This window comes from Streptacidiphilus alkalitolerans (assembly GCF_042511045.1).
In the GTDB taxonomy this organism is placed as follows: Bacteria; Actinomycetota; Actinomycetes; order Streptomycetales; family Streptomycetaceae; genus Streptacidiphilus; species Streptacidiphilus alkalitolerans.
Genome location: NZ_JBHEZX010000005.1, coordinates 340354 through 449824 on the forward strand (window position 1 = coordinate 340354; position 109471 = coordinate 449824).

The window sequence follows — 109471 nt, forward strand, 5'->3', positions numbered from 1 at the left end:
GTGGAACACCGTCCCGTCGTACAGCCGGGCCTGCGACTTGGCGCCGGTACGGGGATCGGTCCACTCCCGGGTGCCCTCGGCGAGCTCCACGAAGTTGGCCACCGTCTTCGGGGCGTGGTTCGGGAGCAGCCTGACCTCGATGTCCCCGTGGTTGGTCTTGAGAGTGGCGAACAGTTCCTCGGCCACGATGCGCCTTCCTGCAGTCCTGCGTACTTCCGCGTACAGCTCTGACACAGGGAATCCTCCCACGCCCTGCACAAAGCGGTGCGAAGGAGCAGGATGCAAGGAAGCCCCGGCGCCGTTCCGGCGCGCCTTGGTACGTTCCGGCGCGCATGATCTTTAACTGGGTGGACAGGTGAGAATACGGACGCCATCGAGGAGGAGGTACTGGTGACCCGCATCGACGCAGCGCGCGAGGCTGCCGGGAAGACCCGGGAGCAGCTCGCGCCATATGCCGTGAGCGCACGGGACGCGGCAGCGCACTACACCGACGAGGCATGGCAGCGGCTGGCCCCGCACGTCGAGGCCGCCGTGGAGCAGGCGCGGCTCGCCGCGCACACGGCCCAGAGCGCCGCGCAGAGCACCGTGGACAACAGGGTGACCCCGCGGGTGGCCCCGCTCTGGGACCAGGCCAGGTCGAACGTACCCCCCTCCGTGGAGGACGCCGTCAGCAAGGCCGCCGTGCGCACCCGCAGGGCGGCCAAGCAGGCGAGGAAGGCGGCGGTCCCCGTCGTCACCCACGCCTTCGACGAGGCCGCCCAGGCCACCGCGCAGGCCGCGCACGCGGCCCGGGAGCGCGGGGCGGCGGCCCTGCCGGTGCTGCGCGGCCAGGTCTCGCTGGCCGAGATCGAGGCGCTGGCGGCCCGGCACACCCGCCGCCGGCGCTCGCGCTGGACCCGCCGGGTGCTGGTGGTCGGCACCCTCGCCGCGGCCACCGTCGGCGGGGTGGCCGCCTGGCGCTGGTGGCAGCAGCAGAGCAACCCGGACTGGCTGGTGGAGGAGACCCCGGTCTCCACCCTCCCGCCGCGCTCCACCCCGGCGACCGGCTCCCACCCCAGGACCGACGCGGACGAGGCCATGCCGCTCGACCCGGAGGTACTGGCCAAGGAGGCCGGCACCCCGAAGGACCGCAAAAACGGCAAGGACTGAGCCGGCCCCGGTCACCGCAGGGGGCACCCCCCGGTTCCCCGGGTGGAGCCCACTGCTGTCGGACCGCTCTTCGGCTGCTCCGTGAGCTGCCGCCCGGCCCCCCGGTCAGGCGACCAGCCGGGGGCCTGACCCGAGCCGGTCGGCGAACTCGCGGTAGACCTCCGCGTAGCGCTGGAGCAGCTCGGCCAGCTGACCCCGGCAGTGCTCGGGCAGGACCGCCTCGATGGTGTCGCGGTCGCGGGCGAAGACCGCGCAGACGCCCAGCATCCGCAGCAGCATGCGGCCGGCCTCGTTCTGACGCAGCGAGGGGTCCCGGTGCACGCTCTCCAGCAGTCTGCCCAGATCCGGGCCGGCCGGTCCGGGGCGAGCCGGACGCCACGCTCCGCCGCCGGGGGCCGGGCCGAACCCGGCCTGCGCCGCCGGCTTCGTCGGCGCCGGGGCCCCGTCGGGCGGCGCGGCGCCCGCCGCAGCGGCACGGAGGGCGCCGCCGCGGGGAGGCAGTGCCGCGCTCTCGCCGCGGCTGAGCCGGTCCCGCACGTCGGCCACCGTGGCGGCCGAGATTCCCGCCGCCCGGGCGATCTGCCGCAGCGACGCCTGCGGGTCCTGCTCCAGCAGCAGCCGGGCCCGCTCCCGTCCGGCCGTCGCGTCCAGCGGCCTGGCCCGGCCGTCGCGGCCGACCCGGAAGGCGGCGTCGCACCCGCTGGCGCGGCGCAGCCCGGCGACCTTCGTCGCGGAGAGCCCGGCGAACCGCGCGACCTCCCGGTCCGACCAGTGCGGGTGCGAGGCGAAGACGCGTCGCGCCGCCTCCGCCCGGTCCTCCAGCGTCAACGGCCTGCCGTGGCCGACGTTCAGCGCCACGGCGAGCAGCCGGGCCTCCTCGTCGGAGCAGTCCAGGTAGCGGACCGCCACCGTGGTCCGGCCGCGCCGTACGGCGGCCCGCAGCCGGTGGACGCCGTCGACGACCTGCATGCTGGCGCGGTGGACCACGATGGGCGGAAGATCCGCCTCGGTCTCCGCCAGGGTCCGGGTGTAGTCCTGGTCCTCGCCGTCCAGCCGGGGGCCGGCCACGACGACCAGCCGGGAGACCGGCGCCTCCTCCTCGACCCCGGCCTCCAGCACCCGGTCGCGGAGCCGGATCAGCTCCTGGACCCCGATGGGTGCATCCGCTGCCCGCGGTCCCGCGTCCGCTCCTCCGAGCTGCTGCCGGGGTCGGGCGGGGTCGGCGGGCGACGGGCCGGTCACTGCCAACCGCAGTCGGCCGGGCTCGACGCGGCCACCAGGACGTGGGCCTGACCGCCCGCGTGGCCGCCGGGGAGGGCGGCCGCGGCGGCGGATCCGGCGGCGCCGAGCAGCACGGCCGCCGCGGCCAGTGCCGCGGTCAGCGTGACGGTGATCGCGGTGACGGCGTTGACGGCCGCCCTGTGCACGGTGACGACTCGCATGGTGATTCCCCCTTGTGTTTCAGCGGATGTCGCGCTGCCGATTCTGGTCGCTCGCCACGACGCTGCGAAGGGAGTCCAGCCCGGTCAAACTGGCCTTGGCCGAATTGGCCACGCGCCCGGAACGGACACCGCGGGACACCATGGACGGACCGGTCAGGGCCCGGGCCCGAGCCCGGTCGACTCCTGGGGCCGGTGCACCCGGATCGCGGCGACGGTCCACCCCGCGAGCTCCACCGCCCCGGTCAGCCGCGCCCAGCAGTGCGTGGCCAACAGGGCGGCCGCGGCGGCCGATTCCGCCCTGACGTAGAGGGCGAGCACCGGCCGGGGGCCCGCGCCGAGGTGGACGCCGGCGTGCTCCACGCCGCTCTCCCCGAGCGCCTCGTCGGCGGCCAGGGCCGGCAGCGCGGTGTGCTCGGGGTGCTGGACTTCGATGTGTACCAGGAACAAGGGACCGTAGAACCTCTCTGGAGACAGCGGAGTGATCTCTCCGTTGTGGCCTTTTCCCGCCGTTCAGCACCGTGAGAGTGGGTGGTTACACTGACGCCCGTCCGCCGGGTTGTCCACTATCGCGCGGACGCACGGTCAACGGAATGCTCAACAGGGGGGGCAGCCAATGGGAGGACAGCTGGGCCTGGATCCGCTGGTCGAGGCAGTGTACCGGGCGATGCTGGACAAGCCGGACGACGGTGTGGCCGAGCTGGCCGCCCGGCTGGACCTGCCCGAGACCGAGGTCAGGGCGGCCCTCAACAGCCTGACCGAGCTGACGCTGGTGCGCGGCGTGCACGAGGACGGCCAGGCCCGGGCGGTCAGCCCCCTGCTCGGCATGCAGATCCTGCTGGCCCGCCAGGAGGCGGAGATGGCCGCGCACCAGGAGCGGCTGGCGGCCACCCGGGCGGCGGCGGCCCAACTGATAGTGGACTACTCGGAGTTGCAGAGCCTGGCGCCGGGCCTCGGGCTCCAGTACCTCGAGGGCATCGACGCGATCCGCGACCATCTGGAGATCTTCCACGAGCAGGTGCGCGAGGAGTTCCTGACCTTCGCGCCCGGCGGCCCGCAGACCCCCGCCAACATGGAGGCCTCCCGCCCGCTCAACCTGCGGCTGCTGGGCCGGGGCGTGCGGATGCGCACCGTCTACCTGGACAGCATCCGCCGCGACGCCGCCTCGATGGCGCACGCGGCCTGGCTGGAGGAGAGCGGGGCGAGCGTGCGCACGGTGCCCGCGCTGCCCAACCGGATGATCGTCTTCGACCGCCGGGTGGCCCTGGTGGCGGCCAGCGCCGAGCAGACCGGGTCCGGGGCGTACGTGGTCAGCGGGCCCGGCCTGCTGGTGATGCTGACGTCCCTCTTCGACCGGGTCTGGGAGGACGCGGCGCCGCTCGGGGCAGCCCCGAATCCGCCGGTGGAGGGGCTGTCGCGGGCGCAGCAGGAGGCCGTACGGCTGATGGGCCAGGGCCGCACCGACGAGTCCATCGCGTCCAGCATGGGTGTGTCGGTCCGCACCGCCCGCAGGCTGACCAACACCGTGCTGGCGCAGTTGGAGGCGCGCAGCAGGTTCCAGGCGGGGGTGCACGCCGTGCAGCGCGGCTACCTGCCGCTGGAGCCGCAGTGAGCGGCCGGGGCTGACCCGCCGTCACGACGCGGCCGCAGGCCGTGGACGGTGGCCCAGCCGGCCACCGCCAGGCCGACCGTCGTCTCCGCGACCCACAGCACGAACGGCCCGCGGCGGTAGCCCTCGTAGAGCGGCCACAGCCAGGGCTCGACGAGGAAGGCCGCGCCCAGCGCCCAGCCGGCCACCAGGGCCGGGGCCCCCGCCCGGGCCGCAGGAGCCGCCGCGGCGGCCGGGCCGCTCCCGGCACCGCGCCCGCCGGGACCGCGCAGGGCGTGGCCCAACGCGCCGTAGACCACACCTGCCGGGACCGCGATCAGCCCCCAGGGCTGCGGGCCGAGGACGATGTAGTGGATCAGGCTGCCGACGTCCGAGGTGGTGCCGAACTGCCGTGCGTAGAAGCCCGCCACACAGGCCAGTTCGGCCAGCACCCCGGCGCCGACGGCGGCGGCCCGGCCGCGCTGCGTCCACCCGGCCCAGCAGGCCAGGGCCAGCCAGGGCGCGAACAGGTTGGCGACCCAGAAGACGTGCGGATCGCTCGGCGCCGGTATCCAGGAGGTGGCCGCCCCGTAGCCGCCGGCGACCGCCGCGCACAGGACGGCGGCCGCGGGCCGGAACCCCGGGGTCGGCGCGGGGCGGGGGACGGTCATGGGCGATCACTCCCGTAGGGCGTAGGCGAGGTCGACGCGGGAGGCCGCGAGCGCCGGGGCGATGCCCCCGCACGCGGACGCGGCCAGCGCCGCCAGCAGCCCTGCCGCCGCCGCGCTCACCGGGAACCCCGGGGCTTCCACGGCAGAGGCGGGGCTGAGCAGGTGCGGCACCACCCCGAATACCACCAGCAAGGCGGCGCCGATCGCAACCAGCGCGGCGAGCAGCCCGACCAGCAGGGAGGAGGAGAGCACCAGGGAGAAGATCCGCAGCCGGGTCGCCCCGGTCGCCCGACGGATCGTCAGTTCCCTTCTGCGGTCCCGGACCGTAGCCAGTCCGATGTTGAGCAGCCCCATCACCGAGGCGAGCAGGGTGACCACGGCCGCGGCCAAGAAGGCCGCCTGAGTGGTGCGCAGCGAGTCGGCCAGCTGCTGCACGGTGTCGGTCCTGCGGATGTCCAGCGCGCTGGCGGGAATGCCGAGATCGGAGCCGACCTGGGCCACCGCGTCGTGCAGCACCGCCTCGTCGGCGACCGGGTCGTGGGCCAGCAGGTCCAGGGACGGGTCGGCCGGGACCGCGCCGGGCTGGAAGGCATCGGCGGAGAGCAGCGAGAGGTAGACCATCGGGGTCTGCCTGCCGTCCGCGACCACGCCGAGCACCCGCTGCGGGAACGCCTGGAAGCGGTGGTCGAGGCCGACCAGCAGCGTGGCGCCCGGCTGCCCGTACTGGGCGGCGGCGGCCTGGTTGAGGACCACACCGCCGGGGTGGACCCGGGAGTCGGCGGGCAGCCAGCCGCCCTCCAGCACCGGCATCCGGCGCACCAGGTCCAGCCGTCCCGCGACCAGGGTGACGTCCTGCCCGTGCGCGGTCCCGTCGGGGGTGGTCAGCGATCCGCTCAGGTCGGTCGAGAGCGCGAAGGAGCCGCCCGCGTCGCTGATCCGCCGGTCCAGGTCGGCCACGACGGCGGGCAGTCCGCGGGCCGCCACGGCCGGGTCCTGGATCCGCGTCTCCACGGTGACCGCACGGCCGTTCTGCTGCTCGGCCCCGGCGACGAAGACGTCGCGGACCACCGAGCCGGCCGTGAACACGCCGACCACGGCGATCACGCCGATCAGCAGGCTGATCGCGCTCAGCACGGTCCGGCCGCGATGGGCGCGCAGGTCCTGCCACGCCTCCTTGACCAGTTGCGTGTCGATCAGCCGCATGGCGCCTCCTGCCGTTCCTCCACGAGGGCGCCGCGGTCCAGCCGCAGCACCCGGTCCATCCGTTCGGCGACCGCGAGGTCGTGCGTGACCACCAGCAGCGCCGCGCCGCGGCTGCGGGCCGACTCCAGCAGCACGGTGAGCACCTGCTCGGCGGTGCCGACGTCGAGCGCGCCGGTGGGCTCGTCCGCCAGGACCACCGAGGGCGAGCCGGCCAGGGCCCGGGCGATGGCGGTGCGCTGCTGCTCGCCGCCGGAGAGCTGGCGGGGCCGGCTGTCGGCCCGGTCCGCCAGGCCCACCTCGGCCAGGGCGGCCGCGGTGCGACGGCGGATCTCGGCCCGGCCGAGCCGCCGGCCCTGGGTCAGCGGCATGGCCACGTTCTCGGCCGCGGTGAGGTGCGGCAGCAGCGAGTAGTTCTGGAACACGAAGCCGATCTCGCGCCCGCGCACCTCGGACAGCTGACGGTCGCTCAACCGCGCCGTGTCCCTGCCTCCCAGCCGCAGGGCGCCCGAGTCGGCCGGGGACAGCAGGCCGAGCAGCGCCAGCAGGGTGCTCTTGCCGCTGCCGGACCGGCCCACGACGGCCGCCGACTCCCCGGCGGCGAGGCTCAGCGAGACGCCCCGCACCAGCGGCAGCCGCTCACCCGAGGCCAGCACGATCGACTTGTGCAGCCTCTCGGCGTGCAGCGCCGCGGCGTTCACGGCAGTCGCGCGCTCAGCGCGGGAGCGGCGGCCAGGACGGTGTCGCCCTCCGCCAGACCGCTGGTGACCTCCACGACGGAGCCGTCGCTCAGGCCCAGGCCCACGGTGCGGATCCGGGTGCCGCCGTCCTTGCCGACGACGGTGACCTCGCCCTGCTGCACGGATCCCGCGACCGCCTCCTGCGGGAGGGTCAGCACCCCGCGGCGCTCACCGCTGGCCACGGCCACGGTGCCGCTCAGCCCGGCGTAGGCGCGGACGTCCAGCGGCACCGCGCAGACGATCTGCGGGCCGTCGCCGGAACCGCCGCCCGACTGCTGCGCGGAGCCGCCCGACCCGGCCGCCGGCGGCGACTGGAGTACCGGGCAGTCGAACGGCCCGGGGCCGTCGGTGACGTCGGCGCGGGCGGTCAGGCGGCCGTTCAGGATCCGGTAGCCGGCCCCGTCCGGCAGTCCGGCGACCTCGCCGAAGCCGGGGTAGGCCAGCTCGGCGACCGGGACGCCCAGGCCGACCCGGGTGCCGTCCGGCACCAGCCAGCGCACCACGGTGGCAGCCACCGGCGCGGTCACCGCGGTACCGCCGACGCGGAAGAGCTGCCGTCCGGCCGCGACGGAGGCGCCGGCGCCGGCCGCCGTCTCGTCGACCCGGCCGGCCACCGGGGCGGGGAGGGTGAAGTGCGGTTCGGGGACCAGGCTGGAGGAAAGCGTCACGATCTCGGTGACGTCGCCGCGGGCCACCGTGACGGTCCGGTTCCGGTCCGCCGCCGCGCCGGGGCGCCCGGCGCCCGCCGCCGCGGGCTGCGGCCACGACAGCAGCAGTCCGGTGGCGGTGGCGACGACGCCGACGGCCAGGGCCGCGCAGAGCACGGTGCGACGGCGCGGGCGGGTCGGCGTGTTCACGCCGGGCTCGCCGGGCAGTTGACCGCGACGTCCTTGACCAGGACCGTCTTGTCGCCGAGGCCGGCGTCGGAGATCTCCTTGTCGAGCGCGGTCTGGTCGGCGGGCAGCAGGGCGACCTTGTAGTACTCGGTGTTCGAGACGGACTTCATCACGGCGAGCGCGTGGTCACTGGCCGACGTGGAAATTCCGGGGCTCAGGTAGTAACGCTCCCACGAGCACATCCAGTAGAAATCGGCGTGGGTCGTGCCATAACCGCGCCCGAACATCATGGCGCGTCCGTCCGGTCCTTTTGACTCCGGCGTGGGATCGGCCGGCCAGACCCATTTCGGCGCCAGTGTGAGGTGCTGCTGCTCGGCCTTGAATTCGGTGGATACCTGTGTCGCGGTAATGCCGTCGGGGCCGGTCGCCTGGTGGCTTCCGCCCGACGAGCAGGATGTGCACAGCGCCGCAGCGGCGGCCAGGACGGCCGCCGCGATGACGTGCCGTCGCCTGGTGGTGGAACTCAGCATCGCGGCCTTCTGCCCTTCGGGATGTCGGTCGGATCGGTTGGCCCGGCCCGGCCCGGCGTCACTGGGACGACTCGGGCCGGACCGGCAGCGGAGAGGCTCAGTACTGCTCGGAGCCGTCGAAGCTGTAGTTGCTCTGGTGGCCGCTGGAGGTCAGCGCGTAGACGTTCTCGAACTTGGTCGGAGCGTCGCCGTTGGCCAGGTCGAACCAGGTGGTGTTGGACGCCGGGGCGAAGATCGTGCCGTGGCCGAAGCCCGAGTTGTAGTCACGGACGTACCACTTGATGCCCTTGGTGGGGGTGTTGTTGAACGAGATCCGGCTGGAGTTGGCGCCGGAGGTGTGGGTCCGGACGTTGTTGGAGGTGAACCAGTCGCCGTTCTCGTAGCAGGTGCCCGAGACGGGGGTGGCGTTGCCGTAGTTGTAGGCGGCGAAGGCGGACGGGCCGGCGATGCCGACCAGCGCCGCAGTGAGCAGACCGGTCGCAATGATCTTTCCGCGGATACCCATGACAGTGGATCCTTTTCTTGTTCGATCAGGACGGATGCAGGGCGATTTGTTCCCTCGTCAGAGTTCTGACGCCCCCGGAAACAAGGCGCCCGAATTCCCTCGTCAGGGTCGACCGCCTTTTACTTCCGAATTTCTTTCGACGCCTTCAAGCTGGCGTCGAAGAGGAAAGTAGCAGCGGCCTGAGAATTACTTCAACGGTGCTCGGACCGAACCCGCACCGACACCCGCGGAAGCCGCTCGACCGCCCGCTCGACCGCCCGCCGCATGCGCTTGCGCACCCTGCTGCGCGGCGTGGCGGATCCGCCTGCGGCGATCAGGGCGACGGTGCGGGTGCGGACGCCGGTGCGGCGGGCGAGGTCGGCGTACAACGCGCGGCCCAGGCGCCCAGGCGGCGAGGGTGGGGGTGACACCGCGGTGGGTGAGCAGGGGGACCAGGCCGAAGACGACGCCGTACAGTGCGAAGCCGGAGGCGGTGAAGGCCGGTAGGTTCGGCGCGGTGGCCACGACCGCCGGGGCGAGGGCTGCCAGGCAGGAGCCCGCGGTCATCAAGATGCGCGGGCCGTGCCGGTCCAGGATGCGCCCAACAGGTATCAGGTATACCGACGGCCGCAGAAACCAGCAAGCCGGTCGTGAACGCGGCGGTGGCCGCCAAGCCGGACCAGCCGGTCTGCGCGGTGATGTGCGAGGTGAGCACCGGGAAGGCGTAGCAGAGGGCGCCCCAGCCGGTGATCCGGGTTGTGAAGGGTCGTCACATGGACGGTCAGCAACTGCTGCTGGAGGGCGATGGTGCACCGATGCCGATGCCGGTGCCAGGACCGATGCTGAGCGGAGCGGGTGCGGGGGTCGCGCAGCATCCGCCTTCGCTCTGGGCAGCGTCGGCGTCGGGGTCGTCGAAGAGTCCGGCTCCGCCGCAGACGCCGGTGTCGGGCAGGGTGAGTTCGACGCGGGCGGCGGCTTCGTGGTCGCCGGCCAGGGCTGCGGCGACCGAGCGGACCTGCTCGTAGCCGGTCATGGCGAGGAAGGTCGGCGCGCGGCCGTAGCTCTTCGTGCCGACCAGGAACACGCCCTGCTCGTGGTGGCCCAACTCGGCGGCGCCGTGCGGGTAGACCGTCCCGCAGGAGTGCTGGTTGGGGTCGATCAGCGGGGCGAGCTTGACCGGGGCCTGGAGGCGCTCGTCCAGTGTGAGCCGCAGTTCGCTCTGCCAGGAGTGATCGGGGCGGAACCCGGTCAGACCGATGACGTGGTCCAAGCCCTCGATGCGGCGGCCGTCGTCGGCCACCAGCACGACCTGCCCGCCGCCGGCCTCGACGCGTTCGGTGCGGAAGCCCTGGACCACCTCGATATGACCGGCCGTCACCGCCTCCTTCGCCCGCAGGCCGAGGGCCCCGCGGGCGGGGAGCTCGTCGGACTCGCCGCCGCCGAAGGCGTTGCCCACCTGACCGCGCCGCAGCACCCACACCGCGCGGGTGCCGGGCTCGTCCTCGGCCAGGTCGGCCAGGGACAGCAGAGCGGTCAGCGCCGAGTGGCCCGAGCCCACGACCGCGGTCCGCCTGCCCGCGTGCCGGGTTCGGACGGCCGGGTCGGCAGTGTCGGGGGCGAGGTAGCTGATCCGGTCGCGGTGAGCATGCTCGCCCGCGGCCGGGAGGCCGTCGCTACCCAGAGGGTTGGGCGAGGTGAAGGTGCCGGTGGCGTCGATGATCGCCCGCACCTGGAGCCGCGCTTCGATACCGTCGGCATCCCTGGTGTGCAGGGTGAAGGGCTGATCCTCGCGGCCGGAGTCGACAATCCGGTCCCGGCCCCGGCGGGCGGCACCAGTGACGGTAGTGCTGTAGCGCACGCGCTCGCCGAGGACGTCGGCCAGCGGCTGCAGGTACCACTCGACCCACTCCGCGCCGGTCGGGTAGCGCGTGGGCTCGGGACGGGTCCAGCCGGCGGGCTCCAGCAGTCGGGCGGCGGCCGGGTCGACCAGCTCCGACCAGGCGGAGAACAGCCGGACGTGTCCCCAGGCCCGGACCGCGGAGGCCGCCGACGGCCCGGCCTCCAGGACGAGGGGTTCCAGGCCGCGTTCCAGCAGGTGGGCGGCGGCGGCAAGGCCGATCGGGCCCGCCCCGACCACGGCGATCGGCAGGGCTGCGGTGCTCGGGCTGCTGTTCTCACTCATGGCTGGCTTCTCCGTGTGGTTCGGATCGTCTACGAGGTGCCGGGGACCGGGCAATGCGGAGGCGGCGGGTCAGCAGCAGCCGGCCCCTGCGGCGACGGCTTCGGTCTTCGCGGCGGGGTCGCAGCAGGCCGAGGCGGTCTCGGCGGCCTGCGCGGTACCGCAGCACGGGCTCGCCGCGGCAGCGGTGGTGGGGGCGGGGGCGGTCTCGGCCGGAGTGGTGCCGCAACAGGCGGTGGCGGGGGTGCTGGTGGTCTCGCTCACGGCAGTCTCCTCATGGTTGTTCCTTGCTTCGACGTTTGTCGATACAGGGAAGCTTGTCGCCTGCTTAGACAGATGTCAAGATAGACACATGTCGAATCTGAGCGTCGTGGAACTGCCGATCCTGCAGGGCGAGGTCGTGGCCTGCTGCCCGCCGGTGACCTCGGCCGAGCTGTCCGAGACGGACGCCACGCGGATGGCCGCGATGTTCAAGGCGCTCGGCGACCCGGTACGACTGCGGCTGTTCTCCAAGGTCGCCTCCCATCCGGGAGGAGAGGCATGCGTGTGCGACATCCAGGACGTCGGGGTCTCCCAGCCCACGGTCAGCCACCACCTGAAGAAGCTCCGCGAGGCCGGGCTGCTGTCCTCCGAGCGGCGCGGGACCTGGGTCTACTACCGGGTCGAGCCCTCGGTGCTGGCCGCGATGAGCATGCTGCTGGGCAGCGCCGCCTCCTGATCCGTCGCCCCCGCAGGACGGCATCGGCCGCCGCCACGGGGCATGGCAAGACGCAGTCCCGTGGTCGGTTGACGGCCAGGCAGGTCACACGGTTGGCCGAGGAACCAGGACCCCGGCCAGGACCCCGCCGGGTGCCGACCGTGCTGTCAGTGTTCTCCGGAGTAGATCTCGCGGACCTCGCGGACCGCGTAGAAGACGATCACATAGCCGCCCATCGGGTCGGCCCACCACCAGCCCAGTACGGAGTTCAGCGTCAACCCGAGCAGGACGACGGCCGCCAGCACGCCGTCGACGAAGGTGACTTTCCCCTCGGTCCTCAGCACCGGGTTGTCCAGGGCCGCGCCGGTGCGGGCCTTGCCCGCCGCGAGAGCGAGCATGGCGGCGGCCGTAACCCCGGTCCACACGATGCCCAGCAGCGAGGGCTGCGGGTGGTAGCCGGCGATCAGGACCACGGTGGACTGCACCATGAGGTAGACGGCCAGCAGCGCGAAAGCCCCGCCGATCAAGCGAAGCGCCCGGCGCTGGCGCTCCGCACCGGTCCCCGAAAGTTCCCAGACGACCACGGTCGAGGCACCGATCTCGATCAGCGAGTCCAGGCCGAACCCGGCCAGAGCCACCGAACGGGCCGAGATTGCCGCCACCGCCAGCACCACGATGCCCACCACATTCCAGGCGAGCGTGGTGTACTCCAGGGCGAATCCCCGACGCAGCAGGGTCGTGCGGGCGATCTCGTGCGAACTGTTCACCCGGGAAGTCTCCCAGTCCGGCAGTCCGCCCTGCCCGGCCGATGTCCCGGGCTGGCCACCGCGCAGCGAAGGCTGTACCGCGCAGACCCCGACCGCGCGACGCCGTGCGGCTCCCGCACGCGACCGGCTCGCTCACCCCTGGCTTCGGTGAGTGCGCCAGGTCCCGAACAGCAGCGCGACCAGCGCCAGGCCGACGACCGCGCCGACCAGTTGCATCCCGACGAAGCCGGGCACGGAGGAGGGCTTGATCCCGGCGAAGGTGTTCGTGAAGGCACGGCCGATGGTGACGGCGGGGTTGGCGAAGGAGGTGCTGGAGGTGAACCAGTACGCGGCGCCGATGTAGGAGGCCACCGCGACCGGCGCGAGGTTGAGCCTGTCGGTGCGGGCCAGGCCGAAGATCAGCAGGATCAGTCCGGCGGTGGCGACGACCTCGCCGATCAGCAGGTGCCCGGCCGAGCGGTCGTGGGTGGACCACTGCACCAGCTGCTTGCCGAACATGGCGTCCGCCAGGACCGCCCCGCCGATCGCGCCGGCGATCTGGGCCGGGATGTAGACGACGGCGTCACGGATGCCCAACGCACCGGAGGACCGCCCGATCCACCAGTCCGCGAGGGTGACCACGGGATTGAAGTGCGCCCCGGATACCGGGCCGAGCAGGGCGATCAGCACGCCCAGCCCGAAGACCGTGGCGGTCGAGTTGGCCAGCAGCTGCAGCGCCACGTCGTGGGTCAATTCGGTGGCCTGGATGCCGGATCCGACCACGACCGCCACCAGCGCGGCGGTACCGACCAGCTCGGCCGCGGCCCGCCGCCCCAGCGGCGGTCGGTGTGCGACGGCGGGTCCTGGCGGCAGGGCGGCGTCGTCGTGGGGGAGGGCGCCGGCCCCAGTGGCAACCGGGTCGGCGTCGGTGGTGGTCACGGGCAGGGCCTCTTGGTGTCGGCGTCATGGGTGGCGCGGGCCTGGTCGGCGAGGGCCGCGAGATCCTCGGCCAGCGCCGCCACGGCGGCGGGCTTGAGCTTGTAGTACAGGAAGCGTCCGCACGACTCGGTCTCCACCAGCCCGGTTTGCCGCAGCAACCGCAGGTGGTTGGACAGGTTGGTCTGCTTGGCGCCGGTCTCCTCGACCAGGTGGCACACGCACAGCGACTCGACAGCCAGAAGCCGGAGGATCTGCATCCGCAGTGGATCGGCCAGAGCCTTCATTACTTCAGTATCGACTGATGTCACCATGGGCTGATACGTTACCGGTTACGGGGCCGCCACGCGAGCCCCGAAGCGGCCACCGGTCCTGGCCGGTGGCCCCTTCCCGCGCTGGAGACACCATGTCCGCGACGCCCCCGCCGACACCGCCGCCGTACCGCGGGCGGGACACCTCGGGTGCTGTTCGTCCGCACCGGCAACGCCGGGCCCTCCCAGCTACATCGCCCGCCGGGGTCCTGGACGACTTCGAACCGGCCCGTCCCCGACCCCACGGCAAGCCGCTGGACACCATCCGGCAGATCCGCGGCGCCGAACTCACCCCCGCGACCTCCTGAACTCCCCCTCGCCACCCGATCAGAAAGCACCCTGTTTCCGATGACTGCCGCACCCGCCGCCTCGGTCCTGTTCGTCTGCGTCCACAACGCCGGCCGCTCCCAGATGGCCGCCGGATTCCTCACCCACCTGGCCGGGGACCGCGTCGAGGTCCGCTCGGCCGGCTCCGTCCCGGGCGACCAGGTCAACCCCTCCGCCGTCGCCGCGATGGCCGAGGTCGGCGTCGACATCTCCCAGCAGACGCCCAAGGTGCTGACCACCGAGGCCGTCCAGGCATCGGACTACGTCATCACCATGGGTTGCGGCGACGCCTGCCCGGTCTTCCCCGGCAAGAAGTACCTCACCTGGGAACTCGAGGACCCGGCCGGACAGGGCGTGGAGGCCGTACGCCCGATCCGCGACGAGATCAGGCAGCTGATCGAGAGCCTGGTCGCCGAGATCGACGCCAAGCAGCAGAAGAGCTGACCGCCACGCCCGAACCGGCAAGAACTGTCCAGCGAAGTCCTGACGCACTCTCACCAGATGAACTCGCCCCGCGGAGGTCCTGCCCCAAGCCAATAATCCCGCAGTCACCGAACAGGCTCATCGGTACGACCCCGGGTACATCGTGCTCATTGCGCGCCTCCCAAACGGCCAACGGACACCGCCACCGTCCGGGCCGGCACGCCCCCCCGGACTTCACAGCGGCAGCTCGCACCACCACCGCTCGGGCCCCGGAGGAGGCACGAGGCTCCCAGGAGAGAAGCTCCCCGCTGCCCTTGGCAGCCTCGTGCGTACCCAGGGGCGCCAGGGCGACACACGGACCCGCGTTTCCGCAGGTAAAGCAGGAGCAGACCGCACCCAAGCTTGAGCCCCCGAGCTCCAAGTGGGCACGAAAAATGCCCTCCGACTCTGCATAGCCGCAGGTCAAAGGACATTTATACGCGTGGAGCCTAGGGGAGTCGAACCCCTGACATCCGCCATGCAAAGACGGCGCTCTACCAACTGAGCTAAGGCCCCTCGACGGTTCTGTGCAGAACCACCGCGCACCAGGGTACCGGTTCCCGGACCGAACCCCGACCCGGATTCTTCCGGGCCCGGCCGTTCACGGGCGCAACCCCGGCCGATCGGCCGGGGTTGCTGCGCCGTACGGATGCGGCAGGGGGGTCAGCGGGCGCCGACCGGAACCGCGTCGGTGGCCTCGGTCCACAGATCCTGCTCGGCGCGGTCCGCCTGGACCTGGCGGTACACGAAGTACCCACCAAGAGCAGCCAGGACTACCAGGAGAAGCTTCTTCACCGCGCGACCTCGTCCTTCTGTGCCGGTACTGTGCGGCGGCAGCCGGAAGGGGCTGCCGTCCTCCCGGCCGATGATACACACCCGGCACGGACCGCAACCCGGGCTGCGCCGAACGGCCCACCCGGCCCCACCGCGGCCCGCAGCCGCCCCGCAGACCCCCGCTGACGCCGGATCAGCCCTGCGGGGCCCGCGGCAGCCGGACCACCGCCAGGCCCGCGTCCAGGTCCACCCCGGTCCGCGGCGGAGCCCCCTCGCCCTCGTCGTCCCGGAGCATCAGCGAGCTCTTCCGCTCGTCCAGCTGCTGCTGCTTCCCGGCCGCGAAGACGGCGTGCAGCTGCTCGAAGCCGGTCGCCGAGATCTGCCCCTCCCGCCCGGTGCCGCGCCAGGGGATCCACTTCGCCCGGCCGGCCCGCAGCGCCAACTGGTCCACCAGCGCCACCAGCGCCAGCAGGCAGACCAGACCGGGGATCGTCATCGCGAACAGAAGCGTCATCGTTCCTCCACCCCGGAGCAGAGAAGCCCGGCCCCTGTCGGGGGCCGGGCTTCTCAACTCAAGCTCAACAAAGTGCGCCTACCAGGACTTGAACCTGGGGCCTCTTCCTTATCAGGGAAGCTTGTGAGTTTTGACATCATCGCTGATCAGCCGCCTAACTCTACCACCTGCAGGATCTCCAATCTACATCCGCAGCGTACTGCGTAGTCCATCGCAGGCCGCTGGAGTTCCGGACTCTTTCCGGACTACGCCACCGCCCCGAGCTGCCGGTGCTTGTGGTAATCCCGCATCGCAGCCTGTACCTGGCCGGCCAGGTCCTGCGACGCGTGCTCGTAGATCCACGTCACCGACGATGCCCGCTCGTGCCCGAGGACCGCCTGGATGACGACCTCCGGGCAGCCCATGTTCGCCAGCTCGCTCGCCACGGTGGCCCGCTGGTCGCGGAACTCGGGCCAGTAGTCGTGTCGCTTCGTGCCGTCCTCGAGCGTCTTGACCGTCACCCTGGCCACACCGGCCTCGGTGATTGCCCTGATCCACGTCTTGCGGAACGCGCTGCGGCGCAGTGGCCCGCGCTCCAGCGCGTGGGTCTTCCGGTTCTTCCGGTTGCGCCCATGGAACACCAGCTCCTCCGGATGCATGCCGTCCGAAACGTCGCTCTTGGTCGTGGCCGGCTTCTCCCGCTCCATGTGCAGCCGGAGCGCACCGTGGGCCCGCCAGCTCAAAGGGACGGTCCTCATCGAGGCGTCCTCCTTGGGGTATGCCTTGCGCTTCAGGGTCGCCCCGACCTCTGTGACCACTTCCCGCACCTGGACGAGCGCATTGTCCAGGTCCACCCAGCATGCCCGGAGGCCGACCAGCTCGCCCCAGCGGAGCCCGGTCTCCTGGGCCACGATCTGCAGGGTGCGTTGGTAGGCCGGGAGGGCTCGGCGCACTCGCCGCAGCTGCTCGAGAGACGGCGGCTTGCGGTCCTCGGGGTGCACCTTGTGGATCTTCGGCAGCTCGATTCCATCCGCTGCGTTATAGGGGACACGCCTGCTGCGCAGAGCGAAGCCGAGCATCCGGTCGAGGATCTGGAAGACCTTCACCGCACTCGAGGCGGCGAGGTGCCCATCGAGGCTGTTGACCCACTCCTGGATCTCCTCGTGGCCGATGCTGATGATCGGCCAGTCGCCGAACCGCGGCTTGATGTGGGTACGCCAGAGCGACAGGTCCCTCGCCTTCGTGGTGTCCTCTCCCTTCCGCAGCCCGTAGTAGATGTTCCACAACTCGGTAAGGGTGATCTTGCCGCGCACGGGGTCGGTCCAGTTGCCGGCGCGGACTCGGGTGGCGGCGGCCTGGCCGTCAGCCACAGCCTCGTCGTAGGTCGGCCGGTTCAGCGACCGGTCGCGCCCGCTGGGGTCGGTGTACCGGTACTGCCACGAGCCGATGCAGTCCGCTTCCTTGATGCTGGGCTTCCGGTCGGGGTGGTACTTGGTCGTGCACACCGGGCATCCGCACACTCTGGACGGGATCTGCCTCGGGTTGTTCGTGGGCCTGCGCCCCATAGCCTGCCTCCATGGTTGACGGTCCTAGCTGGCTCGCGCCGCTAGTGGCGCGAGCAGTTCCTCCGGCACGGGGATGGCCTCGCCGCAGAAGCAGCGCAGGTGCATCGGTGCCGGTGGCGCTGAGAGGTCCCGGAGGATGGCCGTGATCTCCGTGAAGGCGTCCTCAAGTGGTGTTCCACGGCGGACGGTGATGAGCACGTCCGAGCTGTTCCAGAACACCAGTTCGAGTGAGGAGTCGACAACGGCGATACGTAGGCACATAGGTCCCCCAGGATTGGGTGAGTGGTGCCGGCGCTGGAGGACACCGGCCTCCCGACGCTACCTCGGATGGTGCCTGTGTGAGCACTGAGCGTAAAAATTCGTGCTGAAAATGTGCAAGAGCCTGATCAGAGGTGTGCGCTGGGGGCGCACTACGCTCCCCCGCGCGCCGCCCTCGGTGTGCGGCCTAGCGCCACGGCCATGTCCACGAGCGCCCGTTGGGACTCGGTGGGTAGGTCGTCGTAGATGCGGAGCAGCTTCTCCCGGCGTTCGGTGTCGAGGTCGCCGGGGACACTGCGGCCGACTGCTTCGAATATCTCCTTGACGGAGGTGATGCCCACCGGCAGTGCGGCGACGAGGGCGCGCAGGTAGTCGGTGTTGACGCCGCCGCCGGTGCCGCGGGTGCGCCGCACCCACCCGTTGAGAGTGGTGTAGGGCACGCCCGCCTTCGCGGCGAGTTCCTTCTGGGTCATCCCCGTGTCAGTCAGCACGCGCTGGAGCAGCGCGGCGAGGTCCTCGCCACGCGGAACCTCGGTGTCAATGTCCACAGGGTTGTCCACAGGGCCAGTATGCCCGACAAATCTACATCCGCAGGTGGAGTGTAGATGTGTGGCCTGTACCTGATAGGCGCACGTGGGGGCGCATGTACAGCACCGTCTACAGGTGACGCGTCCAGCACAGCCCTGCACTGCATGTCAGCCGCCTATTGACTCCGATACACATACGCATGTAGATTGCGTATGTGCCGGTGAGGCCCCCACCCGGGGGTGAGATTCAGTCACAGTGCACATGTCATACGGAGGATTTCCCATGCAGCGACGGGACGGCGGAGCGCCGATCCGCGAGGCCATGGCCGCCGCCGGGCTCAAGATCGACGCCCTGGCAGCAGCCACGAAAGCGGTAGATCCCGCAGGCCGGGGCGTCGGACGGGCCACCATCGGGTTCGTCGTCGCCACCGGCGCCAGTGCCCGGGAGCGCATGAGCGACCGCGCAGCGACGCTCCTCGCCGACGCACTCGGTGCGCCGGTCGAGCGCCTCTTTGCGCCGGACGACATCAGCATGCCCGCAGAATACGCATCTACATCGCGTACCGGTACTACCGGGGCTGTAGAAACCGGCACCGCCAGGAAGACCCGGCGGGCGCCCCGGTCGTCGGCCGAGCCGCTTCTCACGCTGGCCGAAGAGGCCGAGCTGATCGGCCGCAGCAAGAGCTGGTTCTACGAGATGCGCCGCCTCTACCCGCGTGCGCACGCCACCCCGTTCCCCATCCACTACGCGGGCAAGAGCCCTCGGTTTATCCACAGCGAGGTTGTGGCGTGGATGGACGCCGCGTTCCCGATGGGCCTCGCGGCCTGAACGACGGCGGGCCGCCCTCCCGGGACGCACCCCGAGCAGACGGCCCTGCCAGCCAGTCCCCACCACACACCCGCTAGAGATCAGAGAGGGGACGACATGTCCCAGAGTACCGAACAGAGAGTGCCGGCCTCGCCGGTGGACGCCGAGGTGGACGCCTTCCTCGCGCCGGTCGCCGGGCACCTCAGCGCGATGACCGCCTGCCGCGCCATCGCCCGCTTCCTCATCGAGCAGCCGCAGTTCGCCACCGACCGGCACATCAACTGGATCCCCCAGTACAACGGTTACGTCACTGTGGAGGTGGCTCCGCGCCGCGAGGACGGCCCCGCGGTGATGGCCACGATTGCACGGCAGATCGGCACGGAGCTGATCCCGACGCCGTTCGCGTCGGAGGCCCACGGCCCCTGTATCTCGCTGACGATGTACGGCACCCACCACTCCGCTGAGTGGTTCGTCGTGACGGCCGTCACCGCCGCGGCATGGGCTGAGCACGTGGTTGCGCAGTCGACGGCGGTCGCCGCGTGACGACAGCGACCATGCTCCCCTCGGCCGTTGGCGACCTGGTGACGCCGACCGCGCGCCTGGTCCTTCCGGCCGGGACCGACCGGAGCGAGTGGCTGGCCGCGCGCCGCTTCGGCATCGGGGCCTCGGACGTCGCCGCGATCCTCGACCTGGCCGACTTCGGCACACCCCGGGCCGTGTTCCTCGACAAGCTCGGCCAGCTGCAGGACAGCGCCGGGGACGCAGCCCACTGGGGCAACGTCATGGAGGGGCCGATCGCGAAGGAGTGGGAGCGGCGCAACCGTTCCGTGGTCGAGGACATCGGGCTCGTAGCGCACGCTGAGGATCCGGTGATGCTGACGACGCTGGACCGGCGCGTGGTCGAGTGCCCGCTGCCGGAGACCCGGCACCAGGTCTGCGCACTGGAGATCAAGTGCAGGTCGGCGTTCAAGGGCGGCCGGTGGCACGACGGCGCACCAGACGATGTCCTCGCGCAGCTGCTGTGGCAGCTCGCCGTGACCGGTCTGGACCACGTCCACTACGCGGTTCTGGTCGGTGGGAACGACTACCGGCAGGGTGTCGTCAGGGCGGCTGCACACCAGGCCACGATGCAGGACATCGTGAGCGGGTGCCGCGCCTGGTGGGACCGGCACGTCGTGCCCGGTGTCCTGCCGCCGGCCTCGGACAACGCGGCCCGCGAGCTGGAGATGTACAAGCGGCTGCACCCCAACGGTGTCGGCATCGTGCGCCTGGACGACGACCCCGACGTCCTCACCCTGCTGCGCAACTACGAGACCGCACGCCTGGCCGAGAAGGCCGCCGAGCAGCAGAAGGACGCGGCGCAGGTCGAGCTGCGCCGCCTGCTCGGAGACGCCCAGTTTGCCTACCTCGACAACCAGTTGGCGTATGCCGCGAACCCGACTGACGGCCGGATCCGCACCAACTACGAGCGGCTGGCCGAACGGTGGCCCGACGCCTACGCGGACTGCGTCAGCTACGGCGACCCCGGCACCCGGTTCGACGTCGACAAGGCGTACCGCCTCAAGCCCACGAAGGAGTCCTGACATGGGGCTGAAGGAAGCCGCCGCAGTTGCCGCGGGCAGCACCACCGTGGTGGACCCGCTCGGCCCGTTCGCGTCCGAGGTACCGGGCGCCATCGACATGGGGGAGTACGAGCCCGGCGACGACGAACCGGAGATGGTGCCCGTCCACATCGCCTGGTCGCGGGTGCGCCGGGACGTGCGGTCCATCGGGAAGAACGAGCTGTACAACCAGTCCGGAACACGCTTCAACTACCGCGGCGTCGACACGATGATCAACGCCTTCGCGCCGATCACGCTGAAGCACGGCATCAACATTTTCCCTGTCGATGCCACCGCCTCGTACCGCGACATCCTCACGTCCAAGGGCAACAAGATGCGTGAGTGCACGGTCCGGATGGTGTGGGAAATCGTGGGCCCGATGGGCGACCGCCAGGTGACGTGCACCCAGGGGGAGGCCCTCGACACCTCGGACAAGGGGACAGCCAAGGCCCAATCGGTGGCGCTGCGCGTGCTCCTGGAACGCGCCGGGCTGGTCCCGACCAGCGACGCTGACCCCGACTCCGAGCACGTCCAGCGCGGCGAGGCCGGCATCCGTACGCCGGAGAGCTACCGCGAAGAGCTGCTGTTGCCGGAGACAACCTTCGCCCGGACCGAGCGCATCGGCGCCGAGCTGTTCGCCGCCGGGCTCCTGAAGGCCCTGGTCTCGGACCGGGACGGCAAGACCCTCGTGACGCTGGACGTCCTCGGCACCCGGCTCCTCGAGGAGCGCAGGCCGCCGGAGCAGGGGCAGGCCGAAGCAGTCGCGGCCCTGTATGCCGCCGGGGCTGAGCGGGGGATGGACCGGCCCGCGGTGGACGCATGGTTCTACGCCGAGACCCGGACGGGCCCCGGGCAGGCCGGCACCGCGCTCCTGCGGACGGCTGCCGCGAAGGTCCTCGAGCGGGAGCCAGTGCCGTGACGGGCCCCGTTGCCGCGTGGGGTGCGGGCCTCACGGTCGCGGTCCTCGGCTACATCGCGCTGGCCAGCTGGGTCGGCCGGTGCCTGAAGCGCCGCGCAGCCGAGCAGACCCGGACGCCTCCGCCCGACGACCCGTGACCGGGCGGCTCCTCAACTGGCGCGACCCCGCCCGGCATTGGAACTGGGCCGGGCCGCTGCCCTGCCGCTACTGCGGGGGACTGACGCAGCTGCTCGACAGCAAGCGGTCCCCCGCCCACAAGGTCTGCGCCGAGCAGGCCCTCGAGACCCAGGCAGCCGAACAGGCTGCCGCGAACGATTGGAAATCAACGCTGTGACGATCGTGGACACCACATCCGGCGAGATCCTCAGGGACCGCCCGGAGCCGCGAGAGCTGGCCTCGCTGCTGGTCGAGCACCTCAACGGCCGCACCCACGCCGAGCTGTCCCGCGAGCTGCACCAGCTGCTCGAGGCCGTGACCGCGCACGGCAAGAAGGGCTCGCTGGTCATCGCGATCAACATCGACCCGACCAGCGCCGGTGAGCACACCCCCGTCGCGATCAGCTTCGAGTCGACGGTGAAGGCCCCGAAGGCCAAGGCGGCCAGCGCTCTGTTCTTCATCGACAGCGACGGCAACCCGACCCAGGACAACCCCTCGCAGCCGTCGCTGTTCGCCCGCCCCGTCCCCTCCCAGAGCACCGAACTGAGGAACGTCTGATGCACAGCTACAACCCGGCCCCCGTCGAACTGGCTGCCACCGGCGGCGACGTGCAGGTCATCGTCGACACCGCCCGCGACTCGGTGCAGCCCGTCAAGCTCGAGATCGGCGAGGTCTACGCCGTCCGCAACAGCCGCGGCGAGCCGACCACCCTCGACCTCACCGGCGACGCCTACCGCGACCTGCCGAAGCGTAAGGCTGGCACGACCCGCGTGTGGGACGCCGAGTCCTTCGTCGCCTACTACGCCAAGCACAACGATCAGGGCAGCGACCTGTACGCCGACGTCCAGCAGCTCAAGGTCACCGCTGTCCTGGACGCTCACCAGCAGGACGCCGCACGGTGGGGTCAGCACCGGCTCGTGCTCGAGCTGCGCCAGACCACTGACTGGGCGACCTGGCTCAAGTACGACGGCAAGCTCATCGCGCAGGAGACCTTCGCCCAGCACATCGAGGACAACCTCGGCGTGATCGTGATGGACGAGGACGACATCAAGGCGCCCTCCGCCGCGCAGATGCTCGAGGTCGCCCAGAGTCTCGAGGCCAGTACCAAGGTCGAGTTCCTGTCCGGGGTCCGACTGGCGGACGGCCAGAGGCAGCTGACCTACACCGAGACCACCCAGGGCAAGGCCGGCCAGAAGGGGAAGCTCGACATCCCCGCGCACTTCTGGATCGGTGTGCAGCCCTTCGAGGGGGCCCAGCGGTACCGCGTCAAGGCCCGGTTCCAGTACCGGATCGGCGACGGCGAGCTGCGGTTGGCGTACCGCCTCGAGAAGCCGGAAGAGGCCGTCAAGGCGGCGTTCGGCGATGTCGTGGCGGCCCTGGCCGAGAGCATCACCGAGCCCATCATGAACGGCTCTCCGGCGTAGCTGCTCGACCTGCGGCGGCCCGGGACACCTCCCCGGCCCCGGGCCGCCGCGCCCCTCTTACTCACCACGAACACCCCGAGATGAGCCCTGCATGGCACGCCGCCACGGTCTGATCCTCTCCAGCATCTGGGATGACGCCGACTTCACCGACCTTCTGGGTGAGGGCGAACAGCGGCTGTACGCCTTCCTGTTGTCGCAGCCGAACCTCAACCATGCCGGGCTGCTGCCGCTCACGTTGAAGAGGTGGGCCAGGAAGGCGAAGGGCTTGACGGTCGACCTCCTGCAGCAGCGACTGGACGTCCTCGAGCAGCGGCGGTTCATCGTGATGGACGCCGACACGGAGGAGCTGCTGATCCGTAGCTTCATCCGCAACGACGGCGTGTACCGGATGCCGCGCGTGATGGGTGCCGCCGTGTCGGGAGCGCAGGAGATCAGCTCACACAAGCTGCGCCGGGCCCTGCTCGCCGAGATGCCGCGGATCCCGCTCGAGGAACTGAGCGACGCGGCCGGCCCGAAAGGGCCCTCGGTCCGGGCGCAGGTTCAGGAGCACATCGAGGTCCTGTGCCGGACCATCGCGGTACCCCTGCCGAACCCTTCTGCAGCCCCTTCGGCATGGCCTGAGCAAGCCTCGCCCAACCCTTCGGCAACCCCTGGCGATACCCCTCGGCAACCCTTCCCCAAGGGTTCGGCAGGGGTTGCCGATACCCCTGACACTGCCCCTGCCGATACCCCTGGGGAACCCCCTGCCCAACCCTCTACGCACGTGCGCGCAGAGGCGCATGCGCGCGTGGCCCCTGCCCTTTCCCCTGCCCTTTCCCCTCCCCCCTCCTCCTCCCCGCCGCCGCCGGATCCCGCCGTCGTCCAGCCGAGCACCCCGGCCGAAGGCGGAGGAGGAGGCGAGGACCCCACCGAGCAAGCCATCGAGTTCCTCGAACAGCTCCCGCAGCCCTGGACGCTCGGCCGCGTCACTGCCAAGGCGTACGCACCGAACCTGATCGCCCGCGCTGCCGAACGGCATTGGGAGCTGGACGCCGCCCTCGCCGCCGAACTGACGAAGGACCCGGGCGGCATCCGCAGCTACCGCGAGGTGCTCCGCAGCCGCATCGAAGACCTCGCCTACCGGCAGCGTCCTGCCCTGCCGCTCGCCAACCAGAAGCCCTGCGCGACGTGCGGCACCACCGAGCGCCGCCTCGCCGACAACGGCATCTGCCCGCCCTGCATCAAGGGCGACTCCGGAGCACAGCCGCGGACCCTCATGCCCGCCGGCTTCCGGCAAGCCATCCGGCCAGACGCCGCCCCCTCGACCGAACAGGAGTGACCCATGGAGCAGACGCACCTGCCCGCCGGGTACTACGCCGTCCCCGACCCCACCACCACCGATGCCCCGACGATGACGTACTGGCACGTCACCTACGACGACAAGGGCGACCGCACCGTCGCCCCGTGGCCGCCGAAGGCCCGGTACGGGCCGCAGCCGTACAAGCGCGACATGCCCGCCGACCCGGCCCAGCGGAAGACCTGGTTCGACGGCGTCGTCGCCAGCCGCCGCACCTTCTGGGAGCAGGTCGACACCGCGATCCAGCAGGACCCCGCCGGCTGCGCCGCCCGCTACGCCGAGTTCACGACCAGGTGCTTCGACTGCGGGCGCTCCCTGCGCTCCGACCGCTGGCGCCTGGTCGGTATCGGCCCCGACTGCTTCGCGAAGTCGGGCCTGAACTACACCGCCTTGGCCAGCACCACGACGCCGCTCATCGCCACCGCCCACGCCCTCCACCACGCCCAACGCACCGGAGCCGCAGCATGACCACCCGACAGGAAGCCACCGCTGTTGCACTCCAGTGGGCCACCGAAGCCACCGCCCACCTGCAAGCCGCAATCCAGCACCGTGCACAGGCCGCCAACCTCGAGGGCATGGTCGGCGCCCGGCGAGACCAGGAGCAGTTCCGGTACAAGACCGACACCGAGATCGGCGCCTACATCGAGGCACGGCAGACAGCCCTCATGTGGACCGAGATCGCCAACCTGCTCCCCGCGTCCGAGCCCGCCAGCCTCGCCGAACTGGTCCACGCCGCAGGCCGCAAGACCGTCGAGTCCTGGATGGCCCAGAACGCCGAGAAGACCGGAGCCGACTCATGACCAGCCCTCAGCAGTCCGCCGCCCTCGCCGCCGAATGGGCGCAGCACGCCGACCTCAACCTGCGAGAGGCCCGGCACAGCCGTACCCAAGCCCAGAGCCGCGCCTCCGGCCTGGACTCGGAACAGGAGGCCCAGCAGACCGAGCGCTGGCAGCGGCGGGCCGAACAGTCCACGGCGAAGGCCAAGGAGGCCCGGCTGATGGCGCTCATGTGGGCCGCTGTCGCCTCCGCCCGGGCTCCCATCGAGGCTCTGCCGGCTGCCTGCGTCTCGGCGTCCTGGCACGACGAGCACGGGGTCCACCGCTGCAAGGGAGGCCACAGCCCCGACGCCAAGCACAGCGACGGGGTCCAGAGTTGGGACACAGTCGAGATCATCCCCCCGGCCGAGCCCACGAGCCCGAGCAGCCGCTGCCCGTACTGCGGATGCCTCGATCGGCACTGCGACAAATGCCTCACCGAGTGCGCGCTCCCGCCGTTCTACGAACCGGGCACCAGTAAGCCCATCGCGATTCGCCGCCGGTCAGCACCCGACGTCCTCCGCTTCCACGCGGACGTCCTCGCCCAGATCAGCCGAGGCGCAGTTACTGCCGAGGCGCACGCCAGCATCACCGCCGCACGAGTCGGGATGAACCTGCTCGCCGACCAACTCGAAGCCCAGGACTAGCAGCCGATCCAGGCCGCCCAAAGGGGCCGCCACGGGGCCAGCGCCCCCGCGAGCGGCCCCGCCCCTGCCGGACCCGGAGATCGGCCCGCACGGCCCCACACAGCCCGTACGCCACACCGACCCCAGGAGCACCCGCAATGCGGAGGACTCGCCAGTTCACCATCGCCGAGCTCGAGGCCCTCGGCATGCCCAACAACCTGCCCAAGGGCATGGTCATCATGGACCGGATCGTCAGCACCGGCCGCCTGCACGAGAAGCACCAGCTCGTGTTCCGCCTCGAGGGCGTCGTCTGGTCCGTGTACTACGCCGTCGCGGTCCACGGATCGGCGGTGCCGCCGTTCCGTGAGGACCCGGTGACGGCCACCGCGATGGAGCTGCGCACCGTGGCTGTCCGCCGGTGGCGGCCGATCGAGTTCGTGCCGGAGGCGACATCGTGACGGGCCGCCAGCTGGCCGCGCGCAACGTATCCATCGCTGTCGGCCAGAACATCGCTGCTTGGCGCCGCTGGCACGGCCTGAGCGGCAGCACCCTGTCTGCGTCCATGGCAGCACGCGGTCTACCGATGAGCCCCGCGAACCTCAGCAACATCGAGAACGGGCACCAGCGCGTCACGGTCGACCAGCTGGTGGCGTTTGCCCAGGTCCTCGGACTCACCCCCGAGCAGCTGCTCAAGGGCCCGGCATGCCGGTCGTGCTGGGACACCCCGCCGCCGAAGTTCACCTGCCAGGTCTGCAAGGCCGAGGGGTGACCGCGGTCCCCGTTCCGGCCGGCGCCCGGTCCAGCGTCCCGGGCACCCACCCCACCCCGTACCGCACGGCCGCCTTCGCGCCCGTGATCCCCCTCCACCTCGTCACCCCGGAGAACCTCATGACCGCCACCTACAGCAAGCGCACCGTCGACCACCACGAGTGGACCGTCCCCGGCCCGGCCGAGCCCAGCGCCGTCGCCGAGACGATGCAGCTGGTCGAGAACGCCCGCGCCGGGCAGGCCGGCGCCGGGCCGGTGTACCTCAACGGGCGCGACGGCGCCGTCATCGTCGGCTACGCCCAGGACGCGCCCGCCACCGGCTACGCCCAGCCCGCCGCCACCGAGCAGCCCGCGTGACCGGCCAGCGCGAACACCGCGCGCGTCCCATCGGCGCCGACCGCGAACGGATGCTCGCTGACCTCAAGCGCCGGTATGAAGCCGGCGCCTCGATCCGCCAGCTCATGCAGCTGACCCGCCGCTCGTACGGCTGCATCCACCAGCGCCTCACCGCCGCCGGAGTCCAGCTCCGCCCGCCCGGCAAGGACCAGCGCCTCACCGAAGGAGACCCCACCTGATGGACGACTCACAGCCCACGACCCCCGGAGTAGTCCACTCGGAGGGGGAGCAGCAGGGCCGGCTCCTGGTCGACGTGGTCGACACACCGCACCCGGGCGACTGGACCGGCCACCGCCCGGCCGAGTCCGCCGCCGACCCCGTGCTCGAGCAGCAGGTGGCCGGCCTGGTCGCAGCCGGGTTCACCATGGCCGACCTGGCCGCCGCCCTCCAGCGCGGCGCCACCCTGGCGACCTACCTCACGGACTCCGGCACCCCCGAGGTGGCTGAGCTGCTGCGCAACGCCGTCGCGCTCAAGCCCCGCTGCTGCACCTGCGGCGCCCGCCCGGCGGTGTACAGGAACTTTGCCGCGCAGCCGTTCTGCCGCCCCTGCGCTGACGACCAGCAGACGCCCGTCGACACCGCGTCAGCGCAGCTCGCAGCCTCCGAGGCCCAGGGCTGGGCACAGCGTCTGACGCCTACCGCGACGCCCGCTGACGCCATCAGCATCCTCCGCGCGCACGCCGACTGGCTCGACCCCAACGGCACCGACGTCCCCCCGGTGGACTCCCTCACCGCGGCGACGCTGCGCCTGGCCGCCCAGTTCCTCGAGGACGTCGCACCGCTGCCGCCGCTGCCTCGCCGCAGGCGCCTCCGGCCCGGCCTGGTGGGCGAGATGATCGAGACCGCCCAGACGCTCCAGCGGGAAGCCGCTGGCCCCGTGGACGTCCGGTTCGTCCCGGTCCCCACGCACGACGCCGAGCTGAGCACCCCGATCCCGGACGAAGGCCGCATCCCGGCGCTGCTGTATCCCGGCAGCGAGTACGCATCCACCGCCTTCACGGGCTACGTCAACCGGACCCTCCCCGACATCCGGGCCTTGGTGCAGGTCGGCCTCGATCAGGAGGAAGCCGCAGCCGAGCAGGCCGCTGCAGACAGGTGCGAGGTGGTCGAGGTCGACGGCCAGCCGGTCCGCGTCCACGGCCAGGGCGACCTAACCGACGTCGCGCAGGCCGCGATCGAGGGCCTCGTGCGGATCGGCCGGGAGCAGCTCGAGGCCGAGGAAGCGCAGGCGGGCACTGACGGCCCATGACGTACGTCAGCGGCCCGCCACCGGGGTGGTGACGGGCCGCTGACAGGACGGTGACGGGTCAGGCGTCGGGCGCCGCGGCCTTCCGTTCGGCGTCGATCCGGTCGGCGATCCGGCGGGCCCACTCCCGGCTGTACGGCACGTGCCGGGCGATGGCCATCAGCGGTACGCCAGCGGCCCGGGCGTCGGCGATCAGCTCTTCCATCACCCGGTCGGCACGGGCTCGGGCGTCGGCGGCTTTGTCCAGCCGGCGCAGCCACGCGGCCTGCTCGTCGGGTGGGGGCTTGGGCGTCATGGTCTGCATGGTCTCACGGCGTAGTGCCAACGGACTAGGCAGTCGCCTCCAAAGGAAAAGTGCCAACTATGTTGCGATCATGAGCCGCATGGGTCCACACTAAAAGTGCAAACAAAGTTGGCAGTCGGAAGCACCGGAGGAACTCATGAGCGAGACCACAACCACCATCGCCACCACGGTCGTTGACGCCCCGCAGAACCTCCGGACCCACACTGCAACCGTCCACGCCCCCGGCCGCTACAACAAGCGGCTCCGCACCAACGTCCCCGCCTGCTGCACTACCGGCACCGCCGTCGCCCGCCTCCACTACCTGGCCCCCACCACCGAGGCCGTCACCTGCAAGCGCTGCCTCAACCGCACCGCCAAGTAGCCGCCCGCCGCCGCCCGGCCCACCAACCGGGCGGCCCCCACCACCGACCAGCCAGGGGGAACCGTGCCCGACGTCCGCCACCGCGCAGCCCTCGCAGCCGTCACCTGCGAGGCCGCCCCGATCATCGCCAGCGCCCTCGCCGACATCAGCCGGCCTAACACCCTGCAGTTCACCTACACCGCGTGCGGCGTCATCGTCACCGCCACCACCCCCCAGCACCTCGCCGACGCCGGCCCCACCCTTCAGGCCGCCTTCGAGGCCGCGCTCTGGGGCGTCACCACCGGCTACGGCCCCGGCACCATCGGCCGCGACACCCGGATCAACCTCATCGCCCCCGACACCCTGCTCTCCCCCTGCGCCCCCGAAGCCCGCTGCCTGTACTGCGGCCGACCCACCCCGGCGCCCATCCGCGGCTGCTGCTCCGCACACCACGCCACCCTCGAACACGACAGGAACTAACCCATGGCCACCGGCCCCGAGCACTACCGCAAGGCCGAGCAGCTGCTCGCCACCCTCGACCGCGGCACTGAGGTCGACGACGCCCTGGTGCTCGCCACCATGGCCGCTGCCCACGCCACGCTCTCCACCACCGTCGAGCCGACCGTCGACCACAAGGCGGAGCCCACCACCGACGAAGCCGCCCACACCCTCTTCCACGCGGGCCTGGACGGCGGATGGCCGCCGTCAGGATTCCCCGCATCCCTGCTCAACCTCTTCGGTGTCGCCGACGCCGTCAACGCGGGTCGCCTGGCGCTCGGGTTCCCCGGCTACGCCGCAGCCCTCCAGATGGTCCGCGACGGCAACATCGCCAAGCTCCACCGCATCGCTTCGGACGAGGGCTGACCATGCAGACCGCCGTGATCTCCACCGCACCCGAGGACTACCTCACCTCCGAGGAACTGGCCCAGGCCCGCGGCTTGTACGAGCGGCTGTGCATCCGCATCCGCAGGACCATCAGCGGCAAGCTCGCCCAGGGCGGCGCCGGCGCCGCGAACCACCTGCGGGCGGTCCGGGACCGGGTCACCGCGTCCCGCCGGTCGGCCACCGCCGACGACGCCCAGGTCTTCGAGCTGGTCCGCGAGTGGAAGAACATCGCGGCCCTGGCCGACCGCGAGGCCTCCTGGCCGGCGCAGCCCAGCGCCCGGCTGATGGAGCTGGCGCAGCAGATGGCCACCGGCTACGAGGCGGCCCGCATCGCTGCCCGCGCCGCAACTCGCGAGGACGAGCTGCTGCACACCGACGACGCGGGCGACCGCCTGTACGCCGCACCGCCCCGCGGCCGGCGCGGCACCATGCTGTTCATCCGCCCCGGCGAGGGCGAGACGTACCTCCCCACCCCGGCGGTGGACGCGCTCCGCGCCGCGCTCAAGGGCGAAGGCCCGACCGGCGCCGCCCGGGCGCAGCTCCTCAACGAGGCGGCCGAGATCGCCAGCAGCAAGCAGCACACCGATCACACCACCGAGGACTGCACCGCCTGCTCGATGGCCGCCGTGATCGCGTACGAGCTGCGGTGCATGGCCGATGCTGCGCTGGCCAGCGATGCCTAACTGGGTCCTGCTGCTGGTCCTCTGCGTGGCCGCCCTGGCGCCGGTTCTGGCCTACGACCACTACCAGCGCCGCCGCCTCGTCCGTATTCAGGCCCAACTGGCCACCGCTGACCAGCTTGACACCGCTATTCGAGACCTGCCCGACCGCGACCTGGACCACCTGCTCAGCGGCATCCGCCGCGCCAACGAAGACCCCGACACCAACGCCTGGTAACCGCCCACCGGAAGGGCCACCAACATGAGCACCCCGACCATCACCGTGCAGGACCTCGCCGACGAACTCGCCATCCCGCCCAGCGAGGTTGCAGTCCGGGTGACCGAGCTATGTCAGCAGTACGGCTACGCCAACGTCGTCGCCATAGCCGAGTGGCCCAACGCGAAGTCCACCCTGACCGGCTCGGCTGCGGACCTGATCCGCGACGACCTCGCGACCACCTGACCGGCTGCCGCCCCGCGTCCCCCCGGGGCGGCAGCCACCGCCGGTGTAGCTCAGCGGCAGAGCAGCGGACATCCCCCTCCGCGCACCCCGGTTCGACCCCGGGCACCGGCACTCAGTACCGCCCGCCACCACCTTGGAGCCCGCTCGCATGGACACCCCGTCCGAGCTGTACCTCGCCAACCACTTGGCGACACTCCTCCCCGGCCTGCCCGGTGAGAGTCCGGACGGCCTGATGCCCGAGGGCCGGAGCTGGATCGACCAGCTGCTCGACACCGAGTGGACTCACATCGAGCAGTGGGGCGCCGGCGCCGACCGGTGGGACAGCTGGCCGGACGACGCTCTCGCGCACCACAACAGCCCCGACCTCTACGGCCTCGCAGTCCACACCCCCGGCCTGACCACCGTCCACGGCTACCGGTCCCGGACCGCCCGCGACGCCGACACCCACGCTGTTCACCGGCACTGGATCAGCACCCCGCCCACCGACTGAAAGGCAGCCATGCCCCGCCTGACCACCTACACCAAAGCCCAGCTCTACGGCCGCCTCGGCCGCCAGGGCCACCCGACCTGGCAGATCGACCGCGCCTTCACCCTCGGCGCCATCCCCGCACCCGACGCCGGCACCAGCTGGTCCGCCAGCGCCGTCGACACCCTGACCGCGAACTGGGACACCGTGGTCGTGCTGGCCACCGGCACCGAGGAGCCCGTCGCGAGCACGGTGTTCGGGCACCGGCTCACCGCCGCATCGGGATTCGAAGTCCGCGGCGATGTCGTCCGGGGTCTGCACCGCCGCGGCCTGCTCGCCAGCGTGGGCGTAGGCCACTACGACGCGCTGCTATTCGACCTCCGCGAGGTCCCCCGCCTGGCCGCTCTGCCCGACCTTGCACAGCTCGCTGCCGAGGACGCACTGCTCGGGCCCGACCAGGCCGCCCAGCGGATCGGCCTGCGCCGCACCGACTTCGACCACACAGTGCGCCTCGGCTGGATCACGCCGACCGAGGTCCGCGAGGTCAAGGCCGAGTGGAAGCAGATCCTCGACGTCTCCCTGTACCGCACCGCCGACGTGGACGCGCTGCTCACCCGTGCCGAAGTGGACTGGGCTGCCGTCCTGGCCACGCCGAAGGGCAGCCGCTCGCCGCTCGCCAAGATCCCCACGCCGCCTGCGGACTGACCGATGCTCCGCTGCTACTGCGGCATTCCGGGCTGCCTCGGTCACCTGCCCTGCGAGGTCTGCGGCGGCGACGTCTGCGACCGGTGTCAGTTCTGCGACTGCCCCGAACGCCTCTGCCGCTGCCCGCCCACCGACCTGGTGCAGGGCCCGCAACGCTCCACACAACAAGCGCTGTTCTGACTCCTGAGGAGCACACCCATGGATGAGATCAACTACGACGAGAAGGCCGGTCTCGAGCGCCCCGAGCAGGAGGCCGCCGACGGCTCGGCCGCGCTCGAGATCGTGTACGCCGTTGAGCACCCCCGCGCTGCCTTCCCGGGCGAGACGTGGCGCGCCTCCTACGGTGCCCGCCACGAAGCGCCGGCCGACCCCGCCGCGTTCGCTACCCAGCTGGCCGACGAAACCCGCACCTCGCACTCGTACTCCGGGCCGCTGACCGTCTCGCTGTGGGCGCCGCGCGAGGACGAGCACTACGGGCTGCCCGTGCCCGACGACGCCACCGTCTTCCACTTCCCCGCGATCTGACCTACCGGCCGGGGCCGCGCCGGTGAGCGCGGCCCCGGCCCTCCGCCCAAGGAGCAGCATGACCATCAGCCCACTTCACCCCGAGACCCTCGCCGCCCTGCGCGAGTTGATCGGCGACGTCCCGCCGGCCAGCGACCGGACCGTGGCCGACATCGCCACCACCGTCGCCCAGCGCCGCGACCACGACCACCACGCCGGAGGTAACGAGGACCTGTTCTGCAGCAACCTCGCCGGGTGGGCAGGCGAGCGAGCCGGACACCTCATCTCCCGCCTGATCGTCGAGGGCGAGCGCATCGAGGACCGCCGCGCCCGCTTGGTCGCGCTGGACACCGACGCCCAGAACATCCGCGGCCTACTCGCGCCCAACGGCGCGCCGCGGCTGGTCCCGATGGAACTCGGCGAGCAGCTGCTCCCCGCGGTGCAGTGGCTCACGGAGCAGCTGGGCACCAAGCTGGCCTACCGGGCCCAGTTCGACAGCATGACCCTCGGCGTCTACACCACGCTGACGGCCGCGCAGGAGCACTGCGAGGACGACGTTGCCGCGCACGTCGACCTCGAGGAGCGCATCCTCCGCTGGGTCCCGGTGGATGAGGAGGCTGGCACCGATCCGGTCAGGGCGGAATCCGAGCTGTACACCTTCCTGTCCGACGAGCCGGGCGAGGCCACCAGCTACGTGATCTCCCCGTTCGAGCTGCTCACCGCCTACGACCCGACTGCCGAGGGCTGACATGACCATCGAAGAGACCCCCGCCCAGGCCGCGTACGCCGCCTACGGGCGCAGCACCGGTGGCCTCAACTTCCTCGGCGAGCCCATGCCCCAGTGGGGCGACCTCCCGATCACCATCCAGCAGGCATGGGTCGCGGCAGCGGACGAGATCCGGCTCGAGTCCATGTGCGCCATTGGCTCCCTGGTCAACATGGTCCAGGTCCTGATGGAACGCCATATCCAGCTCGGCACCTTGCTCATGAAGGTCACCCCGGAAGCGGACCGCCCGGCTCTGCTCGAGCAGGTGCGGACGACCACTCACGACGCCTACGCAGCGCTGGGCATCCTCTCCAAGCGGGTGATCTTCGAGCCGCTCGAGGTCTACACCGTCCCCGAGTGGCAGGTCGAGCGGCTCGCTACCGTCACCGACCTGACATGGCGGGAGGTGTTCTACGCCGTACGCGACGCCGCGAAGCACGTCTACACCGTCCACTCCTCGGTCGACACCGACCAGTTCGAGCGGATCGCCCTGCTTCGCGCCGCTGCCGCCACGTACGACGATCTCGCCCAGGACCTCGACACGGAGCGCCAGGAGCCCGGTACCCACCGGCACCCTCAGCTCCTGGCCCAGATCCAGGTGGCGGACCGGCTCGCTGCCGAGGCCGGCCTGTCCTGCCGGATCGCACCGGTGCTCGCGCACCTGGTCGACGGCGAGGAGCAGCTGCTCCTCGACCGCATCGCCGAGGCGGAGGCGGATCCGGAGACGTACGCGGACAACCTTCCGCGCCTGCGGGCCGCGCTCACTGCTGTCCAGGCCGCCAAGGCCACGACCGAGTACCGGGTTGTCTTTGCGCGCATCGGCGCCCGCGGCGGCAAGAACGGCACCGAGGCGCCGCTCCCGCTTACCGTCCACGCCCACGACGGCGACCACCTCGCCGAGCTGATCGGCGGCTACGCCCGCAACTTCCTCGGCTCCCGCGAGATCGAGGTCAGCATCGACGCGGAGCTGACCAGCGGCGCCATCATCGTCGGCATGGGCCGCCCGGCAGGGGAGTTCACCATCGAGAGGACCGCCCAGTGAGCAAGATCCGCATGCAGTGCCTCAGCGAACAGGGCGCCGCGCTCGTGGTCGAGGAGGGCACCCGCCCGGACGACCAGGTGCACACCGTGCAGCAGGACGGCGACGTGGTGGTCATCGGGTACGGCGACATCCGGTGGCCGATGGACGTCGCCGAGTGGGCGTCCAACAACGGCCACGCGACCGACCACGAGGCAGCCCGGGTGATCGTCGCGGCGCAGACCGGAGGGGACAGTGGCTGAGGACGAGGTGGGGCGCAGCCTCGCTGTCCAACTGCCGGAGGACGAGGGCAATCCGTTCGCCTGGCGCGAGGACTCGGCCCCGCGTAAGGGCCTGCTGGGCTGGCTGCTGCGCAGGTGGGGCGGGTAGGGCGGGTGGCCGGGGCACACTCTTCGAACTAGCATTCGAATATGTCGCCCCAAAAACCCCCTACCTCCGGCGAGGCCATCGAGGTCCCACCCTGGCGCCCCGAGCACGGCCCCCGGCCCGAGGTCCTGGTCTACCCCCACGGCCGCGAGCCGCTGCTCTGGATCTACGCGCACGGCGCCTGGTGCTACGCGGTCGCTCGAGGGCGCTTCCGGACCCCCCAGTACACCGCCTACCAGGTCCACATCCATCCGCCCGGGACGCTGTACGTGTTCATCCGTACCTACCGCTGGGGGACCGACGCGGTACGCATCCTGCGAGGGCCGAAACCACCCGTTGACGGGGCGTCGCAGACACGCTGACGGGGCGTAGGGTAGGATCTGCGAACACGTCCCTCCCGCACCTGGCCGGGGCGTCCCACAATCGAAAACAGAACGGCCCCGTCGCTGAGACTGGCATCTCGCGACGGGGCCTAACCACAGGAGACCTACCTCCATGGCTGCCACAGATCCTAGCGATCACGTGGCTGGTGACCGTACCCAGCCGCACGTCAACACCCATCCGACGCCCGTCACCACGCCCGTCATCTGGTGGCTCGGCGGACTCGCCGCCACGATCATCCTCATCCTCACCGGCGTGTCCCTCTGGCTCAGCTACGCCCACCTGCACGACGTCGATGTCACCTACGGCCTGGCCGACGACACCGCGCGCAGCTGGGCTTGGCCAGCCACACTCGATCTCTTCTACCTCGCCGGTGAGTTGCTCGTGCTCCTGGCCGCGCTGCGTCGCCGCATCGACTGGTGGGCGATCTGCATCACCGTGTCCGGCGCTGGTGCCTCGATCACGCTGAACGTTGCCGGGGTCGGCAACAGCGCCCGGCCCCTGGACTACGTGGTGGCCGCGATCCCCCCAGTGGCGTCGCTGCTCGCCTTCGGCGCGTTGATGAACCAGGTCTTCCGGCTGCTCACCCGGGCCAGCACGCTGACGCCCGCCGCTGTCCCGCAGACGCAGGCCACCGATGGTGAGGCAGAGCTGCCGACAACCCCCGTTGTCGCCCCGGCAGCGCCCGTCACCGCCCCCGTGCACCAGTTGCCCGCGTTCCCCCCGCCGCCGGCCGCCGCGCCCGCCATCGCGGCCCCGGCCATCGCCTACTCGGACCCCCGCTGCGCCGTGATTCGCAAGCTCTACGCCACGGGCAAGCGGCCCGGTACCAAGGCCATGGGCGCCGCCATCGCCGCAGCCGGCCTGGTCGTGCCCAGCGACGGGACCATCCGCGGCACCCTCCGGAAGGAAGTCGAGCTGCACGAGCAGCACCTCGCCACCTTCCCCGCAGCGATCTGAGGAGCACCCGCAATGCTGCACGCCCTGATGTGGGCGTGGCTGCTGGTGCTCGCGCTGCTCGCGTCCGCCGCTGCCACGACCTCGTTCCGCATGACCGATGTCCACCGCCCCAGCTCCGCCGCCCGGGCGGCCCACCTCTGCCTGATCGTCTGGGTTGCCGCCGGATTCTTCACCGTCCTCGGCTCGCTCCTCTGGGACCTGCTGTGAGCGCCCCCACGGACTGGTGGGACCGCCTCTACACGGAGGCCGCTGCGCCTGCGCCCGCTCCTGCTGCTCCCCCGCACCAGCGCCTGCCCGACTGGCGCACCGGGGAGGGCATCGAGCTGGGCAAGCCCGAGGCCCCCGCTGAGCCCGATCCCGAGCCGGAGCCCGCCGAGGCCGAAGAGGAGCAGCTGCTCGCCGAGGACGAGGAGGAACCGGACGACCAGGAAGACGCCGAGGCCGAGGACTGGGATGAGCCCGAGGCCCGGAGCCGCCGCTCCCCGCGCGAGATGCTCAGCGCCCACTCCACCCAGCGGCGCCGCTTCGCCATCCTCGTCTACAACGGGACCGCAGCCGCCGCTGGATGGGGCATCGGCCTGGTCCCCGCCATCCATACCCTCATCGCCAGCTGCGCCCAGCAGACCCAGTCGACCACCGCCGGGGTGATCCTCGGCGTCGGCATCTGCATCGCCATCGGCGCCGCCGTCGACCAGCGGACCCGGCACGCCTGGGCGCCCCTGGCCTGGGTCTGCCGCATCCCCCTCGCCTCCGCCTTTCTCGCCCTGGGCCTCTACGCCCCCAACTCCTGACGGAGGGACACCGTGTCCACCACAGCACTCGCACCGGCCGGCATCCACTCCGGCCAGATCCTCGGCTCTCTCGGCGCCAGCGGCGCAGCCCTGGCTGTCACCGTGATCCTGGTCCTGGGGGTCCGCGCCCGGCACCGCATCAAGTTCAACCAGCACCAGGCGGCGTTCGTCGGACTGGTCGCCGGGACCCTCTACGCCACCGCGGTGGGAATCTGGTCCGCACCAGCCTCGCTCTCCGGCGGCCTGACTGACGCGGTCCGGTCGGGGATCGGCGGCAACGTCGGGGCCGGCGCGGTCGCCGTCTGCATCACCGCCATCATCTACGGCGCGAAGCTGAAGCCCGGGGTAGCCGCACTGCTCGGCATCTGCGCAGCCACCGTGTACGCCGCAGCCGGAGGCATCTGGGGCCTGGCCTCAGCCGCCCTGGCGTCCGCCCTGGTGCAGGTCCTGGGGGCGGTGTGATCGACACCGAGCAGGAGACGCCGACGCTCGAGGTCGAGCCGGTGGCGCAGCGGGTGCTCGCCATGCCGACGCTGCGCCCCTACCTGCCCGGCCGGGCCACGGGCAGGATGCTGGCCGCCGGGTCCCGGGTGATGTGGTGCATCGGCTGGCGGTGGCTCACCGGCTCCGGCTGGCGCACCGGCCTGCACCAGGCCGGTGGCGTCGGCCTCGGCGTATACGTCGCTGCCTACCTCGATCTGCACGTCACGCCGTTCCTCGCGCCCGCGGCGGTGGCACTTTGGGTCGGCGGCGCGATCTACTACGCGCCGGCCGCCCGCGTGGCCGGCCCGGCGGCCGGGGCCGAGCCGCTGCCGGAGGAGCCCGAAGGCGAGCCGTTCACGGTCGAGGAAGTGGCCGCGCTGGTGCGGCAGATCGCGGCTGAGCACGGGTGGCTCGGCGTCCACCTGGACGACCTCCTCACCGCCCTGCCGGGGGTCTCCCGGACAGACCTCCTGGACGTCCTCGCGGAGGGCGGCATCCCGGTCGCGGAGCAGCTCAAGATCAGGCTCCCCGGAGGCCGCTCCCGCAACCGCCGCGGGGTGCGGCTCTCGGCCCTCCCGCCAGGCCTCGGCGAGGCCCCCGCCGCGGCCCCGTCCGGGGGCCCGCAGAGCGCGCCCCTCCCCCCGCTCTCGACCCCGCCCACGGCCCCCTCCTGAGGCGGTAGGAATCCCAGCTCAGAGGCCGCCTACCCGGCCGCCTACCTACCGCCCTACCCGCCGAACGGAGCACCCCGATGCGGTACCGCTACCGCTGCGCTGTCTGCCGCACGACCTCACCCACCGTGCCCACCCGGCGCGCGGTCGAGGCAGAGCGCGCTGAGCACCGCGACCGGATGCACGGCGGCCACATCCCCGACGGCGAGCAGATCACCGGGCCACCTCCGCCCACCGGGGCGCAACTCGGCTGCCTCGCCGCGACGGTGCTCGTGCTGCTCCTGCTCACCCTGGCCCACATCGCCCTCTGACCCCGGAAGGGGATCGCCATGATCCGCAGACTGCTGCTCCGCTGCTCCACCCTCGCGTCCTACGTCTGCCCGCACTGCGGCTGGTGGGCCGACGAAGGCCACCAGTGCCACCCCGTCGACCGGTGAGTCGAATCCCGACAACTGCCAGACAGAGCAGCCCGAACCGGAGCATCCTGGACGGGCGGCGCTTCATCGCCCGCAGCTCCCGGCCCCTCGCGCATCCCCCGTCGCGAGGGGCCGCGGTACGTCCCACCTAAGGAGGACATCAGATTGGCCGCCCAGCAGCCCGACAACGAAACCGACGACGACGACCAGCAACTGCTAGTCGTCCTTGAGGCGTTCCGCGACACCCTTCAGGCGATCGGGATGACCCCGGCAGCCATCGCGCACCTAGAGGCGGACTTCCGCAATCGCATGGAGGTGCACGCCCTGAGGGGCTTCCTCTCGTTTTTCGCCCCGAAGGGCGACCCACGCTGACGCTCGGCAGGGGTGGAGAAACGACTACGAGTAGCGGGCCCGGCGGCGACATCTACCGTGCCGTCAGCTCCTGCGCCCGAGCCTGCGCCCGTCGGAGAACCTCAACCTGCTCCGGGCCCCACGCGTCCCAGCTCTCCAACTGGGCCATCGCGGCGAGGATGCCCCGCGCCTGCTTCAGGACGCTGCGGATCGCGAGCAGCTCCATCAGCTGCAGGGAGTCAGCATGCGGGCGGCCGTACTTGGTGAGCAGCTCGAGGGCAGCGTCGAACAGGGCCCGGTCCGCCTGATCGGCGATCATCTTGTCCAGCGTCGGCCGGCTGATGTCGAGAGCCTCGGCAACGGCCCTCTTCGAGGCGCCGGAGTGCAGGGCCTGGGCCACGAGCTGGCCGGTCCGTGCGTCCCGCTCGCGCAGCTCGGCGAGCGCGGCCTCAGCAGCGTCCTCGCGGCGCTGCTCGATCGCGATGGAGATCTCGTAACGCACGAAGTCCAGCAGGTCGGACCGGGTCTGGGCGTCGTCGGTGGCGATCCGTGCGCCGTCGGGCTCGCCGATAGCCATGTCCTCGTAGTAGCGCTCTGCGATCACAGCCGGGGCCAGGGTCCCGCCGATAAGGGCGTCCAGCTCAGACGCGGTGACGAAGTCCTGGAGCGTGGAGCCGACGTGCATGATCGCCTCAGGGGCGGAGTCGTACGTGCGGGTAAACCTAGAGTCGGTAGCCATGTAAGGATTATTGACTTGCGTAAGGTATATGTCAAGAATCTTTACGCTATCTCCGTGGCCCCGTCCCCTCGCGCGGCCGGGTGAGAGACGACCGGCCCCCCGGCCGCGGCGGCGTCTTCGCCGGATTGCTGATCAGAGCCGACGAACCCGGCACCGGGAGCAGCTCGTACGCCAGATAGGCCGACGCATCGATCCGGCCAGGCGACGCCGCCCCAGGCACCCACGAGGACCACTCATGCTCCAACTGCGCGAACGTGCCCACCAGCCGGATCTTGTCCTCGGTGAACTGCTGCGCGATCGGTTCGGCCCGCAGCAACTTGCCGCGCTTGGCGTTGACCTTGACGATGCGCGGCGGCAACCCCTTCACCACGCCCTCGTCCAGCAGGGCCTGCCACGCCGTCCGGACGGCGAACGTCGCCATGCCGCCGCCGTAGTTGGTCTCGACCACCACGAAGTCAGCGCCGGTCTCGTGCGCCACCAGGCAGACCTGCCGAGACCATTCGGCCGTCGACATCACCTCAGTCAGGTCGTGGGTGATGTAGGCGCGCCCGTCCGTACCGAGGTAGCCGGCCACGATTCCGGCCGTGTCCCGGCCATCGCCGGACGGGTCCACGGCAACACCGACCCGCTGCGGTGCGGCCGGCTTGGTCGTGCGCTGCGCCCGCATCGCGTCCCGGCTGATGAGGGTGCCCTTCGGCGGCCGAGGCCGCTGCCCGAACAAGGCCCACCAAACCTTCTCGCCGACGCCCCGTCGGATCCTGGCCAGCCGACTGGCCGGGTAGCGTTCCGGCCAGAGCGCCTCACCAGGCTGGCGGCCGAGCGGGTCCGGCTCAGGGTCGAGGTCGAGCGCCCGGTACTCGTCATCGGTCAGCGCGATCGCTGGCAGCCGGACGATCTCCCACTCATCCGGTTCCTCCTCCACCACCCGGGTGCCGAGGTCTCCGGGCGACCACAGAGTCTGCACCAGGACCACCGCGCCGTTCGGCTCGAGCCGGGTCTGCGCCGTGCCCGTCCACCACCCCCACGTCTGCGACTGATAGGCCAACGACTCGGCCTCGAGCATCCCCTTGACGGGGTCGTCGATGACGAACAGGTGCGCGCCGAGCCCGGTTGCAGCACCGCCGACACCGGTGGCGAGCAAGCCGCCCTCGGTGTTCTCGATGTCCCAGCGGCCGGCAGCGTGGCTGCTGGTCCGCAACCCGAATCCCAACAGCTCGCTGTTGGCTTCGATGGTGTCGCGCAGCCACCGGCCGTGCGTCTCAGCGAGGGTGGCGCTGTACGAGGCGAGCATGATCCTGCGGTCGGGGTGCAGCATCAGGTACCACAGGATCGCCCACCTGACGCGTCGGCTTTTGCCGTGCCGCGGTGGCATGAATAGTCCGACGCGTTCGGCCTCACCAGCGTCGATGCGCTGGAAAGCGCCGTCGATCAGGTCGAGGTGCGGGGCCTGCAGCTCCTTGCCGCCGGTGACGATCTCAGCCAGGCAGGCCGGGGACCGCTCGGCGTACATCCGCCGCTCGAGCACGGCCAAGTGCGGGCGCAGCTCATCCGGTGCAGCCCGGGCTAGGGTGATGCGCTGCTGCACCGTCATCGCCCGATAGGCGGCCTCAGCCTCAGGAGTCAGCACCGTCGCCGTCAGCCTGCTGGATGATCGCGATGAGCTGGTCAGCCGTCACCATCGGAGTGGTGACGTTGTGCTGAATCGGGGCGTCCAGGCCGAAGAGCTTCGCGTGCCGGTCCAGGCCCTTGAGGATGACCTCGGCTGCGCGGGCGTCGCCGTTGCGGACCTTCGGCCGAAGCCCAGTGAAGACCTCGCCGAGGATCTCGAGCTGGACGCCGATCAGGATGTCGCGCAGCTCGCCCTGCTGGGCGACACGGGCAGCGAGGCCGCGCTCGACCGCGCGCCGCGCACCGGACTCCTGGGCGTAGCCGAGTTCCGTCGCGATCTCCCCGTACGTCATCCCGTGCTGGACGCGCAGCTCGATGGCGCGCACTTCGCGGTCGACGGCGATGTCTTCGCCGGCGGTGCTGGGCCATGTCGATGCCACGTCGGCCTCCGAAAATCGTTGGTAATGGTCAGTATGCGCGAGAGACCCTTACCATACGGCTGTGACCATCGTTCAGTTTCTGCTCGCACTCGGCGCGACCCTGCGCATCACCCGCTTCATCAACGCCGACTTCCTCGCCGGCGGCCTCCGCGCCTGGGTGATCCGCCGCTTCGGCAACGACAGCAAGGTGACGTACCTGTCGACGTGCCCCTGGTGCCTGTCGATCTACACCGTCGTGCCCGTCATCGCCGCCGCCGCGCTGCTCGGCAACAGCCTGTGGTTCGTCCTTCCTGCCGCCGCCCTGTCGATCTCCTACCTGGTCGGCATCGCCGCCACCTGGCTGGACCAGTAACCGAGGTAGGTGAGCATGCGCTTCCGCCTGCGCCGCGACCCGCAGTACACCGCCGTCAATATCCCCGCCCATGGCGGCCGGGGGGCGCGCACGATCACCGCCGCCGCCCAGGTCCTCAAGGCCCCCAAGTTGCCGCCGCTCCCGATGACCGCCCTCATGGGCGCCAGCCGCGAGTACGGCAGGCAGACCGAAGCGTGGGGCTACTACGACGCGGTCGGTGAACTGCACTCGGCCACCGGATGGATGGGCAACAGCCTCAGCAGGGTGACCCTGGTCGCAGCAAAGATCACACCCGGCGAGGACCCCGTCATCGTCGCCGACGGTCCCGCCGCCCAGCTCGTAGCCGACTTCGCAGGCGGAGCCAACGGCCAAGCCTCCTTCATGAACCGGGCCGGGCAGCAGCTGTTCGTCCCTGGCGAGTCCTACCTCGTAGGCATCCCCTCCGACGTCAAGGGCGGCCCGGACCGCTGGCAGCCCTGCAGCTCCACCGAACTGACCTGGGGCACCGGAGACACCTGGTACCTGGACGACGGCACCGGCCGCGTACAGCTGCCCGACAACACCGTCATCATCCGGGCCTGGCAGTCCCACCCGCAGCGGGCCCAGTGGCCCGACTCCAGCGTCATGGCCGCCATCCCGATCCTGCGCGAGCTGGTCGGCCTCAACGACCACACCGACGCCCAGATCAAATCGCGGCTGGCCGGCAACGGCATCCTGGTCTTGCCGCAGTCCGTGACCTTCCCGAGCGGCCAGGGCGCGCAGGAAGGCGACGACGCGGACGGTGCGGATCCGTTCGTTGAGGACCTCATCGACGCGATGATGACGCCGATCCAGGACCGGAGCAGCGCCGCCGCCGTGGTGCCGCTGGTCATCAAGGTCCCGGATGACGTGGTCGGCAAGATCCAACACCTCACGTTCAGCACCGAGCTGGACGAGTCGATGCCGGACCGGATCGAGGCCGCGATCACGCGCCTCGCCACCGCCCTCGACCTGCCACCCGAGCTGCTGCTCGGCATCGGCAAAGCGAACCACTGGAGCGCCTGGCAGATCGATGAGTCCGGTGTTCGGGTCCACATCGTGCCGCCGGCCACCATCATCAGCCATGCCCTGAGCGTCGGCTGGCTGCAGCCCGCGATGGAGCTGCTCGGCGACCCAGACCCCGGGTCCTGGGTGGTGCTGCCGGACACCACGGGTCTGACGAACCGGCCGGACAAGTCCGGTGCGGCGCAGGCCCTCGGTGCCGCAGGTGCCCTGAGTCAGGCAGCCCAGCGCCGCGAGAACGGGTTCGGCGAGGAGGACGCACCGACACCAGCGGAGCAGCAGCAGGCACTGATCATGGCCATCCTGGGTGCGGCGCCGCAGCTGGCGCCGGCGCTGTTGCCGATGCTCGGGATCAAGGTGGACCCGGCGCTGCTGCCGCCCGTTGCCGGGACGTCACTAGCCCCGTCGCCTGCCGCCGACGCTGGTCAGCCGCTTGCTCCGTCGCCGCGCGCCTTGCCGCAGCGGCCCGCGTCGCCGCCCGACAACGCGCCGTCAGCGCCGCCCGTTGCCGCCGCCGCGCTGGACGTCGCCGTGTTTCGGGCCCTCGAGCTGGCCGGGAAGCGGCTCCTCACCCGGGACCTGCGGGCCACCTATCAGCAGGTGAGCCCGCACGAGCTGCACACCCACGTCACGGTGGCCGAGCGCGACTTGGACCGGCTGCTCGCCGGAGCGTGGGACCACCTGCCACTCACGCTCCCTGAGTACCCGGGTCTCGCGGCGTCCGCCGACCAGTACGTCCGGGCGCTGCTCCTGACCGGCGAGCCCCACAGCCGCCAGTCGATGTCGGGGTTCCTCGGGCACCTCGGGGTGCTCTGTGGCTGACCGGACCCTGCCGCGCGTTCGGCGCGTTGCCCGCCTCGCCCAGCTTGAGCGCGCCCTGGTGAAGGCCGCCGCGGACCTGGTGCGCGGCTGGCTCGCCACCCTGCGCCGCCTGCTTCTCCCGGCCGGGCAGCCGCCGGACCTGCACGTGCTGAGCAGCAGCGCTCCACAGCACGCGTGGGAGCAGCAGGTGCAGGAGACCCTGCTCCCCGAGATCAAGGCCGCGTTCGGCGAGGAATTTCGGGCGATGGCGCGGACGGCGGATGTGGGTGACCAGCACTACATCGAGCAGTACATGAGCCAGGTCGTCAGCCGCTTGAGGATCTTCCCGGCCTCGGCGATGGAGGAGATCCGCCCGGAGCTGCTCGAGGCCCTGGCCGAAGGCGAGTCGCACCAGCAGATCGCCGAACGGATCCTGTCGGCCCTCGACTTCGAGCAGACCGGGGACCGCTCCGGGTGGGCCTACAAGGCCATGCGGATCGCCAGGACGGAGGCGATGGGTGCGATGAACGGCGGCGCCCTGGCCGGTGCGAAGGCGTACCAGGACGCCAGCGGGGAGGCGGCCTACAAGGAGTGGATCCACGTCAGTGACAGCCGCGTGCGCGCGAGCCACGAGAAGGCCGGCGGTCAGATCGTCCCCCTGGTGCACCCGTTCCACGTCGGAGGCGTCCCGCTCGAGCATCCCGGCGACCCGTCCGGACCGGCCGATGAGGTCATCAACTGCCGCTGCGTCATGGCGATTCTGTCCCAGGAGGAGGCCGTTCAGATGGGCTACGACCCGCGCAAGCTCAGCCCGGCGCACATCGCCGCGCTGACCGCGTCGGCGAATATGGACGGCGCGATCATGGCCATGCTGCCTGCCGACCCCGCCGCGGTCGCCCATCCCGACGGCGACCCGGCCGAGGAACTGCATGTCACCCTCATCTACCTGACGGACGACGCATCGACCCTCACCGACGCCCACCGACAGGGCATCACTGACGCGTTGACGCAGGTCACCGGCGAATACCCCGGACCCGTCACCGCCACCGTGACGGGCGTCGAGCCCTTCGGCCCCCAGACGCCTGCGGCCACCGTCCTGATGCTCGACTCGCCTGAGCTACACCAGTTGCGCGACGCGCTCAAGGGCGCCCTCGACGCAAACGATGTTCCGGTCCCGCCCGAGAAGTTCGCCACCTTCGTGCCTCACCTGACTGTCGGGTACGGGCTCGACCCCGAGCTGCTCGCCGACCGAGTCGGCTCGACCCTGACCCTCGGCTACGCCGCGCTGATGGCAGGCCCCGACAGCACCGCCGTTGACCTGACCACGGGAGCACCCGAGATGAGCACACCCCCGCCACCGCCCGCGCCCGCTGCGCCGCCGATCACCGCGCCGCCAACCGGGCCCGATGTCGTACCGGACCCCGACGGCGACGGCTCCGACCTGCCCATCGGTTGGACCGGCACACTCTGCCCGCTGGACACCCCGTCCGGCGACCGCCGCGTCATCGCGACTCTGCCCGCCGGACAGGACCCGACCCGGCCGCTGCCGCTGCCGCTGCTGTGGCAGCCGTCGCTGCAGCCCGGGCACATGGGCGCGATGCTTGCGGGCAGCATCGACCAGGCCCAGATCGCCGGGACCGCGCTCACCGCCTCCGGCCGGTTCGACCTAGGCGGCGACGCAGGCCGCGAGGCCGCCCGCCAGCTGCACGAGGGCTACGCCCGCTGGGTGTCCGTCGGCCTGGACGACGTCGCGGTCGAGTGCCTGCCCGACGGCACCGACGTGGCCGTCGACTGGCGCCTGATGTCCGCAACGATGGTGCTCGAGCCCGCTTTCTGGCAGGGCGAGATCACCCCCGTGTACGCCACCGCTGGAGAGGAGGACCCCGCCATGGCACCCCTGGACGAGGACACCCTGCTGAGCCTCGCCGCATCGGCTGGCCTGACGTCGCTGGTCGCGGGGGCCGCGCCGGTCGCGCCCCCCGCGGCGTGGTTCGAGGACCCAAAGCTGAGCAGCTTCACCACCCCGCGGGCGGACGCCAACGGCCGGGTGTACGGGCACGTCGCACCCTGGGAAGAGCCGCACATCGGCTACCCCGGCGTGCGCACCACCGCGCCCCGGTCGGCCAGCGGGTACGCGCACTTCCACACCGGCGACGTCCTCACCGCCGAGGGCAACCTGCTCGCCGTCGGACACCTCACGGCCGGCACCGGCCACGCCGACGGGCGCCTGACCGCCGCCGCGGCGGCAGCCCACTACGACAACACGGGCCGCTGCGTCGCCGTCGTCCGCGCCGGCGAGGACGCGCACGGCATCTGGGTTGCCGGAGCCCTGGTGCCGGAGGCCACAGCCGAGCAGGTCGCCGAGCTGCGCCGCTCCCCGCTGTCCGGCGACTGGCGGATGAAGGGCGGGCAGCTCGAGCTGGTGGCCGCGCTGTGCGTCAACGTGCCCGGTTTCCACCGGCCCACGGCCGGTGTCGACAGCCGCCGTCAAGTGTCGCTGGTCGCCGCCGGAGCCCTCGCGTGGCCGGACGCTGACACCCCGTCGGCGAGCCTCGACTACGCCCGTCTGGCGCGGGCCGTCGTCCAGGAGCAGCAGGCCCTCGAGCAGCGTCAACGCCGCGTCCAGCGGGCGTCGATGCGCGTCGGCCGCGACGTCCGATCCCGCGTAGCGGCAGCCGCCGCACGCATCACCCCGCCCACGACAGGAGACTGAGATGGCATGCGGTAGCTGTGGAGGCGTGCGAGCGCACGCGCAGACCGTGGACCTGTGGCGCTACACCAGCGCCTCCGGGCAGATCAGGCAGTACCTGACCCAGGGCGAGGCCCTGGCCGCGCAGGCCGCTGACGGTGGCGGCGGCACGGTGGAGAAGGTCTGACGTCGGTGGCCCCTGCTGATGCGGGGGCCACCGCGCTATCCTCACCTGTAGCTGCTGGTTGCGGACCGGGCGCGTATCTGACGACACGTCCCCGGAAAGGCACCCTCATGGGACACCTGCAGCAACTCCTTGACGCACTCGCGGCCGGTGACACCGAGGCCGTCACTGCGCTCCTGGCCACCCCTGACCTCGACCTCGCCGCGCTGGACACCGAGGCCCTGGCGGCGTTCGACGCCCTGCGCGCCGGTGAGGCCCTGACTGATGACGACGTGGCGCAGCTGGAGTCCCTCGCCGCCGCGGTCGAGGCGGTCCGGACCGAGCAGACGAACCGGCAGACCGCTGCGGACGAGCAGGCCGCGCGGATCGCCGATCTGACCTCGCGCGTCACCCCGCCGGCCGACCCGGCGGGCGGCGACCCCGCCGCCGACCCCGCGGGCGACCTGGCCCCGGTCGCTGACCCGGCGGGTGACCCGGCGCCCGCGGGCGACCCGGCCCCGGCCCTGGCGGCGGGCAACCGCGCCCGCGTCGACCTCGCCGCTATCGCCCGGCGCGCACCCCGTCCGACGCCGCCCGCACCGGACCCGACCCCGAAGCTGCGCACCCGGCGCGCGTCCCTGACCGCCGCCGCCGGCGTCACCGGCTACAGCGCCGGCCAGGCCATCGCCGACCTGGACGAACTGGCCGAGATCGCACTCAGCCGCTTCGGCGGGTTCCCGCGCAACGACGCCATGGTCCGCAAGGGACGCGGCTCGCGGATGCAGGCCAGCATCGCCCGCGTGCAGCGCGACATCCCGGAGGAACTGACCGCCGACGCGCTGGACGCGCAGGAAGTCCTCGACCGGGCCGGTGACGAACGGCGGCTGCCGGGCGGCTCGCTGGTCGCGGCCGGTGGTTGGTGCGCCCCGTCGGAGACGCTGTACGACATGCAGGCGCTGGAGACCGCGACCGGCCTGCTGCAGATCCCCGAGATCGCTGCGACCCGCGGTGGCATCCGGTCGACCCTCGGGGTCGACTTCAGCACCATCTGGTCGGGCGTCGGGTTCCACCAGACCGAGGCGCAGGCGATCGCCAACACGGCGAAGACGCCGTACAACGTGCCGTGCGCCGACTTCACCGAGACCCGTCTCGGCGTCCAGGGTGTCTACATCACCGCCGGGATCCTGCAGAACCGGGCCTACCCGGAGCTGGTCAAGAGGGTCGTCGGCGGTGCGATGGTCGCGCACGAGCACAAGATCAACGCCCTGACGATCGCGGACATGGTCACCGGCTCCACCGCGGTGACGATCGCTGCGGGCATCGGCGCCGCCTCGCAGATCCTCAACGGCCTGGCCCTGCAGGCCATGGACATGCGGTACAAGTTGCGCCTGGACCCGGCCTCGACCGTTGAGGTCGTCGGGCCGGACTGGGTGATCGGCGAGATCGTCGCGGACCTCACGCTGCGGCAGCCGTTCGAGGACACTGGCGTCGTTCGCGCGCAGGTCAACACCTGGCTCGCTCAGCGTGGCATCAGTGTCCAGTGGGTCTACGACTGGCAGGACGCGTTCTCCGGCGTCGCCGGCGGCCCGGGCGCTGCGACAGCCATGGTGCTGTGGCCCGCCAGCGTCAAGTTCCTGATGTACCCGGCTGGCGTGTGGGTCCGCGCGACCGACGCCGTGATCAACCTCGAGGCCGTGTACGACTCGGCCACGTTCTCGGTGAACCAGTACACCGCGCTCTTCACCGAGGAGGGCCTCGCCACCATCAAGCGCAGCCCTGGCGAGTCCCGTGTCATCACCATGCCGATCGCCCCGACCGGCACCGTCGGCGCCCGCGTCGTCCTGCCGACCTCCTGACCCAACGGCCGCCCTGTCACAGCCCGCTGACGGGGCGGCCCACCACGGAAGGAGGGCAGCATGTCCATCGCACCCCTGCGGTACGTCGAACCACAGCCCGTCGCCCCTGCGGCCGGCGGCCTGTTCTCCGTCGCCACGATGCTGCCGATGGAGGACGCCCACGCCGAGAACGGCGTCATGTGGGAGCCGCTGACGTGCGCTGAGGCGCAGGCCGGTGGTGACCCGTGCGTCGCCGAGCGCGACCCGCTGGCGGTGGACGAGGGCGTCCCCGAGGTCGAGGCGACGCCGTTCATCATCTACGGCGGCTACAACTGCAAGCTGGTCGGACACACCGTTGCCGACGTGCGCAACAGGGCGCAGCAGGCGCTGTACCTCGGCGAGCAGCGCGCCACGGAGCGTGCGCTGTGGACCGGGGACCAGGGCAACCGGCCGCGCCTGGCCGACCCGACAGCGGTCATCCTCGGCCCCGGATCGCTGCTCGCCGACGCGGTCTCGCCGGAGGTCGGGCTCGCTCTGCTCGAGGCGTACCTCGGCTCCGGCACGGGCGGGGTGGGCATGGTCCACCTCACCCGCGACGTCGCCACGCTCCTGTGGCGCGGGCAGATGCTCACCACCTCCGGCACCCGGACCACCACCCGCCTCGGCACCCTGGTTGCCGCCGGTGGCGGCTACCCGGGGACGGGCCCGGACGGGTCGGACGCCCCGGCCGGGACCGCGTGGGCGTACGCCACCAGCCCGGTCGTGGTCCGCCGGTCCGAGGTCTACATGAACCCGGACACCCCCGAGCAGGCCCTGAACAAGACCACGAACAACCTCGAAATTCTGGCCGAGCGAACGTACGTCGTCGGCTGGGACTGCCTGCTCGCAGCGGTCCTGATCACCATCGCCTGAGGAGGCACCCAGTGGAACTCGAACTGCTCGAGAAGATCGTCCCGCACGCGTTCCGTGAGCGCGTGGCCCAGCTGCTGCTGCGGTTCGCGGACCACGTCCAGCACGTCCAGACCACGAGCGACGGTTTCCGGGCGCCCGAGGCCGTGTGGGACAAGGTGGCCGCGCACCTCAACACCGAGTCCGACAAGATCGTGGCCGCGCTCAAGCAGGAGGCCGCGGATCTGACCGACGACCAGGACCCGGCGGCGCCCGTCACCGACCCGTCCACGCCGGTCACGGACCCGGCCGAGGGTGAGGGCACCGCCCCGGCGACGCCCGTCACCACCGACCCGACACCGGGCGCTGACGCCTCCGTCGCCGACCCTGCCCCGGCCGCCGCAACCCCCGCCGCGACCTCGACCAAGACCACCAAGGCCGCGGCCAAGTAGTCCGCGGCAAGCACCCGGCCACCCAGAAAGGGCCACATCATGACTGCTCCTCCCGAGGCCACTTGGTCCTCTGTCCGCGGCCGGGTCATGCGCGTCACGCGCCTGGACGCCTGCGGCGTCCCCGTCATCGGGGCCTGCTCCACCATCGTCAGCGCCGGGTTCGTCTCCATCGCCTACTCGCCCGAGATCGAGAAGGCGGACGAGATCCTCGTCAAGGCCGCGTCCGGCGCGATCTGCGTCAACGACCCCGGGATCAACCAGACCAAGTGGTTCAACGCCGAGGCGACTTTCTGCGGCGTGGACCCGGACATGGTCAACATGATGACCGGCAACGCGCTGGTCCTGGACGCCCTCGGCTCGGCCGCCGGCTACCGAGTCGCGTCCGGCTCGCCGCTGGCCAACTTCGGGTTGGAGGTCTGGGCGGACATCTCGGGTCAGACCTGCGGCCCCGGTGTGGCCAGGGAGTACGGCTACTTCCTGCTGCCGTACGTGACCCAGGGGTACGTCAACGACTTCAAGATCGAGAACGACGCGGCGTCGTTCGTCATCACCGGGGCTAGGACCAAGGACGGCAGCGGCTGGGGCGTGGGCCCCTACGACGTGGACGACACCTCGATCATCTCCGGCACGGTCACCCCCGGACCGTTGCTGACCGCGATCGGCCCGCGCGACCACCTCGACCTGCACAAGACGACCATCGCTCCTCCGGCCGTCACCGCTGGCTGCGTCGCTCTCGCCGCACCGGCCTAAGACCGGCGGCCCGGGGCGCACCCTGCCGCACCCCGGGTCGCCCACCACCCCCACTGAGAGGAGCAGTTCGTGACGCAGCCCCAGCAGGCTGGGCCGTGCTTCGGTGCTGCTCCTGCCACGGTCCACGGGCCCAACGCCAACGCGTGGACGGCGGCGTCGGCCGCTCAGCGGACGTGGGCGTGGGGTGTCGCGGGTGACCTGTTGTGGCGCCTGGCCGGGAAGCGACACGGCAACTGCTCGCTGACGGTGCGCCCGTGCCGGCGCCCGCGGATGGACCGCCGCTGGTTCGGCGGAGACTGGCCCATCGGCGGGCAGTGGATGATCCCGTACATCGATGAGCTGGGGCTGTGGGTCAACGCCTGCTGCTCGATGTGCGGTGACGAGTGCTCGTGCTCGCCGCTGCGCGAACTGCTCCTCCCAGCCCCCGTGACGGGTATCACCAGCGTCAACGTGGACGGCGCGGTTCTGCCCCCGACGGCCTACGCGGTCTACGACCGGCGCCGCCTTCTCCGCACCGACGGCGGCCGGTGGCCCGACTGCCAGGACATGACCCTCGCCGACGACGCCGCGGGGGCCTTCGCCATCACGTTCACCCAGGGCGTGCCGCTCGGCCCCTCCGGCGAGTACGCGCTCGAGCTGTACGCCTCCGAGCTGCTGCTCGCGTCCATCGGCGCGACCTGCCGCCTGCCGTCCCGGGTCACCCAGCTGACCCGCGAGGGCGTGCAGATGACGATCCTCGACCCACTGTCGTTCATCGAGGCCGGCCGGGTGGGGCTGCCCGAGGTGGACATGTGGCTCGCCGCGGTCAACCCGAACGCACAGCGGTCCGCGTCTCGGGTCTACTCCCCGGACCGACCCGCAGTCAGGACCCGCACATGGTGACCCTGGACACGCAGGTCGCCGTCGTCGCCGACGCCCTCAGTTTGTGCCTCGAGCAGCAGCTCGCGCGGACCATGGCCGGCCCGGTCGCGGTCAGCACCCTGGTGCCCGGGCAGGCCGCGATCGCGGACTACTGCGCGTGCGGGGACAACACCGGCAGCGGCGAGGCGTGGGTCCGCCTGGTCGGCATCACCCCGGTCGTCGGCGCCGGCGTCGGGCAGAAGTTGGCGATCCCCAAGTGCGGGTCGGACGTCTACTACAACGCCACGCTGGAGATGGGCGTCTTCCGGTGCGCACCGACGCCCGATGACCAGGGCAACCCGCCGTCGGCCGCCGACTTGACGGACGCCGCCCACCGGCTCATGGACGACGCCGCAGCGATGCGCCGCGCGTACTGCTGCCTCCGGGACGCCCGCAAGGCGGCCGGATACGACAGCGAGTTGGCGATTGCGCCCGGCGCCTGGACCCCACACCCATCGCTCGGCGGCTGCATGGGCGGATCCATGACCCTGTCGTTCGAGATCCAAGACAACTGCTGCTGAGGAGCTGCTCATGTCGGTGACCGTCCAGGTCAATGCCGCGATCCTCGACCTGGAGATCGGCCAGGTCATCGAGGACGTTGAGCTGACGCCGCTGGTCGAGGGCGCGGTGGCGCACGGCTACCTGACCGTGCTGGACACCAAGCCCGAGGCCGAGCCGGAGAGCGAGGCCGAGCAGGCCCTCGCGGCGGTGGAGCCCGAGCCCCAGGTGGACGCCCCCGCCGCGGGCGCCGAGCCGGAGCCCGAGGAGGTGGCCGATGGGTCGGGTAGTGATTGATCAGGTTGCGCTGCAGCAGTTGCTGCGGGGGCCGCACGGGCCGGTCGTGCGCCTGGTCAACACCCAGTCCAGGGCGGTCGCCAACGCCGCGCGGCGGATCGCCCCGGCGAAGAGCGGGCGGCTGCGGTCCACGATCGGGTCGAACGTGACGGTCGAGGGCACCCGGGTCATCGGCCGGATCGGCAGCCCGCTGGAGTACGCGCTGTACCGGCACGAGGGCACCGGCATCTACGGGCCCAAGGGCACGCCCATCGTCCCGGTGTCGGCAAAGTTCCTGCGGTTCCCGAGCAGCGGCACGTTCGGCCCGCTCAACCACGGCCAGGTCAAGGCATCCGGCGCCGGGACCATCGTCTACGCCCGCAGCGTCCGAGGGGTCCCGCGTATGCCGTTCCTGGTGTACGCGCTCGAGGCCACCGTCCCCTACCCCATCCGTATCAACCCGATGTAGTCGATCAACAGGCAGGCAGGGAAACCACATGAGCAGCGACATCCTGGAGTTCCACTCCACCCCCGAGGGCCAGACGATCACCGAGGAAGGCGCTCCCGTTGAGGAGTCGCGCAAGGTCGTCTTCCGGATCGATGAGGAGGAGTTCACCGCGCACGAGCCGCAGTCGACCGTGACCGCCCGCCTCCTGGCCGCGCAGCACCTCGCTGGCAGCCGCCAGATCAAGGCGCTGGACGACTTCGGCAAGGCAGTGTTCCCGGACCTTGAAGAGCGGGACCGGTTCGTGGAAAAGACGAACACGATCCGCTTCGAGCTCTACGCGGACGTGCTGATCGCCCTGGCGAAGGCATTCGCCGGGGGTGCCCCTGCCAACCGGGCCGCGCGCCGTAGCGCCCGGTCGACCAAGGCCAAGCCCGCCCCGGTGGAGTGAGTACACCCTTCGAGGCAGCTGTCCACGGGCCACCCACCGAGTACGTCATCGACGGCCTGACGTATGAGGTGACCGGTCCGTGGACGCTGCTCGCCACGCTGCTCCCGACCGGCGACTGGGAACTGCCGCTCCTGTTGCAGCTCACCCACCCGGAGGACCGTGAGGCGCTCGAGGACCGCATCGTGGGCGACGCCGAGCCGCTGGGCATGGATGTGGTGGAGCAGGTGGCGCAGGCGCTGGTGCGCGCCGCGACGGGCCTGGACTGGTGGGCTGCGGCCCGGCTGTTCGGCTGGGCGGTGCTGCACTGGGTGGAGTTCGACGGCTCACTGAGCCGTGACGGCGTCGACTGGCTGGCCATGCTCGCCACCGCTCCCGGTCGGGCCGCCGGTGTGGTCTACGCCCGGCTGGTCGACGGCGCCGGGGAGCGCGAGCGGGCGGCGTTCGACGCCACGGTGTTCCTGCCCCCGGCCAGCGTCGATTCTGCCTCGGTCCCCGAGTCGATGGTGCAGGACGAGAGCGATGCCTTCATGGCTGCGTTCGGAGCCCACCAGGCGCAGCGGGCTGACGGGTAGCCTGTCGGTAGCGCTGCTGGTTACGGACCGGGCCCATCACCCCTGAGTGATTGGACCGGGACCATGACCGATGTTGCTGGCGCGTACGTCACGATCGAGGCCGAGACTGGCGGGTTCGAAGGGGACCTCGAGACACGGATCTCGGCGGCGCTGTCCCGGGCGGAGGCGTCTGGGTCAAGGTCGCTGCAGGAGATCGCCGACACTGCGGTGCGGACGGCGGCCGAGGTCGCCAGCTCGTACGAGGACGGCGGCCGGGCAGCGTCGTCGGCGCTGTCGGGTATCGGCGACGCGGCCGACGCGGCGGGGCGGTCGGTGTCAGCTGCGGCGTCAGCTGCTGCTGGGTCCCTGGCTGAGGTCGACGGTGCAGCAGCTGCTGCCGCGCACTCGGTCGCCGACATCTCGGCGCGCTCCCTGGATGAGGTAGCTGCGGCGGCCGGGCCGGCCACAGTCGGCCTAGAGGCAACCGCCGCGGCGGCCACCACAACCGCGGCGGCGGTCAACCAGGTGGGTGGCTCCTCCGGGTCGACCAGTTCCCGCCTCGCGGCGATGGGCGCGGCCGGCGTGGCGGCCCTGTCCCGTGTCGCCACGCAGGCCAGGAGCAGCGGCACCATCGTGTCGTCGGCGATGTCCGGGGTGCAGAGCGTGGTGCGCTCGGTCCTCGGGTCGGTCGGGTCGATGCGTGGCTCGTGGTCGACGGCGACCACCGCCGCAGTGGCGTTCGGGACTCGGACGGTGCGCTCGCTGTCGTCGGTGTCCGGGGCCGGCCTGGCCCAGATGTCGGCTGCCCTGTCTCGGGCCGGTGGTGGGTTCACCCACATCGGAACCACGGCGACATCTACGTGGGCCCGGATCACCGGCGGGGCAACTCGCGCGCGGGCCTCGGTAGTTGCTCAGTTCGCCAGCATGTCCACGACCGGCTCGCGCCTGTGGGCGTCGCTGGCCGGCACGATCGTTGGTGTCTTCGGGCCGCCGCTGGCGACGGCCCGCTACCGGCTCGGCGTGTTCGGCTCGGCATTTGCGCCGGTGGGCCGCCTGGCGCAGCGGGCGCTTGGGCGCATGGGTCCGATGCTGACCCAGATCGGCACAGGGTTCTCCTCTGTCGCTGGCCACATCGGGGCGATGGTGGGGGCGATCGGACCGCTGCCGCCCCTGATCGCCTCGATCATCCCTCTCGTTCTGAACCTGGCACCGGCTGCAGGAATTGCGGCGACAGGAATCCTGGCTATCGCGTCAGCGGTCGGCGCGCTGAAATTGGGAATGTCCGGAGTTTCGGACGCACTCAAGGTCGCATTCGACCCGTCAAAGACCAAGGAATTCGACGCCGCGCTGAAGAAATTGGCGCCGTCCGCTCAGCAATTCGTGCTGCAAATCCGTTCTATGCACGCGGAATTCACCAAAGTTAAAAGCGAGGTCCAACAGAACCTGTTCCAGGGGCTGGCCTCGGGGATCAAAAACGCGGGGGCAGTCCTGCCGACGCTGCGGGTGGGGCTGCTCGGCTCCGCGTCCGCGCTCAACGGCATGGCCAAGGGCGTCATCAGCTCGGCGCAGCAGCTGGCCACATCGGGCAAGTTCGGCACCGCCCTGGCAGGGGCAAACCAGGGCCTGCGCAACCTGACCAAACTGCCGGGGCAAGCCGTCGGCGCGCTGGTCACTATCGGTGCTGCAGCGGCTCCTGCTTTCGCCCGGGTCACCTCCGGCGCAGCAGGCGCAGCGACGACGATTTCCAGCAAGCTGAATGCGGCATTCAAGTCCGGCGCAATTACCAAGGCCATCGATACCGCCATTGGCCTTATCAAGGAACTCGGCTCCATTGTCGGGTCCGTATTCACTGTTATTCAGAACGTCCTATCCGCCACCGCTGCAAATGGTGGCGGAATGCTCGGCGTTATCAAGCAGATCGCCACCGCGCTCGCCGCTTTCTCGGGCACTCCGGCCTTCGCCTCGGCGATGCAGGCTATCGGTGGCACCCTGTCGGCGCTCACGTCGGCCGCGCTGCCGCTGCTGATCGCCGCGCTGCACGCCGTGGCTCCGATCCTGGTCGCCCTGGGCGGCCCGGCGCAGCAGCTGGCGACCGTTCTGGGTGCCGCGCTCGGTCCGATCGTGTCGGCTCTGGCGCCGCTGCTCACCCAGGCGGCGCAGGCGGTCGGGCTGCTGGTGCAGGGGGTGCTGCCGCTGCTGCCCGTGGTCGGGTCGCTGGTGTCGTCGCTGCTCCCCGCCCTGGCCCCGATCCTGTCGGCCCTGTCGGCGATCTTCGTGCAGCTGGCCCCGATCGTCACTCAGGTGGCGAACATCCTCATGTCGCTGCTCGGGCCGATCATCGCTCAACTCCCGGGCATCATCACCCCGTTGGTCGGGATCCTGATGACGCTGATCACCGCCGTCCTCACCCCGGTGTCGTCCCTGCTGACCGCGCTCGCGCCGCTGTTCACCGCCATCGGCACGATCCTGGGCCAGGTCGCCGGGGCCCTGGCGCCGGTGCTGTCCGCCATCGGCATGCTGGTCGGCCAGCTGCTCTCCGCGCTGATGCCGGTGCTCACCCCGGTCATCGGCCTGCTGGCGTCCTTGGCTGGCATCATCGCCACCACTCTGGGCCCCGTGATCGGTCAACTTGCTCTGGCCCTAGGACAGTTGCTTGTCGCCTTCGCGCCCGTGATCTCGATCGTGATCTCGCTGATCGGCGGAGCCCTCAAGGGCTTGATGGCGGTGCTGACCCCGATCATCACCCTGGTCGCCAAACTGGCCGGGGTCCTGGCGACGCTGCTCGCCGGATACATCACCACCGTGGTGATCCCGATCATCACGATCCTCGCCGACCTGCTGCAGGGCCACTTCTCCACCGCCTGGCACGGGGTCATCGCACTGGTCAGCAACCTGTGGTCGATCTTCAAGACGGCCATGTCGAAGGTGTACGACGTCGTCAAGTCGGCCATCTCCGACGTGCTGTCGTGGCTCGGCGGCCTGGCTGGCAAGGTCGGTAGCGCGCTGTCCGGGCTGGCTGGCACCGTGGCTAAGTACGTGTCGGGCGCCTTCGGGAAGATGGGCTCGGCCGCATCCTCGGCCGCGTCCTCCCTGTGGGACTGGCTCAAGGGGCTGCCGGGCCGGGTGCTCTCCACCCTGGGTGACCTCAACTCCCTGCTGCTGCACGCGGGTGAGGCGATCATCCACGGTCTGATCAGCGGCATCGAGAACGCCGCCGGCCAGCTGAAGAGCAAGCTCAAGTCGATCACCGACCTGATCCCCTCGTGGAAGGGCCCGGCGTCCAAGGACGCCACGCTGCTGACCCCGGCCGGTCGCCTGATCATGCAGGGCCTGATGTCGGGCATCTCGGCTGCTACGCCTTACCTGCGCCAGCAGTTGAAGAACGCCACCGCGTCGATCGTGACCTACGCGAACCAGGGGCTGGTGGCCGGCCTGACGGGCACCTCGGCGCAGATCACCTCGGCCATCGGCAAGCTGACGAGCCAGGTCACGAAGGCGTACGAGACCGAGCCGGCAGCGCTCATCACCTCGGACGAGGCCAAGCTCCGGTCGACGGCTGCCAAGCGCGAGTCTCTGCTCAAGCAGCTGGCGGACACGTCCACGAAGAACTCGAAGAAGCGGGCGCAGATCCGGGCGGAGATCGCGGCGCTCGACAAATCGGCGCACACCAAGCAGCTCAACGCGGAGATCGCCGCGGCGAAGGCGGACCAGAAGGCCGGCGCGGCGGTCCTGGCGGTCATCGCCGCGGACAACACCAAGCTGCAGGCCCTGGCCACCCAGAAGGCCGCCGTGGCGGTCAAGCTGGCCGCCGCCCAGACCGCGCTGACGGACGCCCAGAAGCTGTTCACCGATGAGCAGCAGTCGGTCTCTGACGGGATCCTTTCGTCGGGAGACATCACCAAGGTGGGCGGTGACTCCCTCACCCCGGCGTCGATCATCGCTGGGCTGCAGACGGCTACTCAGGCCGCGGCCGTGTTCGCGCAGAACTTGGCCACGCTCAAGGCCCGGGGCCTGTCGGACACCCTGCTGAAGCAGATCGCGGACGCGGGCGTGGACGGGGGAGCGGCGACCGCAGCGGCCCTGGCTACGGCCTCGCTGGGGCAGATCGCCCAGCTCAACTCGACTCAGGACCAACTGGTTGCCACCGCGACGTCGACCGGGACGCAGGTCGCGACCGAGTTGTACGGCGCCGGTGTTGCCGCGGCGCAGGGCCTGGTCGACGGGCTGCAGTCGCAGGAAGCGGCGATCACCGCCGCGATGACGAAGATCGGCGACGCGCTCGCTGCGGCGCTCAAAAAAAGCCTCGGCATCAAAAGCCCCAGCCGGATCACCTACGCCATCGGCGAGTTCACCGGCGACGGACTCGAGGACGCACTGGTCGCCTCACGCCGCCGGGTGGGCGACGCTGCCCACGCCCTGGGCCAGCTGGTCGGCAACCGGATCAGCGGCGCTGCCGGGCTCGGCGGCACGATCGGGCTGCGCGGCGGCATCGGTGCGATTGCTGCTCCGCGGTCGAGCAGCGCGGCCCTGCTGAGCGCCGCCGGTGCCGGCAGCAGGACCCACACCACGCTGGCGACGGTCAACGTGACGATGCCCAGTGGCGATCCGCAGGCAGTGGCAGCCGCGATCGACGCGCGCCTCAACGAGAGCAGGAGGTAACCGTGGTTGCTGAGTCGTGGCTGTGCCTGGGTGGCACCGAGCTGGCCAACAACTCCCGGACGGTGGCGTACGCGCGCAACGGTGCGGGCCCCCGCGGGGTAGCGGTCTACGACCTCTACCCGGGCCTGCCGGCGCTGCTGGGCGACGCCCCGTACACCACGCCAGCAGGGGATGACGCGGCCTGGTACGACCCCGCGATCCCCGCCTCGGCGGGGTTCGGCGGCCTGTACATCACGAACATCTCAGGAATGGACTCCGCACCGTACAGCCGCCCCGTCGTGGACCGTACCGGCGACGGCGTGGTCCTCGGCCGGCCGCGCTACGGGGGCCGCTCGGTGCAGGTGACCGGGATCCTGATGGGCCGCTCGTGCTGCTCCACCATGTACGGCCTGAGCTGGCTCGCTGCGGCTCTACGCGCCGGGTGCGCGGACGGTCCGGCGTGCGAGGGCGACAGCCTGCAGTACCTGGCCGCGATGCCCTCAGCCCTGGACTCCCCGGGCACCACCACCCCGTGGCGCACGCTGCAGAATGTAGGCCTGACGGACGGCGTGACCATCACCAACAAACTCGGCGGAGCCTCGGCCTGCGGAAACTGCGGCGGCTGCCCGATGATGGAGATCCAGTTCACCCTCACCGCCGCACCCTGGGCGTACTGGGATCCGACCACGATCCTGACGCAGGCCCCCTGGACCTCGGACGACCTGCCGCAGGCTTGCATCACCTGGGTGCACTCCACCGGCCCGTGCTCGAGCAGCGGCGACGACTGCCCGAGTACGGACCCGATGCCGCTGTACGACCCGCAGTGCCCGCCTTCGACGGCGATCCCGGACCTGCCGATCATCGCGGACGACTGCGCGTGCCTGCCGCTGTCGCGCCGCCGCAAGGTGATCTCGGTCCCGGCCGCTGACGTGCCGGTGTGGCTGGACGCCGTGCCGGTGATGGAGCTGTTCTCCGGCGACACCTCCCTGCGCAACGTACGCATCCGCTTTTTCCAGAACCCCTTGAATCGGACCGATCCGGACGACATCGGAGAGTGCGCCTGGTGCTCCGAGGTCAACATCTCCTACGTTCCGGCGTCGAGTTCGCTGGGGTTCGACGGGGCCCGGCAGCAGGTAGTCGTCACGCTGCCCGGTGGCGGGGTGCAGTCCGCGGCGCCGGTGGTGTCCGGGCCGTCCGGCGGTCCGCTGTCCTGGCCGACAATGACGTGCGGCACCCCGTACCTGGTCAGCATCGAGGCCGAGACCAGCAGCGTGGACCCGGCCGCCTGGGTGTCGCTGGACATCGTCACGAGGGAGGTCTGACATGGCGATCGTGCTGCCGTCCCTGGGGAGCGCGGCCCGAGTGCTGGGCTGCGCCACCGATTACAACGTGCTGGTGACCACAAAGACCGGCCGCACCAATCTCGGAGAGCTGCCGCACTCGCAGATCCAGTGGGGACGCGTCCAGGACGACACCTCGCAGGCCACCATCACGGTCCCCACCTCGGGGTCGCAGGAGTGCTGCGACCTGCTGTCGCGGATGCGGACGTGGGGCTGCGAGCTGCACCTGTACCGGGACGGGGAAGAGGTGTGGTCGGGGCCGCTGGTGACCGGCACGCACGCCTCGGCCGGCGCGGTCCTGGTGGCGCGGGACGTCCTGGCCTGGTCCGACAAACGCGGGAACCGTACCGCGGTCGACTACTCCACAGCGGCTGACGATCTCGCCGAGATCGGCCGCGCGGCGATCCTCGCGGGCTTCCCCCTCGATGACCCGAACATCTTGAAGTACCTGGTGGTGCGGGAGACCGGGATCAGTGGGCAGCGGTCCTATGCGGCGATGGGCCAGTACGTCGGTGACATCCTGCGGGACCTGGCCGGCAGCGGCCTGGACGTCACGGTGCTGGGCCGCAGCATCATCCTGTCCGGCGAGGGCAGCCTCGGCACCACCGCGCGCCTGACCGAGGAGCATTTCCTGGTGGAGCTGCAGGTGGTCGAGGACGGACTGTCCGCGGCGACCAACGCCACGGTAATCGGGCAGGGCGTGGTCGGCACCGGCGGCACGGCGGGCCCGTACGGGCAGCTCGACTACATCGTCAGCGAGTCCAACATCCTCGACCAGCCCTCGGCCGACGCGGCGGCGGCGCTGCTCGCTGCTGAGGGCTGGCCAACCCCGCTGTACGTTACCGTCCCCGACGGTGCCCGGCTGGCTCCGGATGCCCCGGTGACGATCTCGGACCTGGTGCCTGGGGTCTACATCCCGACCACCGTGGCCAACACCTGCCGACCCGTCAGTACGACGATGCGCCTGACCAAACTGGACGTCACGCACACCTCGGACGCGGGGGAGTCGGTGGCCATCACGACCGTGCCGACGGCGACCGAGGGCCTCGGAGGAGACTCATGATCCGTAAGAGCGGGCCGGTCACGGCACCGGCACTGCTGCGCGCCATCGTGGACCGGGTCAGCCGCCTCGAGCAGCGCCGCACCGCGGTCATCGGCGGGGTGTGGGTCCTGGACGTCGACACCGCCACCGGCAACCTGATCGCGACCAACACAACCACGGGCACCGTGCAGGTCCTGGCCACTCCCTGACGCGGCCCACCACCCGGTACTCTGGCCCCATAGCTGCTGGTTACGGACCGGGCTCCCTCTACGGATGGAGACCCGATGGCCAGCAGGTGCGGATGTGGATCGGCGCAGTGCTCGTGCGCCGTCATCTCTGGTGACGGCATCCTGGTGTCCGGGGTCGGCTCAGCCGGGAACCCGTACATCATCAGCGCCACTGGGGCCGCCCTGGGAGTCACCGACACTCCGAGCCTGGACCTGACCCTGACCGGCGCTGGTGTGCCGGGGAACCCGTGGGCGCTGTCGGGCAAGATCACCCCCTCAACGACTGCGGGCAACCTCCTCACGCTGGACGGCGCCGGCGTCCTGGTGTCATCCACCGCGGTCCGCAACGCGGTGGGCGCGACGGTGGGCAACGGGGTGGCGTACGTCATCGGCACCGGCAGCCTGGTCGCGAAGCTGAGCACCGACTCGGGCAATGTCCTCACCTTCGGCACCGACGGGGGCTTGCTCTCCCCCGCGTCCACCACGGTGGTCGCGGCCCCGCTGCACCTGTCCAACTCCAGTGGCAACACCCTGCTGGACGGCCAGGTCGGCGGCGACACCAACCCCCGGATCACGCTGGTGGCGGACGGCCCGCTGCGCTGGTCGGACGGAGCCCACGTCTGGGACACGAACCTCTACCGGGCCGGCACCAGCATCCTGCGCACGGACGGCTCCCTGATCGCGGCCGGCGGGTTCACCGCCGAGACGAGCTACATCACGTCGGCCGTCACGGGGACTTACGGCACCACGGACCGGCGCTGGTCAATCGGCCCGGACAGCACCGCGGAGGGGGGCGCCAACGTCGGCAGCCTGTTCCAGATCACGCGGTACACCGACGCCGGGGTGGCGATCGATACTCCGTTCCAGATCGAGCGGGCGACCGGCCGGGTGTACATCGGCGGCCTGGCCGGTACCTCCGGATCCGGGCTGACGGTGCAGCGAAATGCCACCGGCCCCGCGATCGTCCTGCTCAACACCACTGCCTCGGGGCAGGGTCTGATGGCCACGATGCAGGGCACGGCCAGCACGGTCCTGTCGGCGCAGGTCACCGGTGACACCACGGCGCGCTACCGCTTCGGCGTCGCCGGGGATATGGAGTGGGGCGGCGGCGCCGCTGTCCGGGACCTGTTCGCCGCACGCACCGCCGCCGGGGTGCTCACCCTCACCGGGGCGCTCGTGGTCACCGCTGGGCTCGCCGTGACAGCGGGGGTCGGCTCGCGCAAAACCTACGTCAAGCCGCTGCCGGACACCTCTCGGGCATCAACTGTCGCCCTGGTGGCTGATCCCTACTTCACCGGCATGGCGCTCGAGGCCAACGCGACCTACACGATCGAGGGGTATCTGCAGTATGCCGGCGCACCCACTGGCACCGGCGACCTGAAGATGGACTTCACCGGGCCGTCGGGCTTCGCCATGACGTTCTCCTCCGGTGCGGTCGTCGCCAGTGCCCCGGCGACGTCCTACGAGGCGTCGGCGACGACTATTCCAGCGTCGCGCGTCATCGGCACCAACGGGTCCGTGGACATGGTCGCGCACCTGTCCGGCTACCTCACCACCTCGGCCACCTCCGGGTCACTGGCGCTGCGATGGGGCCAGGGCACATCCATCGCCACCGCAACGCTTCTGCGCGCAGGCAGCTGGCTGCGCCTGGAACGCGTCTTGTAACCCCCTGGATTTGTTCACCACTAGGCAGGAGACAACTATGACGACCCCGACGCCCGACCAGCAGGTTACCGACGGCCAGGAGGTCAACGACCCCACCCAGGACACGGCTGGCAACCCGGACGTGGACCAGATGGACCCCTACGCCGTCACCATCCCGCCGCCGCCGGAGGACGACTCGGAGGATGCGACCGCGGCGGACACCACCGACGATCCCCCCGCGCCTGCGACCGCGCCCGCAGATGAGCCGGTGGACCCCGTCGCCGCGGCCCAGGCCGTCATCGCGGCGTACGAGCAGGAGCGGGTCCAGGCGTGCGCGCAGGACATCGAGGCTGTGCTCGCCAAGTACGGCATGCGCCTCGAGGTCCTCCCGGCTCAGATCACCCTCGCGCCTGTGGACAAGAGCTGACGTGGCCACGGTCTGCGTAGGTGAAGAGTTCGTAGTCGACAATGACGGTCGGCTGCGCATCAACGTGGCCAACGGTTCCACCCACGAGCCGGTCGTCCAGTCGTGGCTCTACAGCGCGGCCGACCCTACGGCGTCCACCAACGCGATCCGCTTTGATCCCGTACTGGGCCTGTGGGTTGACCCGCCTTCGCACGCGACCACGGTTTCGGCTCTCGGAACCACGACGGCCGGCGCCGGTGCGGTGCCGTCGGTGGCGAGCAGCATTGCGAGCCCGGCGGTGGTGGCGTCCAATCCGTCGGCGACGCGGTGGGCCGAGGTCGTGCAGCTGCTTGCGGTGGACGTGTATTGGTCGCTCCCGGCTGGGGCCTCGGCGTCGATCAACTGCATCTGCGAGGGCGATGAGTGGCTGCGCGCGGTGAACCCTGCGCCGGCCGCAGGCACGGCCATGTCGGGGTGCCACAGCGAATACCAGAAGATCATCGTCGGCATCTCGCTGGCGCCCGGCGAGACCCGAACGATCACCCGCGATCTGTCGATCAAGGGCGGCGGAGGTGCAACATGGAGTCAGGCGACGTGGAACAACAAGCTGCTGATCGTGACGCAGTGACAGTGACCGACGCGGCGGATGCCCCCACGACGGGTGTCCTGACGCAGTACTGGCAGATGCCGGACGGGTCGGTGACGATGCAGACCGCGTCCCCGCCGTCGGCGATGGTCGCCCCGCAGGGTGGCACCGAGATCGACGCCGACACTGCCACCCAGCTGCTGAGCCAGCTCGCCGAGGCGGCCCGGCTGTCCGACGTGGCGATGGCCTCCACCCAGACCGCGCAGGCGAAGGACGACTACGACGTCCTGATCGGGCTCGGTATGCCGGACGCGACCGCGCGGCGCCTGAGCCAGTACACAGGTGGCGACTCATGAGCGCGCTGACAGTCGTACTGGACATCGCCTGGTCGCGGCCCAGCACCGCCGCGATCAAGGCTGTAGTGGTCCGAGACAGCGAGGGTCTGGCCCATCACCCGGTGGGCGTGGTCAGGTACTTCTCCAAGGACGACACCAAGGATTTGCACGCCAGCGAGGTGCCCGCGTACCGGGCGGCCGGCGTGCTGCTAGCCACGGTGTACGAGACGACCGCGGGCCGGGCCACGGCCGGGTACGCGGCCGGGGTGGCGGACGCCCACGATGCCGAGGCCCAGCGCAAGCAGGCCGGGCTCGGCGCGGACCATGTCCACCACTTCGCCGTGGACAAGGACGTGCCCTGGTCCGCGGTGGAGGGCTACTTCAAGGGCCTCATCTCGGTCCTCGGCGTGGCCAGGACCGGCACCTACGGGAGCTTCCGGATCATCGAGGGTGCGTACGGCCTCGGTATCCGGTACCTGTGGCAGACCCTCGCGTGGTCCGGCGGCAAGGTGTCCCGGCACGCCACCCTCTACCAGTCCGGCGGCACCGTCCTCAGCGGCGATGCCGACATCAACCATGCGCTGGCGCCCGACTGGGGCCAGTACCCACGACCCACGGAGGAAGACATGGCGACACCGCAGGAGATCGCCCAGGCGGTTTGGGATCACGCTGAGACCAACCGGGCCACGGGGAAGCCGGTCCGCATGGGGACCGTCCTGGCGTGGGCCGACTTCGAGCGCCAGCAGACGGTCAGTGCGTTCACCGCGCAGATCGGCGCTCTGTCGGCCACGGTCAGCGCCCTGGCCAAGGCCGTCGGCGCAGCTGGTGGACTGACCGCGGAGCAGATCACGGCCGCTGCCGAGGCCGGTGCGACCGCGGCCCTGGACCGGCTCGGCAGTGCGCTCGAGGCCCCGGCGCCGACCAGCGCCTCGACCGCGCCGAGCGCGTGATGTTGGCCGCGGCGGCGCGGGCCGCCCACCAGCGGCTCGGCGGTCGCGGCTACGCGCTCCTGGGCGCGGGGTCCGCCTACGTGATGTACGGCGTGGGGATCATCCAGGACCACCGCCCGGCGGTCAACAAGGCGGCTGTCGTCCTCACCCACGCCTTTCCGCTGACCTACTGGGGGGTGCTGTGGATCGTGTGCGGGGGCGTCGCCCTGATCTGCGCGCCTCGCCGTGCCGGCCACGACGTCGCCGGGTTCGGCCTGGCTGCGCTGCCGCCTGGGCTGTGGGCTGCGGCGTACGTCATCGCGTCGGTCACCGGCCGGTACCCGCGGGCCTGGACCGGGGCGCCCGCGTGGCTGCTCATCCCCGAACTGCTGGCCGTGGTGGCGGTGCTGTCGACTCAGCTGCTCACGGCTCGGCGGCGTGTCGCCGATCTGGAGGCGCGCATAACGCAGATCCCGGGGGGCGTGCATGGATGATGCTGTGGCGATGGTGGCTGCCGGGCTGATCGGCGCCGTGGCGTCCGTGACCGTAGCCATGATCAGCAAGCCGGACGACGTCCATGTCGACCACGACCTGACGACGATTGCGGGCCTGGCTGCGGCACTGACGGAGACGCGCACTGAGGTGTCGCGTCTCCGGGATCGCCAGACCGCGGGCGAGGAACATGCGCGTCTGCAGGACCGGATCATCGCCGCGTTCCGTCGGCGCTCGGGTGTCCTCGAGGACGCCATGCGGGCGGCCGGCGTCCCGATCCCTCCCCCTGACCCGGCCGACGCTGCGCTGATCAGCGGCAGCGCGTGAGAGGACCGACGTGACTACCTGGCCCCCGAGTTGGCCAACCGTGCAGGTGCGGGCGGACTACACCGTGGCGTCCCCGGACGGCGACGTGCCGGTGGGAACGGTGCGGTGCGAGACGGTGCCGGCCCGGATCCCCTCGGCTGAGTACGGTGTGATCACGGTCGGCCAGCTGAACGTGGACCTGGTCGACGGACAGTTGGCCGTCCACCTCGCGGCTACGCCCGACGACGGGTCGTGGGTCTGGAAACTCACGCAGGTGATCAGCGGGACGACCACGGTATCGATCATCAGCATCCCCGCTTCCGAGCCGGTGGTGGATCTGCTGGCGGTGGAGTACCCGGGGGTGCCGCCGCTGCCGTACACGGTCATCACCGGGCCCAGCGTGCCAGGGACGAAGGGCGACCCGGGGCACACGCCGCAGCGGTACACCGGTGACGATCCGCCGACCGTGCTGCACGAGGACGGAGACGACTACCTCCGCACCAACGGCGACTACTACCTGCAGGCAGCCGGCGCCTGGACGGGCCCTCTCCTCAACCTGCGCGGACCCAAGGGGGACAAGGGCGATTCAGGGGGCGGCGGCGGGGGCGGTACGACGATCCTGTGGGCGGACGCGTGGATCGCCTCGGAGATCGTCACCCTGCCGGACTCGCCTTCGGCCTGGGTGCCGGTGCGCACGTCGGGCGGGACGCTGATCGGGTGCTCGATCGCGGGCTCGACTGCCGGGTCGATGGCCCGGCTCGGCATGACGATCATGCGGACCGCCAACTGCAGCTTCCTCGACATCGGGATCCTGGATCCGAACGACCCGAACAACATCCTCGCGTTCTGTGGCAGCCGCGGACCGGTGGCGCTCGAGGAGGGCAATCCCGGGGCGTACCCGCTGCAGTCCAGCTACCCATCGATCTTCGGTCCGCAGCCGATGGTGGTCGATCCCAGCTGGCTCGACGGCTCAGGGAACCTGACGGTCGCGGTGGTGTGCAAGGGCGCCAACGCGGACGGCAGCCGGAAGGTCTACGCCCACCCCGGCTATCCGGCGACGGTGACCATGGAGGTCAAGCTCGCGGCCTGACTGTCCCGTCCGGGTGGCAGGTTGGCGATCTCGCCACGGTGATCTCATTGGTGCCCGTAGGCTGCCGGGCTATCGCTGGCCGTGCGGCCGGCAGGACCTGGGGGGTCTGATGGCAGTGCGGTTGAGCGGCGGAGTGGGGCCGGTGGGTGTGTCTGTGCCGGTGGTCCCACGGTGGGGCGGTGGCTGTGTGATGCTGCCGTTCTGGCTGATGTGGTGGATGACGGTGTGGTTCATCTGGTGGCCGATGCGGTTGCTGTTCTGGGACCTGCCGCGGTGGGCGTTCACGAGGAACCGGCGACAGCCGCCGGCGCAGCACCCGCGCTGACGCACTGGGTTACCCAGAGTTCACCCGGCTTTGCTCCCGCGCTGGATCGCGGCGGCCTACCCTGCAGGTACAGGACGACCTCGCAGGGAAGGCCAACCTCATGACGCACGTATCCATCGGTGAACGGATCCGCATGCTGCGGAAGGTTCGCCACCTCACTGTCCGCCAGCTGGCTGCTGCTGCCCGGATCTCGCCGTCCTCGCTGGAGAAGTACGAGAGCGGCGACCGCAACGTGGTCCCCAGTGTGCTGACCGCGCTCGCCTCGGCGCTCTCCGTGGGCCCCGAGGTTCTGACCGGGCAGCCCTACTACAACTCCGCCGAGGCGGACGAGCGGATCCAGGCGACCATTCCGGACCTGCGCCGGGTGCTGGCGACGTACGACTCCCCGGATGCCCTGCCGTCGGCGCCGCGCCCGCTTGAGGTCCTGGCTGCGGAGACAGAGCGCGTCAGCCTGATGCGGCAGAACGCCCGCTACGCCTCGATGGGCAGCTTGCTCCCGGGGCTGCTGACCGAGCTGACGCACACCGCGCTCGATGGCCGGGGCGAGCAGCAACAGCGGGCGTACTGGTGGCTGGCCCGCGGGTACCGGGCGGCGAACAGCCTTGCCCACAAGCTCGGGCACCACGACCTGAGCAACACCGCGCTCGAACGGTTCCGGTGGGCAGCCGACCGATCCGGTGACCAGAACATGCAGGTCACCGCCGGATACCTGCGGGCTGGCGCGCTCGTGCGGCTCGGCGCGTTCGACTCTGCGCGCCGGGTGCTCGAGGGCCTGGTCGGCGAGATCGACCGGTTCGCCCCGGAGGGCAGCCTCACGGACGCGCAGATCGCGCTGCGCGGCGCGGTGCTCCTCAAACTCGCGATGGTCGAGGCCCGTGATGGCGGGGCCCGGACGGGTGACCTGCTCGATGAGGCGGACCTGATTGCGGCGCTGAACGGCGGCCGGGACACCGACCTCTACGAGATGGCGTTCGGTCCGACGAACGTCCGGATCCACCGGATCGCGGCGCTCATCGATGAAGGCGACGCCGAGCAGGCGCTCGCCCGGCTCACGGAGTGGGGCGCGGACCAGGATCAGAGCGAGTGGGTGCTGCCCGGGGACATCGCGGCCGAGCGGTCCTCGCACCACCACATTGACGTGGCCGGCGCGAAGCTGGCGCAGGCCGACGCCGCGGGCGCCTTCGCGTCGCTGCAGGTTGCTCGTAGTCTGGCGCCGGTGCATGTCCGGTTCCATCCGACAGTGCGGCAGACGACGGCGGCGCTGGTGCGGGCGGACCGCACGGGCAGCGAGGAACTCGCATCGTTCGCTCGCTGGGCTGGGGTCCAGTCTTGACGTCCCGTCAAGGGATTCGCTAGAAAATCATCCACACATTTTGTGGGTAAACGCACACTACTCAAGCGGCACGATCACCTCACAGTCAGTCACCATGACCGCGAGGGGATCGTGCCGTGCTCGTAGACCAGGCAACATCATCAGCTGCAGAGTGGCTCGCCGAGACCGTCGCCGACCCCGAACGCGTGCTCGCCTGGTGGCACGACGACGCCGAGCACATCGCCACGCTCCCCGCCGGCATCAAGTTCGACGCCATCCGGATCCCGCTGGAGCGCGCCGAGCGCGTGATGGGTGCCCTCGCCGAGGCCCGCGCACCACACTGCCCGCTCTACCTCGACCGGATCAACGGCCACGCCTACGTCCTCGTGGCACCGGGCACCGCGGCGACGTGGAATGTGCCGGGCACCTACGCCCTGGGCACCGCGACGTGGCTGTGGGTGCCGGACCCCGCGTCCGTCGGCGGGGACGGCATCTCGTGGGTCTGGCCACCGGACGGCAGCGGGCAACTCTGCCCTGCCGAGCAGCTCGCTCAGGCTCTGGTCGCAGCATGAGCGCGAAGACGGCACGGCTTTGCTCCTACTGCCACCAGCCGAGCGGCGGCGTCATGGCCCGCGTGCGGCCAGGGGATCCCACCTCCGCTCGCGTGGCGGTCGGCCACGAGGACTGCTACCGACGGCATATGGCGGTCCTGCCGACCGAGACCGCCGGACGTGCGTCGTGATCGGCCTCGGGGTTGAAGAGCCAACCGGCACCGCTCCTGGGTCCTGCCGGCGCTGCGGACGCTGGTCGGAGACCGCCCGGATCGTCGCCGAGATCCATTCCGACTCCGGCGCCGGCCCGACCATCGTGGAATGTGCCACGCCGTGCCAGCCGCCCAGGGCGCGGCGTCCGGAGGACGCCCCCCGGACGTGGTCCCTGTGACTCCCGCCCGGTCGCTGCGGAAGACCAGCGGCCGGGCGGGCACCATCGGCGTGCGGCAGGGTAGTGCACGCTGCGCTGCCGCGCTCGCTGGGGAACGAATATGTTTGCTATCCCTGGCGTCTCATGGCGCGGTCGCGGCTGGCTCGCCACCCTCGTGGGTGTGCGGATCCAGCCCGGCCAGGCTGCGCCAGTCGTCGGCGAACAGCCAGCTCAGCGGCACCCGGAGCCCTTGGGCCAGGCGTGCGTAGTAGCTGATGGCGGGGTCGCCGTCACCCGCCTCGATCCGCTGAACCTGCCGCGCGGTGATGCCGGCCTGCTCGGCCAGGTGCTCTTGCCCAAGATCGCGCCACTCTCGCACACTGGCGACGATACGGCCGACGCGCAGGAGCTCCTGCTCCGCGAAGGGGCCGATTGGATCTTTAGGCACACAGCCACGCTGGTGTCTGCCCGCGCGCTTGACCACGACAGGCCTGTCGTGCGCGTAGGCCATCGGGTGGAACTTCCCGCCTGACCCATTGACCGCGCCTCTCGGGGTGCCCTCAGCGCCCGGTGTGACGCTCATCCACCGTGGCGACCGCCCCGGGGCCACTACCGGCCCCGGGGCGCGTTCATGCCCCCGTGTAGACGGCTGTAGATATCAAGGTGCCCCCGCCACAGCGAGTGGCGGGGGCACATGTTCCGGCTCGCTCTGCCCTCCAGAGCAGGCGGCCGGGCACGAACAGGTTGCTCATCAGGGAGATCGTCGCTGTCTCTCCCACCCACCAGGCAGGTTAGCGGACCGTACGCCCACAGATAAAGGGTGTAGACCGCACCCGTTGGAGGGAAGATCGATGACTAATACCGGACTCTCAAGATCCAACCATGTAGAAAACCCGGCCCCCTCGAAAGGGGACCGGGTCTCTGACCTGCTAACTAACTGCTGTGCGCCTACCAGGACTTGAACCTGGGGCCTCTTCCTTATCAGGGAAGCGCTCTAACCGTCTGAGCTATAGGCGCCCGCTGCTGCGTTGCGTTGAAAGATTAGCGCACCGACGCGGATCTGCCCAAATCCGTTCCCGGCGGCAGGGTCCCGGAGGTGCGGAAACACCGTCCGGGACGCCTGCGCCCGGAGACTAGTCCTCTTCGGCGAGGGTCAGCTCGACGCCGCCGGTCATCCCGGCGGCGGTGTTGTAGATGAACGAGCCCAGCGTCGCCAGGGCCGTCAGCAGCACCACGTCGATCACCGCGATCAGCGCGGTGAAGGTCATCACATTGCCGAAGGAGAGGTACGACTGGAGGTCGAACCCGCCGTTCTGGTCGGTCCCGGTGGCCTGCTTCAGCGTGCCGCCGACCGAGCTGAACACCTGCGCGGTGTCCAGCACCATCCACAGCAGCGCCACGCCGACCACGGTCACCACGCCCAGCGCGATGGACAGCAGGAAGCTGATCTTCATCACCGACCAGGGGTCGGTACGGGCCACCCGCAGCCGGGCCCGCCGGGTCCGCCCGGACGGCGGAGCCGCAGGACCGGCCGCCGGGGCGGCGGCGGGGCCGGAACGGCCGGTCCGGCCGGCTGCGGCGGCAGGGCCCGCCACGCCCGCCACCGGGGCGGCGGCCACCGGGGCAGCCGCCGTCGGCGGCACCTGGGTGCCGCGGGCCGGCGTCGGCTGGCCCTTCTGGTACGTCGTCGGCTTGGAGTAGCCGGGCCGCTCCGGCGGCACCGCCGGAGCGTGCGCCGGCGGCGCCGGGGCGGCCTGGACCGCCTGCTGCGTCGCCTGCTGGCCCTGCGCCCCGCCCTGGCGGCGGCGCGGGGCCCCGCCCACCGCGGGCGCCCTCGGCGGCGTCCCCCCGGACGACGCCGCCTGGACGGTCGGCATCATCGAGGTGGTACCCGCCGCTTCCCGGCCCGCGGCCGGCGCGGGCCCGAATCCGGGGACCCGGTCGGCCGGACCGACGCCCGCCCCACCCTGGGGCACGCTCGGCCCCGGGCCTCCGCGCTTCGCGGCGCCGCTCCCGGCACCGCCGTTCGCGCCCGTGGCTCCACTCACCCTGGTCCTCCCGCAGTTCCCCACCAGGACCGGTCGGCCCTGGTCAGTATCCAAATGTCAGCTGTCTGCCAGCTGTGCTCGAACGACGCGACATACCGCATACCGCCGGCCCCGCCGCAGCCGACCGGGCCCCGGCAACTGCCAGGGCCCGACCGTACGCCACGCGCCGACGCTTCACACACCGGTGTCCGGGGATCAGTCGGACGCGCCGTCCGGCTGCTCCCCGTCCCCATTGTCGACTGCCTCGGGCCCGGCCGCCGGGAACTCCGCGTCGGCCGCACCCTCGCCGTTCTCGTTCTCGTCGAGCTCGTCCTCACCGGCACCCTCGGCGTTGCGGGCGATGCCGACGACGGCGTCCCGCTTACCCAGGTTGATCAGTTGGACGCCCATGGTGTCACGACTGGTTTCACGAACGCCCGAAACCCTTGTGCGAATCACGCCACCGCCCAGGGTAATCGCCAGGATTTCGTCCGTTTCCTCCACAACCAGGGCACCGACCAGGATGCCCCGGTTCTCGACGATCTTCGCTGCCTTGATCCCCAGTCCGCCGCGGCCCTGAACGCGGTACTCGTCCACCTTCGTCCGCTTGGCGTAACCGCCGTCGGTCGCGGTGAACACGTAGGTGCCCGGGCGGATGACGTTCATCGAGAGCAGTTCGTCGTCCTCGCGGAAACTCATGCCCTTCACACCCGAGGTGGCCCGGCTCATCGGCCGCAGCGCCTCGTCCGTCGGGGTGAACCGGATCGCCTGGGCCTTCTTGCTGACCAGCAGCAGGTCGTCCTCGGCCGAGACCAGCGCGGCGCCGATCAGCTCGTCGTCCCGGCCCTCCTCGTCGGTGCGCAGGTTGATCGCGATCAGACCGCCGGAGCGCGGCGAGTCGTAGTCCTTCAGCGGGGTCTTCTTCACCAGGCCCTCGCGGGTGGCCAGGATCAGGTACGGGGCCGCCTCGTAGGTCCGCACCGCCATCACCTGGGCGATGTGCTCGCCCGGCTGGAACGCCAGCAGGTTGGCCACGTGCTGGCCGCGGGCGTCGCGGCCTGCGTCCGGCAGCTCGTAGCCCTTGGCCCGGTAGACCCGGCCCTTGTTGGTGAAGAACAGGATCCAGTTGTGCGTGGTGGTGACGAAGAAGTGGTCGACGATGTCGTCCTGCTTCAGCTGCGCCCCGCGCACCCCCTTGCCGCCGCGCTTCTGCGAGCGGTAGAGGTCGCTGCGGGTGCGCTTGACGTACCCGCCGCGGGTGATGGTGACGACGATGTCCTCTTCGGCGATGAGGTCCTCGACCGACATGTCCCCCTCGTAGGGGATCAGCGTGCTGCGGCGGTCGTCGCCGTACTTCTCCACGATGATCGCCAGCTCCTCGGCGATGATCGCGCGCTGCCGGTCCGGGGAGGCCAGGATCGCGTTGTACTCGTTGATCTTGACCATGAGCTCGTTGTACTCGGTCGTGATCTTCTGGTGCTCCAGCGCGGCCAGCCGGCGCAGCTGCATCTCCAGGATCGCGTTGGCCTGGATCTCGTCGATCTGGAGCAGCGCCATCAGGCCCGTGCGCGACTCCTCCACCGTGCTGGAGCGCCGGATCGTGGCGATGACCTCGTCGATCGCGTCCAGCGCCTTGAGCAGGCCGCGCAGGATGTGGGCCCGCTCCTCGGCCTTGCGCAGCCGGAAGGTGGTGCGCCGGACGATCACGTCGACCTGGTGGTTCACCCAGTGCCGGATGAAGGCGTCGACCGCCAGGGTGCGCGGCACCCCGTCGACCAGGGCCAGCATGTTGGCGCCGAAGTTGGTCTGCAGGTCGGTGTGCTTGTAGAGGTTGTTCAGCACCACCTTGGCGACCGCGTCGCGCTTGAGCACGACCACCAGCCGCTGGCCGGTCCTGGACGAGGACTCGTCGCGGACGTCGGCGATGCCGCCCACCCGGCCGTCCTTGACCAGGTCGGCGATCTTCAGCGCCAGGTTGTCCGGGTTCACCTGGTACGGCAGCTCGGTGATCACCAGGCACTGCCGGCCCTGGATCTCCTCGACCTCGACCACCGCGCGCATGGTGATCGAGCCGCGGCCGGTCCGGTAGGCGTCCTCGATGCCGCGGCGGCCGACGATCAGCGCGCCGGTCGGGAAGTCCGGGCCCTTGATCCGCTCGATCAGGGCCTCCAGCAGCTCCTCGTTGGAGGCGGCCGGGTTGTTCAGGTACCAGAGCGCGCCGGAGGCGACCTCGCGCAGGTTGTGCGGCGGGATGTTGGTGGCCATCCCGACCGCGATCCCGGTGGCGCCGTTGACCAGCAGGTTCGGGAAGCGGGCCGGCAGGACGTCCGGCTCCTGCGAGCGGCCGTCGTAGTTGGCGGAGAAGTCGACGGTCTCCTCGTCGATGTCCCGCATCATCTCCATGGCCAGCGGCATCATCTTGCACTCGGTGTAGCGCATGGCCGCCGCCGGGTCGTTGCCCGGTGAGCCGAAGTTGCCGTTGCCGTCCACCAGCGGCATCCGCAGCGACCAGGGCTGCGCCAGCCGCACCACGGTGTCGTAGATCGAGGTGTCGCCGTGCGGGTGGTAGTTGCCCATCACGTCGCCGACGACGCGGGCGCACTTGTAGTAGCCCTTCTCGGGCCGGTAGCCGCCGTCGTACATGGCGTAGAGCACCCGGCGGTGCACGGGCTTGAGCCCGTCGCGGACCTCGGGCAGGGCCCGGCTCACGATCACGCTCATCGCGTAGTCGAGGTAGGAGCGCTGCATCTCGCTCTCGAGCTCGACCTGCTCGATCCGGAGGTTGGACTCCGGCAGCGCTGTGGGCTCGGGCTCGGTGCCGTCCGCCCCGGTGGGGTTGTCGTCGTCGACCACTGCTGGTCAGTTTCCTCTCGTGCGTGCTGCCAAGGACGGTCGGAACGGTCTGAGGGACCGTCAGACGTCCAGGAAGCGGACGTCCTTGGCGTTGCGCTGGATGAAGGAGCGGCGGGCCTCGACGTCCTCGCCCATCAGGATGGAGAACAGGTCGTCCGCGCGGGCCGCGTCCTCCAGGGTGACCTGGCCGAGCAGGCGGTGGTCCTGGTCCATGGTGGTGATCCGGAGCTCCTCCGCGTTCATCTCGCCGAGGCCCTTGAAGCGCTGGATCGCGTCGTCCTTGGGGAGCTTGCGCCCGGCCGCCCGGCCGGCCGCGATGACCGCGTCCCGCTCCGGGTCGGAGTAGACGTACTGGACGTCGTCGCGGCCCCACTTGATCTTGTAGAGCGGCGGGCGGGCCAGGAAGACGTAGCCGCCCTCGATCAGCGGCCGCATGAAGCGGAACAGCAGGGTGAGCAGCAGGGTGTTGATGTGGTGGCCGTCGACGTCGGCGTCGGCCATCAGCACGATCTTGTGATACCGCAGCTTGGAGACGTCGAAGTCGTCGTGGACGCCGGTGCCGAAGGCCGAGATCAGCGCCTGCACCTCGGCGTTCTGCAGGACCTTGTCGATCCTGGCCTTCTCCACGTTCAGGATCTTGCCGCGGATCGGCAGGATCGCCTGCACCCGCGGGTTGCGGCCCTGCTTGGCCGAGCCGCCGGCCGAGTCGCCCTCGACGATGAAGATCTCGCACTCGGAGGGGTCCTTGGACTGGCAGTCCGAGAGCTTGCCGGGCAGCGAGGCGGTCTCCAGCAGGCCCTTGCGACGGGTCAGGTCGCGCACCTTGCGGGCCGCCACCCGGGCGGTCGCGGCGGTGATGGACTTGCGGATGATGTCCCCGGCCTCGGTCGGGTTGCGGTCCAGCCAGTCGTTCAGGTGCTCGTGGACCACCTTCTGGACGAAGGTCTTGGCCTCGGTGTTGCCCAGCTTGGTCTTGGTCTGGCCCTCGAACTGCGGCTCGCCCAGCTTGACGCTGATGATCGCGGTCAGGCCCTCGCGGATGTCCTCGCCGGTGAGGTTCTCGTCCTTCTCGCGAAGGAACTTCTTCTCCCGCGCGTAGCGGTTGACCAGGCCGGTCAGCGCCGCGCGGAAGCCCTCCTCGTGGGTGCCGCCCTCATGGGTGTGGATGGTGTTGGCGAAGGAGTACACCCCCTCGCTGTACGCGGTGTTCCACTGCATCGCGACCTCGGCCGAGATGGTCCGCCCCTTGTCCTCGGCCTCGAAGCTGATGACTGTGGGGTGGATCACATCCCCCTTGCGGGAGTTGAGGTACGTCACGAAGTCGGAGATGCCGCCTTCGTAGTGGTACGTCACCGTGAACGGATGGCCGTCGTCGTCCACGTGGTCCGGACGCTCGTCGGTCAGCGCGATGGTCAGGCCCTTGTTCAGGAAGGCCATCTCCTGGAAGCGCCGCGACAGGGTGTCGAAGGAGTACTCGGTGGTCTCGAAGATGTCGCCGTCGGCCCAGAAGGTCACCGAGGTGCCGGTCTCGTCGGTCTGCTCGTGCTGCTCCAGCTCGGCCGTGGGCGCGCCCAGCTTGTAGTCCTGGGTCCAGCGGTAGCCGTCGGTGCGGATCTCCACCGCGAGGCGCTGGGACAGCGCGTTGACCACGGAGACGCCGACGCCGTGCAGACCGCCGGAGACCGAGTAGCCGCCGCCGCCGAACTTGCCGCCGGCGTGCAGCACCGTGAGCACCACCTCGACGGCGGGCTTGCCCTGGCCCGGGACGATGCCCACCGGGATGCCGCGGCCGTTGTCGGTGACCCGCACCGCGCCGTCCTCCAGGATGGTCACCCCGATGGTGTCGGCGTGCCCGGCCAGAGCCTCGTCGACGGCGTTGTCCACCACCTCGTAGACCAGGTGGTGCAGCCCGCGCTCACCGGTCGAGCCGATGTACATGCCCGGACGCTTACGGACGGCGTCCAGGCCCTCCAGGACGGTGATGGCGCTGGCGTCGTACGAGGAGTTGTTCTCCGAGAGCGAGCTGGTCACCGGGGAGAGCTCATCGGCGTCCCCCGGCACCGGATCGGCGGCGCCCGCTGCGGCAGCAGCCTCGGCCTCGGCGGACAGGGAGTTCTCGGGGGTCTGGCTGGGGTCGCCGGAATCGGCCACGAAGCGCCCTTTCTGGCACAGCTCGGGCAGCTTCCGTACCCCGTGGGTGGGACCGGAGCGGCCTCGGTACTCGACTCAGTCACCGCAAGCGGCGGTTTCACGTTCCAGTCTACCGGTAGGACCGACACTCATGGGCCTTTGGCGACCCCTGGCTTCCCCCGTGCCGCACGAAATCCGGGTCGGATGTGTCCCACCACACGCACGGGGGGCGAGATGGGCTCACATGGGCCCTCAGCCGATCCGGCCGGTGACGCCGCGGTCACCTCAGAGTCACCCCCAGGTGTCTCCCGGCCCCTTGCTTCCCGGGGCTCTCAGCCGGCCGTACGACCGGGCCGGGCCGACCGGGCCCTGCACCTTGATCAACCGCACCGTGCCGTGGCCCAGCTCCTGGTTCAGCTTCCCGACCAGCTGCGGGGCGAGCAGCCTGATCTGGGTCGCCCAGGCGGTCGAGCTGCAGCGGACCGAGAGCACCCGGTCCTCCTCGTCGTAGTGCTCGGGCTCGCAGTGCGCGGCCAGGTCCCGGCCGACGATCTGCGGCCAGCGGCCCATCACCCCGCCCACCGCCGCCGGGGCCTCCCAGCCCCGCTCGGACACCAGCCGGCTGATCGCGGCGCCCAGCGGCTGGGGGTCGCGCCCGTCGGCGCGCGCGCCGGAGCGCAGTCCGGTGCGCCGGGACTCCTTCTTCTGCCGCACGCCGTCGCCGCGCAGCCGGGCCTGCTCCTTGGCGTTGCGCAGGGCGACCCGGGCCAGGTCCACCCCGGACAGCTCCGGCTCGTCCGCGGGTCCCGGTGCTTCGGTCGAATCGCTCACAGCAGCCTCACTCTTCCCGGTTCGGGAAGGCAAGCCTACGAGGCCCCAGGGACATCAGGAGCGTTCAGGCGATTCTGCTGACCTCACCGCTCGCCACCGAGTAGCGGGTCCCGGCCAGCGCCTCCGGCACGTCCTCCGGCACCGCCGCGGTGACCAGCACCTGCTCGCCGTTCGCCACCAGCTCGGCCAGCCGCTCCCGGCGCCGGGTGTCCAGCTCGGCGAAGACGTCGTCCAGGATCAGCACCGGCTCGCCGCCGTCCGCCCGCAGCAGCTCGTAGGAGGCCAGCCGCAGCCCCAGCGCGTACGACCAGGACTCGCCGTGGCTGGCGTAGCCCTTCGCCGGGAGCTCGCCCAACTGCAGGCCGAGCTCGTCCCGGTGCGGGCCGACCAGGGTCACCCCGCGCTCGATCTCCTGCCTCCGGGCCGCGCCCAGCGCCCCCAGCAGCGCCGCGTACAGCGGCTCCCGGCCGCCGGTCAGCGGGACGCCCTCGCCCATCGAGCTGCGGTACTCCAGCACGGTCGGACCGCCGCCAGGGGCCAGCTCCTCGTAGGCGGCGCGGACCAGCGGCTGCAGCGCGCCGACCAGGTCGATCCGGCAGGCCAGCAGCTCGGCCCCGGCCCGGGCCAGGTGGTCGTCCCAGACGTCCAGCGTGGACAGCTCCACCCGGCCGCTGGAACGGCGGGCCATGGCCGCCGACTTCAGCAGCGCGTTGCGCTGCTTCAGCACCCGCTCGTAGTCCTGCCGGACCCCGGCAAGCCGCGGCGCCCGGGCCACCAGCAGCTCGTCCAGGAAGCGGCGGCGCTCGCCCGGATCGCCCTTCACCAGGGCCAGGTCCTCGGGCGCGAACAGCACCGTGCGCAGCAGGCCGAGTACGTCCCGCGGGCGGACGTTGTCGGAGCGGTTGATCCTGGCCCGGTTGGCCCGGCCCGGGTTCAGCTCCAGCTCGACCAGGGTCGGCCGCTGGTCCCTGACCACGCTGACCCGGATCACCGCGCGCTCGGCGCCCAGCCGCACCAGCGGGGCGTCCCCGGCCACCCGGTGGCTGGCCAGGGTGGCGGCGTAACCCACCGCCTCGACCAGGTTGGTCTTGCCCTGGCCGTTCGGCCCGGTGAACGCGGTGACGCCCGGGTCGAGTGGAACCTCGGCCCGGGCGTAGGAGCGGAAGTCGGCCAGCGACAGATGCGCGACGTGCATGCTCTGGTTCTCGCCGGCCTTCTTCTCGTCAGTTGTACTCGTCAGTTGCCGTACAGGGACCGGGAGTTACTTGTTCTCGACCGCGTGGCCGCCGAACTGGTTGCGCAGCGCGGCGATCATCTTCATCTGCGGGGAGTCGTCCTGCCGCGAGGCGAAGCGGGCGAACAGCGACGCGGTGATCGCGGGCAGCGGCACCGCGTGGTCGATCGCCGCCTCGACGGTCCAGCGGCCCTCGCCGGAGTCCTGCGCGAAGCCCTTGAGCTTGTCCAGGTGCTCGTCGGAGTCCAGCGCGTTGACGGCCAGGTCCAGCAGCCAGGAGCGGATCACGGTGCCCTCCTGCCAGCTGCGGAAGACCTCGCGCACATCGGTGACCGAGTCCACCGCCTCCAGCAGCTCCCAGCCCTCGGCGTAGGCCTGCATCATGGCGTACTCGATGCCGTTGTGGACCATCTTGGCGAAGTGGCCCGCGCCGACCTTGCCGGCGTGCACCGAGCCGAACTCGCCCTCGGGCTTCAGCGCGTCGAAGATCGGCTGGACCTTGGCGATGTCCTCGTCCTTGCCGCCGTACATCAGGGCGTAGCCGTTCTGCAGGCCCCAGACGCCGCCGGAGACACCGCAGTCGACGAAGCCGATGCCCTTGGCCGCCAGCTCGGTGCCGTGCTTCTCGTCGTCCGTCCAGCGGGAGTTGCCGCCGTCGACGACCACGTCGCCCGGCTCCAGCAGCTCGGCCAGCTCGTCCACGGTGGCCTGGGTCGGAGCGCCGGCCGGGACCATCACCCAGACCACGCGGGGCGCGGCGAGCCCGGCGACCAGGTCCTTCAGGCTGGAGACGTCAGCGAGGTCGGGATTGCGGTCGTAGCCGACCACGGTGTGGCCCGCGCGGCGGATGCGCTCGCGCATGTTGCCGCCCATTTTGCCGAGACCGATGAGTCCGAGCTCCATCACGAGTCCTTCGTTTTGAGGTGACTGCACAGCGCGCGGCGCCCTTGCCGCCAGGCAGAACCCTACGCCCGGTGGCGCGTACCCACCGGGCGCAGGACCCATCCGCGTGACCTCAGCCGGACAACCGCACCGGCATGATCAAGTACTTGTAGCTCTCGTCGGCCTCCGCGTCGACCGCGTGCTTGCCGCTGAGCAGGGCCGGCTTGGTCGAGGTGGTGAAGCTCAGCTGGGCGACCGCGGAGTCGATCGCGGAGAGCCCGTCCAGCAGGTAGGCCGGGTTGAAGGCGATCGAGATGTCGTCGCCCTCCAGGTCGGCGTCCACCCGCTCGACGGCCTGGGCGTCGTCGCCGGAGCCCGCCTCCAGGGTGAGCACGCCCTGCTCGAAGCTCAGCCGGACCGGGGTGTTCCGCTCGGCCACCAGCGAGACGCGCTTGACCGCCTCCACGAAGGCCGGGGTCTGGATCGTCGCCACCGAGTTGAACTCGGTCGGGAACAGCGCCCGGAACTTGGGGAACTCGCCCTCCAGCAGCCGGGTGGTGGTGCGCCGTCCGGCGCCCTCGAAGCCGATCAGGCCCTCGCCCTTGCCGCTGCCCGCCAGGGCGATGCTGACGACGTCTCCGGCGCTGAGGGACTTGGCGGTGTCCAGCAGCGTCTTGGCGGGCACCAGGGCCACCGCGGAGAGGCCCTCCTGCTCCGGCTTCCACATCAGGTCGCGGACGGCGAAGCGGTAGCGGTCGGTGGCGGCCAGGGTGACCCGGTCCCCCTCGATCTCGACCCGGACCCCGGTCAGCACCGGCAGGGTGTCGTCGCGGCCGGCGGCGGTGGCCACCTGGGCCACGGCGGCGGCGAAGGCCTCGCCCGGAACGGTGCCGGAGACGGTCGGCATCTGCGGCAGCGCCGGGTACTCGTCCACAGGCAGTGTGGGGAGGGTGAACCGCGAGCTGCCGCAGAGCACCACCACCCGCACGCCGTCGGTGGAGATCTCCACCGGGCGGTTGGGCAGCGACCGGGAGATGTCGGCCAGCAGCCGCCCGGAGACCAGGACCGTGCCGGCCTCCTCGACGTCCGCCTCGGTCTCCACCCGGGCGGAGACCTCGTAGTCGAAGCCGGAAAGGCTCAGCTTGCCCTCGTCGGCCGCCAGCAGCAGCCCGGCCAGCACCGGCACCGGAGGCCGTGCCGGGAGGCTGCGCGCGGCCCAGGCCACGGCCTCCGCGAGGACGTCACGCTCGACCCGGAACTTCACCGGTAACCGCCTCCTGTGTACTGCTCGTCTCGACAGCTGGTGTCGCTGGTACCGGGTCTCGGTTTGAGCCCGTCCCCAGGGTGGGGACCATCCCGGTGGGAGTCGCGCTCGCCTCGGCGGCCACCGCTGCTCCCTGTTGCTGGAGAACAGTCTGACGCACTCCACCGACAGGCGAGGCAGATGGGGTGAAGACGGCTCGAACCCGTGTCGGGTTGCCGTCATCCACAGATCTTGGCCACCACCTGCTTTTCGATCATCCCCGTGCTCTATAGGTGGGTAGTAGTAGTAGGGGTTGTGGATACCGTGGATAACCCCATTTTCCCCTGGTCAGGACCGCTTTTTTATCCACACTGCCTGGGGACGGGACCGGTGGAAAAACTACGCCTCCTGTGGACGCAGCACCCTTCGCCCACAGGGCAGTTGAGTTTTCCCCAGGTTTTCCCCAGATCCGTCCCCAGAAATGGGCCCGCTTCTCCACAGCCCCTCTGGCAACATCACGTGACCGCTTTCACTCGGGACGGTGACAAACGAATTGATGTTGTCGAACTGTGGACGTCGCTGTGGAGAACCGGGCAAAAGCTGGGGACAAGTGGCCCCTGCCTGGGGACGCCGAGTGGATAACCCTGGCGCGGTGTTGACGTCGGCTTCCCCGTCCACAGCCTGTGGAAAACTATTTCCCACAAGTACACAGGCAGGTGAGCTGGGCGGACGTCTCCATGATGGCCGAACCTGTGGAGAGATTCTGGATAACTCCGTCCTCCCCAGGGTGTGGACGGGGAAAACCGCGCCAGCCTGTGGATCAGGGCTCCCCGGCCCGCCGTTGTTCGATTGAGGGGCTCGGTTGTACGGACACGAAGCGGGTGCGAAGCGGGCCCGAGACGGGTGCGAAAAAGCCCCGGAACGGTGTCCCGGGGCTCTCGCTGCTGCTTCGACCGCCTGGTGCGGGCTTGGGAGTTCAGCTCTTGATGCGGTTGGTCAGCTCGGTCACCTGGTTGTAGATGGACCGGCGCTCGGCCATCATCGTGCGGATCTTGCGGTCCGCGTGCATCACCGTGGTGTGGTCCCGGCCGCCGAACTGTGCCCCGATCTTGGGCAGGGACAGGTCGGTGAGCTCCCGGCAGAGGTACATGGCGATCTGCCGCGCCGTCACCAGCACCCGGCTGCGCGAGGAGCCGCAGAGGTCGTCCACGCTCAGCCCGAAGTACGCGGCGGTCTGCTGCATGATGACCGTCGCGGTGATCTCCGGGCCGGCCTCCTCGCCGCCGGGGATCAGGTCCTTCAGCACGATCTCCGCCAACTGCAGGTCCACCGGCGCCCGGTTGAGGCTGGCGAAGGCGGTGACCCGGATCAGCGCGCCCTCCAACTCCCGGATGTTGCGCGAGATCCGGGAGGCGATGAACTCCAACACCTCGGGCGGGGCGTTCAGTTGCTCCTGGATCGCCTTCTTGCGGAGGATCGCGATCCGGGTCTCCAGCTCCGGCGGCTGGACGTCGGTGGTCAGTCCCCACTCGAAGCGGTTCCTGAGCCGGTCCTCCAGGGTGACCAGCTGCCGCGGCGGCCGGTCGGAGGAGATCACGATCTGCTTGTTGGCGTTGTGCAGGGTGTTGAAGGTGTGGAAGAACTCCTCCTGGGTCGACTCCTTGTTCTGCAGGAACTGGATGTCGTCGACCAGCAGGATGTCCATGTCCCGGTAGCGCTGCCGGAAGCCGTCGCCCTTGTCGTCCCGGATCGAGTTGATGAACTCGTTGGTGAACTCCTCCGAGCTCACGTAGCGGACCCGGGTGCCGGGGTAGAGGCTGCGGGCGTAGTGCCCGATCGCGTGCAGCAGATGGGTCTTGCCGAGACCTGACTCGCCGTAGATGAACAGCGGGTTGTAGGCCTTGGCGGGGGCCTCGGCCACGGCCACCGCGGCGGCGTGCGCGAAGCGGTTGCTGGAGCCGATGACAAAGGTCTCGAAGAGGTACTTGGGGTTCAGCCGCGCGGCCGGCTCGTCCTTGCGCGGCAGGACCGGCGCGGAGCCGCCGCCGGGGCGGTCCGGACGGTCCGGCAGCTGCGGCTCGGACCGCAGGGCCGGCAACTGCTCGTGCTCGGACCGCTGTTCGGCCTCACGCTCGTCCTGCGGGCCGGACGGGCGGAAGGGCTCCTCCGGCGGGCGCTGCTCCCAGGGCCGCTGCTGCGGCGCGGGGGCGGCCGGGGGCCACTCGTCCTCCTGGTCCCGCTGGTCCCGCGGGGAGCGGCCGGGGAAGGACCCCTGGTAGCCCTGGCCGGGGCCGGCCGCCGGGGCGCCGTAGTAGCCGCCGCGCTCCGGCGGGTGCTGCTGGTGCTGCGGGTACGGGGCCTGGGCCGGGGCGGAGTAGTCGGGGCGGCGCTGCTCGTAGCCGTCGTAGCCCTGGTTCTGGCCCGGTCCCTGCCCCTGGCCCGGCCCGGGGCCCTGGGTGTAGTCGCGGTGCTGGAGCTGCTGCGGCGGCCCCTGCTCGCGGGCGGGCGGGGGCGGGCCGAGCGGGGCCGCGTTGGCGTCGACGATCACGGCGATCCGCATCGGGCGGCCGTACTCGTGGCTCAGCAGCTCGGTGATCGCCGGGAGCAGCCGTCCCTCCAGCACTCCCTTGGCGTACTCGTTGGGGGTCGCCAGCAGCGCGGTGTCCACCATCAGGCCCATGGTCTGGGTGCGCTGCAGCCACTGCGCGTCCTTGGGGCCGACCCCCTGGTCGTTGCCCAGTCGCTCGACGATCCGCGCCCAGACGGTCGCAAGCTCGCTGCTCGTATCAGCCACTGGTGCACGCTTTCTCGTTCCACCGGGACAGGTGGGGAGGACCGGGAGAAGAGAGGAGGGGTCGGAGGTCGGACCGGAGAGTCTGCCAACGGTAGTCAGGCCGAGGGGCTGCGTTCAAGTTCTTGTCCACAGGCTGTGTACAGCAGTGTCGCAGACCGGGGGCGGGCTTCCTTCCCCGGAGCCCGATCCGGGAAACCTCAGGCCGGTTTGACCCGCGGAGCCCGTTCCGCGTACCGTAACGAGGTCGAGTTGTCGATGGCCGCTGCCGCATGCCCGCGGAATATCCGCACACCAAGGCGCGCTGCTACGGGCGTCGTGGATCACCGTACATAACGGTTATGGCGATCGCGCGGACGCACGGTGACGGCTGTCGACGCCCCGCCACCCTTCGATTCATCCTGGAGTCCCCCCGTGAGCAAGCGCACCTTCCAGCCGAACAACCGTCGCCGCGCGAAGACCCATGGCTTCCGCCTGCGGATGCGCACCCGTGCCGGCCGTGCGATCCTCGCGGCTCGCCGCGAAAAGGGCCGCGCCCGCCTGTCCGCCTGATCTATCAGGTCATGTCGTGCTGCCCCCCGAACATCGGCTGAGGCGGCGCCAGGACTTCGCGATCGCGGTGCGGCGGGGCCGTCGTGCCGGACGTCCCCTCCTTGTGGTGCACCTCAGTGAGAACGCTGGGAGCACGGCCGGGAGGACGTACGGCGAGGGCGACCCCGTGGCATCCACGGTTCTGCCGTCAACGGACCCGCACAGCACCGGGGAGTCTCCCTCTCCGGTGCGTGCGGGTTTTGTCGTCAGCAAGGCCGTCGGACCTGCTGTTGTCCGCAACCGCGTGAAGCGTCGCCTGCGTCACCTCGTAGCCGCGCGTCTGGCCGACCTGCCCGCAGGTAGCCTGATAGTGGTACGCGCGCTGCCCCCCGCGGGGACAGCGGACTTCGCGGACCTGCAACGCGATCTCGATTCCGCCCTGCGGAAGCTGGCCGCCCCCCGGGGCGGGCGGCCCCGCGCCTCCGGTACCGCATCCTCGCCGACGGGAGCAGGACAGTGACGTACCTGCTGATAGCAGCGACAGGCCTGGCCTTGCTGCTGGCGGGGAAGTACCTGTTGCTCGCGGGGATCAGGGTCTACCAGTGGACCATCAGTCCGCTGCTGGGCCCGGTCTGCCGCTACCACCCCTCGTGCTCCCGCTACGGGTTCGAGGCGATCAAGGTGCACGGCGCGCTGAAGGGCTCGGCCCTGACCGCGTGGCGCATCCTCCGGTGCAATCCCTGGGCGGCGGGCGGGTTCGACTACGTCCCGGCCCGCAAGCACCCGGTCTGGTACCGGTGGGTGCTCAACCTTCCGTCCCGCGACGTGGGACCCCACACCTCGAGCGACGCTGACGCGCCGACTCCCTCGACCAACGCCCAAGGAGCATGACCGTGGGGTTTCTCGACTCGATCCTCAGTCCGCTGTATACCGCCGTCTCATGGATCATCGTCCAGTTCCACACCCTGTACAGCCAGGTCTTCCCGGCTGACAGCGGCTGGGCCTGGGGGCTGGCGATCGTCTCGCTGGTGATCCTGGTCCGCGCCTGCATGATCCCGTTGACGATCAAGCAGACCAAGTCGATGCGGGCGATGCAGGCGCTGCAGCCCCGGCTGAAGGTGCTGCAGGAGCGCTACAAGGGCGACCGGCAGAAGCTCTCCGAAGAGAGCATGAAGCTCTACAAGGAGGCCGGGGCCAACCCGGCGTCCAGCTGCCTGCCGCTGCTGATCCAGTCGCCGTTCTTCATGTCGCTGTACGGCGTGCTGAGCAACGTGGCGCACGGCAAGACGGTCGGCGTGATCACCCCGGCGCTGCTGGTGAGCGCCCAGCAGGCGCACATCTTCGGCGCCCCGCTGTCGGCGACCTTCTTCAACTCGCACATCGTGAACGTCAAGATCGTCGCCGCGGTGATGATCCTGACGATGTGCTTCACGCAGTTCCTCACCACCCGCCAGCTGATGACGAAGAACGTCGACCTGTCGGTCAAGACGCCGTACATGCAGCAGCAGAAGATGATGATGTACGTCTTCCCCGTCATCTACATCTTCATCGGCGCCAACATGCCGGTCGGCGTGCTGATCTACATGGTGACCAGCAACATGTGGACGCTGGGCCAGCAGCTGGTGATCATCCGGCAGAACCCGACCCCCGGCTCGGTCGCCTTCAAGGCCCGCCAGGAGCGGCTGAAGGCCGCCGGCAAGCTGAACGCGGACGGCACGCCGATCAAGGCCGGCCTGGCCACCCTGGTGAAGGGCGGGGCCCCGGTGGTCGAGGAGGCCCCCGAGGACGCCGCACCGGTGCGCAGGCAGCAGCCGAAGCGGCAGACCAAGGCCCAGCGCGCCAACGCCGGCGGCGGCGGTACGGCGGGTACGGCTCCGGCCGACGCCGTGGTCCGCACGGCCGAGACGGCCGCAAAGGTGAGCACCGAGAAGCCGGCCCCGGCCGGCAAGGCGGCCCCGGCGAAGGCCGCGGCACCCGCACAGGCCCGCGGACGCGCCAAGACCGGTGGCGGTGCCTCCGGCGGCGCCGCGGGCGGTACCGGCTCCGCTAGCGGTTCCACCCCGGCCCAGAAGAGCGGCACCCAGAACGGCGGGGGCCAGGGCGGCGGGACGCAGAACGGCGGCCAGAAGCGCAGCAACCAGCCGGCCAAGCGGAACCCGCAGCCGGCCGGTCGCTCGAACAGCAAGAAGAAGTCCTAGCGCCGTCGCCCGGCCGTCCGCCCGTCCCCCCAGTCCTTGTCCTGCTTGTCTTGTCGGAACCACAGAACCCAAAGGAGTCCACCAGTGACGGACGGCACCGCGACGCCGGTCGAGAGCGTCGAGCCGAAGAGTGCAGCGTCGACGACCGATGCGCTCGGCCATCTGGAGCAGGAGGGCGAGATCGCCGCGGACTACCTGGAGGCCCTGCTCGACATCGCGGACCTCGACGGTGACATCGACATGGATGTGGAGGGCGACCGGGCCTCCGTCTCCATCATCGGCGAGGGTCCCGGCGACGACCGCTCGCTGCTGCGGCTGGTCGGCCAGGACGGCGAGGTCCTGGAGGCGCTGCAGGAGCTGACCCGGCTGGCGGTGCACCGCGAGACCGGTGAGCGCAGCAGGCTGATGCTGGACATCGCCGGGTTCCGCGCGCACAAGCGGGCCGAGCTGTCGGAGCTCGGGGCGCAGGCGGCCAAGGAGGCCAAGGAGACCGGCACCCCGGTGAAGCTCCGGCCGATGACGCCGTTCGAGCGCAAGGTGGTCCATGACGCGGTGGCCGCCGCGGGGCTGCGGAGCGAGTCGGAGGGCGAGGAGCCGCAGCGGCGGGTCGTCGTCCTGCCCGCTTAGTCCTGCTGTCCCACACTGGTCGTACGGAGGAGAGGGTCGGCGATGGCTGAGGCAGCGGCGGAGTCCGGGGCTGTACCGGCGCCGGAGGAGTTCTCGCGGGAGCTCCCGGAGGCGCCGGCGTCCGCCGGGGCGGTCTTCGGCGACCGCTTCGAGCAGGCGGTCCGCTATGCGGAACTGCTGGCCGACGCGGGGGTGCGGCGGGGCCTGATCGGGCCGCGGGAGGTGCCGCGGCTCTGGGAGCGGCACCTGCTCAACTGCGCTGTGCTGGGGGAGCTGCTGCCGGAGGGGGCGACGCTGTGCGACGTCGGCTCGGGGGCCGGGCTGCCCGGGATCCCGGTGGCGCTGGTGCGTCCCGATGTGCAGATCACCCTGCTGGAGCCGTTGCTGCGGCGGACCACCTTCCTGGAGGAGGTGGTCAAGGAGCTCGGCCTTGACAACGTGACCGTGGTCCGCGGCCGGGCCGAGGAGATGATCGGCACGCTGTCGGTGGACGTGGTGACCGCCCGGGCGGTGGCCCCACTGGACCGGCTGGCGGGCTGGGGGCTGCCGCTGCTGCGTCCCTACGGGGTGATGCTGGCGCTCAAGGGGGACTCGGCCGCGCAGGAGCTGGTCGAGCACAAGGCGGCGCTGGTGAAGCTGGGGGCCAGGGAGTGGTCGGTCGGCACCGCGGGCGAGGGTGTGCTGGAGACGCCCACCCATGTGGTGCGGGTGAAGGTCGGCGAGAGCCCGGGCGGGGTGAAGGCGGCCACTCGCAGGGCGAAGGCCGCGCGGGCGGGCCGGGCCAGGGCGGGTTCGGCGGCCCCGCGCCGGCACCGCTAGGGTCTTTCCCCCGTCTTTTCGGCCTGGTACGGGGCGAGCCCCCTGTTTCACGTGAAACAGGGGGCTTTCTGCTGCCCCGGCCCGGCCGGAGTGTCGAACCGTGAGATTTCCCCTATACCGGGCATCGTGTTTCACGTGAAACGTCGCTCTCTGCTTCCTGGGATCCTGAGCCGCAGTCGTGGAGCCGCTCAGTACGGTCGTCGTTCGGGTGAAGTTCTGCCGCTGAAGGGTCCAGAAGGGCCACAACCGTCTCCCCCGGTCACCCCGCTGCGCGATGATTCCAGCGACAGCCAGGACGGAGAGGGGGGCGAATCCATGCCCAGTGACACTCAGGTCGAGCCGTTGCCCGGCCCCAGGGGCAGGAGCCGTCGCGCGGTGGCACCTGTTTCACGTGAAACCGCAGATACTTCGGGGCCCGCCACCCGCACGCTTGTGCCGCATGAAACACTGGCGCCCATGCAGGACTCCGAACTCACCCCGCTGATTGACGACACTCCCATCGGTCGTGCCGCCCAGGCCGCGGTCGAGGCGATGGGCCGTGTCGGAGAAGCTCTGCCCCGCCCCGCCAGCACCCGGGTGATGGTGGTCGCCAACCAGAAGGGCGGCGTGGGCAAAACCACCTCCACGGTGAACCTGGCGGCGTCCCTGGCCATGCACGGCGCCAGGGTGCTGGTGATCGACCTCGACCCGCAGGGGAACGCCTCCACGGCGCTGGGCATCGACCACCACGCCGAGGTTCCCTCCATCTACGACGTCCTGGTCGAGGGCAAGCCGCTGGCCGATGTGGTCCAGCCGGTGGTGGATGTGGAGGGGCTGTTCTGCTGCCCGGCCACCATCGACCTGGCCGGGGCCGAGATCGAACTGGTCTCGCTGGTGGCCCGGGAGAGCCGGCTGCAGCGGGCGATCGAGGCCTATGAGCAGCCATTGGACTACATCCTGATCGACTGCCCGCCCTCGCTGGGCCTGCTCACCGTCAATGCGATGGTCGCGGGCCGCGAGGTGCTGATCCCGATCCAGTGCGAGTACTACGCGCTGGAGGGCCTCGGCCAGCTGCTGCGCAATGTGGACCTGGTGCGGGCGCACCTGAACCCGCATCTGCATGTGTCGACGATCCTGCTGACCATGTACGACGCGAGGACCAGGCTGGCCTCCCAGGTCGCGGACGAGGTGCGGAGCCACTTCGCGGAGGAGGTGCTGAAGACCGCCATCCCCCGCTCGGTGCGTGTCTCCGAGGCCCCCAGCTACGGCCAGACCGTCCTCACCTACGACCCGAGTTCCACCGGGGCGCTCTCCTACCTGGAGGCGGCCAAGGAGATCGCCCTGCGCGGGGCCGAGAAGGACGCCCGGGCGGCCGACGGCCGGTCGGCGGCCGACCTCGGGAACACCGGGGTGCACCAGCAGCAGCGCCGGGTGGCGGACCAGGTGCCGGTACAGCACGAGACAGCAGGGCACAGCACGATGGAGGGGCAGCGGTGAGTGAGCGACGTAGGGGCCTGGGGAAGGGAATCGGGGCACTGATTCCGGCTGCCAGCGGAGCGGACAGCCGGTCCATCTCCCCCGCCATCGGTGGTTCCATCTCGCCGAGCGAGGTGCCCAGGATGGGCGGCGGCGCGGTGAGCACGCTGGAGCGCACGATCGAGGGCGTTGTTTCACGTGAAACAGCGACGGGTCCGGATCTCCGTCCGGTGGACGGGGCGTACTTCGCCGAGATCCCGCTGGACGCGATCACGCCCAACCCGCGGCAGCCGCGTGAGGTCTTCGAGGAGGAGGCCCTCAACGAGCTGGTCCACTCGATCAAGGAGGTGGGCCTGCTCCAGCCGGTGGTGGTCCGGCAGATCTCTCCGGACCGCTATGAGCTGATCATGGGGGAGCGCCGCTGGCGGGCCTCCCGTGAGGCCGGTCTTGAGACGATCCCGGCGATCGTCCGGGACACCGAGGACGAGAAGCTGCTGCTCGACGCCCTCTTCGAGAACCTGCACCGGGCCCAGCTCAACCCGCTGGAGGAGGCTGCCGCCTACGACCAGCTGCTGCGCGACTTCGCTTGCAGCCATGAGGAGTTGGCCAAGCGGATCGGGCGTTCGCGGTCCTATGTCTCCAACACCCTGCGGCTGCTGAACCTGCCGCCGCTGGTCCAGCGGCGGCTGGCGGTCGGGGAGTTGCACTCGGGCCATGCCCGGCCGCTGCTGGGCCTCGACAGCCCCGAGGAGCAGGAAGCGCTGGCCCGGAGGATTACCGCCGAGGGCCTCTCGGTGCGGACCGTCGAGGAGATCGTCGCGCTGTCCAAGCTGGAGCAGGCTCCGACGAAGAAGCCGCAGGCGCCCCGGGCCGGCAAGCGGGTGCACCCGGCGCTGGCCAGTCTGGCGAGCCGGCTGTCGGACCGCTTCGACACCCGGGTGAAGGTGGAGCTCGGCAAGGACCGCGGAAAGATCGTGGTGGAGTACGCCTCGATGGACGACCTGGACCGGATCCTGGCCCTGTTCGCCCCCGGCGAGGGCCAGGTGCTCAAGCAGGAGAAGACGGACGACGAGAGCTAGCTCGGTCCGCTCGGCCCCGCCGCGGGCGGGACGACGAAGGGTCCCTGTTTCACGTGAAACAGGGACCCTTTGCTGTGGCGGTCCGGCGGTCCCCACGCCGTACAGTGAGAGGCATGGGACGCAGGCTGGTACCGCTCACTCTGGACTCGCTCTCCGATCTTCCGGGCCGCTGCGGCTCCTGTGTGTTCTGGGAGTTGGACGCGGTCAGCGGGGAGGCCGCGGTGAAGGCGGGGCGGCCGGAGATCGAGAAGGAGTCCTGGATCTCGGCGGTGCTGCTGGAGTGGGGCTCCTGCGGGCGGATCGCCTATGTCGACGACGTCCCGGTCGGCTTCGTGCTCTACGCGCCGCCCGCCTATGTGCCGCGGTCGCTGTCCTTCCCGACCAGTCCGGTCTCCCCCGACGCGGTCCAGTTGATGACGGCGCTGGTGCTGCCCGGCTACCAGGGGCAGGGGATCGGCCGGACCCTGGTGCAGACCGTCGCCAAGGACCTGGTGCGGCGGGGCTTCAAGGCGATCGAGGCCTTCGGTGACGCCCGCTGGGAGCAGCCGGGCTGTGTGCTGCCGGCCGACCATCTGCTGGCCGTGGGCTTCAAGACGGTGCGTCCGCACCCCCGGTATCCGCGGCTGAGACTGGAGGTGCGCTCGGCTATCTCCTGGAAGGGGGAGATGGAGGTCGCCCTGGAGCGGCTGCTCGGCGCGGTCCAGAAGGAGCCCTCGCTGCGACCGCTGTAGCCGGTTTCACGGACGAGCCGGTGCTCCCTGTTTCACGTGAAACAGGGAGCACCGGCCCGCGGCCTGTTCAGAGCAGCGCCGCCGGCAGGTGCAGCACGCCGGTCGGGGAGTCGTCCTCCGGGGGGAGGTAGAGCCGCTGGACGGCGACCGCGATCGCCTCCACGGCCTGGCCCCGCAGCTGCGGCGAGGAGAGCCGTACCGCGTCCTGGATGTTGGTGAGGTAGCCCAGCTCCAGCCGGACCGTGGCCATCCGGGTGGACCGCAGCAGGGTCCAGGTGCGGGCGTGGCTGCGGTTGTCGCCGAAGCCGCAGCGGGCCACGAGTTCGCGCTGCAGCAGCCCGGCGAACTGCTTGCCGGTGTGCGACCAGCGGTGGCCGCTCTCGTCGCCGTAGTAGTAGCTGGAGGCCCCGGAGGCATGCGGGTTGGGGTGCCCGTCCAGGTGCAGCGAGAGCATCAGATTGGCCTCGGTGGCGTTGGCGAACTGGGCCCGCTGGATCTCGTCGCCGCCGTTGTCGGCCCCTCGGGTGAGGTAGGTGCGGACGCCCAGCGCGGTGAGCCTGCCCTCCAGCCGGGTGGCGATGTCCCAGACGATGTCCGCCTCGGTGTGGCTGTGGGCGCTGACGCCGGTGTCCCCGCCGCCGTGGCCGGGGTCGATGATGATGACCTTGCCGGGCAGCGCCGACCCGGAGTGCAGCAGCATCTCGGTCTCACGCATCACATGGGGCGCTCCGCCGACCACGGTACGGGCGAGCCGGGCCAGCACGGTGAAGGTGGCGGGCCCCAGCGTGCCGTCGGCCTGCAGTCCCATATTGCGCTGGAACTCACTGAGCGCCTGGGCGGTCTCGGGGCCGAAGATCCCGTCGACCAGGCCGGGGGTGAAGCCCATGTCCAGCAGCCGCTGCTGGAGTTGGGCCACGTCGTCGCCGACCTGGAGGTTGCTCACCACATGGCTGAGTACCCGGTCCCCGAGTCTCCAGCGGGCCTCGTTGAGGTGGCGGTAGGTCTCGGGGCCGACGATGCCGTCGGCGGTGAGCCCCCGCTGCTGCTGGAAGTGCCTGACCGCGGCATCGACCTCTATGTCGAACTTGGAGGAGGCGGAGGCCAGTTGCTGGTGCCGGCCGGTCCGGTCCCCGGTGCTGGGCAGCAGGCCGAGCAGGCCGAGCTTGAAGCGGATCTCGGCCACCGCGGGTCCGGTCTGGCCGAGCTTCCAGTGGTAGGTGTGGGCGGGATGCTGCTTGGTCATGATGCGAGGGTCCCCTCCTCCTCATGGACTGCCATGATCGTACGCGCCGTTTCACGTGAAACATCGCCCGGCACCAGGACGACGCCGGGGCAGCCACCTGGTGGTGGCTGCCCCGGCGTCGGTCGGCACTGCTCCGCGCTGCCTACTCGTCGCCGAGCAGGAACTCGGAGAGGTCGCGCACCAGGGCGCTCTTCGGCTTGGCGCCGACGATGGTCTTCACGACCTCGCCGTTCACATAGACGTTCATGGTGGGGATGGACAGGACACCGTACGTCGCGGGGACGTTGGGGTTGTTGTCGATGTCCAGCTTGGCGATGGTGATCTTGTCGCCGAACTCGGCGGCGATCTCCTCGAGCGCCGGGGCGACCTGGCGGCACGGGCCGCACCAGGTGGCCCAGAAGTCGACGAGCACGGGCTTGTCGCTCTTGAGCACCTCGGACTCGAAGGTGTCGTCGGTCACGGTGATGGTGGCGCCGGCCACGGTGTCTCCTCGGGTGTGGGAAGGGGTGGAGCAGGGGGCAGTTGGGGCTCAGACCGTGCTGGCGGCCAGGCTCTCGGTGTGGGCCAGCAGCGCCAGGTAGCGCTCGGCGTCCAGGGCCGCGGCACAGCCGGTGCCGGCCGCGGTGATGGCCTGCCGGTAGGTGTGGTCGACGACGTCGCCGGCGCCGAAGACACCGGGCAGGTTCGTCCGGGTGGAGGGGGCCTCGACCCGGAGGTAGCCCTCTCCGTCCAGCTCCAGCTGGCCCTTGAACAGCTCGGTCCTGGGGTCGTGGCCGACGGCGATGAACAGGCCGGTGACCGGGAGTTCGCGGGTCTCGCCGGTGACGGTGTCGCGCAGGGTGAGCCCGCTCAGCTTGGCCTCGCCGTGGATCTCGGCGACCTCGCTGTTCCAGGCGAAGCCGATCTTCGGGTCGGCCACGGCGCGGTCCTGCATGGTCTTGCTGGCCCGCAGGCTGTCCCGGCGGTGCACCACGGTGACCGACTTGGCGAAGCGCGACAGGAAGGTCGCCTCCTCCATGGCGGTGTCGCCGCCGCCGACCACGACGATGTCCTGGTCCCGGAAGAAGAAGCCGTCACAGGTGGCGCACCAGGAGACGCCGCGCCCGGAGAGCTCGTCCTCCCGCGGCAGGCCCAGCTTGCGGTGCTGGGACCCGGTGCTGACGATGACGGCCCTGGCCCGGTGCACGGTGCCCTCGGAGTCGGTGACGGTCTTGATGTCACCGGTGAGGTCGACCGCGACGATGTCGTCCGGGATCAGCTCGGCGCCGAAGCGCTCGGCCTGGCCGCGCATGTTGTCCATCAGGTCGGGCCCCATGATGCCGTCCTGGAACCCGGGGAAGTTCTCGACCTCGGTGGTGTTCATCAGCGCGCCGCCCGCGGACACCGCCCCCTCGAAGACCAGGGGCTTGAGTGCGGCACGCGCTGTGTAGAGCGCGGCCGTGTAGCCGGCCGGCCCTGAGCCGATGATGATCACGTTGCGGACGTCGCTCACTGCACATCTCCTGAATCGCTTCGCAAGCCTGGGGGCCGGGCGGGACGGAAGGGCACCTGCCTTGCTCCATCTCGCTCAACGGTTCCCCAGTCTCCCGCATTCCCGGCCGTTCGGTGTGCCGGGTGCACTCAGCCGCGTGGCACGGTCCGCCGCACCAGCACGGTCGCACCGGCGGAGCCGGGGGCGCCGTCGGACGCGTGCGCACCGCGGTCGGCACAGGAGGCGGACACCAGGTAGGCGTCGACCTTGTGCAACGGGTCGACCGGGCTGGTGTAGACGACGGCGAACACCGCGGTGCCGCGGTAGCTGCCCCGGGTACTGGCGAGAGGAGTCTCACCGGTGCGGCCGACGGCGGCCAGGACGCAGGCCGGCGCGCGGGTGGAGACTCCCCCGTCGGTCTGCGGGTGGGCCTGCGGCTGCAGGGCGGTGGAGCCCGCGCCGTCCGGCAGCAGCTGCTGGATCTGCTCGTCCAGGCTCGCGTCGCTGAAGACGACCAGCGCGGCGCCGTCGGTCCTGGGGTTGGCCGCCCCGGCCCCGGCGACCGACTTCGCGCTGCCGCTGCCGGCCTTCATGCCGCCGTTCCCGCTCTGCAGCACCGCGGTACTGATCAGTCCGACGACGGCGAGCGCGGCCACGCCCAGGGCGGCCCGGCGCCAGCGCCTGGCCCGTCCGGGCCCGCGCGGTGGCCGCAGCGGACCCGTGGGCGCGGAGGACGCGCTGCGGGGCTTCCCCGGGGCGTCCCCGGCCCGGTCGTCCGTGCGGTCCGTGCGGTCCGTGCGGTCCGCGGCCGGGGCGGCGGGGCGGTCGGCTCCGGCCTGGTCGGCCGGGCCGGGGGCGGTGGCGAGCAGCGCCTCGGCGGCCAGCGCGGCGTCGATCCGGATGCCGACCTCGGCCGGCAGCACCGGTGTCGCGGTCTGCCCCAGCAGCGACCTGATCTCCTCCAGGGCGGCCCGGGTGTCCCGGCAGTCCCGGCAGTCGGCGACGTGGGCGTGCAGCAGGGCGGCGTCCTCGGGGGGGAGCAGCGCCTCCAGGTCCTCCGCGATGGTCTCCACCGGAGGGTGCCCGGAGGAGTCCAGGACGGGGTTCGGGGGGGTCGGGCTCACGGCTGCTCACCTCCTGCGCGGTGCTGGTCGGATCGGGGACCGTCCAGCAGTGGGACGGACGTTCCGGCGTTCGGGTTCCTTCCCCGGCCCGGTGGCGGGATATCCCCGGCCGCTGTCCCGGCAGAGGCGTTCCCCGGGGCGCGCGGTGGTGTTTCACGTGAAACAGCGCCGGCCCGGAGGTGGGCTATCTGTGGCAGCAGCCGGGCCCGGCCCCGGGCGCAGCGGCTCTTCACGGTGCCGACCGGGACGCCCAGGATCGCCGCGGCCTCGGCCACCGGGTAGCCCTGCATGTCCACCAGGACCAGGGCCGCCCGCTGCTCGGACGGCAGCGAGGCCAGGGCGGCGCCCAGCTCGCGGCGCAGCTCCCCCCGCTCCGCGGAGACGTCCGCGCCCTCGTCCAGGCCGAGCAGGGCCTCCTGGGCGGGCTCCTGGTCCAGCGGGCGGGTGGGGCGGCTGGCGCTGCGCCGGGCGCGGTCCAGGCAGGCGTTCACCACGATGCGGTGCAGCCAGGTGGTGACGGCGGAGCGGCCCTGGAAGGTGTGGGCCGCGCGGAACGCGGAGACCAGGGCGTCCTGCAGTGCGTCCGCCGCCTCCTCGCGGTCGCCCAGGGTGCGCAGCGCCACCGCCCAGAGCCGGTCCCGGTGCCGGGCGACCAGCTGGCCGAAGGCGTCGTGGTCCCCGGCGACATGGCGTGCCAGCAGGGCCGCGTCGGCGTCGACGCTGTCCTCGGACTGCGCGGGACGGTCGTCCCGTGACGGACTCGCCACTGTTGTTGTTCCCCCATGGAAGGCGGCTGGTCAGCCCAGGACCTGGATCTCCGAGATGCCGCCGCGGTAGGCGCCGGACCTGGTGGGGTCCGCGGGGAGGCTGGTGACGTGGATCAGGACGAACCGGGTGCGTACCGGGGTGGCCAGGGTATCGCTGGTGAAGGTGGTGCCCATGACCTCGCCGATGTTGGAGACCCGCTGGCTGAAGTCGGAGCTGCTGCTGAGCGGGGCGCTGGTCGCGTCCGCGGGCGCGGCGAGCACCTCCAGGGTCTCCCCGGCGACCGGCAGCACCAGTTTCACGCCGGAGACGTTCTGCACGCTGCCCAGGTCGACCACGATGCCGCTGCCGTCGGCGCGGCTGGGGTAGTTGCCGAACTTCGCGTAGTTCAGGTACTGCGAGGTCATCCAGGCGGTGCCGGGGTCGCCGTCGACGCTGAGGGGGGCCTGGGGGCCCGCTATCGGCTTGTCCCGGGGGGAGAACTCCACCGCGCCGCTGATCTTCAGCGGGTGCAGGGACGGCTTGGCCGAGACCGAGGGCTTGGGGTTGCCGCCGACGCCGGCGGTGACCGGATTGTTGCCGCTGCCCGTGCCGCGCTTGTCCATCAGCACCTGGGCGGTGCCCCAGCTGCCCAGGCCGACCGCGGCCAGCACCACCAGGGAGATGCCCCAGCGCAGTGCCTTGCCGGTGCGTCCGGGCAGCGCCGGGGGCGGCGGCTGGACCGGGGGCCCGGGCCGGCGCGGCGGCGCGGTCGGCGGGCCGCCCCGCGCCGGGCTGCCGGGGTAGCTGCGGGTGGGGTACTCGGGCAGCACCAGCGGCTCGGGGTCGGGCTGCCGGATCTTGGGGATCAGGTCGATGGCCCGGGCGAGCCCGGCCGGCGAGGCGATCGGCTCCAGGTGCCGGACCGGGGGCTCGCACAGGGTGCGGGCGCACAGGTCGGAGAGCCCGCGGTGGACGCCGGCCCTGACCTGCTCGGGCGGCACCACGCCGACGGCCCTGGGCATCCCCTGCAGCCCGTACCGGTCCTCGGGGCCGGGCCAGCGGTGGGTCAGCGCGGCGAACAGCAGGGTCCCCAGCGCCCGCGCGTCGGTGCGGGCGGCCTCGGTGCCGTCCTCGGTCTCCAGGCCGTGCAGGGCGGCGTCCAGGGCGATCCCGGTGATCCGGTACTGGCCGCCGTCGCTGCGCAGCACGCAGGCCGGGGTGAGCCTGAGGTGGGACAGGCCCTTGCGGTGCGCGGCGGCGATGGCGTCGGTGACCTGGCGGGCCATCTGGTAGGCCTCGTAGGGCTCCAGCGGGCCCTCGGCGAGCAGGGCGCCCAGGTCGGTGGCGTCGGGGAGCCACTCGCGGATGATGTAGACCAGCTCGCCCTCCTCGACCGCGTCCAGGACCTGGACGAAGCGCGGGTCGCCGAGCAGGGCGGCCTGCCGGGCGGCGGCCACGGCGGCCTGGGACCGGGCGTGGCCCGCGGCCAGCAGGTGGATCCCCACGGCGCGGCGCAGCTTCTCGTCGACGGCGCGCCAGCTGGTGAACACCCCGGCCTGGGTGAGGCACTCCTCCAGCCGGTAGCGGTCGGCGATGCGGTCCCCGCTGTGCCGTACCGGTGCGGGGAGCAGCGGCGTGGTCTCCGTGACCGGCCCGGTTGCTGAGTCGGCGTCGGCTGACGTCCCGTCCGCTGACAGCTCGTCCGCTGACGGCTCGTCCGACGGGGCGGCGTCGGACACGGGTTCCGGTTCGGACGCGAGCTCGGGTTCGGAGACGGGCTCGGGTGCGGAGGCGGGGGTCTCGTCGGTCTCCGGTCCGGCCGCGGCGGCGGGCGCCTCGGCGACGAGTTCCTCCGCTTCTTCTTCCGGCGCTGCCGGTTCGCTGCTCTCCGTGATCGTCTCGACCGGAGCCTTGCTGCGATCCGCCACCTTCGTCCTGCCTCCCCTTGGTGTTCCCCCAGGTCGTTCTGAGGGCGTACGGTCAATTGTGACAACTCCCGCTGTCCGACTACGACCCACGATCCCCCCAGTTGGTTGCACAGGGGAGGCGGGATCCGGTCTCAGCGGCCGAGCTTCCCGCGCACCATACCGATCAGCGGTGTGAGCTCCTCGATGCGGAGCCGCTGGGCGACGAGGACGAACAGGCCGATCTGCACCGACCCGCCGACGGCCACCGCGGCGATGTCGGACAGCACCCCGCCGCCGGTGCTGTGGACGATCAGGTAGCCGATGACGAAGCCGACGGCCGCGGGGACCACGGCGGCGCCGATCAGCCTTCCGTAGGTGCGCTTGATCCGGGCCCCGTCCAGGTTGCCGACCCGGCGGCGCAGCCTGGGCAGCGCCACCATCAGCCCCACCAGGTAGGAGAGCCCGTAGGCGAAGGCCATCCCGGTCACGGCCCAGTGGCGGGGCAGCACCAGATAGCAGACGCCGGACAGGACCGCGTTGCTGCCGGCCACCCACAGCGTGTTGTAGAAGGGGGTACGGGTGTCCTCGTACGCGTAGAAGCCGCGGAGCAGCACGTACTGGGCCGAGTAGGGGATCAGGCCGAGGGCGAACGCGGAGAGCATGTAGCCGACCGAGGAGCCCGAGTGGCCGTAGAGGGCCGAGCCGATGAAGGGGCCCAGCGACAGGAACATGAACGCCGCCGGGACGATCGCCACCGCCGAGGTCCGCAGCCCGTAGGAGAGGTCGTCCCGGACCGCGGTGGCGTCGCCGTCCGCGGCGGCCCTGGAGATCCGGGGCAGCACCGCGCTCATCACCGACACCGTGATCACGGCCTGGGGGAGCTGCCAGATCAGCATGGCGTTGGAGAAGGCGGCCAGGCCGGCCCCGTCGGACCCGGCCGCGGCGGTGGCCAGCTGGGTGACGACCAGGAAGCCGGCCTGGTTGGCGAGCACGAACAGGAAGGTCCACTTGGCGAGCTTGGCCGCGTGGCCGAGGCCGTGGCCGCGCCAGTCGAAGCGGGGCCGGAACCTGAACTGCGCCGCCCGCAGGTAGGGGATCATCGACAGGGCCTGGACCACCAGGCCGAGCAGGGTGCCGATGCCGAGCAGCCGGACGCCGTCGGGGGAGACGGTGTCCGTGGTGACGCCGGTGCTGCTGAACGGCCCGTAGACCCAGGCGTACATGCCGAAGGTGAAGATGACGACGACGTTGTTGAGGACCGGGGTCCACATCATCGCGCCGAACCGGCCGCGGGCGTTCAGGACCTGGCCCATCACCACGTGGACGCCCATGAAGAAGATGGTGGGCAGGCAGTACCGGGCCAGCGAGACGGTGACCTCGGCCGAGTGCGGGTCGTTCATGACCGAGTTGGAGACCAGCCGGACCAGGATCGGGGCGGCCAGCACGGTGACGAAGACGACCCCGCCGAGCCCGACGATCACCAGGGTGAGCAGGCGGTTGGCGTAGGCCTGGCCGCCGTCCTCGTCGTTCTTCATGCTGCGGACGAGCTGGGGCACGAAGACCGCGTTGAGCGCGCCGCCGCCGACCAGGATGTAGAGCAGGGTCGGCAGGGTGTTGGCGACGTTGTAGGAGGTGCCCATGCCGTGCAGGCCGATGGCGAAGGCGATGACCATGGTGCGGACGAAGCCGGTGCCGCGGGAGACCAGGGTGCCGGCCGCCATGATGGCGCTGGAGCCCAGGATCCCGCCGGTCCTGCCGCCGCCGGACTTGGCGGCGGGCTCGCCGGGCGTCCCGGTCCGCGGCCCGGCCGAGGTGTCGATCCGGATCAGCGGCATGGTGCCGGTGGCCTCGCCGACCAGGTCGCCGCCCGGCTCCCCGTACAGCCCGGGGGTGTAGGGCTGCTGGTCGGAGTCGCGGAAGAGGTAGCCGAAGGGGTCCTGCTGCCGGGCCCTGGCCGTCTGCTCGTCCTCGGTGGCGTGGGTGAGCAGCTCGTCGACCCCGACCTCGGCGTAGCCCTGCGGCGGTCCGAAGCCGGGAACGGTCGAACCGTCGGGAACGCCGGGGTGGGCCGGCTGCGGGACGTACGCGGCCTGGCCCTGGGCGTACTGCCCCTGGCCGTACTGCTGCGGCGGGTAGTACTGCCCCTGCGGCGGGTAGCCGTCCTGCGGGGCCGGCGGCACCGGCGGAGCCTGCTGCACCTGCTGGGCCTGCGGGTATCCGGGCTGCGGCGAGTACTGCGGCGGCTGGGCCTGCTGGGGCGGGGCCTGCTGGTAGGCGTCCTGCGGGTACGGCTGCTGCGGGTACTGCGCCTGCGGGTACTGCCCGTCCTGGTACTGCGGCTGCGGGTAGGGGTCCTGCGGGTAGGGCTCCTGGCCGTACGGGTCCTGGGCGTACGGGTCCTGGGCGTAGGGGTCGCGCGCGTAGGTCTCGTCCAGGTAGGGGTCGCTGACGACCTCGGCGGCGGGCGGGGGGACCTGGCGGGGGTCGGCGGGAGGCGCACCGCGGTGGGGACCGCGTCCACCGCGTCCCTGCTGGGTCCTGCCGTCGCGCGGCGCGCTCATGCCACCTCTTCCGAATCTGTGGTGCTAAGGGTCCACCCTCTCATCCGCGGACCGTCACCCAGTGAATCAGGGCGCGTTTTTCTGAGGGTGACGTGCGAGTCGCCCCTCGTCCTCACTCTCCTGGGCCCCTTCGGGTCGTGGCTGGTCACCCCGGTCGGGGTCCTGCTCCGGGTCCGGACCCGGACCGCCGGCGGCGGTGTTGTGCTTGCGCTTCCAGTACAGCCGCAGGCCGGCCAGCAGGACCAGCAGGCCGCCGCCGGCCATCACCGCGATCACGCCGTTGGGCAGGCTGGTGATGTCGACGTAGAAGTACACCGGGTCGCCGTAGGGCTGGTGGTCGGCGGTGGTGTAGAGCTGCGCCGTCATCTGCACCTTGTTGTTGGCGAACGCCTTCACCGGGAACTTGATGGTGATCTTGGTGCCGCCGCCGGCCGCCACCGGCTTGTTGGCGGCCGAGGTGAACTGCTGGTTGCCCAGGCTGAGCCGGGCCGCGTTGCTGGAGCTGAGCTCGACCACCAGGTTGATCACGCCCTGGGCCAGGTCGTTCTGCACGGTGACCGGGATGGTCGCGGAGCCGCTGCCGGACAGGGTGATGCTGCCGCCCGGCTTCGGCAGGATGGTGACCTTGCCGTAGAGGTTCGCCAGATAGCCCGCCGCGTTGCCGCGGTAGCTGTCGCCGAGGGCGTCCCGGCCGCGCCACTGGGTGGACACCGAGCGCAGTATCGCCGAGCTGAAGGCGCTGCGGACGCTGGCCGGGTTGACCAGGACGTTCTCCAGCTTGTCCAGCTGGGCCTGGGTGTCGGAGACGGCGAACAGGTCGGCGGCGTCGAGCTCGGTCTTCCTCAGCGCCGCCGGGTACGCCGACACCGGCGGCACGGTACGGCCGGCGCCGGGGGTCGGCGCCGCCTTGGCCGCCGCGCCGAAGGTCTCCGGCGAGGCCCACTTGCCGTGCACCGCGGCCTTGAGCGAGGCGGCCAGCACCTGGGCGGTGCTGGCGGACATCTCCCGCGGCGGCTGGACCAGGATGCTGCGCTGCTTGCTGGGCTGCTCCAGCGTGATCGCCAGGGTCTCGGCCAGGAACCGCTGTTCGGCCATGACCTGGGCGCTCGGCGTGGACAGGTCCCCGGCGAAGATCGAGGCCAGGGTCGGGTCGGCGACCACGGCGGTGGTCCCCTTGCCCAGCGAACGGGCGGCGTTGGGAGTGAAGTTGAGGTCGGGGGAGGGCAGGCTGCTGCCGGTGGCCACGATCTCGGTGTCGCCGACCGCGCGGGCCAGCGAGACCACCGAGCTGTCCAGGTAGCCCTGGTAGGGCCAGGCGACGGTGTGGCTCGCGCCGACCTGCAGCGGGTTGAGGCCGACCTGGCCCAGGTCGGTGTTGGCGATGCCGATGGCCTGCTTGAGGGTGGACGAGCCGGAGCCGTTGTGGGCGATCGAGGCCAGGTCGGGGTCGGCCGCCGGGAGCGAGATCACCTGCCGGCCGTCCAGGCCGCTCAGCGCCGCCTGCAGCCCGGTGCGCCAGCTCGACGCGGCGGCGGACCCGGTGCCGGGCTTGGTGCAGTCGCAGGCCGCCGAGACGCCCTGGCTGTCGTCCCCGGAGACCACCCGGTACTTGGGCTCCATCTTGAGCACGCTGCTGATCAGGTCGGGGTCGATCACCCAGGTCGGGCTGAGGCCGGAGAGGCCCAGGTCGGCGCCGATGGCCTGGAGCTGGCCGAGCCGGCCCTCCGCGCCGAGGTCGGCGGCCAGCGAGTCGTCGGTGAACACCGCCTCGTCGTTGCCGGAGGAGTCGGCGTAGGTCTGCGGCTGGACCCGGGGCGGCTCCACGATCGGCCACAGCGTGGCGATCTTCGTGGGCTTGTCCTCGGTGCTGTCGTACAGCGGGAGGTAGGTCCTGGCGATGCCCAGCGGGTGCACCTCGGAGGAGCCGCCGGCGGCGCCCTGGGCGTCCACCGCGATCTCGTACACGTGGTTGCTGCTCAGGCCGAGCGTGCCCAGGTCGACGGTCAGGCTGAACGCCGGGCTGGTCGCGCCCGGGGCCAGCGTGCCCAGGTCCTTGTCCAGCGTGCCGATCTCCTGCGGGTCGTTGCCGGAGGGGGTGGCCGAGGCGGCGACGGCGGCGATCTGGGACCGGTTGGACAGGTGTTCGAGGTTCACCCAGACCCCCGCGTGCAGCGAGGAGATCGGGGTGCTGCCGGTGTTGGTGACGGTGCCCCTGAGCGTGACCTTGCCGGTGGCCGAGGGCGTCACCGGGCTGACCGTGGTGAGCGTCACCCGGGCCGGGTAGCGGCTGCCGGCCGCCTTGACCGTCTTCGGCGCACCGGCGACGGCGGCACCGGCCGGGGCCTGCCGCACGGCGTCGACCCGGTACTGGGCGGCTCCGGCCGCCGGGGCCAGCGCGGTCCCGCTCGCCAGGGTGAGGCCGGCGGCCAGCAGCACCGTGCCGCCGCGGCGGGCCCGCCGCCAGGGGCTGTCCCAGGCCCGGTCCCCGGTCCGGTCCCGGGCTCGGCCGCGGCCGTCGCCGAGCCGGGTAATGCGACCTCTGTACCGTGCCGCCACGCCCACGCGCCCTCGCCGTTCTCGTCGCTCTCGGTGCACTGCCACGGCCGGGCTGCCGACCGGTTCTCCCGGCATCGTAACGACGTTGCCTGGGAGCGGTCGCAGCCGGGCGCGCCCGGATGGGCGCACGGGCCCCCGTCCGGGACGGGGGCTCCCTCCGCGTATAACGAGGCGCGGCCCGTGGGTAACGCCACGTAGGCTTGTCTCTCGTGCCGAACGCCATGCATTCCACCGAGTCCAGCGATTCCCTCAACGCCGCGCAGCGGGCCGCCGTGGGCGGGGTCCTGGGCGCGTACCCGGTCGCGGACGAGCTCGGCCGCCGCTTCCAGCAGGCCGGATTCCGGCTGGCGCTGGTCGGCGGCTCGGTGCGGGACGCGCTGCTCGGCCGGCTCGGCAACGACCTGGACTTCACCACCGACGCCCGCCCCGAGCAGATCCTGGCCCTGCTGAAGCCGTGGGCGGACGCGATCTGGGACGTCGGCATCGCCTTCGGCACCGTCGGCGCCCGGAAGAAGGCCAGGCCGACCGCCGACCCGGTGCACGGCGAGCTGTTCGACTTCCAGATCGAGATCACCACCTACCGCTCCGAGGCGTACGACCGCGACTCCCGCAAGCCGGAGGTCTCCTACGGCGACACCATCGAGGAGGACCTGCTCCGCCGCGACTTCACCGTGAACGCGATGGCGGTGGCCCTGCCCGAGCTGGTCTTCGTCGATCCGCACCACGGCCTGGCCGACCTGGCCGCGAAGCTGCTGCGGACCCCGGGCACCCCGGAGCAGTCCTTCTCGGACGACCCGCTGCGGATGCTGCGGGCGGCCCGGTTCGCGGCCCAGCTGGACTTCGAGGTCGCCCCCGAGGTCGTCACCGCGATGACGGAGATGGCGGAGCGGATCGACATCGTCTCGGCCGAGCGGGTCCAGGCCGAGCTGAACAAGCTGCTGCTGTCCGCGCACCCGCGACAGGGCCTGCTGCTGCTGGTCGACACCGGGCTGGCCGCCCGGGTGCTGCCGGAGCTCCCGGCGCTGCGGCTGGAGCGCGACGAGCACCACCGCCACAAGGACGTCTACGACCACTCGCTGACCGTGCTGGAGCAGGCCATCGACCTGGAGACGGAGGGTCCCGACCTGACCCTGCGGCTGGCCGCGCTGCTGCACGACATCGGCAAGCCGCGGACCCGGCGCTTCGAGGAGGGCGGCGGGGTCTCCTTCCACCACCACGAGCTGGTCGGCGCGAAGATGGCCAAGAAGCGGATGCGGGAGCTCAAGTACTCCAACGAGCTGATCGCGGACGTGTCCCGGCTGGTGGAGCTGCACCTGCGGTTCCACGGCTACGGCGAGGGCGAGTGGACCGACTCGGCGGTGCGCCGCTACGTCCGCGACGCCGGACCGCTGCTGGAGCGGCTGCACAAGCTGACCCGCTCCGACTGCACCACCCGGAACCGGAAGAAGGCGGCGGCGCTCTCCCGCACCTACGACGCCCTGGAGCAGCGGATCGCGGTGCTGCAGGAGCGGGAGGAGCTGGACGCGATCCGGCCCGACCTCAACGGCGACGAGATCATGGCGCTGCTGGGCATCAAGCCGGGCCGGGAGGTCGGCGAGGCGTACAAGTTCCTGCTGGAACTCCGGCTGGAGAACGGCCCGATGGGCCCGGAGGCGGCCGAGGCGGCGCTGCGCGCCTGGTGGGCCGGGCGGCAGGGGTAGGCGCCGGTCCGGTCAGGCGCGAGGGGGGACGGGGGCGGCCAAGGGGGGCGGCGAGACCCGGTGACGGACCGTCAGTCCGTACCCCAGCGCGGTGGCGGCGTAGAGCAGCGCGGCGACCAGGACCACCGTCGCGGACCGCCCGCTGGGCGACATCAGCAGCGCCGCCAGGGCGGCGGCGGCCACCAGCGCGGCGTTGTAGAGCACGTCGTAGACCGCGAACACCCGTCCCAGGTAGGCGTCCTCGACCCCGGTCTGGACCAGGGTGTCGGTGCTGATCTTGACGCCCTGGGTGACCAGCCCCAGCAGGTAGGCGGCGGTGATGACGGGGACGGGGGCGAAGAACAGCCCCAGGGCGGGGGTCAGCACCGCCGCCAGCGCCGCGCAGCAGACCAGCCAGCCGTTCACGCCGAGCCGCCGTCCGGCCCAGGGGGTGACCACCGCGGCGGTGAAGAAGCCCGCCGCGGAGGCGGCCAAGGCGAGGCCGAGCCAGCGGATGCCCGCGGCCTGGTCCTCCGGCGCGGCGAAGGTGTTCCGGCAGAGCATCAGCGTCAGCACCAGCAGCAGGCCGTAGCAGAACCGGCACACGGTCACCGCGGCCAGCGCGTTCGCCGCCGGACGGCAGTCGCGGACCAGGTGCCGCAGCCCGGCGGCCAGCCCGCGCGCGGTCTCCGCGAGCACGGCCCGCAGCCGCTCGGGGGCCTGCTGGCCGCGCTGGGGCCCCAGCAGGTCGGGGGCCATGGTCGCGGTGGCGAGCGCGGCGCAGCCGTAGCCCGCGGCGGCGAGCACCAGCAGCGCGGCGTTGGCCCCGGCGCCGCTGGGCAGCACCAGCCGGACCACCAGGCCGGAGCCGCCGCCGATGCTGGTGGCCACCGTGCCGAGGGTCGGGGCGAGGGCGTTGGCGCCGATCAGCAGCGGGGGCGGGACCACGGCCGGCAGCGCGGCGGAGAGCCCGGCCAGGACGAACCGGTTGGCCCCGGTGACCAGCAGCGCGGCGCCGAAGAAGACCGGGGTGGGGACCTGCAGCAGCACCAGCGCGGCGGTGCCGAGGCAGAGCAGCAGCCGCGCCAGGTTTCCGTACAGCAGGATCTGACGGCGGCGCCAGCGGTCGAGCAGCGGTCCGGCGAAAGGGCCGACCAGGCAGAACGGCAGCAGCATCACCGCGAAGGCGGAGGCGATGGCGCCCGGGGACGGCTGCCGCTCGGGGGAGAAGACGACATAGGAGGCCAGGGCGACCTGGAACACGCCGTCGGAGAGCTGGGAGAGCAACCGGGTGCGCAGCAGGCGCCGGAAGTCCGGCAGCCGGAACAGGGCTGCACCACGGGTGATCGACACCTGCACAGAGTAGGGCCTGTCCGCGGCGGGCCGGGCCAACCGGAACGACCGAGGGGCACCTGTTTCACGTGAAACAGGTGCCCCTCGGGACGCTCGGTCCGGCTCAGCGGCCGGTGTTCAAGCGGGCGGTGCTCAGTGGTCGACCTCGCCGCGGATGAACTTCTCCACGTTGTCGCGGGCCTCGTCGTCGAAGTACTGCACCGGCGGGGACTTCATCAGGTAGTAAGTCCTCAACTTTGCCCCGTTCAACAAAGCGCCAGTTCAGGATACTTATCGCGGCACAGAATTCTAGGAAATCAAGGCCAGGGGAGAATTCTGGGAGAAGATCTTCGCCGCATGGCGCTGGAGGAGGACATCCAGGACCTGGACACGAGACCTGGGAGAAATCGCCAGCCGGGCTGTCAGCGACTCCTCCCACATCTCTGTGAGGCCAGCCATCAGCCGGTCCCGCATCCCCTGGGTCACGTGGGCGTAGCGGCCACCGGTCGACCCGTCGATGTGCCCCATCCGCTCATCCATGAGAACTTTCCGCGTGCCGAGATCCTCCATCCACGTACGGTGGCAGTGCCTCTCGCCGTGGGTCGTCAGGCCGAGGGCCACCGGCAGCCAGGACACCTCTGCCTGGTCGGCCGAGTAGCGGCCAGTCACTGGCTTGCCGGGCCAGACGTCGGCCTCCACGACAGCGACAGGGTGCTCTTCATGGCCCGGGCCCCGTGATGGGAACCAGCCCCGGGCCGCCGGAGTGAAGATCGAATAAGCCCAGTCGGATCGCCTCCAATGCGGATCGAACACTGGCGGGTGCAGAGCCTGCAGGTGCTGGAGGGCCAGATGGACCGCGATCCTGGAGGAGACCGAAGTCATCTCCGGGTGCAGCAGCACCCGCGACACCGTCGGGTGGCTCACCCCTGCCTCCCGGGCAATGTCCGCACGCAAGATCCGCGTGCCCGGCGTTGCCCGCGCGCTGGTGAAAACGGTCTTGACCTGGTGGCACGGACAGGCCGCCGGCTGGGTCCGGCGGATGTGCTCGTCGAGCATGCTGTCCAGGAACCCCGGGACGTCCAGGGTGCGGTAGGAGTCGTCCTTCGGTGGGCAGAGGATCCACCGACCGGTGCGCAGCTGGTAGAGCTGCTGCTCTACCCGGATCTCGCGCGGGCGCTTGTACTTCCGGTCGAGGCCGATCGTCTCTCCCCACCGCATCCCGGTGTAGGCCGCAGAGACGACCTGCACGAACTCGTCATCACGCCCGGACAGCAGTGAGGCGCGCTCGCCGATCAGCAGGATGCCCAGGGGGTCCGTGACGGCCTTCTCGGGGCGTCGGTGCTTGAGACGGCCGGTGCGCCGGCCTCGGCCGCGACGGCGGGCCGCGGGGTTGGGGCCCGGCCTGGTGCCGTCCTCGATGGCGTCCGCGAGGATCGTGTGCAGGATGCTCCGGTACGTCGCCGCGCTGGACGCCGCATAGCTCTGCTTCTTCAGTGCCTCCCAGACGTCGATGGCTGACCGGGTAATCTCGTCCATCGCTACGTCGTTGAAGGTGGGCAGTAGGTGGCCCTGGATGTGGTCGAGGTATCCCTCCAACGTCGACTCGGCCAGCTCCTGCTGTTGCGGCCACCATGTCTCGTTGACGTAGGTCCCGAAGGTGGGGACCGGAGGCTTCTCCCGCTGCACCGCCTTCGCGGTCTTCGCCTGGACGCGGAGCTCGGCTTCCTTGTCGTTCGCCGCCTGGCGTGCCTCACGGGCGGTCTGGAACCGGATCGTCGCACCGTCTTCGTCGGAGACAGTTCCGTATCTGCCAGGCTCGATCTTGTACCTGCCGCGGTAGTAGCCGCTGCGCTTCTCCGGGTATCCCACGCCTGGGCCTCTCCTCCGGCTACATGACGGTCTGTCCGATCGGCAGGTCCACCTCCGCGGTGGAATCCAGCGGGGCAATCTCGCCGTCCCACCACCCGAAGACGCCCTCCCCGAGGCCGGCCTGTGCGAGGACTGTGAGCGCCGCGGCCTGCTCTTCGGTGTACAGCGCGCAGTTCAGGATGACGGTGGCTCCGCCGCGGGCCCGCTTCACGTAGCCGTGCCCCGGCAGGCTGACGTTCGAGAGCCTGAACGTGATCAATGGTGCCCCCCGGGTGGTCTTCACTCCTCCTTCACACCCTGGCACAACTGCGTCTTACTGTGCACGGATTAGGACGAGATCAGTCCGATTGTTGTTCTCTACGCGCACGTTCGTCGGCTTCGATCATGGTTCGCCACCGGTTGACCTCTGCTTCGGTCATCCCGGCCAGGTGCGCGACGATGACCTTAACGGAGTCTCCGTACCCTGCCAGCTCTCTGGACTCGAACTCTAGGAACTGCACCGCTGCCGCCGCCCGTACGATGGTGATCGGCTTACGTAGGCCGGCCGCGATGGCTCGGAGCTGGTCCGGACTCGGAGCCGACTTGGTCGCCTTGGTGGCCAGTTTCTGGAAATACGGCTTGCTGATCACGTGGCCTTCGGCCGCAGCGCGGTCGGCCATTTGTTGGTAGGAGACACCCGAGTCGTTGACCTGCCGCACGAGGCGGCTGAGATCGTCCCGGTCCAGGTCGGCAGTCAGCTCAGGGCCAACTTCGCTCAGGGCTCTGGGCCGCGTGGGCTCGGAGCTCATGACACCTCCAGCTGTGATCCGCGCCACCGCGTCTACAGGACGTGCCTGCGTCGGTGGCACAGCTGATCCGATACAGAGACGAACTGTCTCAGGTCACGGTATCTGGTCCAGGCCCGCCGCGTGTACTGCTCATTTCAGCCGTTCCGATCTGTAGACACATCGGATACAACTGTGCTTAGGTATGGACAGCTAGAGACGACCTGTAGGGATGTGTAGACGCCAGTGAGGTACAGCCTGAAGAGCCGCGGGGCTCTGCAATACCTGATGGGCTCCCCGGGGCGCGGCGCGCCATACAGCGTTCGCGATCTGGCCACGGTCACCGCCGTGGACCGAAACACCGTAGACCGGCTCCGCACCGGCCGTCAGGCCAGCGTGGAGGCCGACGAGGCACACGCCATCGTGGAGGCCCTGGGCGTTGCGCTCTTGGTGCTTTTTGCACCTCCGGCGTCTCCAAATCAGATCGATTCAGATCCAAATAAGAACCAGGAGGAAACCGACCCATGGCACGACGCACACCACCCCCGGGCATGATCCATATCGAAGACAGCGAGGCCGGGCCCGGTATCGCCTCTCGGCTCGGCGTCAAGCCGGGCACCGTCAGGCGCTGGAGGACGGCCGGCCGCGGCCCGCGCACCTGGGTGCAGAACGGCCGAGTCACCTCGACACCCGAGGACGTTGCCGAATATCTCAACGCCGTCCGCTCGTCGTCGCTCAGGGCGGCGTGAGCCTGCCCACGCTCCACACCCCCGAGGAAATCGCCGAGGCGTTCCAGGTCAGCGCTTGGTGGGTGAAGGAGCAGGCCCGCAGGGGTCGCTGCGATGCCATCAAGGTCGCGGGCACATGGCGATTCTCCGAGCAGCAGGTGCTGGCCCTACTGCGCCTGCACACCACAGACGCGGCACCACAGCACCAGGACGTGAACACCGTTCGCCGCCGTGCGGCCCAAACCCCGGCCTCGGCCCCGGTTGTACCCCCTGAGCCCCAGCTGCAGCCGCGGCCACCTCGGCGCCTGCGGGCTGCCTTCTGACACACAAAGGCCGCCCGGTTGCGCCCGGACGGCCCACTCACCACTGACCCAAACACGAGGAGTGGCTATGCCCATCATCCACGAGAACCCGCCCGACCAGTGTGCGACCGCCGCTGACTCGGTCGCTGCGTACCTGGCCTACGCGGGCCACCACCCCGCTGACGCGTCGGCCTGGTCGGCCGACGACGTCGCCGGCTTCACCACCCTGACCACCCGCCTGCGGAAGCGCGTCCACCAGACCGGCCCGGACACCTGGACCCTGTTCGACGAGACCACCGGCGAGGAGATGCGGTTCTCGACCTGCGTCGCCGCCGCCGACTGGCTGCTGCTCCACCCGGCGGTGTCCGAATGAACGACAACCCCACTCCGGTCGGCCCGACGGCGGAGTTCCTGGACGAGGCCGAGCGGCAGGTCTACGCCGCGATCAGCCTCGGCCGCCGGCTGATCGCCAACCCCCACCCCGACCGCCCGATTACCGATATCAAGCTCGACGAACGCCCGGGCGGCTTCGGGCTCCGCATCTGGGCGAAGGACGGCCCGGACAGCGTCCACGCCTGGGCGGAGGTTCTCGGCGTTGCCGTGCACGTCCACGGCAGCAGCAGCACGGTCGTCCCTCAGAACGTCCACTACAACGCCGACGGGGTGCTGGAGGGTGTCCCGGTGTACATCTGGGCAATCGTCCGCGTGCCGATCACAGCGGGCGCGGT

129 protein-coding genes and 4 tRNA genes (2 of these 133 running past the window's edge) are annotated in these 109471 nt (G+C 71.0%); 85 read left to right on the forward strand and 48 right to left on the reverse strand.

Going from position 1 to position 109471, the window contains the following annotated elements:
- A protein-coding gene (locus tag ACEZDG_RS13735) for a peptidylprolyl isomerase (RefSeq protein WP_380507779.1) crosses the window boundary here: on the reverse strand, window positions 1–186 show its 5' portion. Its footprint begins 342 nt before the window's first position; the window shows 186 of its 528 coding nt (coding positions 1–186); its start codon is at window positions 184–186; the stop codon falls past the left edge of the window.
- A 204-nt stretch (window positions 187–390) separates the two neighbouring features.
- Here ACEZDG_RS13735 and ACEZDG_RS13740 point away from each other — a divergent pair, with 204 nt between their 5' ends.
- Window positions 391–1149 carry a DUF5324 family protein gene (locus ACEZDG_RS13740; RefSeq protein WP_380507782.1) on the forward strand — a complete coding sequence of 253 codons (759 nt, stop codon included), beginning with the start codon at window positions 391–393 and terminating at the stop codon, window positions 1147–1149.
- Between the two features lie 105 nt (window positions 1150–1254).
- On the opposite strand, the gene ACEZDG_RS13745 is transcribed toward ACEZDG_RS13740, so the two are convergent.
- The 3 genes from ACEZDG_RS13745 to ACEZDG_RS13755 all read right to left on the reverse strand — a co-directional run bounded on the left by ACEZDG_RS13745 (window position 1255) and on the right by ACEZDG_RS13755 (window position 3038).
- Window positions 1255–2391, reverse strand: a complete 1137-nt coding sequence (locus ACEZDG_RS13745) for a ParB/RepB/Spo0J family partition protein (protein ID WP_380507785.1) — start codon at window positions 2389–2391, stop codon at window positions 1255–1257.
- Window positions 2388–2591 (reverse strand): hypothetical protein, encoded by a 204-nt coding sequence (locus ACEZDG_RS13750; RefSeq protein ID WP_380507788.1) that lies wholly within the window; start codon window positions 2589–2591, stop codon window positions 2388–2390. The genes ACEZDG_RS13745 and ACEZDG_RS13750 overlap by 4 nt, the downstream gene beginning before the upstream one ends.
- Before the next feature lie 153 nt (window positions 2592–2744).
- Complete coding sequence (locus ACEZDG_RS13755) at window positions 2745–3038, reverse strand: hypothetical protein (RefSeq protein WP_380507791.1); 294 nt, start codon at window positions 3036–3038, stop codon at window positions 2745–2747.
- A 166-nt stretch (window positions 3039–3204) separates the two neighbouring features.
- On the opposite strand from ACEZDG_RS13755, the gene ACEZDG_RS13760 reads away from it, so the two are divergent.
- Complete coding sequence (locus ACEZDG_RS13760; RefSeq protein WP_380507794.1) at window positions 3205–4200, forward strand: helix-turn-helix transcriptional regulator; 996 nt, start codon at window positions 3205–3207, stop codon at window positions 4198–4200.
- On the opposite strand, the gene ACEZDG_RS13765 is transcribed toward ACEZDG_RS13760, so the two are convergent.
- The 9 genes from ACEZDG_RS13765 to ACEZDG_RS13805 all read right to left on the reverse strand — a co-directional run bounded on the left by ACEZDG_RS13765 (window position 4176) and on the right by ACEZDG_RS13805 (window position 11080).
- Window positions 4176–4847: a hypothetical protein gene (locus tag ACEZDG_RS13765; protein ID WP_380507796.1), complete on the reverse strand. Its 672-nt coding sequence runs from the start codon at window positions 4845–4847 to the stop codon at window positions 4176–4178. The two genes, ACEZDG_RS13760 and ACEZDG_RS13765, sit on opposite strands and share 25 nt — an antisense overlap.
- 6 nt (window positions 4848–4853) lie before the next feature.
- Window positions 4854–6050 carry an ABC transporter permease gene (locus ACEZDG_RS13770; RefSeq protein ID WP_380507799.1) on the reverse strand — a complete coding sequence of 399 codons (1197 nt, stop codon included), beginning with the start codon at window positions 6048–6050 and terminating at the stop codon, window positions 4854–4856.
- On the reverse strand, window positions 6041–6748 hold the full coding sequence (locus ACEZDG_RS13775) for an ABC transporter ATP-binding protein (protein WP_380507802.1): 708 nt from the start codon (window positions 6746–6748) through the stop codon (window positions 6041–6043). Before ACEZDG_RS13775 ends, ACEZDG_RS13770 begins: the two co-directional genes overlap by 10 nt.
- Window positions 6745–7644 carry a hypothetical protein gene (locus tag ACEZDG_RS13780; RefSeq protein ID WP_380507805.1) on the reverse strand — a complete coding sequence of 300 codons (900 nt, stop codon included), beginning with the start codon at window positions 7642–7644 and terminating at the stop codon, window positions 6745–6747. The genes ACEZDG_RS13775 and ACEZDG_RS13780 overlap by 4 nt, the downstream gene beginning before the upstream one ends.
- The gene (locus ACEZDG_RS13785; protein WP_380507808.1) at window positions 7641–8153 is read right to left on the reverse strand and encodes a hypothetical protein; all 513 of its coding nucleotides are present in this window, start codon (window positions 8151–8153) and stop codon (window positions 7641–7643) included. Before ACEZDG_RS13785 ends, ACEZDG_RS13780 begins: the two co-directional genes overlap by 4 nt.
- Window positions 8154–8250: 97 nt before the next feature.
- Window positions 8251–8658: a hypothetical protein gene (locus ACEZDG_RS13790; RefSeq protein WP_380507811.1), complete on the reverse strand. Its 408-nt coding sequence runs from the start codon at window positions 8656–8658 to the stop codon at window positions 8251–8253.
- Window positions 8659–8849: 191 nt separating this feature from the next.
- Window positions 8850–9026, reverse strand: a complete 177-nt coding sequence (locus ACEZDG_RS13795) for a hypothetical protein (protein ID WP_380507814.1) — start codon at window positions 9024–9026, stop codon at window positions 8850–8852.
- Window positions 9027–9418: 392 nt separating this feature from the next.
- The gene (locus ACEZDG_RS13800; RefSeq protein ID WP_380507816.1) at window positions 9419–10819 is read right to left on the reverse strand and encodes an FAD-dependent oxidoreductase; all 1401 of its coding nucleotides are present in this window, start codon (window positions 10817–10819) and stop codon (window positions 9419–9421) included.
- A 69-nt stretch (window positions 10820–10888) separates the two neighbouring features.
- On the reverse strand, window positions 10889–11080 hold the full coding sequence (locus tag ACEZDG_RS13805; protein ID WP_380507819.1) for a hypothetical protein: 192 nt from the start codon (window positions 11078–11080) through the stop codon (window positions 10889–10891).
- A gap of 88 nt (window positions 11081–11168) precedes the next feature.
- On the opposite strand from ACEZDG_RS13805, the gene ACEZDG_RS13810 reads away from it, so the two are divergent.
- Window positions 11169–11534, forward strand: coding sequence for an ArsR/SmtB family transcription factor (locus ACEZDG_RS13810; protein ID WP_380507822.1), 366 nt, complete (start codon window positions 11169–11171; stop codon window positions 11532–11534).
- A gap of 146 nt (window positions 11535–11680) precedes the next feature.
- Here the strand turns inward: ACEZDG_RS13810 and ACEZDG_RS13815 are convergent, their stop codons facing one another.
- The 3 genes from ACEZDG_RS13815 to ACEZDG_RS13825 form a co-directional block, all read right to left on the reverse strand.
- Window positions 11681–12280, reverse strand: a complete 600-nt coding sequence (locus tag ACEZDG_RS13815) for a cation transporter (RefSeq protein WP_380507825.1) — start codon at window positions 12278–12280, stop codon at window positions 11681–11683.
- Between the two features lie 132 nt (window positions 12281–12412).
- Window positions 12413–13198 carry an aquaporin gene (locus ACEZDG_RS13820; protein WP_380507828.1) on the reverse strand — a complete coding sequence of 262 codons (786 nt, stop codon included), beginning with the start codon at window positions 13196–13198 and terminating at the stop codon, window positions 12413–12415.
- Window positions 13195–13509, reverse strand: coding sequence for an ArsR/SmtB family transcription factor (locus ACEZDG_RS13825; protein WP_380507830.1), 315 nt, complete (start codon window positions 13507–13509; stop codon window positions 13195–13197). Before ACEZDG_RS13825 ends, ACEZDG_RS13820 begins: the two co-directional genes overlap by 4 nt.
- A 92-nt stretch (window positions 13510–13601) precedes the next feature.
- Between ACEZDG_RS13825 and ACEZDG_RS13830 the strand changes: the two genes are divergently transcribed.
- Window positions 13602–13814, forward strand: coding sequence for a hypothetical protein (locus ACEZDG_RS13830; RefSeq protein WP_380507833.1), 213 nt, complete (start codon window positions 13602–13604; stop codon window positions 13812–13814).
- 40 nt (window positions 13815–13854) lie between these two features.
- Entirely contained in the window at window positions 13855–14277 is a 423-nt protein-coding gene (locus tag ACEZDG_RS13835) for an arsenate reductase ArsC (protein WP_380507836.1), read from the forward strand.
- A gap of 461 nt (window positions 14278–14738) precedes the next feature.
- Here ACEZDG_RS13835 and ACEZDG_RS13840 read toward each other — a convergent pair.
- The 6 genes from ACEZDG_RS13840 to ACEZDG_RS13865 form a co-directional block, all read right to left on the reverse strand.
- A tRNA-Ala gene (locus ACEZDG_RS13840) sits at window positions 14739–14811 on the reverse strand.
- Between the two features lie 147 nt (window positions 14812–14958).
- Entirely contained in the window at window positions 14959–15090 is a 132-nt protein-coding gene (locus ACEZDG_RS13845; RefSeq protein WP_221201912.1) for a DLW-39 family protein, read from the reverse strand.
- Window positions 15091–15262: 172 nt separating this feature from the next.
- Window positions 15263–15583 (reverse strand): DUF6191 domain-containing protein, encoded by a 321-nt coding sequence (locus tag ACEZDG_RS13850; protein WP_380507839.1) that lies wholly within the window; start codon window positions 15581–15583, stop codon window positions 15263–15265.
- Between the two features lie 73 nt (window positions 15584–15656).
- Window positions 15657–15726: transfer RNA gene (locus tag ACEZDG_RS13855), tRNA-Leu, on the reverse strand.
- A 102-nt stretch (window positions 15727–15828) separates the two neighbouring features.
- A complete protein-coding gene (locus tag ACEZDG_RS13860; protein WP_380507842.1) occupies window positions 15829–17127 on the reverse strand; it encodes a tyrosine-type recombinase/integrase in 1299 nt (432 codons plus the stop codon).
- 410 nt (window positions 17128–17537) lie between these two features.
- Window positions 17538–17945, reverse strand: coding sequence for a helix-turn-helix domain-containing protein (locus tag ACEZDG_RS13865; RefSeq protein WP_380507844.1), 408 nt, complete (start codon window positions 17943–17945; stop codon window positions 17538–17540).
- 250 nt (window positions 17946–18195) lie between these two features.
- Here ACEZDG_RS13865 and ACEZDG_RS13870 point away from each other — a divergent pair, with 250 nt between their 5' ends.
- From ACEZDG_RS13870 to ACEZDG_RS13950, 17 genes are all read left to right on the forward strand, one after another.
- Window positions 18196–18741: a helix-turn-helix transcriptional regulator gene (locus ACEZDG_RS13870; protein WP_380507847.1), complete on the forward strand. Its 546-nt coding sequence runs from the start codon at window positions 18196–18198 to the stop codon at window positions 18739–18741.
- A gap of 96 nt (window positions 18742–18837) precedes the next feature.
- Window positions 18838–19263 (forward strand): hypothetical protein, encoded by a 426-nt coding sequence (locus tag ACEZDG_RS13875; RefSeq protein WP_380507850.1) that lies wholly within the window; start codon window positions 18838–18840, stop codon window positions 19261–19263.
- On the forward strand, window positions 19260–20303 hold the full coding sequence (locus ACEZDG_RS13880) for a YqaJ viral recombinase family nuclease (protein ID WP_380507853.1): 1044 nt from the start codon (window positions 19260–19262) through the stop codon (window positions 20301–20303). The genes ACEZDG_RS13875 and ACEZDG_RS13880 overlap by 4 nt, the downstream gene beginning before the upstream one ends.
- Window position 20304: 1 nt before the next feature.
- Complete coding sequence (locus ACEZDG_RS13885) at window positions 20305–21240, forward strand: ERF family protein (protein WP_380507856.1); 936 nt, start codon at window positions 20305–20307, stop codon at window positions 21238–21240.
- The gene (locus tag ACEZDG_RS13890; protein ID WP_380507859.1) at window positions 21237–21377 is read left to right on the forward strand and encodes a hypothetical protein; all 141 of its coding nucleotides are present in this window, start codon (window positions 21237–21239) and stop codon (window positions 21375–21377) included. Before ACEZDG_RS13885 ends, ACEZDG_RS13890 begins: the two co-directional genes overlap by 4 nt.
- Window positions 21374–21574: a hypothetical protein gene (locus ACEZDG_RS13895; protein ID WP_380507862.1), complete on the forward strand. Its 201-nt coding sequence runs from the start codon at window positions 21374–21376 to the stop codon at window positions 21572–21574. The genes ACEZDG_RS13890 and ACEZDG_RS13895 overlap by 4 nt, the downstream gene beginning before the upstream one ends.
- Window positions 21575–21579: 5 nt before the next feature.
- Entirely contained in the window at window positions 21580–21954 is a 375-nt protein-coding gene (locus ACEZDG_RS13900; RefSeq protein ID WP_380507864.1) for a hypothetical protein, read from the forward strand.
- A complete protein-coding gene (locus ACEZDG_RS13905; RefSeq protein ID WP_380507867.1) occupies window positions 21954–22820 on the forward strand; it encodes a DUF2303 family protein in 867 nt (288 codons plus the stop codon). Before ACEZDG_RS13900 ends, ACEZDG_RS13905 begins: the two co-directional genes overlap by 1 nt.
- A gap of 91 nt (window positions 22821–22911) precedes the next feature.
- Entirely contained in the window at window positions 22912–24138 is a 1227-nt protein-coding gene (locus tag ACEZDG_RS13910) for a hypothetical protein (protein WP_380507869.1), read from the forward strand.
- Window positions 24139–24141: 3 nt separating this feature from the next.
- Window positions 24142–24624, forward strand: coding sequence for a DUF6011 domain-containing protein (locus tag ACEZDG_RS13915; RefSeq protein WP_380507872.1), 483 nt, complete (start codon window positions 24142–24144; stop codon window positions 24622–24624).
- Window positions 24621–24956, forward strand: coding sequence for a hypothetical protein (locus tag ACEZDG_RS13920; RefSeq protein ID WP_380507875.1), 336 nt, complete (start codon window positions 24621–24623; stop codon window positions 24954–24956). The genes ACEZDG_RS13915 and ACEZDG_RS13920 overlap by 4 nt, the downstream gene beginning before the upstream one ends.
- The gene (locus ACEZDG_RS13925; protein WP_380507878.1) at window positions 24953–25618 is read left to right on the forward strand and encodes a hypothetical protein; all 666 of its coding nucleotides are present in this window, start codon (window positions 24953–24955) and stop codon (window positions 25616–25618) included. Before ACEZDG_RS13920 ends, ACEZDG_RS13925 begins: the two co-directional genes overlap by 4 nt.
- Before the next feature lie 137 nt (window positions 25619–25755).
- The gene (locus tag ACEZDG_RS13930) at window positions 25756–26055 is read left to right on the forward strand and encodes a hypothetical protein (RefSeq protein ID WP_380507880.1); all 300 of its coding nucleotides are present in this window, start codon (window positions 25756–25758) and stop codon (window positions 26053–26055) included.
- A complete protein-coding gene (locus tag ACEZDG_RS13935) occupies window positions 26052–26366 on the forward strand; it encodes a helix-turn-helix domain-containing protein (protein WP_380507883.1) in 315 nt (104 codons plus the stop codon). The genes ACEZDG_RS13930 and ACEZDG_RS13935 overlap by 4 nt, the downstream gene beginning before the upstream one ends.
- On the forward strand, window positions 26363–26722 hold the full coding sequence (locus ACEZDG_RS13940) for a hypothetical protein (protein WP_380507886.1): 360 nt from the start codon (window positions 26363–26365) through the stop codon (window positions 26720–26722). Before ACEZDG_RS13935 ends, ACEZDG_RS13940 begins: the two co-directional genes overlap by 4 nt.
- Complete coding sequence (locus ACEZDG_RS13945) at window positions 26719–26940, forward strand: helix-turn-helix domain-containing protein (RefSeq protein WP_380507889.1); 222 nt, start codon at window positions 26719–26721, stop codon at window positions 26938–26940. Before ACEZDG_RS13940 ends, ACEZDG_RS13945 begins: the two co-directional genes overlap by 4 nt.
- On the forward strand, window positions 26940–28010 hold the full coding sequence (locus ACEZDG_RS13950; protein WP_380507892.1) for a hypothetical protein: 1071 nt from the start codon (window positions 26940–26942) through the stop codon (window positions 28008–28010). The genes ACEZDG_RS13945 and ACEZDG_RS13950 overlap by 1 nt, the downstream gene beginning before the upstream one ends.
- Window positions 28011–28068: 58 nt before the next feature.
- On the opposite strand, the gene ACEZDG_RS13955 is transcribed toward ACEZDG_RS13950, so the two are convergent.
- A complete protein-coding gene (locus ACEZDG_RS13955) occupies window positions 28069–28302 on the reverse strand; it encodes a hypothetical protein (RefSeq protein WP_380507895.1) in 234 nt (77 codons plus the stop codon).
- A 145-nt stretch (window positions 28303–28447) separates the two neighbouring features.
- Here ACEZDG_RS13955 and ACEZDG_RS13960 point away from each other — a divergent pair, with 145 nt between their 5' ends.
- From ACEZDG_RS13960 to ACEZDG_RS14065, 22 genes are all read left to right on the forward strand, one after another.
- Window positions 28448–28672, forward strand: a complete 225-nt coding sequence (locus ACEZDG_RS13960) for a hypothetical protein (RefSeq protein ID WP_380507897.1) — start codon at window positions 28448–28450, stop codon at window positions 28670–28672.
- Window positions 28673–28735: 63 nt separating this feature from the next.
- Window positions 28736–29131 (forward strand): hypothetical protein, encoded by a 396-nt coding sequence (locus tag ACEZDG_RS13965; protein WP_380507900.1) that lies wholly within the window; start codon window positions 28736–28738, stop codon window positions 29129–29131.
- 3 nt (window positions 29132–29134) lie between these two features.
- The gene (locus ACEZDG_RS13970; protein ID WP_380507902.1) at window positions 29135–29515 is read left to right on the forward strand and encodes a hypothetical protein; all 381 of its coding nucleotides are present in this window, start codon (window positions 29135–29137) and stop codon (window positions 29513–29515) included.
- A 2-nt stretch (window positions 29516–29517) separates the two neighbouring features.
- Window positions 29518–30219 (forward strand): hypothetical protein, encoded by a 702-nt coding sequence (locus tag ACEZDG_RS13975; RefSeq protein WP_380507905.1) that lies wholly within the window; start codon window positions 29518–29520, stop codon window positions 30217–30219.
- Window positions 30212–30433, forward strand: coding sequence for a hypothetical protein (locus tag ACEZDG_RS13980; protein WP_380507907.1), 222 nt, complete (start codon window positions 30212–30214; stop codon window positions 30431–30433). Before ACEZDG_RS13975 ends, ACEZDG_RS13980 begins: the two co-directional genes overlap by 8 nt.
- Window positions 30434–30457: 24 nt before the next feature.
- Window positions 30458–30658, forward strand: coding sequence for a hypothetical protein (locus ACEZDG_RS13985; protein WP_380507910.1), 201 nt, complete (start codon window positions 30458–30460; stop codon window positions 30656–30658).
- Window positions 30659–30697: 39 nt separating this feature from the next.
- A tRNA-Gly gene (locus tag ACEZDG_RS13990) sits at window positions 30698–30769 on the forward strand.
- A gap of 37 nt (window positions 30770–30806) precedes the next feature.
- Window positions 30807–31148 (forward strand): hypothetical protein, encoded by a 342-nt coding sequence (locus ACEZDG_RS13995; protein ID WP_380507913.1) that lies wholly within the window; start codon window positions 30807–30809, stop codon window positions 31146–31148.
- A 9-nt stretch (window positions 31149–31157) separates the two neighbouring features.
- A complete protein-coding gene (locus ACEZDG_RS14000; protein ID WP_380507916.1) occupies window positions 31158–31829 on the forward strand; it encodes a hypothetical protein in 672 nt (223 codons plus the stop codon).
- A 198-nt stretch (window positions 31830–32027) separates the two neighbouring features.
- Window positions 32028–32354 carry a hypothetical protein gene (locus ACEZDG_RS14005; protein WP_380507919.1) on the forward strand — a complete coding sequence of 109 codons (327 nt, stop codon included), beginning with the start codon at window positions 32028–32030 and terminating at the stop codon, window positions 32352–32354.
- A gap of 58 nt (window positions 32355–32412) precedes the next feature.
- Window positions 32413–33081: a hypothetical protein gene (locus ACEZDG_RS14010; protein ID WP_380507922.1), complete on the forward strand. Its 669-nt coding sequence runs from the start codon at window positions 32413–32415 to the stop codon at window positions 33079–33081.
- 1 nt (window position 33082) lies between these two features.
- Entirely contained in the window at window positions 33083–34141 is a 1059-nt protein-coding gene (locus ACEZDG_RS14015) for a hypothetical protein (protein WP_380507925.1), read from the forward strand.
- Window positions 34138–34380 (forward strand): hypothetical protein, encoded by a 243-nt coding sequence (locus ACEZDG_RS14020; RefSeq protein WP_380507928.1) that lies wholly within the window; start codon window positions 34138–34140, stop codon window positions 34378–34380. Before ACEZDG_RS14015 ends, ACEZDG_RS14020 begins: the two co-directional genes overlap by 4 nt.
- Complete coding sequence (locus ACEZDG_RS14025; protein WP_380507931.1) at window positions 34373–34507, forward strand: hypothetical protein; 135 nt, start codon at window positions 34373–34375, stop codon at window positions 34505–34507. Before ACEZDG_RS14020 ends, ACEZDG_RS14025 begins: the two co-directional genes overlap by 8 nt.
- 41 nt (window positions 34508–34548) lie before the next feature.
- Entirely contained in the window at window positions 34549–34866 is a 318-nt protein-coding gene (locus ACEZDG_RS14030; RefSeq protein ID WP_380507934.1) for a hypothetical protein, read from the forward strand.
- Between the two features lie 160 nt (window positions 34867–35026).
- On the forward strand, window positions 35027–35845 hold the full coding sequence (locus tag ACEZDG_RS14035; protein ID WP_380507936.1) for a DUF2637 domain-containing protein: 819 nt from the start codon (window positions 35027–35029) through the stop codon (window positions 35843–35845).
- Between the two features lie 12 nt (window positions 35846–35857).
- Window positions 35858–36052: a hypothetical protein gene (locus ACEZDG_RS14040; protein WP_380507939.1), complete on the forward strand. Its 195-nt coding sequence runs from the start codon at window positions 35858–35860 to the stop codon at window positions 36050–36052.
- Entirely contained in the window at window positions 36049–36636 is a 588-nt protein-coding gene (locus tag ACEZDG_RS14045) for a hypothetical protein (protein WP_380507942.1), read from the forward strand. The genes ACEZDG_RS14040 and ACEZDG_RS14045 overlap by 4 nt, the downstream gene beginning before the upstream one ends.
- A gap of 12 nt (window positions 36637–36648) precedes the next feature.
- Window positions 36649–37098, forward strand: a complete 450-nt coding sequence (locus ACEZDG_RS14050; RefSeq protein WP_380507945.1) for a hypothetical protein — start codon at window positions 36649–36651, stop codon at window positions 37096–37098.
- Window positions 37095–37793, forward strand: a complete 699-nt coding sequence (locus ACEZDG_RS14055) for a hypothetical protein (RefSeq protein ID WP_380507948.1) — start codon at window positions 37095–37097, stop codon at window positions 37791–37793. Before ACEZDG_RS14050 ends, ACEZDG_RS14055 begins: the two co-directional genes overlap by 4 nt.
- Before the next feature lie 77 nt (window positions 37794–37870).
- The gene (locus ACEZDG_RS14060) at window positions 37871–38101 is read left to right on the forward strand and encodes a hypothetical protein (protein WP_380507951.1); all 231 of its coding nucleotides are present in this window, start codon (window positions 37871–37873) and stop codon (window positions 38099–38101) included.
- Between the two features lie 270 nt (window positions 38102–38371).
- Entirely contained in the window at window positions 38372–38578 is a 207-nt protein-coding gene (locus ACEZDG_RS14065) for a hypothetical protein (RefSeq protein WP_380507953.1), read from the forward strand.
- Window positions 38579–38630: 52 nt separating this feature from the next.
- On the opposite strand, the gene ACEZDG_RS14070 is transcribed toward ACEZDG_RS14065, so the two are convergent.
- From ACEZDG_RS14070 to ACEZDG_RS14080, 3 genes are read right to left on the reverse strand one after another with little or no spacing between them, the layout of a single operon-like run.
- A complete protein-coding gene (locus ACEZDG_RS14070) occupies window positions 38631–39296 on the reverse strand; it encodes a hypothetical protein (RefSeq protein WP_380507956.1) in 666 nt (221 codons plus the stop codon).
- A 46-nt stretch (window positions 39297–39342) separates the two neighbouring features.
- Window positions 39343–40887 (reverse strand): terminase, large subunit, encoded by a 1545-nt coding sequence (locus tag ACEZDG_RS14075; RefSeq protein WP_380507959.1) that lies wholly within the window; start codon window positions 40885–40887, stop codon window positions 39343–39345.
- A gap of 22 nt (window positions 40888–40909) precedes the next feature.
- Window positions 40910–41344: a hypothetical protein gene (locus tag ACEZDG_RS14080; protein WP_380507962.1), complete on the reverse strand. Its 435-nt coding sequence runs from the start codon at window positions 41342–41344 to the stop codon at window positions 40910–40912.
- A 61-nt stretch (window positions 41345–41405) separates the two neighbouring features.
- On the opposite strand from ACEZDG_RS14080, the gene ACEZDG_RS14085 reads away from it, so the two are divergent.
- The 28 genes from ACEZDG_RS14085 (at window position 41406) to ACEZDG_RS14220 (ending at window position 68680) form a co-directional block, all read left to right on the forward strand.
- Window positions 41406–41696, forward strand: coding sequence for a hypothetical protein (locus ACEZDG_RS14085; RefSeq protein ID WP_380507965.1), 291 nt, complete (start codon window positions 41406–41408; stop codon window positions 41694–41696).
- A 15-nt stretch (window positions 41697–41711) separates the two neighbouring features.
- Window positions 41712–43559, forward strand: a complete 1848-nt coding sequence (locus tag ACEZDG_RS14090) for a hypothetical protein (protein ID WP_380507967.1) — start codon at window positions 41712–41714, stop codon at window positions 43557–43559.
- Entirely contained in the window at window positions 43552–46251 is a 2700-nt protein-coding gene (locus tag ACEZDG_RS14095; protein WP_380507970.1) for a 2'-5' RNA ligase family protein, read from the forward strand. The genes ACEZDG_RS14090 and ACEZDG_RS14095 overlap by 8 nt, the downstream gene beginning before the upstream one ends.
- A gap of 25 nt (window positions 46252–46276) precedes the next feature.
- Window positions 46277–46414, forward strand: coding sequence for a hypothetical protein (locus ACEZDG_RS14100; protein ID WP_380507973.1), 138 nt, complete (start codon window positions 46277–46279; stop codon window positions 46412–46414).
- A gap of 107 nt (window positions 46415–46521) precedes the next feature.
- On the forward strand, window positions 46522–48246 hold the full coding sequence (locus ACEZDG_RS14105; RefSeq protein ID WP_380507976.1) for a major capsid protein: 1725 nt from the start codon (window positions 46522–46524) through the stop codon (window positions 48244–48246).
- 60 nt (window positions 48247–48306) lie between these two features.
- On the forward strand, window positions 48307–49137 hold the full coding sequence (locus ACEZDG_RS14110; RefSeq protein ID WP_380507979.1) for a hypothetical protein: 831 nt from the start codon (window positions 48307–48309) through the stop codon (window positions 49135–49137).
- 11 nt (window positions 49138–49148) lie between these two features.
- Entirely contained in the window at window positions 49149–49565 is a 417-nt protein-coding gene (locus tag ACEZDG_RS14115) for a hypothetical protein (RefSeq protein WP_380507982.1), read from the forward strand.
- A gap of 87 nt (window positions 49566–49652) precedes the next feature.
- Window positions 49653–50315 carry a hypothetical protein gene (locus tag ACEZDG_RS14120; RefSeq protein ID WP_380507985.1) on the forward strand — a complete coding sequence of 221 codons (663 nt, stop codon included), beginning with the start codon at window positions 49653–49655 and terminating at the stop codon, window positions 50313–50315.
- 69 nt (window positions 50316–50384) lie between these two features.
- A complete protein-coding gene (locus ACEZDG_RS14125) occupies window positions 50385–51197 on the forward strand; it encodes a hypothetical protein (protein ID WP_380507987.1) in 813 nt (270 codons plus the stop codon).
- Window positions 51191–51736, forward strand: a complete 546-nt coding sequence (locus ACEZDG_RS14130) for a hypothetical protein (RefSeq protein WP_380507990.1) — start codon at window positions 51191–51193, stop codon at window positions 51734–51736. The genes ACEZDG_RS14125 and ACEZDG_RS14130 overlap by 7 nt, the downstream gene beginning before the upstream one ends.
- A 10-nt stretch (window positions 51737–51746) precedes the next feature.
- Entirely contained in the window at window positions 51747–52010 is a 264-nt protein-coding gene (locus tag ACEZDG_RS14135; protein WP_380507993.1) for a hypothetical protein, read from the forward strand.
- Window positions 52003–52458 (forward strand): HK97 gp10 family phage protein, encoded by a 456-nt coding sequence (locus ACEZDG_RS14140; protein WP_380507996.1) that lies wholly within the window; start codon window positions 52003–52005, stop codon window positions 52456–52458. The genes ACEZDG_RS14135 and ACEZDG_RS14140 overlap by 8 nt, the downstream gene beginning before the upstream one ends.
- Window positions 52459–52486: 28 nt before the next feature.
- Window positions 52487–52885 carry a hypothetical protein gene (locus ACEZDG_RS14145; RefSeq protein WP_380507999.1) on the forward strand — a complete coding sequence of 133 codons (399 nt, stop codon included), beginning with the start codon at window positions 52487–52489 and terminating at the stop codon, window positions 52883–52885.
- A complete protein-coding gene (locus ACEZDG_RS14150; protein WP_380508001.1) occupies window positions 52882–53457 on the forward strand; it encodes a hypothetical protein in 576 nt (191 codons plus the stop codon). The genes ACEZDG_RS14145 and ACEZDG_RS14150 overlap by 4 nt, the downstream gene beginning before the upstream one ends.
- A gap of 63 nt (window positions 53458–53520) precedes the next feature.
- Entirely contained in the window at window positions 53521–58095 is a 4575-nt protein-coding gene (locus ACEZDG_RS14155; protein WP_380508004.1) for a hypothetical protein, read from the forward strand.
- 2 nt (window positions 58096–58097) lie between these two features.
- Complete coding sequence (locus ACEZDG_RS14160) at window positions 58098–59396, forward strand: hypothetical protein (protein WP_380508007.1); 1299 nt, start codon at window positions 58098–58100, stop codon at window positions 59394–59396.
- Window position 59397: 1 nt separating this feature from the next.
- Window positions 59398–60477, forward strand: coding sequence for a hypothetical protein (locus ACEZDG_RS14165; RefSeq protein ID WP_380508010.1), 1080 nt, complete (start codon window positions 59398–59400; stop codon window positions 60475–60477).
- A complete protein-coding gene (locus ACEZDG_RS14170; RefSeq protein WP_380508013.1) occupies window positions 60474–60665 on the forward strand; it encodes a hypothetical protein in 192 nt (63 codons plus the stop codon). The genes ACEZDG_RS14165 and ACEZDG_RS14170 overlap by 4 nt, the downstream gene beginning before the upstream one ends.
- Window positions 60666–60740: 75 nt before the next feature.
- On the forward strand, window positions 60741–62348 hold the full coding sequence (locus tag ACEZDG_RS14175) for a hypothetical protein (RefSeq protein ID WP_380508016.1): 1608 nt from the start codon (window positions 60741–60743) through the stop codon (window positions 62346–62348).
- Between the two features lie 37 nt (window positions 62349–62385).
- Complete coding sequence (locus ACEZDG_RS14180) at window positions 62386–62754, forward strand: hypothetical protein (RefSeq protein ID WP_380508018.1); 369 nt, start codon at window positions 62386–62388, stop codon at window positions 62752–62754.
- A 1-nt stretch (window position 62755) separates the two neighbouring features.
- Entirely contained in the window at window positions 62756–63361 is a 606-nt protein-coding gene (locus tag ACEZDG_RS14185; RefSeq protein WP_380508021.1) for a hypothetical protein, read from the forward strand.
- Entirely contained in the window at window positions 63358–63675 is a 318-nt protein-coding gene (locus ACEZDG_RS14190) for a hypothetical protein (RefSeq protein ID WP_380508025.1), read from the forward strand. The genes ACEZDG_RS14185 and ACEZDG_RS14190 overlap by 4 nt, the downstream gene beginning before the upstream one ends.
- Entirely contained in the window at window positions 63672–64604 is a 933-nt protein-coding gene (locus ACEZDG_RS14195; RefSeq protein ID WP_380508028.1) for a glycoside hydrolase domain-containing protein, read from the forward strand. Before ACEZDG_RS14190 ends, ACEZDG_RS14195 begins: the two co-directional genes overlap by 4 nt.
- Window positions 64604–65077 (forward strand): hypothetical protein, encoded by a 474-nt coding sequence (locus ACEZDG_RS14200; RefSeq protein WP_380508031.1) that lies wholly within the window; start codon window positions 64604–64606, stop codon window positions 65075–65077. Before ACEZDG_RS14195 ends, ACEZDG_RS14200 begins: the two co-directional genes overlap by 1 nt.
- Entirely contained in the window at window positions 65070–65402 is a 333-nt protein-coding gene (locus ACEZDG_RS14205) for a hypothetical protein (RefSeq protein ID WP_380508034.1), read from the forward strand. The genes ACEZDG_RS14200 and ACEZDG_RS14205 overlap by 8 nt, the downstream gene beginning before the upstream one ends.
- Window positions 65403–65412: 10 nt before the next feature.
- Window positions 65413–66471 carry a hypothetical protein gene (locus tag ACEZDG_RS14210; RefSeq protein ID WP_380508037.1) on the forward strand — a complete coding sequence of 353 codons (1059 nt, stop codon included), beginning with the start codon at window positions 65413–65415 and terminating at the stop codon, window positions 66469–66471.
- Window positions 66472–66896: 425 nt separating this feature from the next.
- On the forward strand, window positions 66897–68129 hold the full coding sequence (locus ACEZDG_RS14215; protein WP_380508040.1) for a helix-turn-helix domain-containing protein: 1233 nt from the start codon (window positions 66897–66899) through the stop codon (window positions 68127–68129).
- Window positions 68130–68245: 116 nt separating this feature from the next.
- Complete coding sequence (locus tag ACEZDG_RS14220) at window positions 68246–68680, forward strand: hypothetical protein (RefSeq protein WP_380508043.1); 435 nt, start codon at window positions 68246–68248, stop codon at window positions 68678–68680.
- A gap of 491 nt (window positions 68681–69171) precedes the next feature.
- Here the strand turns inward: ACEZDG_RS14220 and ACEZDG_RS14225 are convergent, their stop codons facing one another.
- The 10 genes from ACEZDG_RS14225 to dnaA form a co-directional block, all read right to left on the reverse strand.
- Window positions 69172–69477 (reverse strand): helix-turn-helix domain-containing protein, encoded by a 306-nt coding sequence (locus tag ACEZDG_RS14225; protein WP_380508046.1) that lies wholly within the window; start codon window positions 69475–69477, stop codon window positions 69172–69174.
- 495 nt (window positions 69478–69972) lie between these two features.
- Window positions 69973–70046 (reverse strand) — tRNA-Ile (locus ACEZDG_RS14230).
- A gap of 116 nt (window positions 70047–70162) precedes the next feature.
- Window positions 70163–71077: a DUF3566 domain-containing protein gene (locus ACEZDG_RS14235; protein ID WP_380508049.1), complete on the reverse strand. Its 915-nt coding sequence runs from the start codon at window positions 71075–71077 to the stop codon at window positions 70163–70165.
- A 195-nt stretch (window positions 71078–71272) separates the two neighbouring features.
- Window positions 71273–73852: a DNA gyrase subunit A gene (gene gyrA, locus ACEZDG_RS14240; protein ID WP_380508542.1), complete on the reverse strand. Its 2580-nt coding sequence runs from the start codon at window positions 73850–73852 to the stop codon at window positions 71273–71275.
- 117 nt (window positions 73853–73969) lie between these two features.
- On the reverse strand, window positions 73970–75970 hold the full coding sequence (gene gyrB, locus ACEZDG_RS14245; RefSeq protein WP_380508545.1) for a DNA topoisomerase (ATP-hydrolyzing) subunit B: 2001 nt from the start codon (window positions 75968–75970) through the stop codon (window positions 73970–73972).
- 360 nt (window positions 75971–76330) lie between these two features.
- Window positions 76331–76870, reverse strand: a complete 540-nt coding sequence (locus ACEZDG_RS14250) for a DUF721 domain-containing protein (protein ID WP_380508052.1) — start codon at window positions 76868–76870, stop codon at window positions 76331–76333.
- Window positions 76871–76934: 64 nt separating this feature from the next.
- A complete protein-coding gene (recF, locus tag ACEZDG_RS14255) occupies window positions 76935–78065 on the reverse strand; it encodes a DNA replication/repair protein RecF (RefSeq protein ID WP_380508055.1) in 1131 nt (376 codons plus the stop codon).
- A 66-nt stretch (window positions 78066–78131) separates the two neighbouring features.
- On the reverse strand, window positions 78132–79007 hold the full coding sequence (gnd, locus tag ACEZDG_RS14260; protein WP_380508058.1) for a phosphogluconate dehydrogenase (NAD(+)-dependent, decarboxylating): 876 nt from the start codon (window positions 79005–79007) through the stop codon (window positions 78132–78134).
- Window positions 79008–79119: 112 nt separating this feature from the next.
- Window positions 79120–80250, reverse strand: a complete 1131-nt coding sequence (gene dnaN, locus ACEZDG_RS14265; RefSeq protein WP_380508061.1) for a DNA polymerase III subunit beta — start codon at window positions 80248–80250, stop codon at window positions 79120–79122.
- A 955-nt stretch (window positions 80251–81205) separates the two neighbouring features.
- The gene (gene dnaA, locus ACEZDG_RS14270; protein WP_380508064.1) at window positions 81206–83023 is read right to left on the reverse strand and encodes a chromosomal replication initiator protein DnaA; all 1818 of its coding nucleotides are present in this window, start codon (window positions 83021–83023) and stop codon (window positions 81206–81208) included.
- Between the two features lie 411 nt (window positions 83024–83434).
- Here dnaA and rpmH point away from each other — a divergent pair, with 411 nt between their 5' ends.
- The 9 genes from rpmH (at window position 83435) to ACEZDG_RS14315 (ending at window position 90460) form a co-directional block, all read left to right on the forward strand.
- Window positions 83435–83572: a 50S ribosomal protein L34 gene (gene rpmH / locus ACEZDG_RS14275; RefSeq protein WP_034089364.1), complete on the forward strand. Its 138-nt coding sequence runs from the start codon at window positions 83435–83437 to the stop codon at window positions 83570–83572.
- 16 nt (window positions 83573–83588) lie between these two features.
- On the forward strand, window positions 83589–84071 hold the full coding sequence (gene rnpA, locus ACEZDG_RS14280) for a ribonuclease P protein component (protein ID WP_380508069.1): 483 nt from the start codon (window positions 83589–83591) through the stop codon (window positions 84069–84071).
- 38 nt (window positions 84072–84109) lie between these two features.
- Window positions 84110–84442 carry a membrane protein insertion efficiency factor YidD gene (gene yidD, locus ACEZDG_RS14285; RefSeq protein WP_380508548.1) on the forward strand — a complete coding sequence of 111 codons (333 nt, stop codon included), beginning with the start codon at window positions 84110–84112 and terminating at the stop codon, window positions 84440–84442.
- Window positions 84439–85749 carry a membrane protein insertase YidC gene (yidC, locus tag ACEZDG_RS14290; protein ID WP_380508071.1) on the forward strand — a complete coding sequence of 437 codons (1311 nt, stop codon included), beginning with the start codon at window positions 84439–84441 and terminating at the stop codon, window positions 85747–85749. Before yidD ends, yidC begins: the two co-directional genes overlap by 4 nt.
- 84 nt (window positions 85750–85833) lie before the next feature.
- Window positions 85834–86376 carry a Jag family protein gene (locus ACEZDG_RS14295; RefSeq protein WP_380508075.1) on the forward strand — a complete coding sequence of 181 codons (543 nt, stop codon included), beginning with the start codon at window positions 85834–85836 and terminating at the stop codon, window positions 86374–86376.
- Between the two features lie 42 nt (window positions 86377–86418).
- Window positions 86419–87195, forward strand: coding sequence for a 16S rRNA (guanine(527)-N(7))-methyltransferase RsmG (gene rsmG / locus ACEZDG_RS14300; protein ID WP_380508078.1), 777 nt, complete (start codon window positions 86419–86421; stop codon window positions 87193–87195).
- Between the two features lie 456 nt (window positions 87196–87651).
- Window positions 87652–88671: a ParA family protein gene (locus ACEZDG_RS14305; RefSeq protein ID WP_380508081.1), complete on the forward strand. Its 1020-nt coding sequence runs from the start codon at window positions 87652–87654 to the stop codon at window positions 88669–88671.
- Entirely contained in the window at window positions 88668–89729 is a 1062-nt protein-coding gene (locus ACEZDG_RS14310; RefSeq protein ID WP_380508084.1) for a ParB/RepB/Spo0J family partition protein, read from the forward strand. The genes ACEZDG_RS14305 and ACEZDG_RS14310 overlap by 4 nt, the downstream gene beginning before the upstream one ends.
- Window positions 89730–89842: 113 nt before the next feature.
- A complete protein-coding gene (locus ACEZDG_RS14315; RefSeq protein WP_380508089.1) occupies window positions 89843–90460 on the forward strand; it encodes a GNAT family N-acetyltransferase in 618 nt (205 codons plus the stop codon).
- A gap of 67 nt (window positions 90461–90527) precedes the next feature.
- Here the strand turns inward: ACEZDG_RS14315 and ACEZDG_RS14320 are convergent, their stop codons facing one another.
- From ACEZDG_RS14320 to ACEZDG_RS14355, 8 genes are all read right to left on the reverse strand, one after another.
- The gene (locus ACEZDG_RS14320; RefSeq protein WP_380508092.1) at window positions 90528–91703 is read right to left on the reverse strand and encodes an N-acetylmuramoyl-L-alanine amidase; all 1176 of its coding nucleotides are present in this window, start codon (window positions 91701–91703) and stop codon (window positions 90528–90530) included.
- Window positions 91704–91845: 142 nt separating this feature from the next.
- Window positions 91846–92184: a thioredoxin gene (trxA, locus tag ACEZDG_RS14325; protein WP_380508095.1), complete on the reverse strand. Its 339-nt coding sequence runs from the start codon at window positions 92182–92184 to the stop codon at window positions 91846–91848.
- Window positions 92185–92232: 48 nt separating this feature from the next.
- Window positions 92233–93195, reverse strand: a complete 963-nt coding sequence (trxB, locus tag ACEZDG_RS14330) for a thioredoxin-disulfide reductase (RefSeq protein ID WP_380508098.1) — start codon at window positions 93193–93195, stop codon at window positions 92233–92235.
- A 128-nt stretch (window positions 93196–93323) separates the two neighbouring features.
- Entirely contained in the window at window positions 93324–94298 is a 975-nt protein-coding gene (locus tag ACEZDG_RS14335) for a hypothetical protein (RefSeq protein WP_380508101.1), read from the reverse strand.
- Window positions 94295–95065, reverse strand: coding sequence for an RNA polymerase sigma factor SigM (sigM, locus tag ACEZDG_RS14340; RefSeq protein WP_380508104.1), 771 nt, complete (start codon window positions 95063–95065; stop codon window positions 94295–94297). Before sigM ends, ACEZDG_RS14335 begins: the two co-directional genes overlap by 4 nt.
- 30 nt (window positions 95066–95095) lie before the next feature.
- Window positions 95096–96973, reverse strand: a complete 1878-nt coding sequence (locus tag ACEZDG_RS14345; RefSeq protein ID WP_380508107.1) for a protein kinase family protein — start codon at window positions 96971–96973, stop codon at window positions 95096–95098.
- A 131-nt stretch (window positions 96974–97104) separates the two neighbouring features.
- The gene (murJ, locus tag ACEZDG_RS14350; protein WP_380508110.1) at window positions 97105–99513 is read right to left on the reverse strand and encodes a murein biosynthesis integral membrane protein MurJ; all 2409 of its coding nucleotides are present in this window, start codon (window positions 99511–99513) and stop codon (window positions 97105–97107) included.
- A gap of 66 nt (window positions 99514–99579) precedes the next feature.
- On the reverse strand, window positions 99580–102069 hold the full coding sequence (locus ACEZDG_RS14355; RefSeq protein ID WP_380508113.1) for a DUF6049 family protein: 2490 nt from the start codon (window positions 102067–102069) through the stop codon (window positions 99580–99582).
- A 221-nt stretch (window positions 102070–102290) separates the two neighbouring features.
- Between ACEZDG_RS14355 and ACEZDG_RS14360 the strand changes: the two genes are divergently transcribed.
- Complete coding sequence (locus tag ACEZDG_RS14360; RefSeq protein WP_380508551.1) at window positions 102291–103769, forward strand: CCA tRNA nucleotidyltransferase; 1479 nt, start codon at window positions 102291–102293, stop codon at window positions 103767–103769.
- 12 nt (window positions 103770–103781) lie between these two features.
- Here ACEZDG_RS14360 and ACEZDG_RS14365 read toward each other — a convergent pair whose 3' ends face one another.
- From ACEZDG_RS14365 to ACEZDG_RS14380, 4 genes are all read right to left on the reverse strand, one after another.
- The gene (locus ACEZDG_RS14365; RefSeq protein WP_380508116.1) at window positions 103782–105101 is read right to left on the reverse strand and encodes an MFS transporter; all 1320 of its coding nucleotides are present in this window, start codon (window positions 105099–105101) and stop codon (window positions 103782–103784) included.
- A gap of 288 nt (window positions 105102–105389) precedes the next feature.
- Entirely contained in the window at window positions 105390–106949 is a 1560-nt protein-coding gene (locus ACEZDG_RS14370; protein WP_380508119.1) for a LacI family DNA-binding transcriptional regulator, read from the reverse strand.
- Window positions 106950–106968: 19 nt separating this feature from the next.
- The gene (locus ACEZDG_RS14375) at window positions 106969–107232 is read right to left on the reverse strand and encodes a hypothetical protein (RefSeq protein WP_380508122.1); all 264 of its coding nucleotides are present in this window, start codon (window positions 107230–107232) and stop codon (window positions 106969–106971) included.
- A gap of 55 nt (window positions 107233–107287) precedes the next feature.
- Entirely contained in the window at window positions 107288–107737 is a 450-nt protein-coding gene (locus ACEZDG_RS14380) for a hypothetical protein (protein WP_380508125.1), read from the reverse strand.
- A 527-nt stretch (window positions 107738–108264) separates the two neighbouring features.
- Between ACEZDG_RS14380 and ACEZDG_RS14385 the strand changes: the two genes are divergently transcribed.
- The 3 genes from ACEZDG_RS14385 to ACEZDG_RS14395 form a co-directional block, all read left to right on the forward strand.
- Window positions 108265–108462 carry a hypothetical protein gene (locus ACEZDG_RS14385; protein WP_380508128.1) on the forward strand — a complete coding sequence of 66 codons (198 nt, stop codon included), beginning with the start codon at window positions 108265–108267 and terminating at the stop codon, window positions 108460–108462.
- A gap of 369 nt (window positions 108463–108831) precedes the next feature.
- Entirely contained in the window at window positions 108832–109116 is a 285-nt protein-coding gene (locus ACEZDG_RS14390; protein ID WP_380508131.1) for a hypothetical protein, read from the forward strand.
- Window positions 109113–109471, forward strand: the 5' portion of a protein-coding gene (locus tag ACEZDG_RS14395) for a hypothetical protein (RefSeq protein WP_380508133.1). The gene runs 136 nt beyond the window's last position; the window shows 359 of its 495 coding nt (coding positions 1–359); the start codon lies at window positions 109113–109115; its stop codon lies beyond the right edge, outside the window. Before ACEZDG_RS14390 ends, ACEZDG_RS14395 begins: the two co-directional genes overlap by 4 nt.

Excerpts from the sequence above, each read along its gene's own strand:
- ACEZDG_RS14175 (WP_380508016.1), top strand. The coding sequence starts at position 60,741 with ATGGCCAGCAGGTGCGGATGTGGATCGGCGCAGTGCTCGTGCGCCGTC.
- ACEZDG_RS13885 (WP_380507856.1), top strand. The coding sequence starts at position 20,305 with ATGGGGCTGAAGGAAGCCGCCGCAGTTGCCGCGGGCAGCACCACCGTG.
- ACEZDG_RS14205 (WP_380508034.1), top strand. The coding sequence starts at position 65,070 with ATGGATGATGCTGTGGCGATGGTGGCTGCCGGGCTGATCGGCGCCGTG.
- ACEZDG_RS13955 (WP_380507895.1), bottom strand. The coding sequence starts at position 28,302 with ATGACGCCCAAGCCCCCACCCGACGAGCAGGCCGCGTGGCTGCGCCGG.
- yidC (WP_380508071.1), top strand. The coding sequence starts at position 84,439 with ATGACCGTGGGGTTTCTCGACTCGATCCTCAGTCCGCTGTATACCGCC.
- ACEZDG_RS14015 (WP_380507925.1), top strand. The coding sequence starts at position 33,083 with ATGACCATCGAAGAGACCCCCGCCCAGGCCGCGTACGCCGCCTACGGG.
- ACEZDG_RS13825 (WP_380507830.1), bottom strand. The coding sequence starts at position 13,509 with ATGGTGACATCAGTCGATACTGAAGTAATGAAGGCTCTGGCCGATCCA.
- ACEZDG_RS13830 (WP_380507833.1), top strand. The coding sequence starts at position 13,602 with ATGTCCGCGACGCCCCCGCCGACACCGCCGCCGTACCGCGGGCGGGAC.
- ACEZDG_RS14130 (WP_380507990.1), top strand. The coding sequence starts at position 51,191 with ATGGTGACCCTGGACACGCAGGTCGCCGTCGTCGCCGACGCCCTCAGT.
- ACEZDG_RS13785 (WP_380507808.1), bottom strand. The coding sequence starts at position 8,153 with ATGCTGAGTTCCACCACCAGGCGACGGCACGTCATCGCGGCGGCCGTC.
- ACEZDG_RS13770 (WP_380507799.1), bottom strand. The coding sequence starts at position 6,050 with ATGCGGCTGATCGACACGCAACTGGTCAAGGAGGCGTGGCAGGACCTG.
- ACEZDG_RS14320 (WP_380508092.1), bottom strand. The coding sequence starts at position 91,703 with ATGACCAAGCAGCATCCCGCCCACACCTACCACTGGAAGCTCGGCCAG.
- ACEZDG_RS14005 (WP_380507919.1), top strand. The coding sequence starts at position 32,028 with ATGGATGAGATCAACTACGACGAGAAGGCCGGTCTCGAGCGCCCCGAG.
- ACEZDG_RS14075 (WP_380507959.1), bottom strand. The coding sequence starts at position 40,887 with ATGACGGTGCAGCAGCGCATCACCCTAGCCCGGGCTGCACCGGATGAG.
- ACEZDG_RS14165 (WP_380508010.1), top strand. The coding sequence starts at position 59,398 with ATGGCGATCGTGCTGCCGTCCCTGGGGAGCGCGGCCCGAGTGCTGGGC.
- ACEZDG_RS14180 (WP_380508018.1), top strand. The coding sequence starts at position 62,386 with ATGACGACCCCGACGCCCGACCAGCAGGTTACCGACGGCCAGGAGGTC.
- ACEZDG_RS13875 (WP_380507850.1), top strand. The coding sequence starts at position 18,838 with ATGTCCCAGAGTACCGAACAGAGAGTGCCGGCCTCGCCGGTGGACGCC.
- ACEZDG_RS14105 (WP_380507976.1), top strand. The coding sequence starts at position 46,522 with ATGGGACACCTGCAGCAACTCCTTGACGCACTCGCGGCCGGTGACACC.
- ACEZDG_RS14200 (WP_380508031.1), top strand. The coding sequence starts at position 64,604 with ATGTTGGCCGCGGCGGCGCGGGCCGCCCACCAGCGGCTCGGCGGTCGC.
- ACEZDG_RS14315 (WP_380508089.1), top strand. The coding sequence starts at position 89,843 with ATGGGACGCAGGCTGGTACCGCTCACTCTGGACTCGCTCTCCGATCTT.
- ACEZDG_RS14380 (WP_380508125.1), bottom strand. The coding sequence starts at position 107,737 with ATGAGCTCCGAGCCCACGCGGCCCAGAGCCCTGAGCGAAGTTGGCCCT.
- ACEZDG_RS14110 (WP_380507979.1), top strand. The coding sequence starts at position 48,307 with ATGTCCATCGCACCCCTGCGGTACGTCGAACCACAGCCCGTCGCCCCT.
- ACEZDG_RS14070 (WP_380507956.1), bottom strand. The coding sequence starts at position 39,296 with ATGGCTACCGACTCTAGGTTTACCCGCACGTACGACTCCGCCCCTGAG.
- ACEZDG_RS13860 (WP_380507842.1), bottom strand. The coding sequence starts at position 17,127 with ATGGGGCGCAGGCCCACGAACAACCCGAGGCAGATCCCGTCCAGAGTG.
- ACEZDG_RS13765 (WP_380507796.1), bottom strand. The coding sequence starts at position 4,847 with ATGACCGTCCCCCGCCCCGCGCCGACCCCGGGGTTCCGGCCCGCGGCC.
- ACEZDG_RS13970 (WP_380507902.1), top strand. The coding sequence starts at position 29,135 with ATGGCCACCGGCCCCGAGCACTACCGCAAGGCCGAGCAGCTGCTCGCC.
- rsmG (WP_380508078.1), top strand. The coding sequence starts at position 86,419 with ATGGCTGAGGCAGCGGCGGAGTCCGGGGCTGTACCGGCGCCGGAGGAG.
- ACEZDG_RS13985 (WP_380507910.1), top strand. The coding sequence starts at position 30,458 with ATGAGCACCCCGACCATCACCGTGCAGGACCTCGCCGACGAACTCGCC.
- ACEZDG_RS13960 (WP_380507897.1), top strand. The coding sequence starts at position 28,448 with ATGAGCGAGACCACAACCACCATCGCCACCACGGTCGTTGACGCCCCG.
- ACEZDG_RS14385 (WP_380508128.1), top strand. The coding sequence starts at position 108,265 with ATGATCCATATCGAAGACAGCGAGGCCGGGCCCGGTATCGCCTCTCGG.
- ACEZDG_RS13980 (WP_380507907.1), top strand. The coding sequence starts at position 30,212 with ATGCCTAACTGGGTCCTGCTGCTGGTCCTCTGCGTGGCCGCCCTGGCG.
- ACEZDG_RS13850 (WP_380507839.1), bottom strand. The coding sequence starts at position 15,583 with ATGACGCTTCTGTTCGCGATGACGATCCCCGGTCTGGTCTGCCTGCTG.
- ACEZDG_RS13870 (WP_380507847.1), top strand. The coding sequence starts at position 18,196 with ATGCAGCGACGGGACGGCGGAGCGCCGATCCGCGAGGCCATGGCCGCC.
- ACEZDG_RS14060 (WP_380507951.1), top strand. The coding sequence starts at position 37,871 with ATGCGGTACCGCTACCGCTGCGCTGTCTGCCGCACGACCTCACCCACC.
- ACEZDG_RS13800 (WP_380507816.1), bottom strand. The coding sequence starts at position 10,819 with ATGAGTGAGAACAGCAGCCCGAGCACCGCAGCCCTGCCGATCGCCGTG.
- gnd (WP_380508058.1), bottom strand. The coding sequence starts at position 79,007 with ATGGAGCTCGGACTCATCGGTCTCGGCAAAATGGGCGGCAACATGCGC.
- ACEZDG_RS13905 (WP_380507867.1), top strand. The coding sequence starts at position 21,954 with ATGCACAGCTACAACCCGGCCCCCGTCGAACTGGCTGCCACCGGCGGC.
- ACEZDG_RS13790 (WP_380507811.1), bottom strand. The coding sequence starts at position 8,658 with ATGGGTATCCGCGGAAAGATCATTGCGACCGGTCTGCTCACTGCGGCG.
- ACEZDG_RS14195 (WP_380508028.1), top strand. The coding sequence starts at position 63,672 with ATGAGCGCGCTGACAGTCGTACTGGACATCGCCTGGTCGCGGCCCAGC.
- ACEZDG_RS13950 (WP_380507892.1), top strand. The coding sequence starts at position 26,940 with ATGGACGACTCACAGCCCACGACCCCCGGAGTAGTCCACTCGGAGGGG.
- ACEZDG_RS14135 (WP_380507993.1), top strand. The coding sequence starts at position 51,747 with ATGTCGGTGACCGTCCAGGTCAATGCCGCGATCCTCGACCTGGAGATC.
- murJ (WP_380508110.1), bottom strand. The coding sequence starts at position 99,513 with ATGAGCGCGCCGCGCGACGGCAGGACCCAGCAGGGACGCGGTGGACGC.
- ACEZDG_RS14040 (WP_380507939.1), top strand. The coding sequence starts at position 35,858 with ATGCTGCACGCCCTGATGTGGGCGTGGCTGCTGGTGCTCGCGCTGCTC.
- ACEZDG_RS14155 (WP_380508004.1), top strand. The coding sequence starts at position 53,521 with ATGACCGATGTTGCTGGCGCGTACGTCACGATCGAGGCCGAGACTGGC.
- ACEZDG_RS14120 (WP_380507985.1), top strand. The coding sequence starts at position 49,653 with ATGCGCGTCACGCGCCTGGACGCCTGCGGCGTCCCCGTCATCGGGGCC.
- ACEZDG_RS13995 (WP_380507913.1), top strand. The coding sequence starts at position 30,807 with ATGGACACCCCGTCCGAGCTGTACCTCGCCAACCACTTGGCGACACTC.
- ACEZDG_RS14215 (WP_380508040.1), top strand. The coding sequence starts at position 66,897 with ATGACGCACGTATCCATCGGTGAACGGATCCGCATGCTGCGGAAGGTT.
- ACEZDG_RS14000 (WP_380507916.1), top strand. The coding sequence starts at position 31,158 with ATGCCCCGCCTGACCACCTACACCAAAGCCCAGCTCTACGGCCGCCTC.
- ACEZDG_RS13930 (WP_380507880.1), top strand. The coding sequence starts at position 25,756 with ATGCGGAGGACTCGCCAGTTCACCATCGCCGAGCTCGAGGCCCTCGGC.
- ACEZDG_RS14090 (WP_380507967.1), top strand. The coding sequence starts at position 41,712 with ATGCGCTTCCGCCTGCGCCGCGACCCGCAGTACACCGCCGTCAATATC.
- ACEZDG_RS14030 (WP_380507934.1), top strand. The coding sequence starts at position 34,549 with ATGTCGCCCCAAAAACCCCCTACCTCCGGCGAGGCCATCGAGGTCCCA.
- ACEZDG_RS14010 (WP_380507922.1), top strand. The coding sequence starts at position 32,413 with ATGACCATCAGCCCACTTCACCCCGAGACCCTCGCCGCCCTGCGCGAG.
- ACEZDG_RS13925 (WP_380507878.1), top strand. The coding sequence starts at position 24,953 with ATGACCAGCCCTCAGCAGTCCGCCGCCCTCGCCGCCGAATGGGCGCAG.
- ACEZDG_RS14305 (WP_380508081.1), top strand. The coding sequence starts at position 87,652 with ATGCAGGACTCCGAACTCACCCCGCTGATTGACGACACTCCCATCGGT.
- recF (WP_380508055.1), bottom strand. The coding sequence starts at position 78,065 with ATGCACGTCGCGCATCTGTCGCTGGCCGACTTCCGCTCCTACGCCCGG.
- ACEZDG_RS14360 (WP_380508551.1), top strand. The coding sequence starts at position 102,291 with ATGCATTCCACCGAGTCCAGCGATTCCCTCAACGCCGCGCAGCGGGCC.
- ACEZDG_RS14390 (WP_380508131.1), top strand. The coding sequence starts at position 108,832 with ATGCCCATCATCCACGAGAACCCGCCCGACCAGTGTGCGACCGCCGCT.
- ACEZDG_RS13920 (WP_380507875.1), top strand. The coding sequence starts at position 24,621 with ATGACCACCCGACAGGAAGCCACCGCTGTTGCACTCCAGTGGGCCACC.
- ACEZDG_RS13835 (WP_380507836.1), top strand. The coding sequence starts at position 13,855 with ATGACTGCCGCACCCGCCGCCTCGGTCCTGTTCGTCTGCGTCCACAAC.
- ACEZDG_RS13810 (WP_380507822.1), top strand. The coding sequence starts at position 11,169 with ATGTCGAATCTGAGCGTCGTGGAACTGCCGATCCTGCAGGGCGAGGTC.
- ACEZDG_RS13910 (WP_380507869.1), top strand. The coding sequence starts at position 22,912 with ATGGCACGCCGCCACGGTCTGATCCTCTCCAGCATCTGGGATGACGCC.
- ACEZDG_RS13760 (WP_380507794.1), top strand. The coding sequence starts at position 3,205 with ATGGGAGGACAGCTGGGCCTGGATCCGCTGGTCGAGGCAGTGTACCGG.
- ACEZDG_RS14145 (WP_380507999.1), top strand. The coding sequence starts at position 52,487 with ATGAGCAGCGACATCCTGGAGTTCCACTCCACCCCCGAGGGCCAGACG.
- ACEZDG_RS13975 (WP_380507905.1), top strand. The coding sequence starts at position 29,518 with ATGCAGACCGCCGTGATCTCCACCGCACCCGAGGACTACCTCACCTCC.
- ACEZDG_RS13915 (WP_380507872.1), top strand. The coding sequence starts at position 24,142 with ATGGAGCAGACGCACCTGCCCGCCGGGTACTACGCCGTCCCCGACCCC.
- ACEZDG_RS14170 (WP_380508013.1), top strand. The coding sequence starts at position 60,474 with ATGATCCGTAAGAGCGGGCCGGTCACGGCACCGGCACTGCTGCGCGCC.
- ACEZDG_RS13750 (WP_380507788.1), bottom strand. The coding sequence starts at position 2,591 with ATGCGAGTCGTCACCGTGCACAGGGCGGCCGTCAACGCCGTCACCGCG.